The following is a 115,343-nucleotide window of genomic DNA, read 5'->3' on the forward strand; positions in this document are numbered from 1 at the left end:
TGGGATGAGTTCGCCAAAGGTGCAGCGCGTGCCATTCAGCAAGCAGGACGTGACGAGATTAAGGTATATGGTATTGACATGAGTGATGAAGACTTGCAGATGATCCAGGATCCGAAAAACCCTTGGGTAGCTTCCGCAGCAGTTGATCCAACAGACATTGGACGTGTTCAGGTTCGTTATGCGTATCAGAAGCTGAATGGGGATGAGACAGAGGATCAAGTGGTTCTCAACCCGGTCTATGTACAGCGTGATGCGCTGCCTGACAAACAAATCTCCACTTCAGAGCTGTCCGAGTATGTTGAGGGCTGGGGAGGAAGTATACAGGGAATCAAGGATTGGATGTCCGAATACGGAGTTACTGCTAAATAAAACAGCGTAACGGAGGCGCGCCGCAAGGTGCGCTTTTTCCAACCATGATGAAATAAAACGACATGAGAATAGTGATACTCCCGGAGGGGAGCGATTGGAGGTTTGCGTCATGAGTACTGCACCCATTCTGCTTCAAATGGAACATGTCCACAAGCAGTTTTCAGGCATTCCTGCACTGAAAGACGTGGAGTTCTCCGTCAAAGGCGGGGAAATTCACGCGCTGCTTGGTGCAAATGGTGCTGGCAAGAGCACATTGATGAAAATTCTGTCTGGTGCCTATCAACTGGATCAGGGTACTATCCAACTAAATGGGCAAACGCTTCATCTGAATTCACCAGGCGATGCCAAAGCGAGTGGGATTCACTGTGTGTATCAGGAGGTGGATGCTGCGCTGGTTCCCCAATTGACAGCTGCCGAGAACATTATGCTGGATCAATTGGCGTCGCCTGGCGGAGGTTGGTGGAAAAGCCCTCGGAAACTGCAACAGCGTGCGGCTGAAGCTTTGCAGCAACTGGGAGCGAGTATATCCGTTCACAAAAAAGTAGCCGACCTGACGCTTGCGGAGAAGCAGATGATTCTGCTCGCACGTATTTTGATTCAGGATGCCAAGGTCATTATTTTTGATGAACCAACTGCACCGCTGAGCCAGGAAGAAACGGACGCTTTTTTTCGAATCGTACATCTGCTGAAAGAACGCGGAGTGGCATGTATTTTCATTACTCACCGTCTTCCTGAAGTTACAAGTCACTGTGACCGTGTTACCGTTATGAGAGATGGACAACATGTGTTTACGGGTGAGGCACAAGAGCTTACGATCAATGATCTGGTGACACAGATGCTCGGAAAACCGTTTGAGGAGGAGTTCCCCAAGACAGAAGCACCGGTAGGCGAAGTGTTGCTGGAAGCGCGAGGACTTCGGCGTGGAGTCCGAGTTAAGGGTGTGGACCTGTCTGTTCGTCGAGGCGAAGTACTGGCTGTGGTAGGGCTTGTAGGGGCGGGGAAAACGGAATGCTCCCGCTTGTTGATTGGTGCAGATCGGCTGGAGAGTGGAGAGATTCGGCTTAACAATCGTGAACTTCACCTTTCCCAACCTGCTGACGCTGCGGCTCTGGGCATTGTCTCCGTGCCTGAGGAACGGCGGAAACAGGGGATTCTGATTGAGGAAAACGTGGAACGGAATTTGAGCCTGCCTTTGCTTGGTCGTCTTAGTAGATTAGGTTTTGTAAGTCGAAAGCAAGAGCGTGAGAATGCGGAATCTTTAGTGCAGCAACTCGGGATCAAAGCATCGTCAGTGCGGCAGGAAGTGAAGTTTTTAAGCGGTGGCAATCAGCAAAAGGTGGCCATTGGCAAATGGCTGAATGCGGACGCAGACGTCTTTATCTTTGATGAGCCGACAAAAGGTGTGGATATCGGCGCCAAAAGTGACATTTTTCGCATCATTAACGAACTGGCTTTGGCAGGTAAAGCTGTTATCTACTTCACGTGTGAACTGGATGAAGGAGTGGGCATTGGTGACCGGATTGCAGTCATGTGTGAAGGGACCATTGTAAAGGAATTCAAACGGGGCGAGACTAACCAAGAACAGCTGCTATACTATGCAAGCGGTGGACAAGAGGTGGAAGCATGAAGGATAAATCATTGGATTTTGCGTTCCGTTATGGCGCGATTATCGTTATTATTGGTGTTATCGCATTTTTCGGTATTAAATTGCCTTATTTTTTCACGTATAGTAACTTGACCGATATTTTGGGTTCAATCTCTATCGTGACATTTGTGGCGATTGGTGTTACCTTATCTCTCATTGTAGATGGATTTGACCTTTCGGTAGGGGCGACCGTCTCGCTAACTACTGTCGTTACCGCTTCATTAATGATATGGTATCAGCAGCCACTGGCAGTTGTCATTATCGTCCCATTGATTATTGGGGCTGTAATTGGTTGGCTTAATTCCTTGCTGATCGTGAAACTCCGTATTCCGGATCTGCTGGCTACACTTGCTACAATGTACATTATCGGTGGGATTCACAAAACGTATGCTCAAGGATACACGATCTATAACCATATGCAGTTTCCAGACGGAAGCAAGGCTGCCGGAGAGATGGACCCTACATTTCTGCAGCTTGGGCAGGGAAAATGGCTGGGAATGCCGATTTCGGTCATCCTGTTGCTCATTGCGGTTATCGGTGTGCATATCTTTTTGACGTATACAAAGTATGGGCGCCAGATGTACGTTACGGGGGGCAATGAAGAAGCGGCACGTCTATCCGGCATCAAGGTAAAAAAGGTGCGTACACTCGCTTATGTAGCTGCTGGAGTGTTTGCTGCAATCGGCGGTATTATCTATGCATCCAAAGTAGGTTCAGGGCAAATTGATGCAGGATCTCCGTTGTTAATGGAATCCGTGGCCGCTGTGTTTGTCGGATTCTCCGTATTTGGTGCAGGTAAACCAAACGTAATCGGAACATTCATTGGCTCGGTTCTCATTGGTGTACTGGTGAACGGTTTGACGATGATGAACGTTCAATATTTCACGCATGATATTGTAAAAGGTGGGGTGCTCGTGCTTGCCCTGGCCGTTACATTTTACGTGTTAAACCGCAACCGCACTTGAAATTGTGTGCTGTCTGTATTAGTATAAAATTTGTTCGGCGTCTGAAACAACCTTTGTTTCAGGCGGCATTCTGCCGGAAATGACTGTTGACCGCAGGTCGAGATTTGTGTTCATCACGCTCAAGATGTACGTAGATTTTTTGTGTATGAACGTATATTTCGCAATAAAACGGAAACACAGTATAACATTCAGGACATTGATTCAGGAGGTGAAAAAACAAATGAACAAATCAGACTTGATTACACACGTGTCTGAAGCGACTGAATTGTCCAAAAAGGATGTAACGAAAGCGGTTGATGCCGTATTCGAAGCAATCTCTGGGGCTCTTCAAAGCGGAGACAAAGTACAATTGGTTGGTTTTGGGAACTTCGAAGTTCGCGAGCGCTCTGCACGTAAAGGACGCAATCCGCAAACAGGTGAAGAAATCGAAATTCCTGCGAGCAAAATTCCTGCATTCAAACCAGGTAAAGCGCTCAAAGACGGAATTAAATAAGATTTCTACATATTCCATATGTTGACAAAAAAAGACCGTGACTTGTTCACGGCCTTTTCTTTTGTCCGTTAATCATTTTTCTTCCTGCCGTCTAGCGACTCCGGCTCATCCGGTTGCTGCGCATAGGCAATCAGAATGAGTTCTTTTCCAGCGGCTGCAGACAGATGCTGTTCGGTTTCTTTTAACTGGTGAATATGCTCGTCTGTCAGTGCGGCGGGAATGTACTTCATAGAGACTCTCCTTTCTGTGGCAGGATCACTTGTAGTATGACCTGGGAGTAACAGATTATTGCGCTCCGTTCACATAAAGGCTGGTTGACAAATGAAACAATCTTTATCATCATTAACGCTATTGAACAAGGAGAGGGGATGTGCGTGATGGATCATCCAACCGGCAGTGATTATATCGTAATTAAGGCGGAGGAAAACGGTGTTCAGGTGATCGGCTTAACCCGAGGACAGGATACCCGCTTCCACCATACGGAGAAGCTGGATAAGGGAGAAGTCATGTTTGCCCAATTTACCAATCATACTTCCGCCATTAAAATCCGTGGAAAAGCCACGCTGATTACGAAGCATGGACAAATTCAGTCGGAATAATGAAAATTGCAGGCATAGCCTGCTTTTTTTCGTTGTAGAATGAGGTATGAGCCTTTACCGGACAGACTACACTAACAGGTAAGGGCAGGGAGGCATTTATGAAACCGCGGATGATCGTGACTGCTTCACTGCTGGCAACGGTTGTGGCGGTCCTTCTGCTTGTTGCCATACAAACCTTACATATGCGTACCTTGGGCGGTGAAAACATACAACCCGTTTCTGCAACGCAGCATCCAGTCCAGCTAACGGAAGACAATCTGGTGGACGTGCTGAGCACCATGAAATTATCGACACCCATTGCCAGGGTGGAGTGGAAACAATCCATTTTGACGCTCGATCTAAAGGTTACCGGAACCAGCACAAGTTACACTGAAATTTATGGTAATATGGCTGCTGTGGCAGATCTAGGCTTTCGAAGTCTGGATAACGTGGAACAGGTGATGCTGCGTGTCATGGCAGAGGATGAATGGCTTCACAAAAGACATTTATTGCTCGCTGCCGATTTTCGGCGTGGGGAATGGCCGATGTATGCAATCGAAACGCTTCGAGACTGGAACAGTCCGATCCTCTCGGACGAATTGAAGGACTGGTTTCACATGATGGAGACCGAACTTTGGAAGAAGCAATTCGAAATGTAAAGTCAGGGGTAATAGAATAGCATGATTCAGTGCGTGCCCGATAAACATATGCTATAATATATAAGATTGTAGTGCAGAAATGGTTTAACAATGCAAAGGCTCGGAGGCTGAGAATGAATTCATATCGCGTACCCCAACTAGCAAAGAAATATACGGATTACGACATGATTCGACAACATACGGAAATCCCATCATTTCCGGATAGCCGGGCTCGTCTGCTGCAGGTATTTGTGGGCCGCACAGACGAAAAGGTTCATGATGAGCTATACGCTCTCGCAACCTCGCTCGTTCAGTTGGCCATGGATACGCATGATCGAATCGATACGATATCCGGAGAGCGTAGAGAACTGGAGATGCGTTCACGCCAGCTGAACGTGCTTGCCGGAGATTATTTCAGTAGCCGTTTCTATCAGTTGCTTGCCCATGCTGGCAAAATTGAAATGATCGGTAAACTTAGTGGTGCTGTATCCGAAGTGAATGCTCGCAAGATGACGCTGTATGAACGGATGAAAAAGCTTCTCGTTTCGGCTGAAGAATACTTGCGTGAAACAGTGCAGCTGAAGATGCAGCTGTTTCTTTCTTTTACAGGCATGATCCGCGATAACGAAGCATCGCTTTGGAACGACCTGTTGGCCGAATTCAGCTACTGCGAGGCAATTATGGAAGAGCTGCAGCGGATGAATGACGAACAGAATTTTTATCACAGTTATGCTTTCTGGCATATATACGAGCATGGCAATGACGACGAGCGTAATATGCTGCGTCAGCCGGAGCAGGATACAAGAGCATGGAGCGGTATGGTGCTGAAGTATCGGATCGGCGAGTTTTTGCTGGACAAGCTTCGTGAGTGTACACACCGTATACAACTGTTGCTGCAAGACGAGGAAGATCAACTGGGCCTGCATGAGATCAATGCAATCCTGGAGCCTTACCTGACGTATTTGCAGCCTTCACATGCGGCAGTAAGGGAAGATTGAGGGGGAGACAGACGAATGGGGAGCGGAGAGACCAAACCTAAAGAAGAATTTGTCCATTCTGTTTTTCAGAGTATAGCCGGTAAATATGATGTCATGAATGATATTTTGAGTTTCCGCAGGCACAAGGCTTGGCGTAAATTCACCATGAAGAAGATGAATATGTCCAAGGGCGATACCGGTCTTGATTTGTGCTGCGGCACATGTGACTGGACGCTTGCGATGGCTGAAGCAAGTGAAACAGGTCACATGCATGGGCTGGATTTCAGCAGCAACATGTTGGAGGTTGGACAAACCAAAGTTGACGCTGTAAATCGTCAAAAACAAATTACGTTGGTACAGGGCAATGCGATGTCGCTTCCCTTCGAAGACAATTCATTCGATTATGTGACGATTGGATTTGGACTGCGCAATGTACCGGATCTCAGACAGGTTCTGTCGGAGATGAAGCGTGTAGTAAAACCGGGTGGCATGGTGGTGTGTCTGGAATTGTCCAAGCCGACATGGCAGCCGTTTAAAGGTATTTATTATTTTTATTTTGAACAAGTATTACCCAATCTTGCCAAATTGTTTGCCAAACGTTATGAGCAGTATAAATGGCTGCCGGACTCACTTGCACTTTTTCCAGGAAGGAAGGAACTGGCCGATATTTTCGCTGAAACTGGATTAAAGCAAGTGCAGGCCTATCCTCTGACCGGAGGTATTGCGGCATTGCATATTGGAACCAAGGAGAATCAGCATGTTTAGGAAAATTCGCATCTTTTTAGAAATGATCAAGATTGAACACACGCTTTTCGCTTTACCTTTTGCATTTATGGGAGCCATCCTCGGTTCCATGGTAGTGAATGATACATTCCCGACCTGGATGCAGATTATGTGGGTATTACTGGCTATGATTGGTGCAAGAAGTGCTGCTTTTGGCTTGAACCGCATGATTGACCAGGCCATAGACAAGAAAAATCCACGTACCGCGATGAGAGCAATTCCGGCCGGTTTGTTGAAAAACGGTGAGGTCGTTATTTTTATCATAGTATCATTTGTGCTCTTGTTCTGGGCCTCATCCAACCTTAACGTGTTATCCATGCAGCTGTTGCCGATAGCTGTATTTATGCTGGTATTGTATTCATATACCAAACGTTTCACCTGGTTGTGCCACATAGTTCTTGGTATGACCATTGGTCTGGCTCCACTTGGAGGTTGGGTAGCGGTAACGGGCACGATGGATTGGACAGCGATTGTGCTGTACGTTACGATTGTGTTCTGGACTGCAGGGTTCGATATCATCTATGCATGTCAGGATCTGGATTTTGATCAGGGCGAGGGGCTTCATTCCATACCTTCCCGTTTTGGTCTTAACAAATCATTGCAGATCGCAAAGTTCTTCCATGTGATTACCGCAATCGGTTTTCTTGCTTTGTTATTGTTGACCGATCTGAGCTGGTGGTATGGAGCTGGAATGCTGATTACTTATGGTATCCTCTTCTATGAACACTATATTGTATCGCCAAATGACATGAGCCGTGTACAAACCGCATTCTTTACGATGAACAGTGTGCTGAGTTTAGTGGTATTTACGTTTACCCTGATTGATTTGGCGGTGAAATAAAGATGCAGCAGCCGGACAATAAACGACTAGTTGTCGGAATTACCGGGGCCAGTGGAAGTATATATGGCATCAGATTAATTGAAACGCTGCTTGATCTGGAATACACTGTGCATCTGGTGATTTCCAATGCCGGGTGGCGTGTATTGAAAGAAGAAATGGACTGGGATGTTACGAATCGGGACCGTGTGCTGGAAGAAAAATTCGGCGGCCGTCCGGGTTCCCTAATCTATCATCCCGTTAGTGATATTGGCGCCTCTATCGCAAGTGGTTCTTTCCTAGCTGAAGGCATGATTATTATGCCATGCTCCATGGGTACTCTTTCCTCCATTGCACAAGGGTCATCGGACAATCTGATGTCCAGGGCTGCTGATGTCATGATGAAAGAAGGAAGAACGCTGATTCTGGTGCCACGTGAGACACCACTGCATGCCATCCATCTGGAAAACATGCTGAAGCTCTCACGGCTTGGTGTCCGAATGATACCGGCCATGCCTGCTTTTTATTACAAACCTCAAACGATGGATGAGTTGATTCTGTTTCTGGTGGGTAAAGTGCTCGATAGTCTACGCATCCCGCATCAACTGTTTACCAGATGGGGAGAACCGGATGAACGGGGATAGCTTCTGAGCTTCCTGCAATTTTGAATCTGCTGACCGAATTGCAGGGACCTTGCTGTCCCCCAATCCCGGGGTATTGGTGAGCGCTGATGGTGATGTTTGGATGGAACCACAGCCTTGACCCATGCTCCGGCAACTTCTGTACTTATGTTTCAGAACAAGTCGCAGAGTTTAATTCCCGGATGTCGGCCTTGACATTCGAAGAAGATTAGTAACGTCTTAGAAGAATACAAGCAGGAAAGGCAAGCCCTGGTTTTTCGTTATGCCTGCAGGCCCGACTTGCTGGAGGGGAAGGTAAGCATGGATTTATGGACTGACAATACGCTGACACGGGTGAACGAATGAAACTATTGGATATTTTCGGGTTGTTAAAAAAAGACATGGATTACATTGAAAAAGAGCTCTATCGCAGTGTTCAGGGAGAACAGAAGCTGTTAAGCGAAACGTCACTTCACCTGCTCAAGGCAGGGGGGAAGCGTTTGCGTCCGGTATTTGTGTTACTCGGTGGGAAATTTGGTACATACGACATTGAACGTTTGAAGCTGGTTGCGGTTCCGCTCGAACTGATTCATTCGGCTTCTCTGGTTCATGATGATGTTATTGATAATGCCGCGACACGCAGAGGTAAACCAACGGTGAAGTCCAAATGGGATAATCGGATTGCCATGTATACGGGAGATTATATTTACGGCAAGGCCCTTGAGATGACTGCGGGCCTGTCCGATCCGGCGATACACCGTATTCTGGCCAAAGCGATGGTGCAGATGTCCATTGGTGAAATGGAGCAAATTCGTGACTTTTTCAATACGGGACAAAGTGTACGTAATTATCTCTTGCGCATTCGTCGTAAAACGGCGCTTCTTATTGCTGTCAGCTGCCAGCTGGGGGCGCTTGCTACTCGTGCGCCGGAGCATGTATCTTCGTTGCTGTACACCTACGGTTACAACGTGGGTATGGCGTTCCAGATTCAGGACGATGTACTTGATCTGGTTGGCACCGAGAAGCAACTTGGCAAGCCTCCAGGCAGTGATATGAAGCAAGGAAATATTACGCTGCCTGTACTGTATGCATTGCAGGAACCCAACTTGCATGAACCTTTGCTGGAGGAGATAAGTCGTGTCCAGCACGAGGAGGGACGGGCGAGTGCATCCGATGCAATTGGAATGATTCGCCAAAGTCAAGGAATTGCTAAAGCAGAAGCCTTGGCTGACCGATATATGAAGAAAGCGCTCGATGCTCTGGATCAACTGCCTAACATCAAGACCACCAAAAACTTGCGTGATATCGCTCATTTTGTGGTCAAACGTACGCATTAATATGTTTGGACATTACTCTGCTATGGAGGGTGCCTTTTCATGAAATGTAGTTCCTGATGTAGCTGTTCTCACTCAAAAAATTAACGTTCATGTGATATTCCTCATTGGGAGGATTTGGACATGTATGTTACAATCAAAGGGATTGCGTTTACATAATGAAATAACTTTGAACCGTGAGTGAGGAGTGAGCCTATGGATCGTACATTTTTGATGGTGAAGCCGGATGGTGTGCAGCGTGGTTTGATAGGGCGTATCGTTAGCCGTCTGGAAGACAAAGGATTTAAGTTGGTGGCAGGCAAGCTGGTGCAGATGTCTGAAGATCAGGCCAAACGCCATTATGCTGAACATGAGGGAAAACCGTTCTTCGATGATCTCGTTCGTTTTATCACATCTGGTCCTGTATTTGCTATGGTCTGGGAAGGTGACGACATCGTGGCGCTTGCGCGCATCGTAATCGGTAAAACCAATGTGAAGGAAGCGGATCCGGGTACAATTCGTGGAGATTTCGCCAGCCACACACCGCATAATCTGATTCATGGGGCGGATTCGCCGGAAAGCGCCACTCGTGAAGCAGAAAACTTCTTTGCTCCAGATGAGCTGGTGACGTACGACAAGAGCATCGCAGCCTGGTTGTAATTTTTTAGCCAGAAGGGTGATACGATGCTGGAGCAGGAACAACTACTAGACCCGGATTACGCCGGATTTATTCGGAAAATCAAAGAGAGCACAGGCATTGATCTTGCTCAATACAAGGAAGGCCAGATGAAAAGAAGGCTGACCACACTTCGTAACAAAAACGGATTTCATACGTTTGTTAATTTTTTTGATGCCATGCAAAAGGACAAGTCTCTGTTTTATGAGTTTCTGGATCGCATGACCATTAACGTCTCTGAATTTTGGCGTAACCCCAATCGCTGGGAAGTACTGCGGGATGAAATCCTGCCTGAGTTGCTGGGTCCGAAGCGTGGCGTTAAGGTGTGGAGTGCCGCTTGTTCCACAGGCGAAGAACCTTACACTTTGGCGATGATTCTGGACACGATGGGCATTCTTAAGGGAAGCTCCATTACGGCAAGTGACTTGGACGAAGGAGCTCTCGCTAAAGCCAAGGAAGGGCGTTATATGGAGCGCTCGCTCAAAGATGTACCAAAGGAAACAGCCAATCGATACTTCAAGCAGGATGGCTTGGTGTACCGTATTGATGAACAACTGAAAAGTTCAGTCAAGTTCATGAAGCAAAATCTGCTGTTGGATCGTTTTGACGAAGGATATGATCTGATTGTGTGCCGCAATGTCATGATCTATTTTACCGAGGAAGCCAAAAACCTGTTGTATCATAAGTTTGCAACAAGTTTGCGTCCAGGCGGTATTTTGTTCGTGGGCAGTACGGAACAGATTTTTTCACCGGGACAATATGGTCTGGAGACAGCGGAAACATTCTTTTATCGCAAAAAATAATTTCAATTATTTCATAACCGTCTGGCGTGCACATGTATATGTGTCCAGGCGGTTATTTGCATAATGGATGAATGGATATTCTCAGACACGTCGGAATCTCAATCAATCACCATTCGAGTCCAATCTATTTTAGGACAAGAAACGACCGGCTTTCTTGTCAAAGCCGGTCAGCTATACTATAATAAGCAAAGAAATTATGGGATTTTAGCAATGTGAAGTTTAACAGTTTAAAGGGGGAACGTATTATGAGTTTACGCTATTTAACCGCAGGGGAGACACACGGACCCCAATTAACCGCAATTATTGAAGGCTTGCCAAGCAATCTGAATATTGACTTTGAAGAGCTGAATTTTCAGCTTCACCGCCGCCAGAAGGGATATGGTCGTGGACGTCGCATGCAAATTGAGAAGGATCAGGCCAATTTCGTTGGTGGTATCCGTCACGGATATACAACAGGTGCTCCCGTAGCATTGGTTGTTCAAAATAATGACTGGAAACACTGGCAGAATATTATGAATATTGAGCCGATTGAAGGCAGTGACGAAGAGAAACGTCGCGTTCATCGTCCACGTCCGGGACATGCTGATTTGAATGGCGGGCTCAAATATAACCTGAAAGATTTGCGTAATGTGCTGGAGCGTTCCAGTGCGCGTGAAACAACCGTGCGTGTAGCATGTGGTGCTATTGCACGTCAATTCCTTGCTGAATTCGGGATCAAAGTAGCTGGACGTGTGTTGCGTATCGGCGAGATTGAAGCTCCTTACCAAGATCTGCCCATCGATGAACTGATCGAAGTGACAGAAGCTTCCTCCGTACGTGTAACCGATGCAGAAACCGAGAAGAAGATGGAAGCCTACATCGACCAGATCAAACAGGAAGGCGACTCCATCGGTGGAATTGTGGAATGTATCGTTGAAGGTGTGCCTGTGGGTCTTGGTAGCCACGTACAATATGACCGTAAACTGGATGCACGGATTGCTCAGGGCGTAATGTCCATTAACGCATTCAAGGGTGTGGAAATTGGTATCGGGTTCGAAGCCGGAACGATTCGTGGTTCTCAGGTGCATGATGAGATCGTGCATAGTGAAGAGCGTGGTTATCACCGAGCTACCAATCGTTTGGGCGGATTCGAGGGCGGCATGACTAACGGTATGCCAGTTGTAGTACGTGGGGTTATGAAACCTATTCCTACGTTGTACAAACCACTTCAAAGTGTGGATATCGATACCAAAGAAGCATTTACAGCTCAGGTTGAGCGTTCTGATGCATGTGCTGTTCCGGCAGCGAGTGTCGTTATGGAGCATGTGGTAGCCTGGGAAATTGCAAAAGCCTTCCTTGAGAAATTTGGCGGAGACTCCATGGAGGAAATCCGCGCGAACTTTGCCAACTACAATAATCAACTGGAGAATTACTAAGATGCGCCAGCTGACAGTGCAGTTGGAGGAGCGCTCTTATCCAATCCTGATTGGCAGCGGCCTGTTGGCTCAAGCGCCTCAATATTTTGAGCAATATGGCTTAACCAAAAAAAGCCCCTTACTCATTATTACTGATGAGCATGTGGCACCCAAATACTTGTCCGATCTGGAACAAACATTGCGTACGGCTGGTTTTACGGTCGTCTCCGCAATTGTTCCAGCGGGTGAAACCTCGAAATCCCTTTCGGTATATCAGGATATGATGACTGTCGCCATCGAAGGCAAACTGGACCGCAGTTCGGCGATTGTTGCTCTAGGCGGGGGTGTAGTAGGGGATCTGGCTGGTTTTGTTGCTGCTACATATATGCGTGGAATCAAGTTTGTACAAGTACCTACGACGATCCTGGCGCATGACAGCAGTGTTGGCGGCAAGGTGGCTGTCAATCATCCGCTGGCTAAAAATATGATCGGTGCATTCCATCAGCCAGAGCTGGTGCTCTATGATGTGGATACGCTTCAAACCTTGCCGCCACGCGATGTCTCTGCTGGATTGTCAGAGATGCTGAAGCACGGACTGATTCGGGACGAAGCTTTTGCTTACTGGTGTGAGGAGCACGCGGATGAGCTGCTTGCCCTTGATCCGGAGGCTTTGGGATATGGCTTGGAACGAGGCTGTGGTATCAAGGCAGAGATTGTATCGCGTGACGAACGTGAAAATGGAGAACGTGCATTGTTAAACCTGGGTCATACGATTGGTCATGCCATTGAAGCGATTGCCGGTTATGGCGAATTTCTGCATGGTGAAGCTATCTCGATTGGTATGGCGGGCTCGGCCTTGCTCGGCGAGAAGTTGGGAGCCCCAGCAGGACTTTATGACGATACGGTTCGGATGCTGCGTTCACTGCGTCTACCGGTGACGATGCCAAAACATTTGGATACAGATGCATTAATGGATGCAATGATGCACGACAAAAAGTTCCGTGAGGGCCATATGGTCTTCATTATTCCTGACCGGATCGGCGCTGCCAAAATTGTGAAGGATGTACCGGTTACGGCAGTACGCGACGTCATTGAAATGCTCAAGAAGGGAGATTAAAAGCGATGGTTACTCGGGGAATTCGCGGGGCTACTACGGTCACGCATAATAACGAAGAACATATTTTGAAAGAAACGGCTGTACTATTGCAGGAAATCGTGGATCGTAACGAGATCCAACCCGAAGATATTTGCAGTGTGTGGATTACGATGACTGGAGATCTGGATGCTGCTTTTCCAGCAAAGGCAATTCGCCAATTGGATGGCTGGGAGCTTGTACCCTTGATGTGTGCGCTGGAAGTTCCGGTTGCAGGCGCCTTGCCACAGTGCATCCGTTTTATGGTACATGTTAACACTGCAAAAGGTCAGAATGAAATCAACCATGTGTATCTTAACGGTGCACAGTCTCTGCGTCCTGATTTGGCGGCACCTTCCAATTCGTAAGATAGAGTGGTTGTCAAATCATTCGGAATGATGTATAGTGAGAACCAGTTGAGTAGAGTAGAGATTGAGCTGAGAGCAGCTGAGATGAGTGGAGTATATAGCAGAGTCCAGCGGGTGGTAACCGGAGCAACAGAAGCCGGTCAACTGATTCGCGGTACGTCGTGCTACGGAATTATTGGAAACAGGATGAAGGAATGCAAACGTGTCTAACGACATCGTTTTGTTTAGGTATAACACGACCAATATCCTCATGCATTTCATGAAAGAATGAGTGCTTTGGATGAGATCAGTGTATGCCACTACAATTCCTTTGTAATTGATGAATTTATAATTCATCCATACAACAGCCTGTGTGATAATTCGGTAAGGATGCATGTATAGGGACTTGTTATTTATGAAGCACCAACCTGTTGAAACAGCTTATAACCAAACCTCTACCTGAATGGTAGAGGTTTTTTTGTTGTATATTGAATTGTTTCTTCTACCCATATAGGTTCAACTAAACTTTTTACACAAAAACGGAGAGGACAGAAATAACCTGAAGAAGTGGAGCGTTCGCCTTTATCACCGGATTTTCCCTTTAGAAAGGGAATCAAAAAAATCTGGGGATAACAGCGATCGGAAGGTTGTTCTGTCATCGGAGTGCTCAGTGTAAACCTCTTTAGTTGAACTTATATAAATCTGAAAGGACGTGATCTGATGATAACGCCAAACGTTAATCAAGTACTGAAAATGTCGAATGAATATAATCTGATTCCGGTAGTCAAACGGATTCTGGCAGACATGGAGACCCCAATTCGGATTTTCCGCCGTTATGCTGACAACGACCGGGCATTTCTGCTGGAAAGTGTGGAGGGTGGAATTCAATGGGCGAGATATTCCTTCATTGGCACAGATCCGTTCCTGATGATTTCCGCCAAAAAAGGCCGGATCGTGGTAGAAGAAGCGGGACAGATTCGAGAACTGCCAGGCAAGCCGATTGAAGAGCTCAAAGCGCTGCTCCGTAAGTATCGTAGTCCGAAAGATGATGAACTGCCGCCATTTACTGGCGGGGCCATTGGTTTCTTTGGATACGACCTGCTGCAATATTATGAGAAGCTTCCGGCCCACGCGCTGGATGATCTGAAAATGGATGATATTCGCTTCATGTTCTGTGACCAGATTATCGTGTTTGACCACGTGAAGCAGCAGATGCTGCTCGTCGGCAATGTGCACGTGAAAGAGGGTGCAACGGATGATGATATCCGTCAAGCCTATGCTTTAACTTCTGAGAAGCTGGAGCAGGCAGCTGAACGCTTGCAGCAGCAAGGACCAGGGGAGAACCTGAACCCGCGTTCCATCCCAGGAGACGTGGAACTGGGGGATATCCAATCCAATCTCACGAAGGAACAGTTTATCGGGAATGTAGAGCAGGCCAAAGAGTACATTCGGGCAGGAGATATTTTTCAAGTGGTGTTATCCCAACGTTTCCATATTGATACCGAAGTTTCTCCGCTGCATGTATATCGCGTGCTTCGGACGTTGAATCCATCACCTTACATGTATTATCTGAAGATGGACGATGAAATTATCGTGGGGACTTCACCGGAAGCATTGGTAAAAGTGGATGGAAACCGCGTAGAAACAAGGCCGATTGCCGGAACTCGTCCAAGAGGAGCTACGGAAGCAGAAGATCGTGCATTGGCGGCAGATCTGCTGCAGGATGAGAAGGAACGTGCAGAACATCTGATGCTTGTTGATCTGGGACGTAATGATCTGGGACGTGTGTCTAACTTCGGAAGTGTGAAATGTGACATGTTCATGGAAATTGAACGATATTCCCACGTCATGCACATGGTGTCCAACGTTACAGGTGAGCTAAGAGAAGACAAGGATTTCTTTGATGCATTTCTTTCGTGTTTGCCGGCGGGTACGGTATCCGGTGCGCCGAAGCTACGTGCGATGGAGATTATCGCGGAACTGGAAAAAGAAGCACGGGGTGCTTATGCAGGTGCTATCGGTTATCTTGGTTTCTCGGGCAACATGGACTCCTGTATTACAATCCGAACGATTATTTTCAAAAAGGGAAAAGCTTATGTGCAGGCTGGAGCCGGAATCGTATGGGATTCGGTGCCTGAGAATGAATATGAAGAAACCGTAAATAAAGCCAAAGCGTTACTTAAGGCGATTCGTACAGCAGAAGCGATGTTTCCTGCCAAAGAGAAGGATCACACCTTGAAACTTGCCAACGCCGATTATTTTGTTACCCCAGCCACGGCTGCACAAAACTGAGAGAGGAGAGACCGGAAATGAATATGAACCCAGTCATGAATGAAGAATCCGAGCGATCTGTAAGTGAAGTTAGTCATGCGGAAGGCATGAAGAATGGCCTTGCCAAAATTTTGGAGGGAAGCCATCTGGAGCAGGCAGAAGCGCGCGACTTGATGTACTCCATCATGAGAGGTGAGGCCACTCCGGCTCAAATCGGAGGTTTGCTTATGGGCTTGCGGATGAAGGGAGAAACGGTAGATGAAATCACGGGGTTTGCCGAAGCCATGCGTGGACAAGGCGGACGGATTCTGACCGACGGCAATGGACTGCTGGACACCTGTGGAACAGGGGGTTCAGGTATTCATAAGTTCAACATTTCAACAGCATCGGCGATCATTGCTTCAGCAGTCTCTGTCCGGGTGGCGAAGCATGGTAATCGCTCTGCCTCAGGCAAGGCGGGCAGTGCGGATGTACTTGAAGCATTGGGCGTGAATATTCATCTGGACGGAGAGCAGGCGAGACAATGTCTCGATGAGATCGGAATCTGTTTTTGTTTTGCTCAGGTGTACCACCCTTCTATGAAACATGCTGCTGCGCCAAGAAAAGAGCTGGGTGTGCGTACGATCTTTAACATGCTCGGACCTCTAACCAATCCTGCGGGAGCGGATCGACAATTGCTTGGTTTATATGACCGCAGCCGGACACCGATGATCGCTGAAGTGCTGAATCGTCTGGGGCTGAAAAGAGCTTTGGTTGTAGCGAGTCATGATGGACTGGATGAAATCAGCATCTCCGCACCTACCCAGGTATCCGAGCTGCGTAATGGTGAAGTGCATACGTATGACATTGATCCACGTGATATGGGATTATCGTTACATCCGCTGGAATCGGTTCTTGGAGGAGATGCGGCTCAGAACGCCGAAATTATTAAAAGGATCTTCCAGGGAGAACGGAGCGCATACCGCGATGTCGTTCTGTTGAATGCCGGGGCGTGCATCTATGTATCCGGTCTAGCAAATACCATTGCAGAAGGTGTGTTGATGGCGACAGACGCTGTAGACTCCGGCAAGGCTGCCGGGAAGCTGGAACAGTTAATTCATACAACGGAGGCGTACAGTCATGTATCTTGATCGAATCGTAGCAACCAAACATAAAGAAGTTGAAGTTCTGGCACAAACATTTCAGATGGACGATGCGCTGAAAAAGATAGAGGCATTACCCAATACTCGTGGATTCGAACGTGCTCTATCAGAGAGACGTAACCGTAAACTGGGTCTCATTGCCGAAGTGAAGAAGGCTTCTCCGTCCAAAGGACTGATTCGTCCTGATTTTCATCCAGTAGAAATTGCTTCCGCATACGAACGGGCTGGAGCGGATTGTATATCCGTATTGACCGACGTTTCTTATTTCCAGGGAAATAGCGAATACTTGCAGGCCATTCATGAAGCTGTGAACATACCGCTACTGCGCAAAGATTTTATTATAGATGAACGACAGATTGCCGAGGCAAGGCTGCTTGGCGCGGATGCCGTTTTGCTGATTGCGAGTATTCTGACACCCGAACAGATGCGTCAATATCTGACGTTTGCCAAAAGTCTGGGCCTGGATGCATTAATTGAAGTCCATGATCGTGCTGAACTGGAGCAAGTACTCGATATACCGCAGGCAACACTTGTGGGCATCAACAACCGCAATCTGAAAACGTTCGAAACCAGTCTGAACACCACGTTGGATTTGATGAACTTGATTCCGGATGGTGTCACATTAATCAGTGAAAGTGGAATTGACGGCCCTCAGCCACTGGAATCTCTTGTTGAGGCAGGTGTGCATGGTATCCTTGTTGGGGAGCATCTGATGCGTAAGGACGATGTTGAGGCAGCGGTATATGAACTGATGGGACCAAAAGCATGAATGCATTCAATCATGACGGCACAGGCAGCGGAGACGTGGATCTGCGAACCCGGCCGGCAGCGGCTGTAAAAATATGTGGACTTCAGGACGTTGAAGTGCTAAAATCGATGATAAACTTGCCTGTGGATTACGTTGGTGTTGTTTTTGCCCCATCCCGTCGCCGTATTACGCCTGAACAGGGTGCCGAGCTAAGAACGGTTCTCTTGGACTGGACGATGTTTGATCGGCCGAAGCTGGCGGGTGTTTTCGTGAATCCTACGCTCGAAGAGCTGGAAAGCATCATGCAGATTTCAGGCCTGGATGTCATTCAGCTGCATGGACAGGAATCGCCGGAATTTTGTGAACAGGTGAAGCAGCACTTCGGTACCGAAGTGTTCAAGGCTTTCTCTTTTCCCAAGGATGAAACAGGTTCATTAGCTGACGATACTGCCTTATTGGCACTTGATCCATATAAAAATGTGGTGGACGCCATATTGCTCGATACGTTTGACCCGCTCTATGGAGGGGGCTCCGGTAAAACCTTTGCCTGGGAACGAATTCCTTTCTACGCCGAGTGGGCAAGAAAACATGGAATCGCGTTGTTCGTGGCAGGAGGTTTACAGCCGGATAATGTGCAACAACTGATACAGACATATGCACCGGACGGCGTCGATGTATCCAGCGGCGTAGAGTCCGAAGGTGTGAAGGATATTGCGAAAATTACAGCATTTGTAGAAAGGGTGAAGCAGGCATGACACATCAATTGCCGGATCAACACGGGCGTTTCGGTCCCTTCGGAGGCCGCTTTGTACCTGAGACACTAATGAACGCTCTGATCGAACTGGAGGAAGCGTATAGCCACTTCTCTGAAGACGAGGAATTCAACAAGGAACTGAATTACCTGTTAAGCGAGTATTCTGGCCGGGAAACACCTTTATACCATGCAGAGCAATTATCCCGCCGCTTGGGTGGACCCAAAATTTATCTGAAACGTGAAGACCTGAATCATACGGGAGCACACAAGATCAATAACGCTATTGGACAGGGATTGCTGGCCAAACGGATGGGGAAAAAGAAAGTCATTGCCGAAACAGGTGCAGGGCAGCATGGCGTTGCCACGGCAACCGTTGCTGCTTTGCTGGGTCTTGAATGCAAAGTGTTTATGGGTGAAGAAGATACCCAACGACAACAATTGAACGTATTTCGGATGAAGCTGCTTGGGGCAGAAGTCATTCCGGTGACATCTGGTACGCGCACATTGAAAGATGCAGGAAACGAGGCGCTCCGTTACTGGGTTAGTAATGTGGAAGATACCTTCTACGTGCTTGGATCGGTAGTCGGTCCTCATCCGTATCCAATGATGGTACGTAACTTCCAGCGAGTGATCGGTGATGAGACACGGCGCCAGATTCAGGAGATTGAAGGACGTTTGCCGGATGTGATTGTTGCAGCTGTAGGCGGCGGAAGTAATGCAATCGGTATGTTCTATCCGTTTATTGGCGATCAGGATGTGAAGCTTGTTGGTGTTGAAGCAGCAGGTAAAGGGGTGGACACTGAGTTCCATGCGGCTACAATGAGCAAAGGAACACACGGTGTATTCCAGGGTTCGATGAGTTATCTACTGCAAGATGAATATGGACAGGTTCAGCCGGCCCATTCCATTTCAGCGGGACTTGATTATCCGGGTGTTGGTCCCGAGCATTCCTACCTCAAAGATATTAAACGTGCAAAATATGTTCCGATTACGGACCAGGAGGCATTGGATGCCTTGCAGTTGCTGAGCCGAACAGAAGGCATTATCCCTGCTTTGGAGTCAGCGCATGCTGTTGCGCAGGTCGTCAAGCTTGCGCCTGAACTCAGCGCTGATGATATCGTTGTGATCTGTCTTTCCGGTCGTGGTGACAAAGACGTTGAATCTATTATGAAATATACAGGAGGGGACTTGGCATGAACCTGATGGACCAGACCTTCCAGCAACTGAAAGAACAGAACCGGACAGCACTTATTCCATTCCTTACGGTTGGAGATCCAGATGTGGACACCACGGTGGAAATCATTAAGGAATTGGAACAGGCGGGGGCAGACATTTTGGAGCTCGGTGTTCCCTATTCTGATCCGCTCGCAGATGGACCGGTAATCCAGCGTGCTTCCGAGCGTGCATTGAAAAGTCAGATCACGATTCGGACTTGTATGGAGACAGCAGCAAGAGCGCGTGCGGAGGGTGTGAAAATGCCTTTTGTCCTGTTCACCTACTATAATCCGGTATTGCAGACGGGACTGGATGTATTTTTTGACGAATTGATCAAACATGAGATCAGCGGCATGATCATCCCGGATCTTCCGATTGAGGAAGCCGAGGATATGCGACGCCGTGCGGATGCTGTGGGTGTGCATTTGGTTCCGCTTGTAGCCCCTACTTCCAATGCGAGAATTGAGCGTATTGTTACGGGAGCACGTGGTTTCATCTATTGTGTATCCTCTTTGGGTGTTACCGGAGAGAGAGCTTCCTTTTTCGATGGAGTAGAGAGCTTCATTGAAACGGTAAAGAGCCTGACAGATCTTCCGGTCGCTGTTGGCTTCGGCATTTCCAGTCACGAGCAGGTAGCTCGTTTCTCCCGTATCTGTGACGGCGTTGTTGTAGGCAGTGCTATCGTTCGTCAGGTGGAAGAAGCTATACCTCTTCTTGGAAACCCGGATACGCGTCAGGCGGGACTGTTGCAAATTCGCAACTTTGTGGCACAATTAAAAGGATAAGGATTCAATGATGTTACATCCCCAGGGCATGCTCAGCACAGGCTGAGGCATGTCCATAACTATTTCAATAACAGGAGGCGGTCGGGTTGAAACCGAAGTCCCAGATTGTCAATCTGCCTGTATATAAACCGGGCAAACCGATTGAAGAAGTGAAACGTGAACTGGGTTTGGAGCAAGTGATCAAGCTGGCCTCCAACGAAAATCCATATGGAAGTTCCCCTGCTGCACTTGAAGCGATCACCAGAGAGCTGGTTAATGTAAGCATATATCCGGATGGCAGTTCCACGGAACTGACTGAAGTGCTGGCGAAGCATTTGGGTGTGAAACGGGATAATCTGATCTTTGGTTGTGGATCGGATGAGATCATTGCGTTGATCACTCGTGCATTCTTCCTTCCGGGAGACGAGAACATCATGGCTGACCAGACGTTCTCTGTATACAAAAGTAACGCTGACATCGAGGGTGCTGTCAGCATTGAAGTGCCGCTCAAAGATGGAACACATGACCTGATTTCCATGCTGGCGCAAATCAATGATAAGACCAAAGCGGTGTGGGTGTGTAACCCCAATAACCCAACAGGTACAATTATCTCTGAGCAGGAATTGACGGCATTCATGGATCGTGTACCTTCTCATGTCATGGTTGTGCTGGATGAAGCCTATTATGAATTTGTAACGGATGAGGCATACCCAAAAAGTGTCCCTATGATTGAGCGTTATCCTAACCTGGTTATTTTGCGGACATTCTCCAAAATCTACGGCCTGGCTTCATTGCGTATCGGATACGGTATTGCACGCCCGGAAGTGATCGATCTGATCAACCGCGTGCGCGAGCCGTTTAATACTTCACGCTTTGCTCAGGTTGCCGCAAAAGCAGCGCTGGAGGATCAGGCTTTTATTGAGGAGTGTGTCAAGCGGAATAAGGAAGATCGCGAGTATCTGCAAAATGAATTTACACGCTTGGGACTTCCATTTTTTCCGTCGCAGGGGAATTTTATTTTGGTTGATGTCGATATGCCTTCCCGGGATGCATTCCAATCCCTTCTAAAACAAGGCATTATTGTTCGTCCTGGATTCCATGTATATCCAACATACATTCGTGTGTCCGTCGGAACATCAGAACAGAACCGTGCGTTTGTCGCGGCACTGGAGAACACGCTGGCTGAAAAGGCGGTAGCACGCCCTTAAATCTGGCGATGAAAAGAGTGAGGACCCATGAAACTAAAAATTGCAATGATCGGTGTAGGGCTCATCGGCGGTTCACTGGCGCTTTGCTTCAAAGGCAAGCCAGGTGTAACGGTGATGGGCTATGCCCACCTGCCTGAACTGAAGGACAAATACATAGCGAGTGGTGTAGTGGATGATGCTACGCTCTCTCTGGAGGAAGCGGTACAGGATGCCGACTTTATTTTTTTGTGCGTACCTGTTGGGCTGCTCGAATCCTATTTTGGACAACTGGCCAAGCTTCCCTTGAAAAAGGGATGTATTATTACGGATGTAGGAAGCACAAAGGCGTCTATCGCAGCCTGTGCTGAGCATGTCCGCATGAGTGACGCATACTTTATCGGCGGTCATCCGATGGCCGGATCTGAGCGTGCAGGTGTAGATGCAGCCTCGGCTGTATTATTCGAGAATGCATACTATGTCTTGACCCCTTCAGAATATGTGCCTGAGGAAGCTTACGACAGGTTATCTGATCTTCTTGCGTATACACGTGCCCAGATTGTACGTGTAGAGCCGCTGCTGCACGATGACATTGTGGGGGCGATCAGTCATTTGCCACATGTTATTGCAGTTGCGCTGGTGAACCAGGTGCGCGAATATAATGAATCGAACCCTTTGTATAAAATGCTGGCTGCAGGCGGTTTCCGGGATATTACCCGGATTGCCTCCAGTGATGCCATTGTATGGAGAGATATCCTGCTGAGCAATCGTGAGGTGCTGCTGGGCTTGCTAAAGGACTGGAACAGCCAGATGACGGCTTTCACTGAAATGCTGGAGCAACAAAATGGTGAGGGCATTGAGGAAGCGTTCCGTCAGGCACGCGAGTTCCGCAGTGTGCTGCCAGAACGACGGAAAGGCATGATCTCGTCGTTGTTTGATCTGTATACGGATGTGCAGGATGCGCCGGGGATGATCGGCAAGATTGCGACCGAGCTTGGGGCGAATGATATTAACTTAAGCAACATGGAGATTATTGAGAACCGGGTCGATGTGCCGGGCATTATGCGTTTGTCTTTCCGGCAGGAAGAAGAAATGGAACGTGCCAAAACGCTGCTGGATTCCCTGGGGTATCAAGTGTGGGTTTAGGTTCTTGGAAGGGGGCGAAAGCCCTCTTTTTTATGTTGAAAACGATCTGTTACAGGATATGACCTGAAAAAGGACAAAAAAAAGACCGCTTACATAAGCGGCCATTGCTCACGTGGAGCAATACAGTTATTGGATAGGAGTGGAGAGAAACCATACTGTACTTTTATTATATGTATCCGTTTTCATTTTGTCAACACTTTTGAGTGAAATTGTTTTAAAAAAATATAACATTCGTAAATTATGGAAATATAATCCTTGCATCAAAGTGGGAGAGATCTTCATTTGGACAATTTGTTGATAATCGGAAATAAGGCTGAATTAGTGCAATTGAGAAAAATATATTATAACGAAATTCTTCTGTAATTTTAAATTAATTCTTTATTCACACCAACTTTCTCGGGCCTTCGTTCGTCCAATATATGAGTGGCTTCACCAAATGGATCAAATTGAAGTCATGGACGAGAAAATGGCCGCATAATAATGACTGGTCGGGCTTCAAAGGAAGCCATGGATTTGCCAGGACGATGCAGACCGTTGTACAATAAATACTGTTAATGTAGAAACGTTGGGGAAATTGCCATTACATAGGGGAATTTGGCGGGAAGGCCTGTTTTGGCGCTGAACGCTGTTTTATGCGGTGAAAACCGCAACTTTTTTGTGCCTGTTCGGTAATACATGGATAGAGTCGAACGGGGAGAAGCACATGGATGGGCGAGGAGGGGTCGCACTCAAATGACGGATTCCCAGTTGATTCGAGAGATCAAGGAAGGTAACCTGGAGTTATATTCCGAGCTGATGAGTCGTTATCAGCGTAAAATACTGGCTTTCGTATATCATATGTTGAAAAGTTCCAATATGGAGCTGCTTGCGGAAGATCTCTGTTCTGAGACTTTCTATAAGGCGTTCCGCAGTCTGCACTCATTCCGAGAGGTGGATGCCTCGTTCTCAACCTGGTTATATACCATTGCGAGAAATACGGTACTGAGTGAGCTTCGCAAACAGCGTAGTGGGAGTGTTCCACTTGAAGAGAGCGGTATAGTACCCATTGCTCCTTCAGAGAATGCACCAGAGTATGCTGTATTGCGCAGTGAGCGGGTGATGCTGGTTAGGGATGCAATTAACAATTTACCGGAGAAGCAGCGTTCTGCCATTATACTCCGTGAGTATGATCAACTAGACTACCAGGAGATTGCAAATATTCTTGGGCAGAGCGTCAGTTCTGTAAAATCGTTATTGTTCAGAGCAAGGTCAAGCGTAAAAACTCAATTGGAACCTTATTTCTTCGAACCGGTCTACGAGCCATATGAAGGGATGAAGAACCGATGAATTGCAATGAAGCCCAGGAACTGTTTGCACTGGTCTGGGACTTGCCGGAAGCTCATCCTCAGCGATTTGCATTTCATGCTCATCTCGCTGGTTGTGAAGATTGCTCGCAGCAATTTGAGATTTGGGAAGAAGCTCAAATTCTGCTGCACAGCATACCGGTCCCAGTGACAGAACAACAAGCAGAGAAAGTGAACCGTAATGTTATGGACCGGATCTACGCGGAGTCTCCATGGCTACTGCCGGAAGAGGCAAAGGTTAATCGTTTCTCTGCTGTAATCCGCAAGCATATGTCTTTGTGGATTGCTGCGTTCCTGGCAATTTTTTTATGCAGCTTTCTGTACATGGCGATGTTTAAGCCAGACGTATCAGAAGCTGAGCAGACCAACGTGGTCTCTACGGGCATTTTGGAGACAGGAGTAGCGGGCAGTGAGCCTTCTTCCTCCGGATTGTACAAGTACAATATGACGGGAGCAGACAGAGGCAGTATTATTGAGCCCTTCGTTGTTAGCATGGGGCCAGCGTATCCTCAATACTGGATGGCGTTGTCGCTGCTAGCCATAGGTATGGCTTTGTTCTCTCTTGGACGTATGCATCGTACAACGAACAAACGCAAACAAGGTGCACGTGCTTAGGTAAAGCTTTCGTTCACCGTATAGAGAAATGAGGGATGAGATGCGGATCGGGCTTATTCGTCACGGTCTAACCGACTGGAATGCGGCAGGACGTATTCAGGGACAGACAGACATACCTCTGAATGCAGAAGGTCGTGAGCAAGCTGAGCGTCTGGGTAGACGTTTGCTTACTGAAGAGTATCGCTGGGACCACATCATTACGAGCGGGCTGTCCAGGGCTCAGGAGACGGGAGAGATTATCTCCGGGCTATTGAATGTTCCTTTGCTGGAGCCAGATGCACGCTTGAAGGAACGTGCCTTTGGTCAGATTGAAGGTCTGACATCCGAAGAGCGTGTTGCTCGCTGGGGCGTTTCCTGGGAGACGCTGGATTTGGGACAGGAACAGATTGCTGATATTCAGACACGTGCACTGGGCTTTCTGGAGGATTTATGGGAGGCTCATCAGGACCAAAATGTGCTGATTGTCTCCCATGGCGCTTTTCTAGCCAATATGCTATCAGCTTTGTATAAAGACCGCTATACGGAACGAATAGGAAACCTGTCGCTTACGATCCTGGAGAAGGAACGTGAAGATTGGAGACCATTGCTTTATAACTGTACACGACACCTTTCATTGGATCTGGCGAAACAACCTGAGTAATTAACTCAGGTTGTTTTTTTTGCGTTATAGCAATGTATAACTGTCATTCTATATGATTTTGTACCTCTCATTCTTCTTCTGAGCAGGCAACTTCGGGCATAGTATGGTTAAAACATAAAAGATTTGCAAAAAAGAGGTTTAGATCATGGGAATTCCGTCAACGATGTTTACAAAACCAAACTACTTCAGGCCCCGAATCAATAGCCAAAAAGTAGCCAAGGGCGAGGCGATGGACCCATGAATCTAGCGGATATGCTTACTTTTGCCGATATCGGCCAGCTTAATCGAATAGCAGACTATTACCAGTGCGAGTGTAAGCCCAATTCCAAACATGAACTCATCCAGAGTATTCTCACTACATTGGGCAGCAGACCTTTTTTTGAGCAGCAGGTTCGCGAATTAAACCAGGTAGATCTGCGATTTTTGAACAACTTGCTGTTTGATACCCGCCAATACTTCGGTATGGAGGAACTTGTCGCCATTGCTCGTCAGTCGATGGACAAAAAAGATAGCGAGGCTGGAGCCAGTCCACGTGATCTTATCGTACGCTTCACGAAGAGTGGATGGTTGTTCAATGGCACAACTCAACAGACCAGATACCTGTATCAGGTGCCCCAGGATTTGCAAATGCGGTTTCGGGATGTGTTATCTACCCACCTGAAGGCAGGTATTGCACAGACGAGCGAGCCCCCCGTTTACCGGGATGAATTCCATCTACTCGCTGATGATCTGAAACTGTTTCTACAATTTGTCCAGCAGCATGAAATAGCACTAAACGCAGAAGGCATGATGTATCGTCGTTCTCAGCAGCAGATCATGGAGCATTTACATGTGAGTGAGGCGCTGGTAGGTAAGGCTGGATGGAGATTCGGTTATGGTCGTTCGTTCAAAGACTACCCCGACCGATTTGCGTTCATCTATGACTACGCTTTTCATCATCGTCTGGTTCGTGAGGAGCAGGGCGCGCTGAAATTGTCACCTTCTGGTGAAGACAAGCTGGGGGCAGAGAAAACAGCCGAGATGATACAGCTATTTCGGTTTTGGTTAAGACTTTATAAAGGTGCTATTCCCAATCTGTCCTCCATTGTGTACTGGACAGGGGAATGTGCAGCTGGCTGGTCCACAGCAGAGTCTTTGTTCCGCCAGATTGGTCCCTACATTCAGCCGTTCTATTATGACACTGCAGAGACGATTTATGACAACAGGATACTGAAAATGATGCTGCATCTGGGCATGCTTCGCATTGGAGAGCATGCAGATGGGCGAACAGTACAAATGACAGCATGGGGTTCACGCCTTGCGTCATCCTGTCGCTCGCTGTCGGGGGATATTACCCCCGTTATGTTTGACAAGTGAAGGACAAGTTGCTAAAATCACTCCCAAATTAAGGAGTGATACTTATGATAATTCCATACAAAGGTATGCAACCCCAGTTACACCCTTCGGTATATATGGCCGAAGGCGCCAAACTAATAGGTGATCTGACAATGGGTGAAGAATCTACGATCTGGTTCAATGCTGTGCTGCGCGCCGATCTGGCACCCATTGTGATTGGACGGCGCTGTAATATACAGGATAATGCTGTTGGACACGTCAACACGGATCAACCTTTGATTTTGGACGACGATGTGTCGGTGGGGCATTCTGCGATTATCCATGGATGTCGTATCGGAACAGGTTCGCTGATTGGTATGGGGGCTATCCTACTCAATGGAGCCGAAATTGGTGAATATACGCTGATCGGGGCCGGTTCTGTTGTTACTGAAAATACTAAAATTCCGCCCTATACCCTTGCTTTGGGCACACCAGCCAAAGTGATACGTGAGTTGACTGATGCAGATCTTGAGCGGATGTCGAGAACTACACTAGGTTATGTTGCCAAAGGAAAGGAGTATAGGAGCTCTTAAATCCGTTTTGGAGGTGCATCCTATTGGATAAAATGAAAGTTACGTATGAAGTCATGTTGGGGCTGGCTGCTGAGATGGTGTGGGACGACGCGCTTCGTAAACAGCGCAGCGAGAAGCTGTATATGGAAATCGATAAGGCATTGGCTACCGGAGACGAAGTAGCTTTCCGGAATCTGACGGATGAACTGAAGGCCATAAACTGATGAGCATGTGAAAATAAATATATAACACAGGAAATGCGTGAAACACGCATTTCTTTTTTTGCGTTCACGACCATTGCTACACGGAAAAAGTATGAATCTCTGGATTTATAATATAAGCTCATATATAATATGGGAATAAAATGGATAGAGAGGGGAATTAGGGAATTGAAATTCAGTGAGATGACTCAAGACAGCTGGGCGGAACTGCAACTCTATCTGGATACATGCCTTATTCCGTATACAGCCCTGACGGGCAAGCAGTCCCCGGTTGAAGCAACCGAGGCGTTGGAGCGGCTTAGAGATTTTTTGGATCTGGTGGAGATTCCTTTTAAAGGACGTATCATGACTTACCCTGCATTTCATTATGCCTGTCCGGATATGTCAATGGCATTAAATACCTTATCCGAACAGCTTAAATCCTCTGGTTTCAAATATGTGGTTATAATGTCATCTGATGGAGAGTTGAAACAGACCCAAATTACTTCTGCAGATTTGGTATTAAGCCGTTCTGTTTTGATTCATGAGGTGGGAGAAGAGGGTATTTCGCGTTTGGTCGGGGAAAAAATCCGTGAGTTATGGAAAAGATGACCTACGTGTGACAAATGTGACAATTTACCAACATTTTTTTAATAACGCTTACAAATGAACCTTAAAAATGTGTGACAAATTCTTGACGGTGTTCTAGGGCTACTATATGATTATGTATGTTCTAGTAAGTCGTGGAATTTCTGATAATGAAAACGATTGAGAGAGTTGGCTGAAAAAGGGGGTTGGAGACAGTATGAGCAGTGAGCATGACCAGCACGAAGCTTCGATGAAATTGCCAAGCCGCATGGAAATGTCACGCAGGCAGTTTTTGACGTACACGCTTGGTGGAGCTACAGCCTACATGGCCGCCGGTGCAATACTCCCCATGGTCCGTTTTGCGGTGGACCCGATTTTGCAGCACAAGGGAGAAGGCACCTCTGTCAAAGTAGCGGAAATCAGCAAAATTACGAGTGAACCTCAAGAATTTACGTTTGAAGTGAAACAGCAAGACGGTTGGTATTTGAGCAATGCTTCGTTAATCGCCTGGATCAGGAAAGATGAACAGGGCAAAATCTATGCGCTTTCACCCATTTGTAAACATTTGGGATGTACCGTAGGTTGGAACAGTGATAAGCAGTATCCCGATGAATATCATTGTCCGTGCCATGGTGCGCATTATACCAAAGAAGGCAAGAATCTTGCCGTAGCCCCGAAGCCGTTGGATGAGTATGTGGTTAAGGAAGATCAGGGTTGGGTTTATCTGGGCGACATTGTTCCGAACACCCGAGTCAAATAGGAGGCGTGAACGCAGATGTTTAAAAATGTCTATGACTGGATTGACGAGCGTCTCGATATCACGCCAATCTGGAGGGACGTTGCGGATCATGAAGTTCCAGAGCACGTAAACCCGGCTCATCACTTTTCCGCATTCGTGTACTGCTTTGGTGGATTGACGTTCTTTATCACTGTTATTCAAATTTTGTCAGGCATGTTCCTGACCATGTATTATGTGCCTGATATTATTAATGCTTACGCCAGTGTCGAGTATTTGCAGACCAAAGTAGCCTTCGGCCAAATTGTACGCGGGATGCACCATTGGGGAGCCAGCTTGGTTATCGTTATGATGTTCTTACATACGATGCGTGTGTTCTTTACCGGCTCTTACAAAGCACCACGCGAGATGAACTGGGTTGTCGGCATGCTGATCTTTTTTGTCATGCTGGGTCTGGGGCTTACCGGGTACCTGTTGCCATGGGATAACAAAGCTTACTTTGCAACCAAGGTTACTCTAGAGATTGCGAATACGGTTCCTTGGCTGGGGCCGATCATTAAGGAATTCCTGCAAGGCGGAACTATTGTAGGTGCGCAGACGTTAACACGGTTCTTTGCCCTACACGTCTTCTTCCTTCCGGCTGTGCTTCTGGTGCTTCTGGTCGGTCACTTTATTATGATCCGCAGACAGGGCATTTCGGGACCACTATAATCTGAGAAGGGAGGAATCGACATGGCTCACGGACACAAGTCAGATGACCAGGAAAAGATTATCTTCGTCGGGGACTCACGCGTCCGTAAAGGAGCGGGGTTTATAACTCCACCGGATTACACGGCGTATCCCGGCAAATCAGAGGCTTTTATTCCTAACTTCTTGCTGAAGGAATGGATGGTTGGTGTCGTTGTACTGGTTGGTATTCTGGTATTAACGATTTCGGAACCTGCACCACTGGGCTATCCGGCCAATCCAAGTGCATCGGTTATCCCGATGCCGGACTGGTACTTCCTTTTTCTATACCAGTATTTGAAATACCCATATGCCTCAGGTGATTATGTCTTGCTCGGGGTACTTGGAGTCAGTGGAGTTGCTTTCGGCGCTCTATTACTCGCCCCTTTTCTGGATACAGGCAAGGAGCGGCGTTTCTACAAACGTCCGATTGCATCATCACTTATGATTCTATCGGTGATGGCCGTTTTCTACCTGACCAATGTTGCGTGGACACACTATGAGCATGAGTTGGAAGCAAGCGGCCAGAAGCCGGAACATATTCAGCGTGAGGAAGAGGCGCGGGAGAAACACGCGCAGGGTCTGCCTACCTCCAATGCGCCAGGTCAAAAAGAAGAAGTGGCGATCGTTGAGAAGGATGACCCTGCAATGGAATCATACAAAAAGGCCGGATGTATCGGATGTCATGCGGCAGATATGAAGGGTTCAGGCTCTGTACCTGCACTTCGGGGTGTTGGTGACAAACACAGCCAGGAAGAAATCCTGACGATTATCAAAGAAGGATATAATGGCATGCCTCCGATGTACGACAAAGCCATAGCCCAAGGGCTGACAGATGACGACATCAATCACTTGGCGGAATGGCTTGCGAAACAGAAGGCAGAACAGTAAAATCGAAATAAGCAATGAAACCTGATCGTTTATGCGGTCAGGTTTTTTTGAGGCGTTTTTCGCAAAACCTATCTTTGGAACGCAGAACACATATGATGGAAGGGGCAGAGCCTGTGGCTTTATCATACTTTTGGAGCCGGGAATTTCTAACAAACCGCTATTTCCTGTGGCTTCTTTTTTGGTGTAACGCATTAGGAACAGTATATGGATACATATGGTACGGGGATCAATTGGAGTATACGCTGGCACAGCAACCACTATGGCAAATTGTGTTTGTGCCGGACAGTCCGACGGCGAGTCTGTTTTTTACACTATCGTTGTTGTGGATATTGTACAAGCCGAAATCGATGCTTCTGAATCGGATTGGACATGTTATACAGGCGCTTGCTGTGGTTACTTCGGTAAAATACGGCGTTTGGGCAGTCTCCATCATTTTTGCTGGCTGGATGCAGGGGGGCGCACAGAACTGGCAGGATTGGATGTTAATTGCGTCGCATAGCGCCATGGCTATTGAGGCTCTGCTGTATGTGCGGTTCTTTGGGTTCCGTTGGGGTGCTCTGGTGATCGCTGCATTGTGGACGCTGTTAAACGATACGATGGATTATACCTATGACATCTTCCCTTGGCTGCCCGCATCGCTGATGGACCATCTGGATGGGGTACGCAATTTCACCGTTGGACTGACGCTAGTGAGCATTCTCTGTGCATGGCTTGCCTTGAGACAGGCCAAACGGACCTGATTTCCTCATGTAAGCTTGTTCTAAGGAACTCCGGCCCGCCATACATTGATGGTGGGAGGGATGTCCATGAAGAGAACGTTCAGGATCAAAACTGGATTTATGGTGGTGTCGTTCATGACTCTACTGTTCTGGACGAACTTGTCATACAGCGTATCAGCGGAAAGTACAGGTGCGAACGGAAATACAGATCAGCAAGTATCAGCCCAAAATTCCATTGAGCAATTAAATGAAGAAGCGGCCCTGCTGTATCGACATGCCTTGGAGAATGATATTGAAGAGGTTAGAGGCAGTATTTTGCGAATCAGTAAAGGTCTGGAGCATATATCCTTTGAGGGTCAGACGACAGTAGAAGGCATTCATGCCCTATCCGAGACCATTGTTGAAGTGAAAGAAGCTGCGGTCAGGGTGAAAAGTGATGATGCATCTCTCCAGCACGCCTCTGCCAAACTTCGACTTGCGGCAGACAGTCTCGCCAACCCGGCCAAACCTTTATGGCTCCAGTATTATAAAATCGTAAAAAATGATATTGATGCGCTATCAACCGCGGCAGATCAACAGTTAAGTTCGGCAATAATAGCAAGCCGCTACGCCTTGCTGGAGGAGCATTACGAGACGATCCGGCCTGCGGCGATGATCCGCCGTGAACCTTACGAGATCGCCCAACTGGACGCCTGGTTGTCTCATACCAAGGGTCTGACTGCGGCCAAGCAGACTGACATCGCACAATTGAAGAGTATGGTAACCCACGGTGAAGAGCTGGTGAACCAGTTGTTTGGTCGGGAAAAGGACGAAAGTGCCTTCGTACCGTTTGTTCAGGGGCCCAATCGCAGGGCAGCCGGATTGCTCATTACTTCCATAATCATAGCAACGCTAAGTTATGCGGGTTATCGTAAATATCGGGCACAGCAACAAGGGATTTTTCCTTTTCGGCGTTAAACCATTACTGTTATCACGATATGACAAAAACCTCTATCTGCAAGGAAGGCCAACCCGTGGCTCTTCTCTTGGGGAGAGAGGTTTTCTTTTTTGTACAAGTATAAAATCAACTTTCCTTAAACCCTTCTCCATGTACATCATGCACATCGCTAATAATAACAAAAGCTCTAGGATCAACCGAACGCACAATCGTCTGCAATCGTCGGAATTCCTGCCTGGAGATGACACAGTAAGCAACATGCTTGGCCTGTTTCGAGTACGCACCAATAGCGGGTATGAGTGTTACACCGCGGTCCATATCACGGGTAATCAAATCTGCAATTTCGGGTGCATGGTCACTGATGATCATAAATGCGCGAGCCGAGTAGGCTCCTTCCTGAATGAAGTCGATCACTTTAGAAGCGATAAACACAGCAACAAGGGTATACAGTATTTTTTCTTTGGGAATGTAGACGAGGGAGATCCCAATAATGATGAAATCGATACCTAATAGTACACGTCCCATACTCCAGCCATATTTTCGATTAAGAATGCGGGCAATGATGTCAGAGCCACCTGTCGTTCCGCCCCAGCGGAATACGATGCCAAGGCCTGCCCCCAGGGTAACTCCAGCGTAAAGCGCTGCAAGTAAAAGGTCATTCTGGGTATGCAGTGGTTCAATCCAGCCAAGATGAATCATTTTTTCAAATAACCACAGAAACACCGTAAGCGCTCCAATACCCACGCCCGTATAGATCATCTGTCTACCGCCCAAAATCTTGAGCCCCACCAGAAAGAGCGGAATATTAACAACCAAGGTTGTAAGCGAAGGAGAGATGTTGAACGCATAATTCAGCAGGACCGTAATCCCGGTTACGCCGCCTTCCATGAGCTGGTTGGGGATGATGAAGTACAGAAGTCCAAAGGCATATAATGCCGTACCCAATAGGATGGGGAGAATCAATTTGAATTGAACCCAGGTTTTGGAAGTGCTCATAAGTTCCCTCTCCATTTTACAAATTAGAATGAGAAAGCAATCATTCGCATCTTAGTATACCTGTTTATCGATTCTTTAAAAATGATTTGTCGTTTATGATGGTGGAAGTGAATCTAAATAACTGATATATTAGGAACAAATACGACACAATTTCAAAAAGGGGAATTCGTTCTCATGGAGAAAAGCATTGCAGAAATGCAGCGTGAGGTTGATCTGTATATTTCTCAGTTCAAAGAAGGATACTTCAGCCCGCTGGCCATGCTCGCCCGTATGTCTGAAGAGGTGGGAGAGCTTGCAAGGGAAGTGAATCACGAGTTCGGTGAAAAACCGAAAAAATCTTCCGAAGCAGACAATTCCATTGAGCTTGAGCTCGGGGACATTTTATTTATCACGATTTGTTTTGCTAACTCTCTGGGGATCGATCTGGCTGAGGCGCACGACAAAGTCATGCATAAATTTAACACACGCGATGCAAATCGGTGGACGCCAAAAAACACCGATTAGGCGTAGATTACATATGCTGTACCATCACCTCAATGAGGGAGGGACAGCTTGGATGATGACACCGGAAGAGTATATGCAGCATGCGTACCGCTGTATTTTGCAAAATGATTTTGAGCAGGCGATTCGTTGGTTCGAATCTGCTATTAATGCTCACCCGGAACATGCGGAGCTCTATTATCGTTGTTCCATTACACATGCTCGCAGTCAACACCTGGCTCCAGCGCTTGAATATGCGCGTAAGGCTGTTGAACTGTCACAAGGAACAGAGGAGTATGTTTTGCATTTACAGACCCTGGAAGCCAAACAGATAAGCCTTCAGGCCAAGGTGCTGCTTGAGCAGGCCGGAGACGGAACGCATGAACGATATGTGCAGGCGGCCGATCTGCTGAAACAGGCAGTTAAACTTGACCCGTTATATGTGGAAGCGCATATCATGCTTGCTCTTGCTTACAGCGATCTGAATGAGTTCGACCTTGCAACCCGTTCCGTTCGTGACGCATTGTTGCTGGACCCGCAGAATGATCAACTGCATCTATTGTTACAGGATATTAAGCAGCGTATGAAATCCATTCAATAAGATGCCATTTCATAACGAAATGGATATCGGTTGAAAAGGATTCAACCAAACGAACCAACATAGTGAGGAGATGCAGTCAAGATGAGTGAAGTAATAAGAGTTGCCGTAATCGGAGCGGCTGGCCGGATGGGCCGTGAAGTAGTGAAACTGGTGCTTCAAGATCCTGAACTGGAGCTCGCCGCAGCGGTCAACCGCTCCGGAGCAGGCACGGATGCCGGAACACTTGTCGGTCTGCCCGAATGTGGGGTGCTTTTGACCGATGATATCGAGATGGCTTTTGCAGAGACTAAACCACAGGTTATGGTGGACTTTACAGTCCCTCAATATGCCTTTGCCCATACAGAGATTGCCATTCGTCACGGAGTAAGACCAGTTATGGGTGTTACCGGCTTTACGCCGGAGCAGATCGAACAACTGGACAAGCAGTGTCAGGACAAAGGCATTGGAGGGTTGATTGCCCCGAACTTCTCAATCGGTGCTATTCTGATGATGAGATTTGCCGCACAGGCTGCCAAACATATGCCGAACGTGGAGATCATCGAATATCACGGGGATCAGAAGCTGGATGCTCCTTCGGGTACAGCAATCAAAACAGCCGAGCTAATTGCAGCAAACCGTGAGGAACTTCGTCAGGGCAATCCGAATGAAGAAGAGACGATCGAAGGATCGCGTGGCGGATATTATAATGGATTCCGAATTCATAGCGTACGGTTGCCGGGAGTATTCGCCCAGCAGGAAGTGGTATTTGGAGACTTTGGCCAATCCCTCAAAATTCGTCATGACTCCTATGAACGTGCAGGTTATATGCCTGGTGTTAAGATAGGTGTACAGAAGGTTATGGAATATACAGGACTCATCTACGGATTTGATCACTTTATCGACTAAAAGAGGTGGTTCAAAAAGTTTTTTGAACACACACTAAAAGGAGATTGTCATGTTGAAAATTGCATTTATTGCCCATGATCGCAAAAAAGAAGAGATGGTTAACTTCGTGACAGCCTACGAAAATGTATTTACAGACCATCAACTATACTCGACAGGTACAACAGGTCTTCGCATTATGGAAGGAACCTCATTACAGATCCATCGGTTTGAATCCGGTCCACTGGGCGGGGATCAACAGATCGGAGCCTTGGTTGCACAAAATGAGATGGATTTGATTATTTTTCTGCGTGATCCATTGATGGCACAGCCGCATGAACCAGATATTAACGCTTTGCTGCGTCTGTGCGATGTACAGGGGATTCCGCTTGCTACGAATATTGCAACGGCAGAGATTCTCGTTAAAGCGCTCGATCGCGGTGATTTTGGCTGGAGAGAGCTTGTACATAAATACAAGCCTGAGGGTGGATTGAATTCGGGTGATGCTCAATGAGTTTGGACATTCTCATATTTGGTGCACACGCGGATGATGCAGAGATTGGCATGGCAGGAACCATTGCCAAACATACTGCAGCAGGACTGAAAGTAGGCGTGTGTGATCTGACCCGAGCAGAGATGTCTTCCAACGGGACGGTAGAGCGCAGAGCCGAGGAAGCGGAGCAAGCCTCCCGCGTCCTCGGTCTTTCGTGTCGAGACAATCTCGGTTTGCCTGATCGGGGGCTGTATATGACTCCTGAACACATCGAAGCTGTGACTGCCGAGATACGCCGTCATGCCCCTCGAATCGTGTTTGCGCCATATTGGGAGGATCGTCACCCGGATCATGTGATGTGCAGCAAGCTGGTGCAGGAGGCTGTGTTTAATGCCAAGCTTAGAAACTATATGCCGGACATGCCCGCATTTCAGGTAAAAGAATTGTATTTTTACTTCATTAACGATATCGGACCCACGGATTTGATTGTGGATATTACGGAACACTATGAGCAGAAGGAAAATTCATTGCTCAGTTATCGATCTCAGTTCGAATTGGGAGAAGGCGCAGTTGCAACTCCCTTGACTCAAGGATATATTGAACGTGTGAAAGCCCGGGATTCTTTGCTCGGACAGCGGAGCCTTATTCCATTTGCAGAAGGATTCGCTAGCATTACACCATATGTAGTTCATCAATTTGGCCAAGCAGCCAAGTCATAAAACGATCGAACTTGCTCGTATAAATAAATCATTTATCAATTGCATTTCCGTTGCATTACATCAAACCTGCACACGCGGGAGATTAAAGGAGCGTCCACCGGATGGATCAAAAGCTAAAAATCGGTATTACCTGTTATCCGTCCCTCGGAGGGTCTGGCGTTGTCGCAACGGAGCTGGGCAAATTGCTTGCCGAACAGGGTCACCAGGTTCACTTTATTGCTAATAGTATCCCGTTCAGACTGGGTACATTCCAGAAAAATATTTTTTATCATGAAGTTGAGGTCAACGATTATTACGTCTTCCGTTATCCGCCATATGACTTGTCATTAGCCACGAAAATGGCGCAAGTAGCCAAAGCACAGCAACTGGATCTGCTGCATGTACATTATGCTGTGCCACATGCCGTCTGTGCTTTTTTGGCAAAACAAATGGTTGGTGAGGATTTAAAGGTGGTTACAACGTTACACGGAACAGATATTACCGTACTGGCACAGGATGAGTCTTTGAAAGATTTGATTCGTCTTGCCATTAATGAGAGTGATGCGGTTACGGCCGTATCCCAGGATTTGATTCGTGAAACGGTTGAGTTGCTGGATATAAGACGTCCAATCGACCTGACCTATAACTTTATCGATAAAAGAATTTATTATCCACGTGATGCAGCAAGTTTACGTAGAGACTTCGCAGCACCTCAAGAAAAAATACTGATGCATATCTCCAATTTCCGTCCTGTGAAGAGAACACAGGATGTGGTAGAGGTGTTCCGTCAGGTACAGGAGCAAGTGCCAGCCAAACTGTTATTTGTTGGAGAAGGACCGGATTTGCCGAAGATTCAATGGAAGATTAATGAGCTTGGACTGAATGACAAGGTTCATTTCCTAGGTAAGCAGGATGATATTGCTCAAGTCATTTCGATGGCTGATGTGCTTATGCTGCCTTCGGAGAAAGAAAGCTTTGGACTCGTGGCACTCGAAGCCATGGCTTGTGGTGTACCTACCATTGGATCACAGGCAGGGGGGATCCCTGAACTGGTATTGCACGGCAAGACCGGGTTTTTGTCTCCAATCGGCGACACGCAATCGATGGCGGAGAACACGATTCGTTTGTTGACAGACGACCGTTTGACAGCGGACTTCAGAGAAGCATGTTTGAGACGGGCCCATCATGATTTCTGCAACGATGCCATTCGGCATGAATATGAACAAATATACTACCGGGTGCTCGGACGTGAAGTTCCGAATCTGAAGCCGGTTTGTGGCTGATTGTCAGATAGGTTTGTTCCATCGCGGAAAAATATATCTGTGTAAGCCACACCAAGCAACACGTAGTTATGGGGTGAGAGTAAGTGGTTCAATGGACACAGGTAGATCATGAAATGGCAAGACAAAGTGAACAGGTGCTGCGGACATTAAATGAAAAAGGGTACGAAGCCTACTGGGTCGGTGGTTGTGTGCGTGATGAACTGCTGGAACGTAGCGTGGATGATATGGATATCACCACGTCCGCTTCCCCTGAACAAGTCATGGAACTGTTCCCGGATTGCATTCCTACGGGCCTCCAGCATGGAACGGTTACTGTACGTTCAGGAGGTTTTTACTTTGAAGTTACGACCTTCCGCACTGAAACTGAATATAAGGATAATCGAAGACCCGCTGCCGTTCAATTTGTGCAGGATGTCAAAGAAGATTTGCAGCGGCGAGACTTCACAATGAATGCTCTCGCTATGGATCGTGACGGAAATATCGTTGATCCTTTTGGTGGACAATCGGATATTCAGGATGGACGGGTCAGATGTGTGGGATCGGCGACAGAGCGCTTTGGTGAAGATGCGCTGCGGATGCTTCGGTGTGTTCGTTTTGCTTCGGTATTTGATTTCAAAATTGCCTACAACACCTGGAAGGGGCTAGTTCGACAAAAGGATCTGCTTCAACATATCGCCATGGAAAGAGTACGTACCGAAATGGTGAAAATGATGGCAGGCCCCCATCCACTGCGCGGTCTGGAATTGCTGTTTCGCAGCCAGGCACTGGAGCATGTGAAGGCACCTATCTCCATGGAGCGATTCAATAAAGCCCTCATGTCCAATATGGAACAATTGTTGGAAGAAAACGTTTTATTGCGCTGGTCCATAATGCTGATTGCAGGCCATTATACCAGGGATGAAGCAGATGTTTTACTTCGAAAATGGACGTTTTCTAATGACGATCGTTCCCGCATTAATGGTGTTCTCCAGGTCGAACAGTTGATCCAGACTGTCGTACAGGAGCAGAAGGATCAAGAGACACTGCGATCAGAATGGATCGTAACTGTGCTGTCTTGCGGACGTCAGGCAACGGAGGACTGGCTCATTATTCAACGTCTTCTTCCAACAGGCTGGCGAAATCAAGAGGTTCTGCACGAAGAACAGATCGTGGTAATACAATCCCAAGGTGCTGCATGGAGTCAATCCATGAAGGTGCATGAACTGAAAGATCTGCATATTACGGGTGAGAACGTTCTGCAGCTGCTTGGACGCAAGGGTGGACCATGGCTGGGACAACTGATGAAACATCTCTTAAGAGAGACTGCGATCGGAAATATAGCGAATCAGCATGACATGCTGACCAACGAAGTAAAGCGGGTGGCTGCAAATGACAAAGCATGAGGAACTGTTACATATGTTGCTGAATGCCGAAGGAGAGTTTGTGTCCGGCGAAGAGATCAGTCGCAACCTTTCCATTAGCCGAACGGCCGTGTGGAAGCACGTAAACAAACTGCGTGACATGGGTTATGAGTTTGAGGCCGTATCTCGCAAAGGGTATCGGTTGGTCACAAAACCGGACAGTATCGACGCTACAGCGCTTCAGCTGGCACTGGAAACGAAGGTATTTGGTCGGAAGTCGATCATCCTAAGTTCCACGTTGTCCACCCAAGGAGATGTACAGCACATGGCTGAACAGGGGCAGGGCGAAGGGGCAGTGGTTCTGGCAGAAGAACAGACGGGTGGACGAGGTCGCTTTGGCCGTAAATGGTTCTCCCCACCTGGACGAGGCATCTGGATGAGTGTTCTAATGCGTCCGGAGCTTGCCCTGCAAAATACACCACAGCTTACGTTATTAGCGGGTGTGGCGGTGTGTCGTGCCATTCGGTCATATACAGGTGCTGATGCCGGGATTAAATGGCCTAACGATCTTTTAATTGATGGTCGAAAGGTATGCGGAATTCTGCTTGAATCAACCGTTGAAGACCATGAATTACGTTACTGTATCGCAGGCATAGGCGTGGATGTGAACTTCGATCCCAAGGATTATCCGGAGGATTTGAGTTCAATCGCCACTTCACTTAAGATGGAGACCGGACAAACGATAGACCGAACCAAACTTGCAGCGGCCATTCTCTCGGAATTGGAGCGTTTGTATTTTTTGTATCAAAAGGAAGGGTTCGGTGTGATCTCTTCGCTGTGGGAAGCTTTGTCCGTATCCATAAATCGTGAGATTAAGGTGGCTAATCCTCAGGGCATCATCGAGGGTACAGCCGTAGGCCTTGATCCTTCTGGTGCATTGATTTTGGAGAAGAAAAACGGTGAGCGTGTATCGGTATACTCCGGTGAAGTTTCGTTGGTAAATTAAACAATTTGTCGAATTTACACCGTTAAAATGAACATAAGACGTGAACTTTGGGCAGAACTTTGGTATACTGTGTTCGTGAGGCGATATCGGCTAATGCAGACCGAATTGCACTCCGGCAGTAGTATGCTTTGTTCTGCTTCAAATTGTTGCAGTGACAAGGCAGCAATGGTAATAAAGTGAGTTGTTGGATTCTGCTCTGAGCCGAAGAGGACCGAGACAGAAGGGACGATCGCAAGTGACTCTTTTTTGACTTTTCGGGACTTTTTAGTGGAAACTAAAAGGTTTTTTTGTTGTGTTTAAATGAAAAGATGAGAGGAGCCATGACGAAAATGGCAAACAAATCAGCGTTGAATATTGTGAAAATGAAAAAATATAAGCAGGACGGCGTACCGCTTAGCATGATTACAGCTTACGATTATCCTACAGCCCAATTGGCCGAGGAAGCAGGTATCGATTTGATTCTGGTTGGTGATTCACTGGGAAACGTGGTATTGGGTTATAACTCCACCTTGCCTGTTACGATTGACGATATGGTGTACCATACACGCTCTGTCGTACGTGGTGCGGGAAATACGTTTATCGTAGCTGATATGCCCTTTATGACGTACCATGGCAGCCTGGACGAGACGCTCAAAGGGGTTCGTCGCCTGATGCAGGAAGGTCATGCACAAGCGGTCAAGATGGAGGGCGGTCTTGAAATCGCGGATACGGTAAAAGCAGTTGTGCAAGCCGGTGTACCTGTACTTGGACATATCGGACTTACACCGCAATCCGTGAATCAAATTGGCGGTTATCGTATTCAGGGCAAGGATGCTGCAGATGCCAAACGGCTGATGGACGAAGCCAAGGCGCTTGAAGCAGCTGGAGCTTTCGGCATTGTACTCGAACTGGTTACGGAAGAAGTGGCAAGAGCGATCTCGGAAGAACTTTCTATTCCCACGATTGGTATTGGCGCAGGTAGAGGGTGTGATGGTCAGGTACTGGTATTCCATGATGTGGTTCAGTATGCTTCCCCATACACGCCAAAACGCTTCGTTAAATCGTATGGAGACGTAGGTACATTGATTCGCAATAGCATCGAGTCCTATGTGAAAGAAGTCAAGGATCGCTCATTCCCGGCAGAAGAACATGTATTTAACGCTGCTGATGGCGTTCTGGATCAATTGTACGGACATTGCAAAGAAAAGGTGGAGACGAACGCATGAAAGTGATACGGACAATCGCAGAATTAAGACAAGAGCTTAGCTTGAAACGTCAGTCGATTCAGTCCAGAGAGTCCGTTGTAGGACTCGTGCCTACGATGGGATTTCTTCATGAAGGCCATGCAAGTTTGATGCAAGCGGCCAAACAACAGAGTGATATCGTGGTGTTGAGCATATTTGTAAACCCAATTCAATTCGGTCCGAATGAAGACTTTGACAGTTACCCTAGGGATGAAGCCAGAGATGTGGAAACTGCACGAGCAAAAGGGGTGGATATCGTATTTATTCCCTCCGTTGAAGAGATGTATCCACAGCCTACACAAACGACCGTATCGGTTTCCCTCTTAACAGATCGCTTGTGCGGAGCTTCTCGTCCAGGGCATTTTGACGGAGTGACTACGGTCGTGTCGAAGCTCTTTAACATTGTACAACCGCAGCGTGCATTTTTTGGCATGAAGGACGCACAGCAGGTAGCTGTGATCCAGCAGATGGTTAACGATTTGAACATGGCGGTTGAGATTGTGCCTTGTCCTATCGTTCGTGAAAGTGATGGCTTGGCGCTTAGTTCGCGCAACGTGTACCTCAGTTCAGAACAGCGTCAGGAAGCTCTTGTTCTGTCCAAGGCACTGCGTGAGGCACAGGAAGCTGTAGATGCAGGTACAGCGATGACAGCAGCGGATATCCGCGGTATATTGCGTCAGAACATTGAACGTTCACCCATGGCTGTGATTGATTATGCTGAAATTCAGGCGTTTCCAAGCCTGGAGCCACTTGCGGATCAGGAAAAAGTTCATGGTCGTGACGATCTGTTGATCGCACTTGCAGTAAAATTCGGCAAAACAAGATTGATTGACAATATAAGGCTGCAAAAATCGGAGGTTCTGTCCCATGTTTAGAACACTAATGAAATCCAAAATTCACCGGGCAACCGTTACAGAAGCAAACCTGAACTATGTGGGTAGCATTACCATTGATGAAGATCTAATGGAAACTTCCGATCTGATGGAAAATGAGAAAGTGCAAATTGTGAATAACAACAATGGCGCACGTCTGGAAACCTATGTCATTCCAGGTCCACGTGGAAGTGGAGTAATCTGCTTGAATGGAGCAGCAGCTCGCCTTGTACAGCCTGGAGATACCGTCATTATCATTTCATATGCAATGATGTCTCAAGAAGAGGCAAATCATCACAAGCCTACCGTTGTATTTGTGGATGGACAGAATAAACCTGTGCAAACGATGAAGCATGAAGTTCATGCGACGATTATGTAATCGACTGGTAAGGGGAATGAAATCGACCCATTCTACAAAAAATGAGTACAGGTCACTGCACTAATCCATTTTTTCAAGGGTGGGGATGCATCGATGTTCCAGCATGTTTTCGCAGAAATGAACGACATGTTAGATGAAATTATCAAGCGCTACCCTTCTGCTGAAGGCCTAAACAAACAGGAATTGCTGCAAAAGTGGAATTTGCTGAAGCGGATGAGTGACGGGATGATTGATGAGTGGCTGATGTTTGAAGAAAAAATGAGCCAGGTAAGGGAACGGGATCTGGATAAGCCCGCTTCCCTCGAACCTGAACAGGAAGCTGTTACCGCGCTGCCAGAACTGCACCTGGAGTGTTTCAGTCGTGGACAGGGGTATTTCAAACTGCAAATGTACCCGCAGGCGATTATGCAATTTTCCAGGGTTGTGACCGACTATCCAGAAAGTGCATTAACTCGTTTTTACCTGGCACTTGCTCATCTTAACCTGGAACAAACCGACGAAGCAGGAATACACTTGCAGTGGATCATGCATCTGAACGGTTCGCCGAGATTGAAGGGGCTGGTATGTAATGTCCTGGGCTGTATTGAGGCCAAGCTCGCAAACCCTGAAGGTGCATGTACACTATTTGCGCAGGCGCTTCAGTATGACCCGACGTTGACCGAACCGCTGTATAACATGGAAGCCTGTCGATTAAACAGCGGAAAATTGCAATATGCAAATCAGCTGACTGCCTTAAATTAAGGGCTATTCGGCGGCATAAAGACGGTGTTCCCTCCTCTGGCATAGCGGAGGGGACACCGCCTTTTTTGTCAGTTAATTTTCAAATGCCCCTTTTTTTGCTATGCTGTAACATAGACTGGAATGGAAGGGACCGTACATTGCAATGAAATTTGCCGTATTGGATTTCGAAACAACCGGCACGCAGTCCGACGGTGAGATAATACAGGCCGGACTTGCCATCATAGATCATGACTACAGCATAAATCAAATATATAGTTCTTATGTGAACCCAGGTGTACCGATTCCTCCGTTTATTACGGGGTTAACCGGTATTACGGATGAAGATGTGGCGGATGCTCCCTCATTGGAAGAGATGATGATGGAGATGGTTCCGCTGCTCGACGATGTGGTTCTTGTTGGACACAATGTTGCTTTTGATTTTCATTTTCTTCAAAATGCACTCGATCGATGCGGTTATCTGCCGTTTACCGGACGGATTCTGGATACAATTGATTTTCTGAAGATCTCGTTCCCGTCACTGGGCTCTTATCAACTCGGTTATGTGTCTTCAGAATTCGGATTTCAGCATGACCGCCCTCATCAGGCTGACAGTGATGCTCTTGCAACAGCCTTTGTACTACTGAAGTGTCTCGATGAGCTGCGTGCATTGCCTCTGATCACGATTCAGCGCCTCAGTGACCTGTTTGCACCGGAAGACAGTGACTTGGGTTGGTTCTTCGATGGAATGCGTTCTGAGAAGGAAGCAGAGCCGATTCAGGATCTGGATGGTCATACGTATTACCGCCAGCTTGCGCTGAACGTGAGTGACTGGACCGATATAGGTTCGCCACGTGATGAGCGGGAGGGTAATCCGCTGGAAGGCGTAAGTTTTGAGCAGTTTATGGACCAGGTTAGAGATAACCTGAAGGAGACGCTGGACCATTATGAAGAGCGTGAGGCGCAAACTCAGATGTTCAGCAGTGTACGACAAGCTTTGGATGAAGAAAAACATCTCTTGATTGAAGCTGGAACAGGTACAGGTAAATCACTTGGTTATTTGCTGCCTGCCATCTATGAAAGTGTGAAACAGGAACAGAAAGTCATGGTCAGCACACATACCATCAACCTGCAGGAGCAATTGAGAGAGCGGGATATTCCTATGCTGACCCAAGTGATTCCGTTCCCGTTTAAGGCAGCGGTGTTTAAAGGACGTGGGCATTATTTGTGTCTGCGTAAGTTTGAGCACAAAATCAATAAACGTGAATTTGCTACACCTAAAGAGGATTACTTTACAGCGGCTCAGATGATTGTCTGGCTTACTCAGACGGAGACTGGAGACGACGAGGAACTTAATCTAAGCGGGCGCGGAGGAGACTTCTGGGAGACGGTACAGAGCGAGTCTGAGTCCTGTCTTGGACGTTCCTGTCCTTGGTTCCGCAAATGTTTCTATCACCGGGCCAAACATGAAGCCGGACTGTCCGATATCGTCATTACGAATCATTCGAAATTATTTACGGATGTCAAAGCAGCACATCAGCTGCTGCCGGCCTACGAAAGTCTCGTCATCGATGAAGCACATCATCTGGAGGATGTAGCAGGTAAGCATCTTGGTCTTCATATGAAATATTTTACCTTGGTTCATACATTGACCCGACTGTTTAAAGATAGCCGTAATGGCCAACTGCCGATGCTTCGTTCTCAATTGTCGGGTCATGAAAATTCGGTACAGTGGGGCTCCATGATTGATCAGATGTTCCCGCTTGCTGTTGAAGTCAAGGAGATGTGGGATCGATTAAGCGATACACTGTTCGGACTGCTGCCTGAGCGCAGCGATGCTTCTCCAGGGGAGACAGGACAATTCTCGCTTAGACTGAAGCCTTCGCAAAAACCAGCCAAATGGCAGGAATTGCAGGATGCTGAAAACCAAATTTATGTCACCCTAGGTGATTTGATTCGTAAAGGCGACAAGCTGCTGCTTGAAGTGAAAGAAGATCAGGACGATTATCAGTCCGATAGTCTGATTACGGATATCTCAGGTCTGCTCAAGGATTTGGCAACAATCAAGGATAACCTGCGTTTCTTCATGCGCATGGATGATGCCAATACCGTGTACTGGATGGAGGCCAGCGGCCAGTTCCGCAGTAAATCACTGCAGCTCTATGCTGTTCCTGTCGATGTCAGTGCCCAATTGAAGGATATGTTCTTTGATAAAAAGAAAAGCGTTGTGCTTACATCGGCTACGCTCTCCGTTGACAAGTCATTTCAATTCATGATTGAACAGCTGGGCTTGCAGGAGGCTGCCGAGAATAACCGTCTGTTAACGTCCATGCTGCCGTCACCGTTCAATTATCGAGAACAGGCCCTGCTCGTCATTCCGCGTGACTTCCCAAGCGTGAAGGGCAGTGTAGGCGATGCCCACTTTGTGGATATGCTCGTACACTCGCTTGCGGAAACGGCTATTGCCACTCGCGGACGCATGATGGTGTTGTTCACCTCCTACCGCATGCTGCGCCAGGTCTATGACCCGCTCAAGGAGGCCTTGTCTGGCAATGATATCTCTTTGCTTGGGCAAGGGGTGGACAGCGGCAGCCGTTCCAAGCTTACACGTCGGTTCCAGGATGCGAAAGCAACGGTGCTTCTTGGCACAAGCAGCTTCTGGGAAGGGGTGGACATTCCTGGAGAGGCACTGACCTGTCTTGCAATTGTCAGATTGCCATTCCAGCCTCCGAATCATCCATTAGTCGAAGCGAAGAGTGAGCTTTTGCAGCAGCAGAAAAAAAATCCGTTTATGAAGCTGTCCGTGCCACAAGCCGTCATCCGCTTCAAACAGGGATTTGGCAGACTGGTTCGTACAGGCAAAGACAGAGGCATTGTGATTGTATACGATACACGCGTTATTGAAGCGTATTATGGCAAGTACTTTTTATATTCATTACCTGGTCCCAAAATGGAGCACATGCTCACCGAGCAGATGGTTCCACGTATTTCGGAATGGCTCGAGAGACCGACCGAAGAGCAACAATAACAGATACGCTCTGTAGCTTCCGTTATTGCATGACGCCACTGATTGGCAGTAAAATTGAGTAATATCATTTATTCGTTATATGGATATACGAGTAAAGCAATTAAAGCAATTATCCATTTATAACAAGGAGCATCCTGTTTAATTCAGTAAGCATTTTGCATCGTTTTAGACAGGGTGCTCATCTTTCATCTATCTATCGTGGCCTTGGTAAGGGGGAGCAATGAATGAAATCAGATAAAATTTCGGAAGCCGTGGTGCGTAGATTGCCTGTTTACTTGCGTTATTTGAATGAACTGCATCAGCGCGAAGTCAATACGGTTTCTTCACAAGAACTTGGACTGAGGTTGGATTTGAATCCGGCGCAGATTCGTAAAGACCTGGCTTACTTTGGAGACTTTGGTCGTAAAGGGATCGGGTATGACGTTTCATATCTCATCGAGAAAATTCGCCATATTCTAAAAATAGACCAGCAGATCAATGTGGCTCTTGTGGGAGCAGGTAATTTGGGACAAGCTTTATCCAATTACAATGCTTACCTCAAAGACAACATGAAGATTGTCGCTATATTTGATGCCTACGGTCCGAAGATTGGGAGTCAAATCAACAGTCTGACGGTGCAGCCGATGAATGAATTAACGGATTCGGTCAAAAAAGATAACATTCGCATTGGTATTATCACGGTTCCGGATACGGAAGCCCAAAATGTTGCGGATCAACTGATTGAGTCGGGAATTGAAGCAATTCTTAACTTTGCGCCAACGATCCTGAAGACCCCGCCGCATATTCGCATTCATCATGCTGATTTTACGACGGATCTGCTTAGCTTGGCTTATTACTTGGAGAATGGAAAGGACGACGAGGAAGATGACGACAAATAGATGGGTAATTCACAACGGCAAATTTGCGGTGAGTGAAGGCGCCAATTGGAACGTGGTTCAAGGCTTTATGGTTGTTGAGAATGACAAGATTGTGCATATTGGTGAGACATTGCCGGAAGGAGACGAAAGTCTGACAAAGGTGGACGGAAAAGGACTGTTCTTCTTGCCGGGTCTGATCAATACGCATGGTCACGCTGCTATGTCGCTTCTGAGAGGCCATGGAGACGATCTGGCGTTACAAGTATGGTTGCAGGAGAAAATGTGGCCCATGGAAGCCAAAATGACGTCTGAGGACGTATATTGGGGCACATCCCTATCCGTGCTTGAAATGTTGAAAGGCGGAACAACAGCTTTCCTGGATATGTATGATCATATGGATCAGGTGGCGAAAGTGGTGGAACAATCCGGCGTTCGGGCTGCGCTGGCACGTGGGGTAATCGGACTTTGCTCAGAAGAAGAACAGCTGCGCAAGCTCGAAGAGTCCGCAGCATTTGCTCGTCAATGGAATGGACAGGCAGACGGAAGAATTACAACCGTAATCTCTCCACACGCCCCTTACACTTGCCCTCCGGATTACATAGAGAAGCTGGTACAGGTTGCTCATGACCTGAATCTGCCTTTGCATACGCATATGTCTGAAACGCTTCGCGAAGTGGAGCAGAACGTGGCTGATTACGGACTGCGTCCGGTTGCCCATCTGGAGAAACTAGGATTTTTCTCCCGTCCATCTCTGGTTGCACATGCGGTACATCTGAATGATGAAGAGATCGAGATTCTCGCAAAGCATGATGTAGCAGTGTCCCACAATCCAGGCAGTAACCTGAAATTGGCTTCGGGTGTTGCACGTGTGCCTGATCTGTTGAAAGCTGGCGTAACCGTGTCCCTGGGAACAGACGGACCAGCAAGTAACAACAATCTTGACATGTTTGAAGAAATGAGACTGGCTGCCTTGATTCACAAAGGGGTGTCCGGTGACCCTACTGCAGTGCCGGCAGGGGAAGCACTTCTGCTTGGAACTTCATATGGGGCCAAATCTATATTCCTGAACAATACAGGCGCTCTGCAAGTTGGCATGAAGGCTGACTTCATCGCGTTGAACATCGAGCAGGCCCATTTCTATCCGCATACAGATCTGATTTCCCATACGGTCTACTCGGCATCAGCCAAAGATGTGGAGCATGTGTGGGTGGATGGTAAACAGGTGGTTAAACATGGCGAATGTCTTACGATGGATGAAGAGCGCATTCTGCGTGAGTCTCAGCTGGCATTTGACAGTTTGCTGGCCCGTTAATTACAAGGACAGCAGCGTCATAGGGAAAGGAAGTTCGGCTTTTGAAGAAAAAAAAGAAGTGGATATGGATTTCGCTGCTGCTCCTGGTTCTGATTCTGTTTGGACTTCAGAGTTATTATGCCTATGTTACCCAGGATCAGCGCAAGGAAGAGGCGTTGGCCATACAGGCGGCCCAGGAACAGCTGGGGATCACGTCCCACGAAGAGCTGCGTAAGTATGTATGGGGACAGAAAGACGGCGGAGACAACATCTACTGGACCCTGATCGGCAAAAATAAGGATAACCAGGATGTCATGGTGTGGATCAAGTTTGACGAGAATAACAAACCTGTGACGGGAGCCAATGCGGTGCACAGTGAACTGTTGAAGAACGGCATGTCTGAAGCCCAGATTCGAAATCGGTTCAGCTCTGAAGTTCCCGGTGGAGAGATCAAACGAATCATGCCAGGTGTTGTGAATGGAATCTATGTATGGCAAGTGTATTACAATGATGATACTCACAACTATTATCGGTTTTACCGCTTCAGTAACGGGGAACAGGTGGATCTGGTCTATACGATCCCAAATAGCTAGAATTAGCATAAATACTATCGTCCAAAAGAATACATTAAAGAACCGGCAGACGGAAACCCGACTGGTCCGGTTCTTTGGCGTACTTTGTTGATCATTTTGGATTTGAATAGTTAAAATTAATAATTTATTCATATTTTCGCCTTAGATATTGTATATACGATGTGATATACTCAAATATGTATTCAAGGATACATCATACACAAATAAATCCTGTTAGGCACATCACAGGACATTACGTACACATATTCATATTCTTGCCTACAAGCTATAGGATGGGCCAAAATTTAGGAGGGGTAACTCACTTGAAGATAAAAGTATTGCCTATTGCTCTGACTGCCGTCATTTCAGCCGTTGTGTTGTTTGGAGGTTGGTTTGTGTATCGTCATGTGGCTGTGCAAAGCCCAATTGAAAAGATGGTTACCCAGTACGATGGAGTCAATGATGTTCAATTAACTATTAACCGCAATGATGTACAATTGAAACTCGATCTGCAGCCGGATGTTGATCTGGGCAGGTTGGTACAATATATTCACAAAGAAGGACAGACCTTGATTGGCACTCGTTCGTTGAAGCTGGATGTTGTGGATCATTCCAACGAAGCGTTAGAGAGCTGGTGGGGGAGCGCGATGTTTACCGTAGCTCAAGCGATGGAGAACAAGCAATACACCGAGATTACACCAACTTTATCTAAAATGGCTACAAATGGAATCAAGGTAAATACAGCCATGGATGACAATAATGTATATGTCAGTCTCAGAGATGGAGATGCCAGCAAGTTTATTATTTTGCCGCGTGTGCCCGGTCAGATAGGAGTGTGGCCTAATGCCTAAATGGACGAAAGAAATTGCCATTGGTTTTGTACCCGTACTGATTATCTTTCTTGCTTTTATCGGTGTAAACATGATTCCCATTCTAATTGCTGTAATGCTTGTGGGAGCTCTGCTGCTCATGATGCAAATGCGTGGTGGAATTACGGTGGGCGCAGGTCAGGAACGCAAACGTAAGAAAAAAGGACCTTCCAAGCTGACTTTTGAAGAAATCGGTGGTCAGGAGAGTGCCAAGCAGGAACTGCGGGAAGCGCTCGATTTTCTCATTCGACATGAGGAAATTCAGAAGTTTGGTATTCGTCCTTTGAAAGGTATACTGCTTACTGGTCCTCCAGGAACAGGTAAAACCTTGATGGCCAAAGCTGCTGCTCATTATACCGACTCTGTGTTTGTAGCTGCTTCAGGTAGTGAGTTTGTTGAGATGTATGTTGGTGTAGGTGCAGGCAGAATACGTGATTTGTTCCGTGATGCAAGAACTCGCGCCGCTAAAGAAAATAAGGAAAATGCCATTATATTTATTGATGAAATTGATGTGATCGGTGGAAAACGCGAAGGTGGACAACAGCGTGAATATGATCAGACGCTGAATCAGCTGTTAACGGAAATGGATGGCATATACTCTTCCGAAACACCGCGCATACTCGTGATCGCCGCTACGAACCGAAAAGAAATGCTGGATAGCGCGCTGACGCGTCCAGGTCGTTTTGACCGTCATATTCAGGTAGACTTGCCGGATAAGAAAGGCAGAAAACACATACTGGAGCTGCATGCAGTCAATAAACCTCTTTTGGAAGGGGTCAGCCTTGAAAAGACAGCAGAAGAATCCTATGGTTTTTCTGGAGCACAGCTGGAAAGCGTGATGAACGAAGCTGCAATTTATGCGATGAGAGACGGGCTGCTCAACATTGAACAGCGTCATCTGTCCCTTGCGATTGATAAAGTAATGATGGGTGAGAAGACAGACCGCGAATCCAGCGTGGAAGAGAAGAAAAGAGTCGCTATTCATGAATTGGGACATGCCATCATGGCTGAGCTGGTTCGTCCTGGTAGTGTGAGTCAGGTTGCACTCAGCCCTCGTGGACAGGCCTTGGGTTATGTACGTCATAACCCGCAACAAGAGCAATTTCTGTACACAAAGCGCTTCCTGGAAGAGCAGATCATGATTGCCCTCGGAGGTGCAGCAGCGGAGGAAATGTATTACGGTGGACGCAGTACAGGATCGCGTAATGACTTTGAACAAGCAACGAATGTAGTACAGACGATGATGGCTTCCGGGCTCACGACGTTGGGTATTGTTAACATGGATATGGTAACTACAGAAGAATTGATGCGGGAGAATAAATTAATCCTGCAAGACCTGATGGAACAGACTAAACGATTGCTTGAAGAACAGCGGACAATTTTCGACAATTCCCTCGACACGTTGCTCAGGGAAGAAGTATTGTCTGGCGATCAATTTCGTTGTCAATTTCGTGACAGCGCCCTTCTACCGGCATAATTTATTTATGTCGGTTATTTTTTTTTACATTTCAGTCGTGCTAAGATATTATTATATGTTGGGTCGAAATTTGTAATTTTCGGCGAACAGGGTACAATAGAGAAATAGAGAACCGAAAGGATGGAGCAGAACCATGTTTTTCAAAAAGATAGGAGTTGTCGGCGGCGGCACGATGGGGCAAGGTATTTCCCAGATGCTTGCAGCCAAAGGACTTGATGTGCTTCTGGTGGAACACACAACGGAGAAGCTGGATCATGCATATAACATGATTGAGACGAACCTCGATAAACAACTGGAGAAATGGGCGATTACGAAGGCTGAGAAGAAATTGATTCTCTCTCGTATTACCAAAGTTGCTCATCTGGCTGAACTCGGAACTTGCGATATGGTCATTGAGACTATTTCTGAAGATCTGGAAGCGAAAAAAGCGGTATTCAGTCAACTTGACCAAGTTTGCCCAAGCAACGTAATTCTTGCAAGTAATACATCCACGCTGAGTTTGACTGAGCTTGCAAGCTCAACCAAATACCCAGAGCGTGTTATTGGTATGCACTTTATTCACCCGGTTTCCCGGGTTGATCTTGTAGAGATTATTCGTGGTCTGAAAACATCCGATAGCACTTTTGCAGAAACGAGACGTTTTGTGGAAGAAGTAGCGGACAAAAAAGGCGTTATGATCTATGAATCGCCTGGATTTGTTACATCCAGACTGATCTGTCTTCTGATCAACGAAGCGCTGCATGTACTGCAGGAAGGTGTCGCTTCCGCTGAAGATATTGATGACGCTATGCGTATAGGATACAACTTCCAGCATGGACCGCTTGAGATGGCAGACCGTTTCGGATTGGATTCGGTAGAAGCTGCACTCGAAAGAATGTTCCGTGAATTCGGTGAATTGAAATATCGTCCTTCCACAGTCCTGAAGAAAATGGTGCGTGCAGGACACCTGGGTGTCAAAACAGGCGAGGGATTCTTCAAGTACGACAAGGATGGTGACCGGCTGTGAAAGTACTCGTAATTAATGCGGGGAGTTCCTCGCTCAAATATCAATTGTATAACATGACGGATGAATCTGTATTGGCAAAAGGTCTGGTAGAGCGGATCGGCATGGACTCTTCCATTCTGACTCACAAACCAACGGGCCGCGAGGATGTTACGGAAGTTAGCGAAATTCTCGAACATACTACAGCGATTCGTAAAGTTATTGACATCCTGACTGATAAAGAAAACGGTGTGCTTGGTTCCGTTGATGAAATTCAGGCTGTTGGACATCGTGTCGTTCACGGTGGTGAAGCATTTAAGGAATCAGCTTTGGTTGATGATGCTGCCAAAGCAGAAATTCGCCGTCTGTTCGATCTGGCTCCACTTCATAACCCTGCAGCAATGATGGGTATTCGTGCGGCTGAATCCAATATGCCAGGGGTACCACAGGTCATGGTCTTTGATACGGCTTTCCATCAAACGATGCCGGAAAAAGCATATCTGTATGCCATTCCACGTGTGCTTTACAAAAAGTATAAAGTGCGTCGTTATGGAGCACATGGTACTTCCCATGATTACGTAAGCAAGGCAGCAGCTGAATATCTGGATCGTCCATTGGAAGATCTGAAGATCATCACATGCCATGTTGGTAATGGTGGTAGCGTAACGGCTGTACAAGGCGGCGTATCCGTGGACACGTCCATGGGCATGACTCCACTCGAAGGATTGATGATGGGAACACGTAGTGGTGACCTGGATCCGGCCATTGTCCCTTATGTTATGAACAAGGAAGAACTGAGCGTGAGCGAAGTAAACTCCATGTTGAATAAACATAGTGGACTTCTTGCAATCTCCGGCATCAGCAGCGACATGCGTGAAATCACGGAAGGTATGGAGGCTGGCGATGCTAACTCCACGCTTGCATTCGAGATGTACGAATATCGTTTGCGCAAATACATCGGTTCTTATGCAGCAGCAATGAACGGTGTAGACGTGATCGTATTTACGGCTGGTGTAGGTGAAAACTCTGTTGTTCTTCGCCAAAAAGTATGTGAGCAACTCACGTACCTGGGTGTTGAGCTGGATGAAGCGCTGAATGCAATTCGCTCTGGGGAACCACGCCGTATCACAACTGCGAATTCCAAAGTGGACGTTCTTGTAGTTCCTACGAACGAAGAATTGGTGATTGCAAGAGATACACACCGAATCGTATTGAATTCTCTGTAATCTAATTGTAAAGTGAATATAGCATGACAAGGAAGTGCAGGGGACAGGCATATGCCTGCCCGCTGCATTTTCAAATTCAGGATTCCAAGGAGAGATATGGGCATGAGTACGGATTGTGTAATTCGTAATGTGAGTGAGCATGTGGGCGAGACTGTTAAAATCGGCGCCTGGATTAACAACAAACGTTCCAGCGGCAAAATTCAATTTTTGCAACTGCGTGATGGAACCGGATATATTCAAGGGGTAGTGGTTAAGAGTGAAGTCAGCGAAGATATCTGGAATGCTGCGAAGAGCTTGACTCAAGAAAGTTCATTGTATGTAACAGGTATTATCCGTGAAGAACCGCGTAGTGCATCTGGTTATGAGATGACGGTTACTGGCGTGGAAATTATCCATCTGACTGAAAACTATCCAATCACGCCGAAGGAGCATGGGGTAGACTTCCTGATGGATCATCGCCATCTCTGGCTGCGTTCGACAAAACAACGTGCGATTATGGTCATTCGTGCGGAGATCATCCGCGCTGTTCAGCAGTTCTTTGATAGTAACGGATTCACTCAGGTTGATCCTCCGATTCTTACACCTTCATCTGCTGAAGGAACGACGAACTTGTTCCACATCAAATATTTTGATGAAGATGCCTATCTGACGCAAAGTGGACAGTTGTATATGGAAGCCGCAGCAATGGCGCTGGGCAAAGTGTACTCCTTCGGTCCTACGTTCCGTGCCGAAAAATCCAAAACACGTCGTCACCTGATTGAGTTCTGGATGATTGAGCCGGAAATGGCGTTTGTGGATCACGAGGAAAGCCTGCGAGTGCAAGAGAAGTTTATTGCGCACGTGGTTCAAACGGTTCTGAAAAACTGCCGTGCTGAACTGGAGTCCATCGGACGTGATGTATCCAAGCTTGAAAAAATTGTAGCTCCATTCCCGCGCATTACGTATGATGAAGCGATTGAGTTCCTGAATGGACAAGGCTTCGATATTCCTTGGGGAGAAGACTTTGGTGCTCCACACGAAACGGCGATTGCCGAGAAATACGAAACACCGGTCTTTATTACCCATTATCCGGCTGGAATCAAGGCATTCTACATGAAACCTGATCCAAATCGTCCTGAAGTGGTCCTCTGTGCAGACATGATTGCACCCGAAGGATATGGAGAAATCATTGGCGGTTCCCAGCGTATTGATGATCCGGAACTGATGCAGCAGCGCTTTGATGAGCATCAATTGTCGGAAGAGGCATATCAGTGGTATCTGGACTTACGTAAATACGGATCGGTTCCTCACTCCGGCTTCGGTCTGGGATTGGAGCGGACGGTAGCATGGATCTGTGGATTGGATCACGTACGTGAAACAATTGCATTCCCACGTATGCTTTATCGTCTGTACCCTTAATGCTTAACCGCGAGTCCATGGAAGAAACCGGCTCCAAAGCCTGGTTGAATGGAGCAGCATACGGTATGGCATCAGGGACAGCGCAGCTCCCATATGCTTTATTGCGCTATTATCATCAGCTGGGGTTAAGTGACGCAGAGTTGCTTCTGCTGATTCAATTGTTTGGATTCCGGCAAGTCGAATTCAATGAGTTCCCAACGCTTGAAGAGCTTGCAACCCGTATGGGTCTTGCTCCTGAAGGCATCGCCAGAATGCTGCAGCGTCTTATGAGAGACGGGTACATTCACATTGACGAGCATCGGGATGAAGAGCGTGATATTCAGTATGAACGTTATGATCTGCATGGATTATATGCCAAGCTGGCAGGATGTACAGCAGAGGAGTTGGCCGTTGCTCGTAAGCAGCAGCAGGACAGTAATGCATTGCGCCCGGATTCGAACAGTGTTCAAAAAGAAGAGGAAGAACGAAATATGTTCTCTATTTTTGAAAAAGAATTTGGCCGCCCGCTTTCCCCGATGGAATGCGAGACGATATCCAGCTGGCTGGATCAGGATCGCTATCAGGAGGAACTGATTCTCATGGCATTGAAGGAAGCGGTGTTTGCTGGTAAAGTGCATTTCCGCTATATCGACCGAATTCTGCTGGAATGGAGCCGTAACCGCGTGAAGAATGTGCAGGACGCCAAGGCATATACCCAGCGGTTCCGTAACGGTGGACGTTAACACCAATGTTAGATTAGGCAACAACTTCATTCAGATAAACCAGAAACAGGCCAGAAGATATTCTGTGCCTGTTTTTTTAGATTATAGAGATGTTAAATAAGATACGTTAAGTTCCCGGTGGAACTGACTTTTCAGGCAATGTGTAACCTTTTTATAAAAAAATGAATGAATACGCAGGGGTCAACAAACAAGTTGTCGTCTATTGTAGTGGAGAGGAGGGGAGAGTTATTAATGAAGCGCGCTTAATCGAACAAATCCGTCAAGGCGATACATCCCAGATGCGTTTGTTGATCGAAAAGTACAGCCAGCATGTATACCATGTGGCCTACTCCGTATTACGGAACGATCAGGATGCACAGGATGCAGCGCAGGAGGCGTTCATTCAGATGGTTAAATCTCTCCCCGATTACCGATCCGAAGGTTTCAAAACGTGGTTAACCCGAATTGCCTTTCACAAAGCAATTGATGCCAAACGCAAGCTGGGCAGACGAAGCGCTGAGGATCTGGGCGGAGAAGAAAAAATAATGAACATGCCCGGTCGTGAAGAAGATGTTCTTGCCCGCCTCGTGCGTGAAGAGCGTCAGGACAAGTTGCGCGAGCGAATCAACCAGCTGCCTGCCCAGCATAGGGACATTATTACTGCGTATTACTTAAGCGAAAAAAATTATGAGCAGATTGCCCGTGATGCACAGGTGGCAGTGAAAACCGTGGAGTCCCGTCTGTATCGTGCCCGGCAGTGGATTCGAAATCATTGGAAGGAGGATGAGTGGCGTGAGGAATAAAAGGATGTATACCGTCCAGGAATGGACTGATTATATTGAAGGCCGAATGACTGCAAACCAGGCAAGTATGATGGAACAGATGCTTATGGACGTTCCGGAAGCGATGGACAACTATCTCGAAGCACTCGGCATTCATCGGGAGCTGCCCCAACTGAAGGACCCGGTAGGCTTCGCCGATGCGGTCATGAACCAAATTACGGAAATGCAATCCTCCAAGCCAAAGCGCAAATCGCGTTCCGGACGAAGACGTCTCTGGCTGGATCACAAAGTGTTTCATTATGCTGTAGCGGCTTGTCTGACGTTAATCTTCCTCTCCTCGGGACTGTTTGACAAGGTAGCCCCTTATCATAAGTTCCAGGAAGGTGAGAACAGGGGGTCATTTACGGAAAAATGGACGGAGGCAGCCACTTCATGGCTGGATCACTTCAAGCCTGGACCATAAATTGTTTTGCATTGCCTGAAAAGAAAGGATGACGACTGTGCAATCAGATCGTAACAAATTACTTGCATTCTTATTAAACCTGATTCCGGGTCTGGGTTTTCTCTATTGGGGTCGGCCTGCCAGAGCTGTAATCTATCCATTACTCTTTTTTGGGACAGCTGTTGGTTCGTTTATGCTGGCAATTCTGGTGAGTGAGAGAGAATTAATGATTCTTGGGGCTTTGGGGACCATATTCTTCTGGTGTGTCAGCATGCTGGATATGATTATCGTTCTGCTACGTGCCCCATCACCTAATGATGCCCGATACCATGGATATGGCGCACATTACAGTGGACCGCATCAGAGTGGTGATTATGGTGGCCCCGAAGGGACTTATGGTCAACCGATCTATCGTAAAGGTAGTGATAGCGAACGATTTTTTACAATTTTGCTTTCCTTTGTTCCAGGTCTGGGACATCTTCATCTCGGACTGTTACATCGCGGATTATCATTCCTGATCGCGTTCTTCGGTTCATTTGCCATGATGGTTTTTGTAGCTTCCATTACGAATGAATCCGTATTTCTGATGTTCTTGCTCATTCTGCCTGTCATCTGGGTATACTGCATGTTTGATGCCGTGCAGCATGTGCATCGCAAGCAGGCTGGTGAGGTATTGCAGGACCGGACTTTGTTCGAGGAACTGGAGATGGGCAGGGCATCTGGACGGCGTAGCAAAGTGCTGGCAACCTTGTTATCAGCCTTCCCGGGTGCGGGTCATCTGTATCTGGGACTGCAAAAAAGAGGCATGCAACTCATGTTCCTGTTTCTAGGCAGTATCTACGTTCTGGACCTGCTTCATTTATCGGTGTTCCTGTTCATGATTCCGTTGATCTGGTTCTACAGCTTCTTTGATGGGCTTCAATGTTCAAGTCGGTATGGGCACGAACCGTTGACAGATCAACCCATTTTCAAGGATTGGGCTCGTCACCAGCGCCTGATTGGATTTGGAATTGCTGCATTGGGATTGTACTATCTATTTATCCGCATGGTCATTCCACAGCTGAATGAGATGTTCCCGGATGCATTTATGACGTATGAGATTCGTTCGTATGTGAACACCGTCATTGTGTCCTTGCTGCTCATTTTTGGCGGTCTGAAGCTGCTGTTTGGCAAGCAGCGCGGTGCGAGTACGAATAGTACGGTTCATCGAACTGACGAGGGAGCAGACAATCTCTTTTTATTCAAGGATCGGGAGGATCGATTGTAGAGCTGAGCTTTACTTAGTTGAACTAAAGAATAGTTACACTGAAACTACGATGACAGCACAAGCTATAAATCGCTGGAATTCCCCAAACATAAAAACACGCCGAGGGCTATGTCTATCCGCCTTGGCGTGTTTTTGGTTGTGCAGCTTTGATTTCAAATAATGATGGCTATTTCGTAGCACCCTTCAGCAGAAGTTGACGGTACATCACTTCGAACAGGAACTCGAACGCTTCCAGATGACGTTTCGCTTCAAAAGCATCTTTGCCCCAGGCATAAATACCATGATTACGCAGCAAAATTCCCGGTACGTTGGCATCAAGTACACCTGGCACCAATTCAGCGATGGATGGAATATCCGCAAAGTTAGGCAGAACCGGTACACGAATCTCCGCATTTTCTTCCCAGATGTTGAACGCCTTGATCAATTCGATGCCTTGAATCGGTACGTGTCCATCTGCTCCAAAAAATTCACTGATCAGGTTGTTAAATACGGTATGCACATGGAACACCGCGCCACAGCCAGTTAAACGATAGATTTCGCAGTGAATCAACGTTTCAGCGCTCGGTTTCAGGGTTGTGGTCTCAATGGCTTTACCATGCTTGTCCACAAACAGAAAGTCTTCCGGTGTACGGAGAGATTTGTCTTTGCCTGATGCAGTAACTGCAAAGTAGAATTGCTCCGGGTCAAAGTCGCCCACACGCATCGACAGGTTGCCACTTGTACCAGGGAACCAGTTACGGCTGGCAAACAGCGCTTTGATATCAGCCAGCTCTTCGAGGACTTGGCGTTTATGTTCCAATGTAATCTTTTCAAAACCCATTTTTACAGCACTCCTTGTGTTTGCTTCTGTTTCATATCTTCCATAATATCGTAGAAGGTTGTAAATGGGACATGATCCACACCCAGCTCTATACACTTATCCGTCAGAATAGAACGGGAGTAGACAAGATCAGCGATTTTGGCACCTTCAAAATCCGTTAGACTGTCTCCAATGAGGATACGATTATATTGTTCTTCCGGGAATGTACGAATAACCGTCGTTTTACACATGCCGCATCCGTTCTCACAAGGAGGCTGACATGGATTAGGCCATTCAATACGTATGAATTCATCTGTGAAATCCGCCCCATTGCAATAAACGTGATCCTGTGGAATATCGAATGGAGCGAGCAAAGGCTCGATAAAAAAGTCCATTCCGCCGCTGGTGACATTGAATTCAATGCCCTCGTCCCGAACGTATGCAAGAAATTCGCTGAACCCTTCTCGGATGCCAGCCTGTCCAAGTACAAATTCCACAATCTCATCTTTCTGCGAAGAAGGCAACAGAGCGAACATCGCTCCCACACCTTCGCGGAGCGAAATTCGCTGTTCAATCGTGTCTTTCATAATTGCTTCAATACCTTCGGGTTTAAAATGTTTCATAATCGCTACGATATTGTCCGAAAGGGTGATCGTGCCATCGAAATCACAGAAAATGACCGTTTTTTTATCACTTCTCATCGTTCGCCACCCCACAGATCCAGTGCACTTTTCAGCTCGGGATGTTCGACTGCATACTCTGCCAGTGGAATGGAACGCTGGGCTGCCTCGATAGCCTGCAAGAATGCCCGTCCGCCTGCCTCAGTGCCCATGGGATGTCCATGGATACCTCCGCCGGCATTAACGATGACATCGGTGCCGAAGTCACGCAGAATAAGCGGTACAAGCCCTGGATGTATTCCAGCCGAAGGCACAGGCATGCTGGTTCTGACCGGAAGTTCAGGTGACAGCAATTGTTCCGTAATGGCCATATTCTCTTCCTTCGGCATCGTTACCGATCCGTAAGGGGAAGGGAAAAGAACCAGATCCGCTCCGGCAAGTCGCATCAGCTGTCCCAGCAGGACGGAAGCTGAGATACCATAGTGTGGTGAAGGATACAGTGCACCTGCAAGCGCAGGATGAGCCATGATTGGAACGTTGATGTCTGGATCACTGCTTAGTTCGTGCAGCACGTCATATCCGTAAGACAAGACATTGAACAACAGCGCATTTGCTCCTGCACCTATCGCACGTTCAGCCTGTTGTTTCAGGCGTGATGTAGGTCCAGTCAAATTCGCGGCATAAAGAAGTTTCTTACCCGTCTCCTTGCGTGCCTGTTCCGCAGCTTTCATGCAGACCTCGACTCTTTTCTCAATCGGAGTCAGTTTGTTCTCAAACAGAATTTCATCATCTTTAATCAAGTCTACTCCACCAAGAGCCTGGCGAATAAACTGTTCCTTCAATTCGTCTGCATCCAGTCCAATAACTGATTTAAAGATACTCATTAACAACGGACGATCATGTACACCTAGCAGATCACGAACACCGTTCAGTCCAAACTTGGGACCGGGGAATGCGCTGAGGAAGCCGTCTGAGAATCCAAGCCGTGTCAGTTTGATGCGCCCATCCATTGAGATTTTGCCAAAGACCGTCACGAGCAGGGCAGGAATATCACGGCTGAAATTTACATCCGGATAACCAATGGTAATATCGGCGTAACGCTCACCTGGGGCCATGCCCTCAGCTTCATGTACCTCAACGCTGATGACTTCGCCCAGATGTTTCTGCATCGCCTCACGCTTGGCCTGAGGCAATTCGGTCCAACTGCCAACAGTCATGCCGACAGCAATGGACTCAGCCTTCTTGCGGAAGTCTGCACGATCATCATGCAGACGATATGTGGCTGTGCACATAGTATTCATTTTAAATCTCCTTCCAAAGCAGCTCCCATCTCCCGTGAGCGCTCTGCACAGCGGTTGACGGCTGCGATTACATTTTCAAAGAAATCTCCCTCGTCCAGCGTTTTTAGTGCTGCCTGGGTTGCACCTCCCGGGGAGGTCACATCACTACGGAGTTTCATTGGCTCTAGGCCAGTCTGTTGTACCATGCGAGAAGCACCCAGCACGGTCTGAACAGTCAGATCGCGGGATTGTTGGCTGGATAAGCCGCCACGAATACCTGCGGCAATCATGGCCTCCATCAAATAGTATACATAAGCCGGACCACTTCCGGAAATACCTGTGAGCACTTCGAGTTTATCTTCAGGCACAATGGTCACGATTCCGACAGCTTCGAACATCGTCATGACTGTACTGCGCTGTTCATCCGTAATCTCTTCAGAGAAGGCAAGTCCGGTTGCTCCAAGCCCGATTGTACTGGACGTATTCGGCATGGTGCGGGCGATCGGTTGCTTGCGTCCCAGCAGGGATTGCATCGTACGGATCGATAATCCGGCAATAACGGAGACGATTAATTGATCCGGAGACAGGAGCGGCCCAAGTTGACGCAGCGCTGCGGCAGCATCCTTCGGTTTCATGCAGAGTACAATAACGGGAGAAGCGGCGAGATGATCCAGTGATTGTGCAGCAGTTCCGGTATGTACGGCATAACGGGTACTGAGCTCCTCCTGACGTTTCTGGTTGCTGCGGTTCAGCATCGTAATATCCTGAGGACGAACGACAAGGCGGGAAATTAATCCGCGCACGATGGCTTCCGCCATCGCACCTGCTCCGTGAAAAGTAATCTTTTGTTGTAATAACGTCTGTTGTTCTTGACTCATATTTATCGTTCCTCCTATATAACTGTAGCTGCGATATTATTGCCGGATTTGTCCATTGCCAGTGATACGGTATTTGGTTGACGTTAATGCAGGCAGACCCATCGGTCCACGAGCATGCAGCTTCTGGGTACTGATCCCAATTTCGGCTCCATAACCGAACTCAAAACCGTCTGTGAAACGTGTGGAAGCATTATGGTATACAGCAGCTGCATCTACATCATGTAAAAAACGTTCTGCATTGATGGTATCCTTGGTGACGATACACTCCGAATGCTTTGTGCCATAACGTGCAATATGCTCCATCGCTTCATCCAGGTTCTGAACTACACGAATATTTAAAATATAATCATTGTACTCTGTCGCAAAATCTTCTTCCGTCACAGGAAGGGCAGAGGGAACGAGACGGCGAACCGTGTCACACCCTTTCAACAGGACGTTCGCCTCACGGAGTTGTTCAGCGAGTGTCGGCAGATGTTCCTCAGCGTAAACAGCGTGCAGCAACAAAGTTTCCATGGAGTTGCATACCGATGGACGCTGTGCCTTGGCATTAACTGCAATCTCCACAGCCATAACCGGATCGGCAGATTCATCCACATAGGTATGACAGATACCTGCGCCAGTTTCGATCACAGGCACTGTTGCATTGGCGACCACATTGCGGATTAGTGAGGCTCCGCCGCGTGGGATAATGACATCAAGCAGTCCATTTAACTTGAGCATTTCGTCCACGGAGGAACGGTCTGCATCCTCAACAAGCTGCAAGGCGTCCGCGGGCATGTCTGTTGTTGCCAGTGCCTGATGGAGTACCTCCACAATTTTGCGGTTGGAGGAGAGGGCCGAGGAGCCACCTCGTAGCAGTACAGCGTTGCCTGTTTTGAGGCATAGTCCGGCGGCATCTACTGTAACATTTGGACGTGCCTCGTAGATGATGCCGATCAGACCGATGGGCACTCTCAATTTTTCAACATGCAATCCGTTTGGACGAGTGAACGTCTCCAGCACTTCGCCGACAGGGTCCTGCAACTCCACGATCTGACGCAGTCCTTCAGCGATACCGGCGATACGCTCCTTATTTAAAGCGAGGCGATCCAGCATCGATTCTGGCGTACCTTGCTGTCTGCCACGTTCCAGATCGTCAGCGTTTGCTACTATAATGGAATCCGATTGGGCAATCAATGCGTTCGCCATGACCAGCAGGGCGTTATTTTTTTGTTCTGTGCTCAGTCGATTCAGCTGTGGAACCACGGCTTGGGCCTTGCTCGCTTTTTCCCTGACTTCACTCATCATAAATTCCTCCCATATATAAAGTGGAAACAAAAGATTATTTAATGGCTATATCATATAAACCTGAGCAGCACACTCAGTAATTTAAAGGTATTCTATTTTAACGTAATCCACTCGTCCCGATGAATAACCTCAAGTCGATGGATGCTGTTCAACTGCTTCATTACTTCGCCACTTGGCAGTCCTGCAATGAGCCGTAGCTGGTCATCATCATAATTGACGATACCACGACCGAGCAAGGTTTCATCCATACCCAGCACCTCTACAACATCTCCGGCATGGAAGGTACCCAGCACACGTTTGACGCCTACAGGCAGGAGACTATGACCACCATGGACGAGTGCTTCTTCGGCACCATTATCCACAACGACGGTACCGAGCGGAGTAGACATGAAGCCAAGCCATTGCTTTTTACGAGAGAGAGCGGCAAGGCGAGTCTCGAAATACGTTCCTTTTCCGGTTCCATCAACCGCCCTTTGCATATCTCCAGGTTCCTTCACACTTCCTACAAAGACAGGCACGCCTCCACGCGTTGCCACTTTGGCTGCATCTACCTTGGATCGCATGCCGCCTGTACCTACGGATGATCCAGAACCGCCAGCATAGGCATAAATTTCTGCCGTAATTTCGGGGATGCGATCATAACGAAACGCAGACGGATCTTTTCGTGGATCGGCCGTGTACAGACCGTTGGTATCCGTAAGAATGACCAGATGCTGTGCCTTGACCAGATTCGCTACCAGAGCAGACAGGAGATCGTTATCTCCGAACTTCAATTCATCGACAGATACGGTATCATTCTCGTTAAAGATCGGAATGACACGCTGCTTGAGCAGCTCTTCCACCGTCATGCCCGCATTGCCCATACGTTTCCGGCTGTGAAAGTCGGTACGGGTGAGCAGAATTTGTGCTGTAGTAACGCGGTGCGCTGCAAAAGCCTGTTGATATGCCTGCATCAGCAATGCTTGGCCAACAGCCGCTGCAGCTTGTTTTTCATGCAGCTGCTTGGGACGCTGGGGGTAACCAATCTCCCGGAATCCGGCAGCTACCGCTCCCGAAGTGACCAGAAGAACCTCGTGGCCCTGTTCGGCCAAGGCAGCAATTTCTCCGGCAAAAAAAGTAATGGCACTCCGATCTAGCCCGCCTTCTTCCGTAGTAAGCGAACTGCTTCCGATCTTAACTACAATACGTGAGGTCATGATTTCACTTCCTTAAACAATATTAATGATTGACCCTGGAGCAGACCGTTGGGTACAAAAAAAACTCCCGCCCTTTTAGTTAAAAAGGACGAAAGTTCGTTACTTCCGCGGTACCACCTTTATTGATGATTGGATCATCCGGCTTCATGCCCTGTAACAGAAGGCACTGTCCTGTGCATCACAGGCCGCTCAGGGGTAGGTTTCGGAGAGAAGCCGCGGTAAATTCTTGCAGCCAGGTGGAATTTACTCTCTGGGCGCGGCTGATCCTCTCGTACTGGTCCCGTCATCACGTTTCGTTCAATATTTCCTTATAACATACCATGGAAACTTGGCAGATGCAAAGGGGTTATGCACCTGTAAATTACTTGAATAAATTCAACTTGCCAATCCTCTCCGCTGCTTCCCTTAATCGATCTTCATCACTTAGCAGTCCTGCGCGCACATAGCCCTCACCATGTGAACCGAAACCGATACCCGGTGCTACCGCGACTTTTGCTTCACGTAGTAACACGTCAGCAAAGGAAGCAGAAGTAAAGCCTGCAGGTACAGGCAGCCAGCTAAAGAAGGAACCTCCCGGTTTAGGGGCCTGCCAGCCGATGGATGAGAGTGCATCATAGAAAGCATCGCGACGTGATTCATAACGTGCAACCAGTGAAGTGACACATTCCTGGGAAGATGTCAGTGCTGCCGCAGCAGCGGCCTGGATGCCTCCGAAGAGGCTCACGTAGATATGATCCTGCAGCAGATTGATTTTGGAGATGATCTCTGCATTGCCCAGAGCAAATCCGACACGCCAACCCGCCATATTGTAGGTTTTGGATAATGTGTAGAACTCAATGCCCACTTCTTTGGCACCTGGTGCCTGCAAAAAGCTTACCGGACGATGGCCGTCGAATCCAATTGCACCATAGGCGAAGTCACTGGCTACGACAATTTTATTTTGAATGGCGAACTCTACCGTATCTTCATAGAAGGAAAGCGGAGCGGTTGCCGATGTTGGATTGTTGGGATAGTTCAGGAACATCAGCTTGGCCTTTTCTCGATCCTCGGTAGAGATTGCTTCATAGTCCGGCAGGAATGCATTGGACTCCAGCAGTGGCATAAAAGACATGTGCGCTTTCGCCAGTGCCACGCCGGACCAATAATCCGGATAACCTGGATCAGGGACCAGACATACGTCGCCAGGATTGAGCAATACTTGAGGCAGCTGGACCAAGCCCGTTTTTCCGCCAAATAAAATCGCAACTTCCGTTTCGGGGTCCAGGTTCACGTTATAATCTTCCTTGTAACGTTTCGCAACGGCTTCCTTCAGGAAAGCATGGCCGCTAAAAGGCGAATATTTGTGATAGAGCGGGTTCTCCGCCGACTCCTGCAATGTTTTAACAATGTGAGGTGGTGTAGGTGTATCCGGGTTACCCTGACCCAGGTTAATCACGTCGTGACCACTTGCGATTTCGCGGTTTACATTTTGAACAAGGGTAGCAAAAAATTGTGTAGGAAGCTGTGTCATTACATCGGATGTAGGTATGGTAAAGGCTGAACGACTCGATGATTTAGATTGATTAGTCATGCTATACATCACTCCGGTTATTAAAGATGGCAATATAGTACTCATTAATTTATCACGTCAATCCCGAGCTGTATAGGGGGAAAACACTTCATGAATACTTGAATGGAGCCTATATTTGTGTTTTTGTACAAAACTGAAATGAGGGATTTTGTTTTGTCCATTGAGATTAGGGGAAATTCTGTTTTATGATTATATTCGATAATGATAATCAATATCATTGATAAATAGGGACGAAGCACTTATTAGGGGGAGAAATAGAAATGAAAAAGGGTATACGAAATACGGCAGTATTATTGACGGTTACATGGTTGTCCATTCTTCTGCTGGCTTGCGGAAATCAGGCTTCAACTCCATCTGGAACGGATGATTCCAAAACGGTTAATGAAACACAGACAGATGGGGATCAGTCCAAGCAGGAACAGACGGCATCCGCGGATAACAGTGAGGGTGAAACCCGGATGTTCAAGGACTGGACAGGCCATGAAGTTGAGGTTCCGGTTACGCCAAAACGCGTAATTTATCATGGTGAAGTTACAGGGGATTTGCTAGCGCTGGGCGTTGTACCTGTAGGTATTCTTCGTCAGGATGGAACGGTATATGATGATCAGGTAGCCCAAGCGGAAGATGTGGGTTTCCCGATGAGTGTTGAAAAGGCGCTTACCTTGAATCCTGATCTGATCATTTTCTCAAATAGTGATCAGGCACAATATGATCAAATCTCGAAGGTTGCGCCAACGGTTACCTTTGATTCATTTGCCTCATTGGACGACCGCATGCGTACTCTTGGCGATCTGTTGAACAAAAAGCCGGAAGCGGAAGCTTGGATCACGGCCCATCAAAAAGCAACGGAAGAGATGTGGAAGCAGCTTCATGAGAATGGACTGAAAGAAGGGGAAACGGCTTCGGTATTCACCATGTATCCTGGTAATCGACTGTTTGTAATGGCCGGAGCAGGATTGCCACAGTTGTTATATGGAGCCGATGGCATGAAGCCAACCGCGGAAATTCAGAAAGTATTAGATGAAGGAATGGGCTTTGCAGAGATTTCTACTGAAAAGCTGCCCGAAATAGCGGGTGATCGCGTATTTATACTGAATCCAGTAACGGATGATGCGAAGCAGTCCACCAAAGAATTGCTGGATAGCCCGATCTGGAAGAACTTGCCCGCTGTAAAAGAAGGAAAAGTATATCGCTTTGATCTGGTTAAGGCTTCAAGTGATGCAACTTCAAGAGAATGGCTGTTGAAAGAATTACCGAAACAGATGATTAAATAGTCGTTTATGGATTGATAGATCATAATATTTTACTGGAACAAGAACGAAAATGCCGACTAAAAAAGAGCCTTCAACATTTCGTTGAAAGCTCTTTTTTTTGCTGATTACAGCCAGATCTGGATTAATGACCAAAGCTCGCTTATAATCAGTTCATACGGATTTAATGATAATCATTCTCATTTTAAAGAACGAGGTGAACCACCATGCAGGCTTTGAATGCCGATGCGAGAGGGTTGTATTTTTCAGCATTCATGTTTCGGCTGGATCATCTGGAACAACGAATTGAACAACCAGAACAGGTGATGCTGGAAGTGGCATGCGATAAACATACATTCTTGATCTGCGAAGAAGGGGAAGGTCGCTTATATATAGGATATGAACAGTTTCCTTTTACCACCGGATGTGTTTACCCGCTTTCTCCGGGCGAGGGATACCAGATTGAACATGGAAACCGATTGAAATTGAAATATATGGTGATATCATTTGATGTTATTCATGTGTTGACGGGAGATCCGGAACAGTATACGCGCCCTGTATTCGAACATAGAAATCAATTGAATGGCTATCCTTATGCCCCGTTAAGTGGGCCGTTGGAGCAATTGTATGCCATTCGGGATTATCAAACAGATGCCGAATATAGCCATTTGAATGCACAGTTTCAGAGATGGATGGAGATGATCATCACCCGGTACACTTCACCAAAAACGGAGCAGAGCATGGAATCCAGACTACACAGTACAATTCAATATATAGAAGATCATTATGCTGAAGAAATCACAGTAACGAAACTGGCTCGTCTTGCAGATATCCGACCCGTGCAATATACAACCTTGTTCAGACAATTAACCGGCCACAGGCCGCTTGATTATGTGAACCATGTACGAATTAAACATGCTAAGGATTGGCTGCGCAAATCCGATGAACCGCTTCGGGATATAGCAACCCGGGTGGGCTTTAAGGACGAGTATTATTTTAGCAGGCGTTTTCGTCAAATGACCGGATTATCGCCTCGTCAATATGACCGATCTATTCAGCAACAAACACTGGTTCAGGATTGGTTGGGTCATGATGTGAATATTCCGGCACGACCGGAGCGAATTATGTTTTATGGTGATTCCGGTGGAGATCTGCGAGTGCTGGGTATTGGTCTGTTAGGAGATCAGGCATATGATGCGGTTGCCCCGGTTAATGTGGAAGAGGCAGTCCGGATGAGACCAGACCTGATCATTTTCGACAGTACCAACGAACAGCAATATGAGCAATTCTCGCGAATTGCACCCACACTGGCATACAACTCTCACGCAACGCTGGAAGAGCGAATGTGCAGAGTGGGAAGCTGGTTTGGCAAACAATCAGAGGCTGGACAATGGCTCTCCTTCTATCAGCAACGTGTGGAAAAGATGTGGATGAAGATTCATATGTCGGTTGAACCGGGGGAAACGGCGTCCGTATTCACGTATCATCGGGGTGCACGATTATTTGTCATGGGCAATATTGGTTTGGCCTCACTCTTGTATCATCCGATGGGGTTCAGACCCGTTACGAAAGTGAAGGAAGCACTTGTCGCGGGCAGAGCGTATAAGGAGATTTCGTCTGAAGCGATTCGTCAGTATGCCGGTGATCATATATTTGTCTTACTTCCTGAAGAGGTTATTGCAAGGCAGGCCACAGAGAAGTTGATGCAGAGTCCAAGCTGGATGGCACTTCCAGCCGTGCAGAAGGGGCAAGTGTACGGAGTAGAGGAGACAACATGGAATTTGGGCGATGCACTAACGAGCAACCGTTTGTTAACATTGCTGACCGAGTTATTATGTAGGAGTTCAGAACGAAAACAGGTTGCAGATGTTTGAATGATCAAGCTATGATTACAGGTATTACGATTCAGAGGAGTGCTGGTTATGACAGAACAACAACAAGGGGAAATGCGTGTGGCCCTGATTCAGGGCGATATTCAGCTCGGAGACCCTGAGGCCAACCATAAACATATGCAGTCTTTGCTCGAACGAGCGCTAGAACAGGATCCCGACCTGGGATTGGCTGTGCTGCCCGAGATGTGGAATACGGGCTATGCTTTGGAACAAATTCATGAGCTTGCTGACCCGGAGGGCCAGAAATCAAGAGAGTGGCTCGCGGCTTTTGCCCAAAAACATCGAATTTCCATCGTTGGCGGTTCCATTGCAGAGAAACGTGATGGCCAAATCTACAATACAATGTACGCCTATAATAGTGAAGGAACTCAGGTAACACGTTACGATAAATTACATTTGTTCCGCCTGATGGATGAAGAGAAGTATTTGCAGCCTGGTGCAGAACCGGAAATATTCGAATTGGAGAACGGCCTTACCGCTGGAGCTTCGATCTGTTACGATATCCGTTTCCCTGAGCTTGCTCGAACGCTTGCCTTGAACGGAGCCAAAGCATTAATTGTCCCCGCTGAATGGCCGAATCCGCGCTTGCACCATTGGCGCACACTGCTTACAGCAAGGGCCATCGAAAATCAGATGTACGTTATTGCCTGCAATCGTGTAGGGAAAAGCGGAGACACCGAATTTTTCGGGCATTCCCTCATTATTGATCCTTGGGGTGAAATTGTGGCTGAAGGTGGAGAAGGAGAAGAGATCGTGACCGGAGTTATCCGTCCTTCGCTTGTGGATGAGGTTCGTGGCCGTATCCCGGTATTCGAAGACCGTAGACCTGGCATTTATTTTGGCAGCAAATAAAAATCTGCAATTTTCCAATAAAGTGTTTATTCATCCGGGAGGCGGGTAATGATAACTATCCCGTCACCAAGGAGGATGATCAATCAATGGACAACCATGTGAAAGATACGCTCAGGAGACTGGAACAGGAAAACACTAGGGTAGATCACTTGAGGCCATTCTTAGAGAATGGGGCAGGAGGGCTATCACCACCTGAACAATCTGTTCAGGAAGAAGGCCGCCTTGTGAATCAACAGAACAGGCTGACAAGTGAACGTAATTTGCGAAAATAAACCGCCAAACTTGAAATTCTCATATGTACGTTTTTACGTTAACAATTCAATGATGATATCAGCAACATTGTACTGTAACGATGATGCACTGCTAATACCATGTAAGAACTTTATCCTGCGGATGCGGGAGACGAGTATAGAACAAAGGCTTGGCCCTTATGGGTCAAGCCTTTGTTTATTTTATTGCCAAGTATGGCGGGCTAGTTCGCTGACTGTCCAATTATTCTCCTCGAGAGAGCTCGGCAACGGTTTGTTGAAACGTATGGATGAATGCCTCCGCGGCTTTGGAGAGAACCCGTCCTTGGCGGTATGCAACGACAAGGGTACGACTGGGGGTTGGCTCAGCTAGCGGTACATATACAGGAACAAATTCACTGCGGGGCGCGCGGGCAATAAAGCGCGGAACCAGTGTAATCCCCATACCTGTTGCCACCAGTGACTGCACCGTCTCAATGTTTGTACTCTCAAACACCACATTGGGGTCAAACCCGGCTTCCTCACACAGATCAAATGTAAGCTTGCGGAAGCCCTGTCCTTTCTTCAGTACAACAAAGGGTTCATCGCGAAGCTCTTCCATCCGTACGGGAACCGGATGCTCTGGATCTCCTCTGCGTGCCAGAGGGTGATTTGGGGGAACAGCCAGATCAATTCGCTCTTCACCAATCGTTACATAAGATAGGCTTGGCTCCTGCAATGGGAGGGACAGCAGGCTTAAGTCAGCCTTGCCACTGGCCGTCAACTTTTCAAGCGTCAGCCCGGAGTCTTCCAGCAAGGTTACTTCAATCTCGGGATAGGCCTGCTGAAAAGCGGGAAGCACATGCGGAAGCAGGTGGGAGCCAGTGATCGGCATGCTGCCTACAACGACTTTACCTTTACGCAGCTGGGAAATGTCCGACATTTCCTGTCTGAGCAGCTCGACTGCATCAATAATTTTCTGAGCCTGCTCTACAAAAGTCACCCCTGCATGAGTCAGCTCCACGGTGCTGGTATTACGCTGGAATAACAGTACCCCGAGTTCCTTTTCAAGTTTGGATAGCTGCTGACTTAAAGAAGGCTGGGCGATGTGCAGCTTCTCTGCTGCCCGGGAGAAGTTCCGCTCTGCCGCGATTTGCAGCGTATATTGAAGTTGTCTGAATTCCATATCCACACGTCATTCCTTTCGTTATGCCATCATTATATCACTACAGATGAAGAAATCATTATTTTTGCTGAAACGCTTGCACTGCTGAAAAAGAGCTGATATACTGTGTCTGAAAACGCTTAATGTTTAATCTTACCCGGGTATAACAAGAAAATCGTTTTCAGAAGTAGTCTTTTTCAGTACGATGAAGTTCAACGATTCATATTCTTTTCGTTTATATAATTGAATAACAGTTCATCCAACGATGGCGTGTTACTGTTCGGCAGGCAAGACCTAGATTGGGTGGGAAGAGTTTCTTTTTCCTACCCTATTTAGGTCTTTTTTTGTTCCCAGCAGAAAAAAGGCGGAGGTGCACCATGAATCACAAACAATTAGCCCAATCGATTATGGAGCTGGTTGGTGGCAATGATAATATCCACACGGCAATCCATTGCTCCACCAGGCTCAGACTTAATTTGAAGAACCCTGATATAGCGAAAACGGCCGAGATCAAAAACCTGGATGGAGTCATCGGCGCAGTGAACAGTGGCGGGCAATACCAGATAATCATCGGCAATGATGTCGGATATGTCTATAACGAACTTGCCAAGATGGTGGATACTGAGCAATCCAGTGAGGTTCAGGAAAAGAAAAAAGCAGATTACAGTCCCAAAGGTCTGTTTAACACCTTTGCCAGTGTAATTGCAGGCATCTTCCAGCCGATAATACCGGCCATTGCTGCATCAGGCATGTTGAAGGCGCTGCTGCTTCTGGCAACCGTGACTGGACTAATGTCCAAAGAAAGCCAGACGTATACCGTTTTGAGTGTTATGTCGGATGCGGCTTTTTATTTTCTTCCGGTCCTGCTGGCCTATTCCAGTGCAAATAAATTTAAGACCAACCCTTTTGTAGCTGTCCTGTTCGCGGGAATCATGCTGCATCCCAATATGATTGGATTGCTTGGCGGTGAAGATCCGGTATCTTTTATCGGATTGCCTGTAGCTTCGGTTCAATATGCATCATCGGTTGTACCGATAATTTTAACCGTCTGGTTTATGTCCTATATCGAACGTTTTGCCGACAAGGTCTCACCAGGACCTGTTAAGATATTCCTTAAACCGTTGATTGTCATTCTGATTGTTGCTCCAATCGCGCTGATTGTACTTGGCCCACTGGGCATGTATCTCGGGACAGGCATGTCCAACCTGATCTACTGGATTCAGGACAAAATTGGCTGGTTGACTGTTGTCATTATGGCGATTCTGATGCCTTTAATTGTAATGTTCGGTATGCACAAAGTGTTTTATCCCATTATTTTCGCAGCACTCGCTTCACCTGGTTACGAGACACTGGTACTGGTTGCCATGCTGGCATCTAATATGGCGCAGGGAGCAGGAGCGCTGGCCGTATCGTTCAAAACCAAGGATGTGAAGCTCAAACAAGTCGCGCTGTCTGCGGGCATCTCCGGTGTATTTGGAATCACGGAACCAGCATTGTACGGTGTACATTTAAGACTCAAGAAAACGCTGTTTGCATGCATGATCGGTGCTGGTATCGGGGGATTATTCGCAGGAATTGTGAATCTCAAGGCGTATGCAGCCGTGGGACCAGGGATTGCATCCATGCCTATGTTTATCAGTGAAGACCACATGAACATTATATATGCCATTATTACGATGCTGATTTCCGCCATTATCGCGTTTATTGCAGTGTATGTTATTGGATTTCAGGATGTTGTTCCAGCAGCAGTTCCAACAACAGACTCTTCGGTAGCAAAAGCGGAAGAAAAACCTGAGATAAAGCCTTCGGCTGGAATCAAATCGAAAAAAATGGTATTTGCGCCACTGGAGGGTACAGTTTTTCCCTTAAGAGAAGTGAAGGATGAGGCTTTCTCCCAAGAGGCAATGGGACAGGGGATGGCGATTCAGCCAAGCATAGGCAAAGTATTTGCTCCGTTTGATGGTACTGTTGAGACGGTATTTCGTACCAAACATTCCCTGGGGTTAAAGTCTGTGGATGGGGTTGAACTCCTGATTCATGTAGGACTGGATACCGTGAAATTGAAAGGGCAGCATTTTGACGTAAAAGTAACTGAAGGGGAACCAATCTCCCATGGTCAACTTCTGATGGAGTTTGATCTTGCAGCAATACAAGCCGCAGGTTATGACACCACGACCCCTGTAATTGTGACCAATTCCTCGGATTATCTGGAGGTATTGGGTAATGAATCATCACCAATAACGGGACCGGAGAAACCATTAATTACAGTGTTATAACCGCCCGAAATATGAATGAGAGGCAGGCAGCCGGATATGGAAGTCGTGAAAATACTGAATTCGAGCGTTGTTCTCGCCAGACGTGGTGAGGATGATAAGGAAATTATTGTGATGGGGAAGGGCATCGGCTTCAAGAGCAAACCTGGAGATGTCGTGAGCGAGGACGAGATTGAGAAGGTATATGTGCTTGAAAATGAAAGAATCTCTTCGGATCTCACCGCTCTGATGAAGGAAACGCCAAAAGAATATCTGATCCTGGCTGACGAAATTATTTCCTATGCCAAACATACATTGTCCCGACACCTGAGTGATCATCTTTACGTCTCATTAACGGATCACTTGTATATGGCGACTAAACGGTTCAGGGACAATATGACTATCCAGAATCGCATGCTGTGGGAAGTAAAGAAGTTCTATCCACAGGAATTCAGCATTGGCATGCATGGTCTGTTTCTCATTCACAATCAGCTTGGTCTCTCCCTGCCTGAAGAGGAAGCGGCCAATATTGCCTTTCATCTCGTCAATGCTCAGCAGAATGATGACAATATGAATCAGGTCATGCTGATGACGGGCACGGTCAAGGATGTACTCAATATTATTAAAATTTATTATCAGGTGGAGCTGGATACACACAGCATTAACTATTCCCGCTTTTTAACCCATTTGCAGTTCTTCATTCAGCGACTGTTTGAGCATAAAACGTTAAATACGCAGGATCATGAGCTGTTTGACCAGATCGCGAACAAATATCCGCAGGAAGAACAATGTGTGCAGCTGATCAAAGCGTACATTGAAGCCCGCTTCGAACATACGATTTCTAGCGAAGAAATGATGTACCTGATTATTCATATCAATCGCGTAATGAGTCGCAATTAACACAGAACCAATCAAGGAGGAATACACAATGACCAATACAACAAGAACGTTCCCGGAAGGCTTTTTATGGGGAGGAGCCATTGCAGCCAATCAGGCGGAAGGTGCCTGGAATGTGGATGGCAAGGGTCTGTCTACAGCCGATATCGCCATTTATCGTAAAGGTGTTGCCAAGAGCGAGTACAAAAAACATAACGCAATTACGGAAGAACAGATCCAGGAAGCGATGGAATCAACGTCGGACAGAGAATATCCGAAACGCAGGGGCATCGATTTCTACCATCGTTACGAGGAAGATCTAGCCTTGTTTGGGGAAATGGGTCTGAAAACATTACGTTTGTCCATTGCATGGACACGGATCTTCCCGAATGGGAATGAAACGCAACCCAATGAAGCCGGCTTGCAATTCTATGATCGTGTCATTGATGGCATGTTACAGCAGGGCATTGAACCGTTGATTACGTTGTCTCATTATGAGATGCCGATGTATCTGGTCAATCATCATGGGGGATGGACGGATCGCATAGTGGTCGATTACTTTGTTCACTTTTGCCAAACGGTGTTCAATCGATATAAAGATAAAGTGAAATATTGGATTACCTTTAATGAGATTGACAGCATCGTTCGTCATCCGTTTACGAGTGGTGGTATCGTTCCGGATCGTTATGACAACGTGGAACAGGCTGTATATCAGGCGCTGCATCATCAATTTGTGGCCAGTAGCCTGGCGGTGAAGTATTGTCATGAGATCATTCCTGGTTCTCAGATCGGATGTATGCTTACCAAGCTGACGACATATGCCCATACGTGTAACCCCGAAGATGTATTGGTCGCTTCCAGGGATAATCAATTTAATCTGATGTTCACGGATGTTCAGGTCCGTGGGGCATACCCCTATTTTACGAAGAGATTGTTTGCCGAAAAAGGGATTGTGCTGGATATGCTGGAAGGTGACGAGGAGATTCTGAAAGTGCACACGGTGGACTTTATTTCATTCAGTTATTATATGTCGCTTGTATCGAGTGTTGATGGGGACCGATTGGAGCAGGTGAGTGGTAACACTACTGGTGGTGTAAAGAACCCTTATCTGAATACTAATGACTGGGGCTGGCAGATTGATCCGGTAGGTTTGCGCATTTCCCTGAACGAGCTTTATAGTCGCTACGGGGTGCCGTTGTTTATCGTTGAAAATGGGATTGGAGCCGTTGATATGATCGAAGATGACGGCAGTATTCAGGATGATTACCGGATTGATTATTTCCGTTCCCATATGGAACAGATGCATGAAGCTATTCTCGACGGAGTTGAATTGATGGGCTACACCAGTTGGGGCATTATTGATCTGATCAGTTATTCCTCCTCCGAAATGGAGAAACGATATGGTTTTATTTACGTCGATCAGGATAATGATGGTAATGGAACGCTGGAGAGAAAGCGCAAGAAGAGTTTCTTCTGGTACAAAGATGTAATTGCCAATAACGGTTTGTAGAATCCGTGTAGTAGTCTGGCATAATTACAAAACCGCCCATAAAACACTTGTTTGTAAAACGATAATGAAGATATCGCAGCCCTGATGATCAAGGCTGCTTTTTTCTATTTTACATAAAAAACATTGACAGCGAGAAGGCTGGAACGTAGTATAAGACTTATGTGATAATGATAATTGTTATCAATTGAAACCTCTGCATAGAGCAGTGGTTTATTTGTGTTTCCCTCATTATAGGTTAAACCTATTACATCTATAGATATTATATCTTGGAACAATGAAGGACAGGGTGATATATTTATGTCATTCAAGAGCTTTACTTTTAGATAAACGTATGAGGCTCTTCCAAGGACCGAACTTATGATGAGGTGAAAATGATGAGTAAAAAAACGATGTTTGAGAAAATTTGGGAAAATCACGTGATTCATCAGGAAGAAGGCAAACCAAGCATTTTGTATATCGATCTGCATCTGGTACATGAAGTAACATCTCCACAGGCGTTTGAAGGTCTGCGTCTGAGCGGCCGTAAAGTTCGTCGCCCTGAGCTGACATTTGCAACCATGGATCACAACGTACCAACGAAGGATCGTTTCAACATTACGGATCCAATCTCCAAACAACAAATTGACACACTTTCACAAAACTGCCGTGACTTCGGCGTAAAACTGTATGATCTGGATTCTATCGATCAAGGTGTTGTACACGTTATGGGTCCTGAGCTTGGCCTGACTCATCCAGGTAAAACGATTGTATGTGGCGACAGCCACACATCCACACACGGTGCATTTGGCGCACTCGCATTCGGGATCGGAACGAGTGAAGTAGAGCACGTTATGGCAACTCAATGTTTGCAGCAAGCCAAAGCCAAAACGATGGAAGTTCGTTTTGTCGGCAAACGTAACCCGGGTGTAACGGCGAAGGATATGATTCTCGCAGTCATCGCCAAATACGGTACAGACTTTGCTACTGGATATGTTATTGAATATACAGGTGAGTCGATCCGTGAACTGAGCATGGAAGAGCGTATGACCGTCTGCAACATGTCCATCGAAGGTGGAGCAAGAGCGGGCATGATTGCTCCGGATGAAACAACTTTTGAATATCTGCGTGGACGTGAATACGTACCTGCCGATGGCCAATTCGATGAAGCGGTTGCTGCCTGGAAAGAGCTTGTAACTGACGAGGGTGCTGAATTCGACCGTGTGGTTGAAATCGATGTGGAAACATTAATTCCACAAGTAACTTGGGGTACTAGCCCAGGTATGGGAACCGACATTTCTTCGAAAGTTCCTGTCCCGGCTGAACTGCCAACCGAAAACGAACGTAAAGCTGCTGAAAAAGCACTTGAATATATGGGCTTGGAACCTGGAACACCGATCTCCGAAATCCCGGTTGATTATGTATTTATCGGTTCATGCACGAATGGACGGATTGAAGATCTGCGAGCTGCTGCACAGGTAGCCAAAGGTCACACCGTATCCAGTAATGTTACAGCGATCGTTGTACCAGGCTCGGGACGTGTTAAAATTCAGGCGGAAAAAGAAGGTCTGGATAAAATCTTCACGGAGGCTGGATTTGAATGGCGTGATGCAGGATGCAGTATGTGTCTGGCAATGAACCCGGATGTACTGAAACCAGGACAACGTTGTGCCTCGACATCCAACCGTAACTTTGAAGGACGTCAGGGACGTGGAGGACGTACTCACCTTGTATCTCCTGCAATGGCAGCAGCAGCAGCAGTTAAGGGACACTTCGTTGACGTACGTGACTGGAATTTCAAAACGGAAGCAGCTATCTAACAAAGGAACGGATTGAAGGGAGAACGAATGATATGGAAGAATTCAAAACACTGCAAGGCATCGTTGCACCGGTAGACCGGGTCAATGTAGATACAGATGCAATCATTCCGAAACAATTTTTGAAACGGATCGAACGGACCGGATTTGGACAATTTTTGTTCTACGAATGGCGTTTTGACGAAGAGGGTAACAACAATCCTTCTTTCGAAATGAATAAACCTCGCTACGAAGGGGCATCCATTCTGATCTCACGCGCCAACTTTGGTTGTGGATCTTCTCGTGAGCACGCACCATGGGCGATAATGGACTACGGATTCCGTTGTGTTATTGCACCATCGTATGCGGATATCTTCTATAATAACTGTTTCAAAAACGGGATCTTGCCGATTAAACTGTCGGAAGAGCAGGTTGAAGATCTGTTCCAGCGTACAGCGACACATGAAGGCTATGAGATGAATGTGAATCTGGAAAACAAAACGATTACAGATGCTTACGGACTGCATATTGATTTTGATCTGGATGAGCATCGTCGCCAATTCCTGTTGCAAGGACTGGACGATATTGGTCTCACACTTCAACATGATGACGAGATAGCTGCTTATGAACAACGCCACGCGGCAAAGCTGTTTGGACAAACGGCCTCAGTCTAATCTTTCATCTGTAGTTCGTATATCAAACCTCCAATCGTGCAGGGAACTTCACCGTTCCTTGGACCGAATTGGAGGTTTTTTTGCATTTGGCAATGATGCAATTATGTTTTCGAGTTGCAGGGGATTCCGACTAAATATGACAACGTTGTAACCGGATGGAGTGACAATATCTGATAAACTGATTAGTAGATTATGGAAGGGTAGATAGAGTCGAGTGTTGCCTCACAGCGAATCAGGTCGAAGGTTCAAAAGACAAACAGAATGGTGGTTGATGTATGAAGAAATGGTCGGCAGCAGTCTTTGTTTTTCTGTTCCTGTGTTTATTTCCTGTCATGGCAAATGCCGATTCGTCTCCCTCGATTGTGCTGGACGGTGTGACCATTAATCAGCAGTCGGGAGCTCCGGCCGAGAATACTGGCAAAACCGTGATGGTGCCCATTCGGATCGTCTCCGAAAACCTCGGTTATCAGGTGAAATGGGAGAAAGCCACCCAGACCGTCCGTATTCTCAAAGGCAACAGCAGTATCCAGATGACGGCAGGTGAAGATGCGGCCACCGTGAATGGAAATCGGGTGAGTCTCGATTCTCCGCCTCTAATTAAACAGGGGACTACACTGGTTCCGTTACGTTTTGTCGGTGAAGGCATGGGTCTTCAGGTGGGATGGGACAATGGAACCAAGACAGTAAGCCTATTAAGTATTCCTCCTGTAGCTGGTACCGAAGGTGAAAATGACCCAGTGGAAGCTCCTGAACCGGAAGGGCTGTCTGAGCTTCAAAGTATCAGCTTCGGCGGGGATCGTCTAATCTTGGCAACGAACGGGAAAATCACACCGAAGGTTTCCAGTCTAAGCGGACCTGATCGTATCATCGTAGATCTGCCCGGCACCACATTTGCCAAGGAGTTCATCCAGGGACAGGCTTCCCATCCGGATGGCAGCGGGACGCTTCTGGTTACGGATTCATCGCTGGTTTCCAAGGTGCGATATGCAATGTTCAGCCAAACGCCTTCAACGGTGCGTGTGGTCCTTGATCTGAGTCAGGTGGCGACTGCCAAATGGTCACTGGGCGAGAACAACGTGTTGCTTGTTGACCTTGCGGCGAGTAATGGAGAACCAACAAGTCAGCCTGCTGTGCCAACCAATGATGGCAAAAAGGTTGTCATTATTGATCCAGGACATGGTGGACGACAGTCGGGAGCCGTCAGTGTGACAGGCGCCTATGAAAAGGACTTTAATTTGGCTGTGGGACTCAAAGTTCAGGCACTTCTGCAACAGCATACGGAGATTCAGACGGTGATTACAAGGCAGGACGATACAGAATTATCCCTGCAGCAGCGTGTGGATATCGCCCAACTGAATCAAGCGGATATTTTTGTGTCGATCCATGGAAACAAGTTTACAACGCCTGTTCCTAATGGAATTGAAACGTTGTACACTCGTAAGGAAAGCAAGGAATTGGCCGACATTTTGCACAAGCATGTGTTGCCGATTACGGGATTTAAGGACCGGGGAGTCAAGACGGCAAGTCTGCATGTAACCCGTGAAACAACGATGCCCGCAGTTCTGCTTGAACTCGGATTTCTGAGTAATCCTGCTGATGAAGCAATGATGCTGACCGAAGATTATCAGAACAAATGTGCACAGGCCATTGTAGACGGAATTGTTGAATATTTGGGTCTGTAATGTGTGTTGTGCGCAAATATGAAGATCAGGGTAGTGCGTTGTTTCAAGATGCATAATTGATAATTAAGGAAAAATGCAGACAATAAAATGTAGAAAAAGCTTGATTTGACAACGTTTTTTTTCTGTTATGTTGGAATATATTCGCAACTTTTGAGAGTGCGAGGCGTCTAATAGGTGTCTGGTAATGCCTCAGTGGTCAGTCGGAGCTGAAGGTTCACAACATGCGGCAAAAAAATATGAGAATGGTAGGGGTGAAGGATGAAGAAGTTCGGTTTTTTGGTACTGTTATTTGTCTTTGGGCTCGTTTTCCCGGGCTATAGTCATGCAGCAGCAGATACGCACATTATCCTAGATGGGAAAGAAATTGTGCAGCCTTCGGATGCCAAAGCGGAAATCATCAATAGCAGCGTGATGGTTCCAATTCGAGTTATTTCGGAGAGCCTGGGATATGGTGTGGACTGGAAACAGGCAACAAGCACCGTGACTATTAGCAAAGACAACACTGCCATGCAGATGATTGTTGGACAGAAGACGGCAACGGTGAACGGCAGTAACGTGAACCTGGATGCCCCGCCACTCGTGAAAAATGGAACCACACTTGTGCCTTTAAGGTTCGTTGGTGAGCAAATGGGTCTTAAGGTGGGTTGGAACAATACAACGAAGACGGTAACATTAGTTACCCAGAATTCAGGTTCCGGAAACGGGACAACCACTCCTCCGAACTCTGGTAATGATGGTGGAGGATCGGATCAGGAGGGTCTTGTACTGGTGAACGGCATCAGCTTCAGTGACAACCGCTTTTTGATTGCAACAAGCGGAAATACGAAGCCGAACGTCTTCACGATGACAGGACCGGATCGAATCGTTATAGACTTGCCAAATACCGCATTCGCTGACTCTTTTAGTGAAGGACAAGCTCTGGACAGCAACCAGAATGGACAGCTTGTCGTGAGTGGATATCCGGACGTGTCGAAGATTCGTTATTCCTTGTACAGCAATAGTCCTTCGACCCTTCGTTTTGTCATTGATCTGAACACTGCAAAAGGTTATGACGTGCAAAGTGACTCTGGTCTGGTTATGATTGATCTGAACAAAGAAGGCACTACAACACCGCAACCTCCTGTTGGAAACAACGGCAAAAAAGTTGTTGTTGTAGACGCTGGACATGGTGATCAGGACCCGGGAGCTATCGGTGTAACCGGCAAGAAGGAAAAAGACTTCAATCTGGCAATGGCTCTGAAAGTGGAAGCATTGCTGAAAAAAGAATCCAACATTGACGTTGTGCTGACGCGCAGCGATGATACATTTTTGGCTTTGAAAGAACGAGTGAAGATCGCAGAAAGCTTGAAGGCAGACATCTTTATTTCTATTCATGCGAACAGCGGATCTGCAGCAGCAAACGGTGTAGAGACGTATTACACCCGTTCAAATAGTAAGGCATTGGCTACGGTAATGCACAAGTATCTCTTGCAATCATCTGGCCTGAAGGACCGCGGAGTAAAAACGGCAAGTCTCCACGTAACCCGTGAAACAACGATGCCTGCTGTTTTGCTGGAAGCTGGTTTCCTGAGCAACAAGAGCGATGAAGCCGCATTGTTCACTGAAAGTTTCCAGAACAGTGTAGCCAAAGGAATTGTTGCAGGGATCAAAGAGTATCTGGGAATTAAATAAGGGTTCAACCCTTATGATCAGGAGGCGGAGTTAGAATGAACAAAAAATTATGGATTGCAGCGCTGCTGGTAACGGTTATGACAGTTGCTGCTGGATGTGGAAGCAAGCCAACAGCTGCTCCAGCTCCAAATCAGACTCAAGGTGCTGGAACAGAGAACAATGCGTCTGAGGATCAGAATGAGACGGATATTACTGAACCTGTAACCGTGGAACCGGAGGATACAACGACAACGACACCTGGTACCACAGAAGGCAGTACGGAGGGCACAACGACTCCATCGGGTGGAACTACTTCGGAGAAGCCTGGAACTTCCGAAAGTAATGAGAAGAAAACCATTGATGTGTACTACACAGATCTGGAAGAGTTGGAATTGCACAAAGCAACGGCAGATATTTCTTACGCTTCGGATGATGCCAAGTACAAGGCTGCATTTGCAGCACTGCAACAAAGTAAAGACGACAAACTCGTTCCACTATGGGCGAAAGAAATTGAATTGAAATCTGTTCAGTTCAAAGACGGGGCGCTTACTCTGGATATCCACATGCCGGATACAGCCCGTCTTGGTGCAGGTGGTGAAGTGTTTGCGATTGATGCTTTGAAGCAAACGTTCTTCCAGTTTGATGAAGTCAAATCGCTTGATTTGCTGGTGGACGGCCAGAAATCCGAGAGTTTGATGGGCCATGTGGATCTTGAGCATCCAATGACACGATCCGAATAGGTTGTATAGCATGTTGTTTTACCGTGAATCTGCGGAATATCGGCCGTTTTACATGAGAGAGGGGAATCACAGGTGACTTTTAAATATAATAATCCATCACACTCTAAAAAAGTAGTTTCAGCCGTGCTTGCAGGCATGATGGCCCTTAGCGCCGGCGGAGCTGCCATGGCAGCAGAATCAACAGATACGGGGCAAGGCCAGACTGCAACTGTAAACAATACAGCTGCACCAACCGGTTTGTTCAGTGATATCAAGGTCGGATATTGGGCTGAGAAACATGTGTACAAACTGGCCTATCAAGGCATTCTTCTCGGTAACAACGGCCTGTTCCGTCCAGGAGACGCGGTAACACAGCAGGAAGCTGTGACGATGGCGATCCGTTTTATGAACAAGGAGAACCAGTTGAACGACAGCACGGCTACGGCATTACCGACAAATATGGAAGTGGGAAACTATTTCAAGCCATATGTCGCTTTGGCGCTTCAACTGGGACTGATTGATAAAACCGAAGAATCTACTGTGGATGTATCCAAAACATCCTGGGGGCAGAAGCAGGCATCACGTGAATGGATTACAAAATTGCTGATCCGTTCGTTGAACAAAGATGCTGAAGCAAAGGCACAAAATAATCAATCTACCGGGTTTGCTGATAATGATAGCATTTCAGAAAGTGGCAAAGGTTACATCAATCTGGCTGTAAGCCTGGATCTGGCCAAAGGTGTAGATGGCAACAAATTTAATCCAACCGGCTCTGTAACTCGTGCTCAACTCGCTACATTCTTCAGCCGTGGCGAAACGTTAACGGATACGAAGTATGCGAACACATCCACGGGTTATGTAACTGGATTAAAAGATGGGCAGATCACGCTGGTTGTGGACGGAAAAGCTGTTAACTTCGCAGTGAACAGCAGTACGCCTTACTTTACTAAAGACAGTGAATCCCGTGCATCGTCTGCAGATGTGAAGCTGTATACCAAAGTTCAGATTGTAGGTACTACCGGTACGGCTTCCTATGTCGAAGTGGTCGATGCTACGCCGCAGGTAGAAAGCGTTGAAGGTACGTTTGCTCGTTCATTATCAGGGAATAAAATTGGCTTGTTTGTAGGCGAGAATTATGAAACATACGGCTATGATGAGGCAACGGCATTTATCGATCAAAACGGAAATGCAATTAAACTGTCTGATATTACAGCAGATAGCACCATTGAAGTACAACGTGAAACGTTCTCGGCTGACAAAAAGACAGTTGTTATTCGTGTGAAGTCCGGTATTGTCAACAAAAGTGATAGTGGTGTCGTTGCGGAAGTAACGACTGCTGCCAAAACGATTAAGCTTACCAATGCAGCCGGAACTACAGAGCAATACACGTATAACGATAATTTGATTATTCGTTACCAGGACCGAATCCTTACCTTGGCTGAGCTCAAAGCGGGAAGTGCAGTGAAATATACGGTCAAAGACAGCATCCTGCAAACGATCGAATTGTCGCAAGGTGTAGAGCAATCTGTACGCGGTACACTGGTGGAGATCGGTGGTAACCAATCGACACTGACGTTTAAACGTGAAGGTGGATCGCTGGAAGCGAAGCTGCTTGCAGAAAAGCCGGAAGTCATTATTAACGGAATCCAGGATGCTACGCTGAATGATCTGATTACGGACGCAACCAATGGAGATCAGGTTGAACTTACGCTAAACTCTGAAGACCGTGTGACGCGTATTCAAGTGATTGGACGTCAGATGGAGCCAATGAACGGGGTTTCCGTTGTATCCTACAACAGTAAAACAAAAGTATTGACGGTTCTCGACAGCAATAAAAAACCGTTTGTGTTCACGCTGGATGACAAAACGAAGCTGGACTACAACACATCGAAGCCTACACTTGCTGGATTGGAGTCTTTGTTAAATGATGGTCGCAAATTGGATCTGACGTATGTAGGAACTCGTGCGCTATCCGTTAAAGTGATCTACAAATACGAAGGCACAATCAGCAGTATTGATACTTCGGGCAGAAAAATCAGTTTGTTGTCTGGAAACCAAACGATCACGGTGCCGTACTCCACGGTTCCAACCATCGAGATCTACAACAAATCTGGAGCAAGTCTGAGCGATCTGAAGATCGGTGATAATGTCACAGTTACGCTGGGTTCAAATCAGGACTATGTGCAGAAAGTGGCTTTGAACACCGTGGCTCAATTTGAAGTAGTCTCTGTAGAGACCAATGGTCGTGTTCGTGTAAAATCGGATTCGCTGACAAGTCAGTTCTATGTCGATCAAGCGGTTCTGACAGGAGAAAGTGGTCAGACCATTACGGCGTCACAATTGACAGCGGGCAACCTGATTAACGTTACATTTGAGGGAACGACGCCTAAAGCGGTTCAAGTTGTTAAACGTACGCTTGCGGAGGTTACATCTGTTGATGCTTCGTCAGTTACACTGAAACTGTTCAATGGTCAAAGTGAGACGGTTCCTGTTAGTGGTTCTGTAAAAGTAGTCAAATCGGGATCTACGTTAACCACACTTGGCAGTCTTACTGTAGGTGATCGTGTTGAGATGACGAAGGATACGGATAATTCCACCCGTTTCAGAGTGTTAACTGTCATGAGCAAACAGTTCTGGTCTTATGATGGAGTGGGCAACCAAATTTTGGTTAAACGTGAGTCCACATCTGACACGAATTATCGTTTTGCACTGGGTACAGGCGCATTTGTTCACCAGGGTGACAACACTTTAAGCGTGCAATCTCTCAAAGATAATGATAATATTGTATTGTATCTCCTGAACAACGTTGTACTGGAGATCCAAAAACAGTAATCGTTTCTTTTCGAGGATCAAAAGAATGACCGTCTTGATGCGGGATCTTTCCCGTATCAGGACGTTTTTTTTGCAAGATTTTTGGGGTCCCCGCAAAGTACTCGAAAGAAGCTTCGAAGTAAGGCTCCACGGCGTGGAGTCATTTTGTGGGAGGTAGCTCTTCATGAATGCAGCCACTGTTAGGCATATACTCGATACAATGGAAGCGATGTTTCCTGACGCACATTGCGAATTAAATCACAGCAATGCGTTTGAATTGACTGTAGCCGTCCTTTTGTCTGCCCAGTGCACCGACGAAACGGTAAATAAGGTAACCGCAGACTTGTTCAAAAAGTACACCAGTCCTGCCGATTATCTGGCAGTTCCTCTCGAAGAGCTGGAACAGGATATCCGGCGTATCGGCTTGTACCGAAACAAGGCCAAGCATATTCAGAACATGTGCCGAATTTTAATAGAGCAGTATGGCGGTGATGTACCGCAGGAACATGATCAGCTTGTGACGCTCCCTGGTGTAGGGCGGAAAACGGCAAATGTCGTTGTATCCAATGCATTTGGAGTCCCGGCAATTGCGGTGGATACGCATGTTGAACGTGTATCCAAAAGGCTGGCACTGGCAGGTTGGGATGACTCCGTACTTGAAGTCGAGAAAAAACTGATGAAGCGCGTACCCCGGGATGAGTGGACTTTAACTCATCATCGGATCATATTTTTTGGACGCTACCATTGCAAGGCACAAAACCCTCAATGTCATGTCTGTCCATTGCTGGACATATGCAGAGAAGGGAAAAAGCGTATGAAAACGTCCCAAATCAGGAAAGATAAGGAACGTGCCACAACCCCAAAACGAAAAATAAATTAATGAGCAGAAGAGGATGAGTAATCATGAAATGCATTTCCGTGTACACTGACAATTTTGAGGCCTTCTCCGATATTTTCGAACAAATCGTTGAACAGGAAATGGCTGAAAACGAAGAAAAAGAAGTAGAAGGCATCACTGTAAGCCATTCTGGCGATGTGCCTGAACATTATTTGGAGCGTATGTCCACGAAACCAGAAGTGGTTGTCATGAGAGACAAAGGTCGTGACATTACGATTTTGCAGCATGGACAAGTATTTGAAATTTTGCTGCCTTCGATGGAGAACGCTGTTTCCTAAGAGATTCGCAATAATAAGATATGCTGCTTCTATGTCACAGGGTTATCCTTTTGAAGGTGATCCAATTGGACATGGACGCAGCATGCTTCTTATGGAATACAATCGTTTCACAGATAAAACCGACAGCATCGGTTTTATTTTTTTATGTGGAGAATCTGAGTGGAATTTTCTTTGTCAGCCATCTTGCATTCAAATCGTTCAATTTCCAACTTGATAATGGTAAAATAAATGAATTATAAGATAAAGACATCGGACCAGATGTCAAATTAGAGGAGCCAGGGGGAAGGCCAGTCATGTCCAGAACAGATTACCCAGTAGAGATGGCTAAACCTCTGCTTCCACTGCGAGAAGCGATGGAGCAGACAGGGGACCATACAGCTGTAAAGGCTTTAACGGATTTGATCAGTAAGGCGGAAATGAAACAGTTAACGATTGCGTTTTGTGGACATTTCTCGGCAGGCAAATCGAGTCTAATTAATAGTTTATGCGGCAAGCGGGTTTTGCCTTCGAGTCCTGTACCTACAAGTGCGAATGTTGTATCCATCCGTAACGGTGAGCCGAGAGCACTTATTTATACGTCATTGAACGTAAGCGCTGACAATTCAGCGGGAGTTCTTGAGGTTTCGCCTGAACAATTGGAAGAGTATTGCAAGAATGGTGGGGCATACACCTCCATTGAAGTATGGGATGACATTCCCTTACTGAAAGATGATGCGGTATTACTTGATACGCCAGGCGTGGATTCGACCGATCAGGGGCACAGCCTTGCAACACATTCAGCACTGCATCTTGCCGATGTGGTGTTCTATGTGATGGATTATAACCATGTGCAATCGGAAAGCAATCTTTCTTTTGCCAAAAGTCTATCGGATTGGGGCAAACCGTTGTTTCTTATCGTAAACCAGATTGATAAACATCGGGAACGGGAGCTTTCATTTGACCAATATGTTGAAGGTGTAGAAGCTATTTTTGCAGCCTGGGAAGTCCGGTATGATGGGCTGTTGTTTACTTCTCTTCGGGACAAGGAGCATCGTTACAACCAGTGGGCGCAGCTTCCTCAGCTGATTGAACATATGATGAATGAGAAGGAAGGGTTAATCAAGCACAGCCTTGCAAGCTCGGCGAGCCATGTGACTGAGCAGCACCTGACAAGACAGGCGGAAGAACGCGAAGAGGAAGAGGCAGCGCTCCTGGAGGAAGTTGGGGGCAAGGAAGGAATTGAACGCCTGGAACAGGAAATGGGTCTCCTCGATCAAAAGGAAGCCGAACTTCGTTCCAAACCATCACGGGAACGGGAGCAGTTTCGGGCGGAGCTGGAACCCCTTCTGGCGAATGCGAACCTAACCCCGGCCGATATTCGTACCTCTGCTGCGGCCTATTTGGAGAGCCGTAAACCCGGTTTCCGGGTAGGCTTATTGTTCTCTGGTGGCAAGACTGAGCAGGAGAAACAGCGTCGGGCGGCTGAGCTTGTGAGACTTTTGCAGGATCAGGCCTCAGGACAAGTTGAGGTGCATATCCGTACGATGCTCAGACAGCTGGGTGAAACCCATCAGCTGTGGGGTGCTGAGTGGGAGCAGGCGCTGAACGCGGAGCTGCCTGCGGTGGATGAAGCACTGCTGGAGATGAAACGGAGCGCCAGCGCAGAGGTATCTCCCGAGTATGTGCTTCAATTCAGCAAAGATATACGGGGCGAGATTGAGGCCCGTTATCGCAGGGCGGCCATGATGCTGGCCGACCGCTTGCTTGAAGCGCTGGGCGCGCAGGGCGAAGCCGCGCTCCAGGCGCTGGACGCCAGCCGCGCAGCGCTGCTGGCGCAATCGGCGTCGGCGGCGCGCTACACGGCGCTACAGCGCGCCGCCGACGCCGAGGCAGCAGGGCTGCGCAGCCTGCTGCCGCCTGCGGGCCCCCTCACCTCCGGGCTGTTGCCGGAGGTGCAGGGCCCGCCCGTGCCCGCGCACGAGCCGGGTGAAGCACCCGGCCCGCACACGGGCACGGCAGAGTCTGTGGCTGCGCAGCCACAGACTCCAGGGGCACCGCCGCCGCGCAAAGCGGCGGTGCCTGGGCAGCCGGCGGCTGGCGCACAGCGTCGCCGGCGCCTGGACGCAGCGGCGGCACGGCTGGAAGCCGCCGCTGCGCTGGTAGAGCCGTACCCTGCCATGGGGTCGGCGGTACGGGATCTGCGTGCACGCGCGGCTTCGCTTGCGGGCGGCACGTTTACGCTGGCGCTGTTCGGAGCGTTCAGCGCCGGCAAGTCCTCCTTCGCCAACGCGTTGCTGGGCGAAGCCGTGTTACCGGTCTCGCCGCATCCAACGACAGCGGCAATTAACCGGATCATGGCTCCGTCCGGTGGCGCGGAGCATGGAACTGCCCGGGTCCGGATGAAGACCCCGGACGCCTTCCAGGAGGATCTCGCGTATTCCTTCCGTTTGCTTGGACTGGGCGAGCCTGGGGCAGACTGGCAAAAACGGGTCAAAGCCCTTTCGCCACAGGATGTGCATCCGGCGGGCCGTCCGCATTACAGCTTTTTGCAGGCAGCCGCAGCAGGCTGGGAGGATACCGCAGCTCAACTCGGCCAGGATGTGCTGGTGGATCTGAACGGATATCGTAACTTTGTCGCGAATGAGAAGAAATCTTGCTTTGTCGACAGTATTGACCTGTACTACAGTTGTGATGTGACAGAACAAGGCATTGTCCTTGTAGATACACCAGGGGCTGACTCCGTGAATGCCCGTCATACGGGTGTCACTTTCAATTATATGAAGAATGCGGATGCACTCATTTTCGTAACGTACTACAATCATGCCTTCTCTCAGGGAGACCGACAGTTCCTGAATCAATTGGGACGCGTGAAAGACAGCTCGGCGATGGATCAGATGTTCTTTGTGGTTAATGCGAGTGATTTGTCTTCCTCTGAAGAGGAGTTGGAGCAGGTTCTGGATCATGTGAGCACGCAGCTGCGCAGTAATGGCATTCGGGCACCACGTCTCTTTCCTGTATCCAGCATGCTGGCAATGGAAGGCAAGACGGGCAACGATGCGACATTACTGGAGCAATCCGGCTTCATTCAGTTTGAGGAAGAATTTAACCGGTTTGCAGGAAGTGAGCTTGCGGACCTTGCGGTCGGCGGAGCTTCTGAAGAGATTGCACGGGTGATTAAACGTCTGAAGACTCGTGCCGAGGATGCGGCCCAGGGGGAAGAGGTTCTACAGCGACGTCGGGATGAGCTGGGCTCAATTCAGGAACAGTCACTTCAGAGGGTACATTTGCTCGCGGAACGTTCCATGAAGGCAGAGCTGGCTCAGGAAACAGCTGAACTGCTGTTCCATGTGCGGCAGCGCCTGGGTTATCGTTTTGGTCTGTTCATGGCAGAAGCCTTCCATCCATCCGTTCTTCGTGAGGATCGCGGGAATCTGAAAGCAGCCTTCGCTGCCTGCGGTCGCGAACTGCTGCGCATGATTGCCATCGAACTGGAGCAGGAACTGCTTGCCACTACACTCAGACTCGAACAGGCGGGTCAGACTTGGCTGCACAAGCAAGTGAACGAATGTGTAGATGAACTGAAACGATTATCCGGAGGCATGGATCTGTCGTTGCCACTGAACGAACGCTGGAGTACACCTGTTCTGGAAGAGGTGCGTTTGGAAGAACCTTCGGGTTGGAAAGCATATCTGAGTTATTTCCGTAATCCGAAACAGTTCTTCGAAGGAGATGGACGACAGCGGCTGCAGGAGGCACTTGACCCCGTTATTAAACAAATGGTGATCGATGTTCTGCCTGCTGCGGAGAATAAGCTGGTTCAATTCTATGATAACCAGCTTGGGCAGTCTTTGCAGCATCACTCCCGTCAATTGGAAGAGAGACTTGAGGAGGCCGTGGGTGCCCTTCATGAGACACTGACCAGTGGAATTCCTGCCGAAGAATGGGAGAGTCTGTCTGTGCAACTGGGGCAGATTGAACGCGAATAAAAGGGATTCGAATCCATGTCTGTATGGAAACGGTTTTATAACAAAATGAGTTATACAGCGATATTCTGAAATGTCGTCGTTGTACCCAAAAAGGCCCCTGCCCCTAAAGGCATACAGGGAGCCTTTTTTGGTACGAACAACCTGAAAGGAAGAGAATATTCAAACATTTGATTGATAGGAGGGTATCTACCTCCCTGAATGACGCATTAAGGTGAAAGTAGCCTGAATATGGTCGCTTATTCGCTTTGCCGCGAACGGGGGACGGTGATAAACTTCATAAATGTTCATACTGTTTTTGAACGACATAAGAGGAGGAGAGACATGGATGTTCTCAGGCAATTGCAGATCTTTTTCTGGGAGAAGCGCACGTATTTATTTTTATCGATCTTATGCCTCGCCATAGCGACCGCGCTTGGATTGGTGTATCCGAACCTGCTCAGGATACTGATTGATGACGTCATCACTCCGCGCAATTTTGAAGACGTTCCCAAACTTGCTTTAACGGTATTAGGTGTCGTTATTTTGAAAGCGGGAATGCAATTTTTACACGGTCTTTTTGGAGGGCGTCTCGGAAACTTCCTGGCGTACCGACTTCGTAACGCTTGTTACGAAAAGCTTCAATTTTTATCCTTCCGGTATTACGACACGGCCAAAACGGGAGACTTGATGTCCCGCCTCACGGGAGATCTCGAAGCGATCCGCAACTTTATCGGATTTGGCTTCGCTCAAATTCTCAACATGGTTCTGATGGTCGTATTCGGCGCAATCATGATGATGACCATGAGTTGGAAGCTTACCTTGCTAACGCTCATATGTATTCCTCTGCTTGCCTTCGTTGCGTTGAGATTCGAATCCCGAATTCACCCTGCGTTCCAAGAAATGCGGCTGGCACTCAGCTCTCTGACGACAGCAGTACAGGAGAATATTACAGGAGTGCGTACTGTTAAGTCATTTGCACGTGAGCCTCACGAAGTGGAGAAGTTTTCCGTCCGCAACGAGCGTTACAAAACAAACCAGATTCATGCAGCAACATTATGGAGTCAATATTTTCCGATCATGGAGATTCTCGCTTCGGTCAGCGTAGTTCTTCTACTCCTCATTGGCGGAAACATGGTTATTCAGAAAACGTTAACACTCGGTGAACTCGTTGCCTTTTTCAGTTTGATCTGGTACATAATCGGTCCAATGTGGAACCTGGGTTTCCATATCAACAACTATACGCAATCCAAAGCATCGGGTGAACGGGTGTTGGAACTTTTGAATACGCCGGTAGATGTACAAGAGACAGAAGATCCGGTCATTGTAGAGGCTGATCAAGTCAAAGGGCATGTGGCCTTTGAATCCGTCACCTTTGCTTACGGCAATAAAATGCCGGCCGTGACTGATATTAACTTTGATGCGCCACCAGGCTCCGTCATCGGCTTCCTGGGAGGAACAGGCTCGGGTAAATCAACTATTATTCAGCTCCTGATGCGTGCATACAACGTGAACTCGGGCACCATCAAGCTGGACGGCAAAAATATTAAGGACATTGGCATTCGCAGCCTGCGGAGTCAGATTGCTTCGGTGTTCCAGGAAACGTTCCTGTTCTCGTCCAGCATTCGCAACAACATTTCATATGGACTCAAAAATGTAACCATGGACGAAATTATCCGCGCAGCCAAACTGGCCAAAGCTCATGAGTTCATCATGGAATTCCCTGAAGGATACGATACGGTTGTAGGGGAGCGTGGAATGGGCTTGTCGGGAGGACAGAAACAGCGGATTGCAATTGCTAGAGCTCTGCTGAAAAACCCGAAAATACTCGTTCTGGATGATGCAACAAGTGCAGTCGACATGGAGACAGAGCATGAAATTCAATCCGGATTCCAGGAAGTCATGCGTGGCAGAACGACGTTTATCATTGCGCATCGGATCTCTTCCCTGCGTCACGCAGATGAGATTTTGGTGCTGGATGAAGGACGGGTCGTTCAACGTGGCACGCACAAACGTCTCATTGAAGAGCCTGGGCCTTACCGGGACGTATATGAGATTCAATACGCAGATTATATTGCCCGCATTAAGCGGGAGGCTGGGGAGCAGGTGAATTCATGAGTGCCGAAACGGTAGCCGACAGGCGCGAGGTCAAAGACACCTCTGACAAGAAAATGAATGAACGTTTTGTATATCAGGACGACGAAATAATTGAAAAACCGTTTAACTGGCGTGAGTTTGGACGTTTGTTCTCTTACATGAAACCTTATGCAAGACAACTCTTGCCACTCATTATTCTAATGATGATTTTGGGTACCATTACGAAATTATCCGTTCCATTTTTGATCAGTTTGGCGATAGATAAAGCGATTGCACCTGCAACGGGGTCGCCAAGCTTGACGATGCTCTATATTATTGCTGGTTCTGTGCTTGTGTTATACCTGATCCAATGGGCGGCTAATACGTACCGAATCAAATTTACGAACATTATCGGGCAACGGGTCATTTATGATCTTCGCTCGGATTTGTTCAAACATATCCAGAAGCTGTCCTTTAACTTCTTTGATAAAAGACCTGCGGGCTCGGTATTGGTGCGTGTCACCAATGATATCAACTCCCTGCAGGATCTGTTCACCAACGGTGCGGTCAATGTCATGATTGACTGTGTGCAGTTGTTGGGGATTATCGTCATTTTGCTGTTGATTAACTGGAAACTGGGTCTTGCCGTAATCATCACGGTGCCAATCATGTTTATTATTTCGACCAAACTTCGTGTGTTAATCCGCCGTGCCTGGCAGGATGTACGTATGAAGAACTCACGCATCAACTCCCATTTGAATGAATCCATTCAGGGGATTCGTGTGACTCAGGCCTATACGCAGGAAAAAGAAAACATGAAGTATTTTGACAACATGAATTTGTCGAGCAAAAAATCATGGGATAGAGCTTCGGCCATGAACCAGGGCTTTGGTCCTCTGATTGAAATTACAGGCGGCTTCGGAACGTTAATTCTGTTCTGGTTTGGTGCTTATCTGATTCAAGAGGGGCAGCTGACCATCGGATTACTCGTAGCTTTTGCCAACTATGTGGGTAACTTCTGGGACCCGATCAACCGTCTGGGACAGATGTACAATCAGTTGCTCGTTGCCATGGCTTCCTCCGAACGGATCTTCGAGTTTATGGATGAGGAGCCCAGTATTGCAGATAAACCTGGAGCCAAGCCGCTTGCTTCTATTAAAGGAGATATTGTATTCGACAATGTGGTGTTTGAATATGAGAAGGGCAGACAGGCGCTGAAGGGAATCAGTTTCGCTGCAGATGCCGGACAATCGATTGCACTTGTAGGTCATACGGGTTCAGGTAAAAGTACCATTATCAATCTCATCAGCCGATTCTATGACATATCAGGCGGACGTCTCACTATTGATGGTCAGGATGTAAGGGATGTAACGGTTGAAAGTCTGCGGAGCCAGATCAGTATTGTGCTGCAAGATACGTTTATCTTCTCTGGCACCATTCGCGATAATATTCGTTTTGGACGACTGGATGCAACCGATGAAGAAGTGGAAGAAGCTGCGAAGGCTGTTAATGCCCATGAATTTATTATGAAGCTGCCGGGTGGATATGATACGGAAGTTGAAGAACGCGGGAATGTATTATCCATGGGACAGCGGCAATTGTTATCCTTTGCCCGTGCCTTGCTGGCCGACCCTCGAATCTTGATTTTGGATGAAGCGACTGCCAGCATCGACACCGAAACAGAGCTCAAAATTCAGGAGGCTTTGAAAGTGCTGCTGAAAGGAAGAACTTCCTTTATGGTGGCCCACCGTCTCTCCACGATCCGAAATGCGGATAACATCATCGTGCTGGATCATGGTGAAATCAAGGAAGAAGGAAACCATGAGCAGCTTATCCAGAAACAAGGAGTTTATAATGGGTTAATAGAAGCTCAATACAGATTTTTGTAAAAATTGATCGAAAAAACACAAAAAATCTTGTAAAATTCACAAGAAAAATAGGGAGCACTCTTGCATTCTTTAACCAAAACCCCGAAAATAGAGAGATAGATATAGAAGATTTCTCTTTGGGAGGATTGGAAAGAACATGTGGGGTGCTCCATTTTCGGCTCAAGCCAAAAAAATGCTGCTACTGGGCAGCGGAGAATTGGGAAAAGAGGTCGTTATTGAGGCCCAGCGACTGGGAGTAGAGACGATCGCTGTTGATCGTTACGAAAACGCACCTGCCATGCAGGTTGCACATCAGTCTTACTGCATCGACATGTTAAATGCCGAAGCTTTGAAACAATTGATCCGAAAGGAACAACCTCATTACATCGTACCTGAGATTGAAGCAATCGCTACAGAAGCTTTACTCGAGCTTGAGGAAGAAGGATTTTGTGTCGTTCCTACGGCCCGTGCTGCCCGTTTAACGATGGATCGCGAAGGCATCCGCCGTCTGGCAGCCGAACAATTGAACCTTCCGACAGCGGCCTATCTTTTTGCGGACAACCTGGAACAACTTCAGGAAGCTGTTCGTGAATTGGGTACACCATGCGTCATCAAACCACTAATGAGTTCTTCAGGCAAAGGGCAGAGTGTATGCCGCACACCGGATGACGTAGAGAATTGCTGGAACATTGCTCTTTCGGGAGCACGTGGCAAATCCGTACGTGTCATTGTGGAAAGCTTTGTGAAGTTTGACAGCGAAATTACGCTGCTCACGGTTAGATCTGTCTCAGGGACTGTATTTTGTCCTCCAATCGGTCATATTCAGAAAGATGGGGATTATGTCGAATCGTGGCAGCCTCACGCGATGACACCGGAGCAATGGGAGCAAGCTTGTCATATTGCCAAGTTGGTTACGGATGAACTCTGTGGTTATGGACTGTTCGGGGTTGAACTATTCCTGACATCAGATGGAGTTGTGTTCAGCGAGGTATCGCCTCGTCCGCATGATACAGGCATGGTTACTATGGTAACGCAAGATAGTTCCGAGTTTGCGCTGCATGTGCGTGCAATTCTTGGTTTTCCGGTCACAGATGTACATTTACTGACACCGGGAGCTTCAGCAACGCTGAAGGCTAATGATGAAACATCTGACTTTACTGTAGGCGGGATTGAAGAAGCACTGGCGTTTCCTCGTACTCAGGTTCGTGTATTTGGCAAACCTGAGACCAAAGTGGGACGCCGAATGGCCGTAGCGTTAAGTGCCGGTCAAGATGTGGAAGAAGCTCGTAAAACAGCGGTACAAGCCGCTAATATGCTGAAAGTGGAGGTAAATCATGTCCAATAATGTTGAGGCCCCTGTACTGATGATCCGAGAGTGTGAACTGCGAGATGCTGAAGCGGTAACGGGACTGATGCGAGAGGTCAGCTATCCGACAACAGCCAATGTCATGAAAGAGCGTATTGAATGTTTGGAAAGCAATCCAAACGCATGCATGCTTGTTGCCGAAGTGGATGAACAGATTATTGGTGTGATTGGCTTGCAATGTGTGCAAAGTCATGCCTATCCGGAACCTGCCGCACAAATTACATCCTTGATTGTAGGACAAGAACATCGTGGGGGAGGAATTGCCCGTCGTCTGATGGCTCGTGCCGAGGATTGGGGCAGACAGCAAGGTGGGAAACAATTGTTTGTCACCGGAGCGAACCGTGAAGTGACTTCAACAACCTATTCTTTCTACGAGCATATTGGTTTCCAGAAGAGAGGCTATCGTTTCAGTAAAGTCCTTCTATAGAAAAAGAGTTTTATTATATCGGGATCTTCACGTTTTTGGTGTGGTGAATGATAAACAGAAGATAAGTGGCATTCGGCGAGCTTTTTTTGTCCGGATGCCATTTTTTTATGCCGTATTATATGTGTGATGTACAGGATTTTAGTTGATATACCAGCGTTTTAAGAGCAAGCTGCAGGATATGGTGCAATGTACTATAAACCGTCCACACCTATTTGAAACAGGATTAAAAATGACAAAAAAGTTACTTTTCCATAATTTATGGGTTCACAATCTACTATTCAATTGATATACTCCAAGAGTATTAATTACAAAGTTGTCATAACTAATATTTCTAAGGAGATGAATGAATTTGAAGAAAAAATGGATGAAAACCGTGGTAACCAGCAGTCTGACAGCCGTACTCGCCGTAGGGGTTATGCTCCCTGCTTCCGCTTCTGCTGCAGATGCATCATATAAAACAACGACTAAAACTGCAACGTATAAAATTACGAGTGCGGAAAGCTTGAAAGCGTACATTGAACAATGGTTGAAAGATAATGGTTACACTGTAACCACTGGCGAAGGGCAAACAACAGTAGAGAAGCCTGCAACACAGCCTGATCAAACAACTAAACCTGATCAAACTACCAAACCTGCTCAACCGACAACACCTGCAAAACCGGTAACACCTGCAAAACCAACTCAAGAAGATAAACCGGCAACTACACCAGCCAAAGATCCTTCAAATAGTGGAACTGGAAATGGAACAACTACAGGCAACACAGGCAACAGTGGCAGCGAGAGCACACAATCGGATTTTGCAGCTCAAGTCGTAAAACTTGTGAATGCTGAGCGTGCCAAAGCTGGCCTGAGCGCATTGGCTTCCGATGCTCTGTTGGACAAAGTAGCTGTAGCCAAAGTTAAAGATATGAGCAACAACAATTATTTTGATCACCAATCACCGACCTATGGTTCTCCGTTTGACATGATGAAACAATTCGGAGTAACTTACAGCTATGCTGGCGAGAATATCGCAAAAGGGCAAAAAACACCTCAAGAGGTTGTTACAGCCTGGATGAATAGCGAAGGCCACCGTGCGAATATCCTGAGCAAAAACTTCACGAAAATCGGTGTTGGATACTACAACGGATACTGGGCTCAAGAATTTATCGGTAATTAATTTTATTTTATTGAATAATATTCCGATTTTAGTTCAAAAAAAGGTTATGTCGTCACAGTTCGAAGCTGTGCGTGACATAGCTTTTTTTTGTTAAAAGCATATTTGAAACTGAATTCTGCTTATTACAGCGGCAAAATTTGCAAATTAACGACAGAACATTTATGTTATTTAGAAAAAGCGTCATCTTAATGTAAAATCATTTTAAATTTTAAGTACCCGGCCAGGTGTACATGAGCGGAGATGTGATGAATGAAAAAAAGAAATCTTGATTCAGCGCCATGGATCTGGAGAACCATTAGCACAGTATCCATATTAACAACATTGCTGCTGTTATTTGGATTTGGATACGCCATTAAAGACGTCATTTTTCCTGAGGGAAATGCCCAATTAGATACAGGACAGCAAACAACGACACCTGCCAAAGATAATGGACAATCCACGCCTGCGGTGAAGGATGGCAAAATTCGAATGGCTGTGATCGGTGATTCCTTGGCAAGAGGTACGGGGGATGATGAAGGGCTTGGATTTGTAAGACGGGCAGGGAATTTGCTCAAAGATCAGGGATATGATGTACAAGTGTTGAACAATATGGGTGTGAATGGTTTGAGAACAGACGCATTGTTGAACAAGTTAGATGAACAGGGCGTACGTTATGTCTTACAACAATCCAACTTTATTCTGTTGTCGATTGGAGCCAATGACCTATTCCAGGGCGGACAGGTTCTTCAGGGAGAAGACACGCCAACGGCAGAGACACTTACTGCGGCATTACCGGAGACGTCGAAGCGTTTGCAGGAGATTTTGAAGAAAGTGAAAGAAATTAACCCTGATGCACAGATTGCCTACATAGGGCTATACAATCCGTTTGGGGATGTGAAAGAACTCAAAGAGCCGGGAAATGCGGTTGTAACTGCATGGAACGATGCTGCAATGAAGGTTCTGAACAACGAGGACAAAATGACACTTGTGCCTACATTTGATCTGTTTGAAAATCATCTGGGACAGTATCTGTCGTCAGATCATTTTCATCCCAATGGAGAAGGCTACGAGCAAATTGCCGTTCGGATTGCACAGGAATATCAGGCAGAGACTCCAGCAGAAGGGAGCGGAAAATAAATGGCACAAGAACAGACTGATTCCGTATTGTCCGTGCAGCATCTGAAGAAAAAGATTGGACGCAAATGGATCATTAAGGATGTCACTTTTGATGTTAAACCAGGCGAGATTTTCGGTTTTCTCGGACCGAATGGTGCCGGGAAGACAACAACCATTCGAATGTTAGTTGATCTGATTAAACCGACAGAAGGTAAAATTCAAGTCTGTGGATATGATGTCAATCGTGATCCTGAACGGGCCTTGAAATATGTCGGTTCTATAGTTGAAAACCCGGAAGTGTACACGTATTTGACCGGATGGGAGAATCTTGAGCATTTTGCCCGTATGCAGCCAGGGGTGGATAATGACCGTATTCAGGAAGTTGTCGATATTGTACGCCTCGATCAGCGGATTCATGATAAAGTAAGAACTTACTCTCTGGGGATGCGTCAACGGCTTGGCATTGCACAAGCTTTGCTTGGACGGCCGCGGCTGCTGATTTTGGATGAGCCAACGAACGGACTTGATCCCAAAGGGATTAAGGAACTCCGCATCTTTATCAAACAGCTTGCGAGCGAAGGCATGGCAGTATTCGTCAGCAGTCATTTGCTCAGCGAAATCCAGCTTCTCTGTGACAGGGTGGCGATTATCAGTGCAGGGCGCGTGCTTGCAGTTGGCGGTGTCAATGAACTAATTGAGGACCATTCCAAATTGGCAATATGGCATGTTACTCCGCTGGAGGAAGGTAAAAAAATGCTGCTGAATGCAGGCATTTCCCTGGTGGATCGGCCTGCTGATGTTATGGACGATACCATTGTTGCAGGGCTTGGTCCGAATGCTGTCGTTGCTGAAATGCATGAAGAGCGGATTGCGGCTCTGGTGCAGCAAATGGTGCAAGCCGGAATTCAGGTTGAAGGTGTGCAGCGGATTCAGCCTACGCTGGAACAGCTATTCTTAAAAATGACAGAAGGTGAATCCATTGAGTAACATCATGCCGCTGATCCGAAACGAAACGATTAAGATGGTAAAGAAGAAACGTCTTTATATTATTTTTATCGTACTCGCGGTCCTGGTTCCGATGTTTACGTATGCCCAGATGAAATCTGCGGAAAATAATCGTGACAAGTTTGGCGGCGATTGGCGGCTTGAACTGCAACAGGCCATTACGGATAATCAGAACTCGCTTGGCAGTGACCGGGTACCTGAAGAATATAAAAAGTACAGGACTGTGTACATTCAGCAAATGCAATACTATCTGGAGAATGACATCAATCCCAAGGAGCCTGGCGGTGTAACTTTTACACGGGAATTCATGAATAACGCCGTTGGACTGTTTATCCCGCTGCTCATTATGGCAATCGCTTCGGATCTGGTATCCGGTGAGCGCACCACAGGAACGATTAAAATGCTTCTGACCCGTCCGGTCAAACGTTGGAAAGTGCTGCTGAGTAAGCTCATAACGCTGATTATGTTCGTGTCGATTATTGTGGTGTCGGCGTACATTATCTGTTATGTCATCTCGGGAGCGGTGTTCGGATATAAAGGTTTCGGCATGCCGATCTTTACCGGGTTTAAGGTTGTGGGCACAGATGTCGATATGTCGGCAGTCCATGCTGTGGACCAATGGCTGTACATGCTAATGCAGGCAGGGCTGATCTGGTTTGTCAGTATTATTGTGGCAATGCTTGCCTTCATGGTCTCTGTATTAGTGCGAAGTACAGCTGCAAGTATTGTTATCATGATGGCAGCTCTCATAGCAGGGACGATTCTCACCAGTATGGCCGCATCCTGGCAGTCAGCCAAATATTTGTTTATGGTTAACCTCGAACTTCCAGATTATTTGTCGGGCGGATTACCACCAATTGAAGGGATGAATTTGGGTTTTTCCCTTATTGTGCTTAGTGTTTGGGGCATCGCTTCACTCTTTGTGTCATTCATTGTCTTTACGAAACGGGATATCTTGAATTAAAATGGACAAGGATAAGAAAACATCTGTTTGCATTTCAGGCATTTTTTTAGTTGCAAGTTAAGAAGGGGGAGCATGAATGGTCGAGCAAATCGATATGTCGGCAGGTTCGACAGGCGGAGGACATGGGTCTTCAGGCTACGACGCGGACGACATTCAAGTACTTGAAGGACTGGTAGCGGTACGGAAACGGCCGGGGATGTACATCGGCAGCACCAGCTCTTCGGGTCTACATCATTTGGTATGGGAAATCGTGGATAACGCTGTCGACGAACATCTCGCCAAATTCTGCTCCAAAATCGATATCACGCTGCATAAGGACGGTTCTGTTACAGTTCAGGATAACGGAAGGGGAATTCCGACAGGTATACATAAAACAGGGATTCCTACTCCCCAGGTCGTGTTTACGATTTTGCACGCAGGCGGAAAGTTCGGTGGATCAGGATATAAAAAATCCGGCGGTTTGCACGGTGTAGGTGCGTCAGTTACAAACGCATTGTCCGAATGGCTTGAAGTCGAGATTTTCCGTGATGGCAAGATTCATCGTCAACGATTCGAGTATTGGCAGGACAAAAAAGGCGTTGAGCATGTCGGAGAACCGGTGTCTGGTCTCGAAGTATTGGGCAATACCAATCGAACGGGAACAAAAGTTACGTTTAAACCGGATATTCGGGTGTTTCAGAGCGGCATTCAATTGAATTATGATACACTGGCAGAACGTCTTCAGGAGATTGCTTTTCTGAATTCGGGTCTGAGAATTGTACTCAAGGACGAACGTTCAGGCAATCAGGATGAGTACATGTACGAAGGCGGAGCAAGCCAGTTTGTTGCTTTTCTTAACGAAAATAAAGATGTGCTGCATGATGTCATTCACTTCTATGCGGAGAAGGATGACATTGAGGTCGAAGTGGCGATTCAGTATAACGCGGGTTATACGGAAACGCTGGCGTCGTTCGTCAACTCGATTCCCACTAGGGGCGGCGGTACACATGAGACCGGATTCAGAGCAGCTTATACACGTGTGATGAATGATTACGCAAGGCGTACCAGCATGATTAAGGAAAAAGATAAAAACCTTGAAGGTAATGATTTGCGTGAAGGCATGATGGCTGTCATCAGTGTCAAAATGTCGGAGGTCGAATTCGTAGGACAAACGAAGGACCAACTCGGTAGCGCTTCCGCGCGAAGCGCAGTGGATTCTGTCGTGTCCGAGAACATCCAGCGGTTTTTGGAAGAAAATCCGCAGGTTGCGCAAACGTTGATTCGCAAAGCGGTTCAGGCCTCCAGAGCCAGAGAAGCTGCACGCAAAGCACGTGATGAGATGCGGACGGGCAAAAAACGCAGCGAAAGCTCCAACCTCAATGGCAAGTTGACTCCGGCACAATCGAAGGATTTTACCCGGAATGAACTGTTTATCGTCGAAGGGGATTCCGCAGGTGGTTCAGCTAAACAGGGACGTGACTCCAAGATCCAGGCGATACTCCCGCTTAAGGGGAAACCGCTGAATCCGGAAAAAGCAAAGTTGGCTGATATCCTCAAAAACGAAGAATACCGCGCCATTACATCGGCGATCGGGGCGGGTATTGGAACCGAATTCGCAGTTGAAGACAGCAATTATTCCAAAATCATAATTATGACGGATGCTGATACGGATGGTGCACATATTCAGGTACTATTGCTGACTTTCTTTTACCGCTACATGAAACCTTTAATTGATGCAGGGAAAATATATATCGCTCAGCCGCCATTATACAAACTCACACGCAAATCAGGCAAAATGGCTAGTGTACGTTATGCCTGGACGGATGAAGAGCTGGCGAATTACATGAAAGAATTTGGAACCAATGTGGAGCTCCAACGTTATAAAGGACTTGGCGAGATGAATCCGGATCAATTGTGGGAGACTACAATGAACCCGGAAACACGTGCATTGCTCAAGGTACAGATCGTTGATGCAGCGAAAGCGGAGCGTCGAGTATCTACGCTTATGGGTGATAAAGTTGATCCGCGCAAACGCTGGATTGTAGAGAACGTCGACTTTACAGAGTACGAAGAATAGAAGGTGCTTGGAATGAGTCTATCAGAACAATTTATGCCGGCCTTTCTCGAAGAGGTCGTAGGTGACCGTTTCGGTCGCTACTCCAAATACATTATTCAGGACCGGGCCATTCCCGATGTACGGGATGGATTGAAGCCGGTGCAGCGGCGTATTCTTTACGCTATGTACGATTCAGGTAATACACCCGAGAAACCATATCGGAAGTCCGCAAAAACGGTTGGGGATGTTATGGGTAACTACCATCCTCACGGGGATTCCTCCATCTATGATGGTATGGTACGGATGGCACAGCCATGGAAAATGGGGCATATGCTCGTGGACGGTCATGGAAACTGGGGATCACAGGATGATGACCCGGCAGCGGCCATGCGGTATACGGAGGCCCGTTTGTCGCCCATCGCATTGGAGATGCTTCGGGATATTGAGAAACGGACTGTTCTGTTTAAGGATAATTTTGATAATACGGCCAAAGAACCGGTTGTATTACCATCGCGTTATCCGAACCTGCTGGTCAATGGTGTAAGTGGGATATCGTCTGGCTTTGCAACGGAGATTCCTCCGCATAATTTGCGTGAAACCATTGATGCTTGTATTGCCGTGATGGAGAAGCCGTCGATTGAATTGGACGAGATCATGATGTTCATCAAAGGTCCGGATTTTCCGACAGGCGGATTAATTATGGGCGGCGACGGCATTCTGGATGCTTATCGCACAGGTAAAGGACGCATCTATCTCCGCTCCAAAACCGATATCGAGAATATGCGCGGTGGCAAACAGCAAATCGTGATAACCGAGATTCCATATCAGGTCGTAAAATCCCGTCTGGTTACAGCGATGGAGAACATTCGACTGGAGAAGAAGGTTGAAGGCATTGCTGAAGTGCGGGATGAGAGTGGGCGTGAAGGCCTGCGAATCGTGGTTGAGCTGAAAAAAGAAGCGGATGCGCAAGGTATTTTGGCTTATTTGCTGAAGAAAACCGACTTGCAGGTCACTTACAACTTCAACATGGTTGCGATTGTAAACAAAGCCCCTCAGCAATTGGGATTGAAATCAATCCTCGAGGCTTATATTGCCCATCAGCGTGAAGTTGTGACGTTCCGTACCCGCTTTGAGCTGGAGAAGGCGGAAGACCGTGCACATGTGCTGGAAGGTCTGGTAAAAGCTCTTAACATCCTTGATGAGGTCATTGCGGCTATTAAAGCGTCGAAGAACCGTCAGGATGCTCAAAATAACCTGATGTGGATGTTTGGTTTCTCCGAACGGCAGGCGGATTCCATTCTGACTTTGCAATTATACCGATTGACCAATCTGGAGATTACTTCTCTGGAAAAGGAACTCGGCGAGCTGATGAAAAAGATTGCGCAATTACGCTCCATTCTGGATAGTGACCGCAAGCTGATCGGAGTCATCCGCAAAGAGCTGATGGAGATTCGTGAGAAATACGGCATTGACCGTCGCTCAGCCATTCAGGGCGAAGTAGAAGAACTCAAGGTTAATCTGGAAGTGCTGGTGAACGCCGAAGATGTATTTGTCACCTTGTCCAAAGAGGGCTACATCAAGCGTACAGGCATGCAATCATTCACACGCTCCGGCGGGGAACGTAACGCAAGTGGTGTGAAGGAAGGCGATTATATCGCTCAGGTCCTTGAAGTGAACACGCTTGAGAACCTGCTGGTATTCACGAAGAAGGGCCAGTATTTCATGTTGCCTGTGCATCAGGTACCGGAATTCAAGTGGAAAGATCCAGGTACGGCGATCGTCAACGTCATTCCTCTTGCAAAGGATGATCGCATCTCAAGTGTGCTTGCCGTGAAATCCTTCGAAGAACCGGACCACAGCCTGGTCTTTGTCACCCGCAAAGGACAGGTGAAACGTACCGAGCTGAAGGAATACGTCACCAAGCGTTCCGGCGCAGTAGCCGCATGCAAAGTTGGTAAGGATGATGAGGTATTATCCGTTCATCTAAGTACAGGTGACAAGGACATCATGCTGATCACCAAAGAAGCCATGGCCATCCGGTTCCGTGAGGATGAAGTGAATCCGATGGGACGTGTGTCTGGAGGCGTACGGGGTATTCAGTTAAAAGAAACGGATGAAGTCGTATCTGTTCTGTGGGTGGAAGGCGATGAAGGCGAGGTTGCTATATTGTCTGACTTGGGTTATGGCAAACGCTCGTTGCTGCTGGATTATGCTCTGCAGAGCCGTGGCGGTAAGGGACTGGCAACATTTGAGTTCAAGGAAGGCAAACGGGTAAAACCAAACGGCAGTCGAATTGCCGGAGCTTTCTATTGCCGGGAACAACGGAACGTAACGGTGATGACCAAGGAAGGTCAATCACATCACATTTCTTCCGAAGCTGTGCCTATTACTGAACGGAAACATATCGGTAAATTGCTTGTGCATGTGGACAAACAGGATGAAATTGTGGAGCTTATTATGGATCTCGCAGAGAATCAGACAGCTTCTTCTTCCTAATAAGAATTCAACTAAGACTCTTTGCAACGCAGGGAAACCTGTCATGTGAAGAGTCTTATTTTGTTGTTCGGACGCGGATTAAAAGAGGACCTCCATGCGAAGTTTAACAACCTTCGTCGATTACGGTCGATCGCTGGGAAATTGAAAAAAGGCAGCAGGAATGCGGCTTTGAAGGGCGAAAACTTAAGCAGGTGAAGTGATAACCGGTTGCAGAGAGGAGCGATTCAAGATGTATAATTCTGATTTTGCCAAGTGCTGGTCGAGGCTGACCAAGGACTACAAGCTGCATATGGATCATGAGCTGGCACCGTCGTTAACAGAGGCGCAGCTGGCTGTACTGGAGGTTCTTGAGGATCACGAGAAGATGAAACCATCCGATCTGATTCCTTTTCTGGCTACAACACCTGCAGCAGTAACGATGTTGTTGGATCGTATGGAGAAAAACGGACTGATTCGCCGGGATCGGGATGATCAGGATCGACGAATTGTATGGGTATCCCTATCTGATAAGGGACGCATGGAGACCGAACGGGGAATCACCATTCGCAATGAATTTATGAATTCGGTGCTCAGCAATATTTCAATGCATAACCAGCAGTTGCTGGTTTATCTATTAGGTAAAATGACGACACCAAAAACAAAAGAGCATGCCTTGTCCACATCTTAATGATGTTGGACGGACGAATAATAGTAACCATGGAACTCTTGCTGAACATGCAGGAGGGCTGTGGTTATTTTTTATTGATGTGTACTTTAAAGAGTTTTGTCTGCTTTAACGGGCTAAGAATAATCTCTAAAATTTTATATGTAAAGAGTTGACTATGTAAATATTTTTGTTATAATAAATAATTGTTCCCCTGATATTTCGTGTACGAAATATTATATTCCATAAGTAAAAGGGTGAATTAATGTCTGACACATACGAAGTATTCTACATTATTAATTCGTTTCGGCAGGTCAATCAACTGCTCTTCCGGGCATTCTGGAATGAAAACAAGGAAATTGAGCTCACTTCGATTCAATTTATGGTGTTATCCATTTTGAAGGAGCGCCCTTCGATCGGTATCAATGAAGTGGCTGAACTCTGTCATATGGGCAGCAGCTCCATGAGCGCTGTGGTCGAGCGTCTGGTCAAGGGTAAGTACATTGTTCGAACGCGATCCGACTCGGACCGTCGATCCGTAAAGCTTCAAATTACGGACAAAGGAGAACAGGCTCAGGAGGAAACACACCGTTTGTGGATGGAGCGAGTGTCACCTATTCTGGATATTCCGAAGGAAGACCTTGAGCACCTGCTAAGAATTCATAATCAAATGATTGAAAAGTTAGAAGGAAGAGAGATGAACGACCAATGAGTACTACTGCAGCAGCAGCGCCATCCTCAGCGATGGACAACATTAAGAAAGGCCCGATTGTGGCCGCATTGTTAATCGGTGCATTCGTCGCCTTCCTGAACCAAACTTTGATGAACGTAGCTCTTCCCAAAATTATGGAGGACCTCGGCATCGGCGCGAATAAAGCCCAATGGCTGACTACGGGTTATATGCTCGTCAATGGTGTGTTGATTCCGGTTACGGCGTATCTGATCGCCAAATTCTCGACACGTCAAATTTTCATTACGGCCATGACGCTCTTTACATTAGGAACCTTGGTCTGTGGTTTAAGTCCGAACTTTACCATCCTGATGGTCGGTCGTGTTATTCAAGCGGCAGGTGCAGGTATCCTGATGCCTCTGATGACCGTTGTATTCTTGACCATCTTCCCGATTGAGAAGCGTGGTCAGGCGATGGGTACGATGGGGATCGCGATGATCCTGGCCCCAGCCATTGGACCAACACTTTCAGGTTATGTGGTTGAGCATTATTCCTGGAGACTGTTGTTCTATATCATTTTGCCATTCTCCGTGATTGCAACTGCAATCGGTATTGCCTTTGTCAAAAACGTAACACGTCAATCCAAACCTAAATTGGACTATCCAGGTGTAATTTTATCCACACTCGGTTTTGGTAGCTTGCTGTACGGCTTCAGTGATGCGGGTACAGACGGATGGGGCAGTGCAATTGTAATTGCTTGTCTGGTCGTAGGGGCGTTATCCCTGATTCTGTTTGTGATTAGACAGCTGACAACCGATCATCCACTCTTGGAGTTCCGTATTTTCAAGTACAATATGTATACATTAACAACGATTATTAACATGCTCGTTACGATGGCGATGTTTGCAGGTATGATTTTGCTTCCAATTTTCCTGCAAAATATTCGTGGATTCTCACCGATTGAATCCGGTTTGCTGATGATGCCGGGCGCCATCTTGATGGGGATTATGTCTCCAATCACTGGTCGCATCTTCGATAAAGTCGGAGCACGCTGGTTGTCCGTTGCCGGTCTTGCCATTACCGCCGTCACAACTTGGGGGCTCAGCCGCCTGTCGATCGACACTACTTATGGATACATGATGTTTATCTACACAGCTCGTATGTTCGGTATGTCGATGTTGATGATGCCAATTCAAACAGCGGGTCTGAATCAGCTGCCACAGCGTCTAAATGCACATGGTACAGCGATGTCCAACACACTGCGTACGGTTGCAGGTGCGATTGGTACAGCGATTCTCGTTACAATTATGAGTAGCAAGCTGAAATCCCATCTGGCAGATACCCTGGCTACAGGACAAATCGCTACAGATGATAAGGCTGCAATGCTTCGTGCTACCGCAGATGCAACAATCTATGGTGTAAACTATGCGTTTATTATAGCGACCGCGATGACTGTAGTTGCTCTGCTGCTGGCGTTCTTTATCCGTAAAACAAAACCGGCTACTGAACCTATTACAACTGAGCAGCAAAAAGTGAACGCAACAGCATAAATCAATCTAGATTACTGTTATTATTCTTTCAATAAAGGTCTTATATATACAAAGAGAGTTCAGGCAGATCACACTGCTTGAACTCTCTTTTTGTTATGCCTTGTGTTGACTTTAATCTTCTTCGGTCGACGAATCAAGGAGGAAGATAGGACCAGGATCATGACCGAAGAGTCTGAGGTTGATGCTTCCATCCATCTGAAATTCAACACCCTCGCTAACAAGATCCGTCTCCTGCATCAGGCGTGAATGCTCGTCGGGAATGGAGATCAGACCTTTGGCGTTGACGACGCGGTGCCAGGGAAGGCGTTCCTTCCGGCTCATGGAGTGCAGAATGCGCACGACCTGTCTGGCGGCTCTTGGGCTGCCTGCATGAGCGGCGATCTGTCCATAGGTCATGACTTTTCCTTCAGGGATTGCTGCGATGATAGCGACGACCTGTTTCGTAAACGGTGTCATAAAAGTGGGTCTTCCTTTCCATTGGAGTAAAAAACCGTGCCATTCAGATAAGGAATCTGGATGACACGGTTTACGGTCAGATTTGACCTGATCCTGTGAATGATTATTTTAAGTTTATCGATTAATATTCCGCTTTAAATGCTTTATCATATACAGCAGCCGGCCACTCTGCCCATGGGAATTCACGGGGAGGCAGGGATTGGAGGACAATTTCTTCCTTCGTTACCGGGTGGGGAAAAGCAGCGATGGCAGACCAGAGAGCGATTTGTTGTCCAGGTTTATTCACGCCTGCACCGTACTTTTGATCTCCGAACAGCGGACAGCCGATTTCTTTCATTTGGACCCGAATCTGATGTGATCTGCCTGTGTGCAGCTCGATGTGAACCAGGCTGTAACGGTCGGTTTCGCCGATGACCCGGTAATCCAAAACAGCATCTTTACCACCAGCTGTGCCCTTAGGCACAACGGTGACGGTATTGGTACGCGCATCTTTCAGCAGCGTGTGTTTTAACGTCCCGTGCTGTGCAGGCAGCTTGCCATGTACAACAGCCGCATATATTTTGCGGAAATGACGTCCCCGAACCGTCTCGGATAATCTTGAAGCCGCCTTCGATGTTTTGGCAAAAATCATCGCACCACCAACGGGGCGGTCAAGACGATGTACTAATCCGAGATAAACGTTGCCAGGTTTGTTATAGCGTTCTTTCAAATCCTGTTTCAGCAGTGTAAGCAAATCCGGATCACCTGATGCATCTTCCTGGGTAGGTACATTGACCGGTTTCGTAATGCCTAACAAGTGATTGTCCTCAAACAGAATCGGAATATTTCCCGTTGTTTGCGAATGTTCGGACATCATCAGGACTCCCAGCGGCCCAAGATGCCGCATGGCAGATCCAGACCACTACGGGTAATGGGAAGACCAATTTCACCTGCTGTAATTTGACCGCCGTATTGGGCAGACATCGTCATTGTTAGCATGTTGCGCAGAACGGTAGACGAAATACCGGTTGTATAGGAATTGACCAGCATGAATAATGGGTTATCCGACAAGATTTCCATACACGATTTCAGGAAAGGGTAGAGGTTCTCTTCCAGCTTCCATGTCTCTCCGTTAGGGCCGCGGCCATAAGAAGGCGGGTCCATAATAATGGCGTCATACCGATTGCCGCGACGTTGTTCGCGCTGTACAAATTTGAATACATCATCTGTTATGAAACGAACAGGACGATCCGCGAGGCCAGATAATTGAACATTCTCTTTGGCCCACTGTACCATGCCTTTAGCTGCATCCACGTGCACAACTGAAGCTCCGGCATAAGCAGCAGCAACGGTTGCACCACCTGTATACGCAAACAGGTTCAATACAGAGATGGGACGGCCTGCTCCAGCAATTTTATCCATCATCCAGCTCCAGTTAGCCGCTTGTTCTGGGAACAGACCGGTATGCTTGAAGCTGGTTGGTTTAATATGAAATTTCAGGTTTTCGTATCCGATGGTCCAGCGTTCCGGGATCGGTTTTTTCATGTCCCAGCTGCCGCCGCCCGAAGAACTGCGGTGATAATGGCCGTGAACCTGGCGCCATTCATTGGTTTCTGTTTCAAGGGGCCAAATGATCTGTGGATCGGGTCTGCGTAAAATCACATCGCCCCAACGCTCCAGCTTTTCGCCTCCTCCTGTATCGATTACTTCATAGTCCTTCCAGTTCTTTGCTACGTACATAATGATTTATCCATCCTTCAAAAGTCATTTGGATACTATTGTACAACAAAAAAGGGCCTGTACGCCAGTTGCGGTGGGAGCCTGAAAGGGTGAATTGCTTAATATCGTGTTGAATTTGGTACATCCCCATATACTGAAATGTAAATCGAGTGAAAATTTAATTTGACAATGATAATCATTATCACATATGATTTTGATAAATTCAAATGTTACTTCTTCAGGAACAGTATGACATGATCAATAAAAAGTGAGGGAAAAATAGATGGCTAAATTGTTAGTGGCTTATGCAAGTATGACAGGAAATACGGAAGAGATTGCGGAACTGATCGTCGAAGGAATTAAACAAGGTGGACATGAAGTGGATCTCAAGTCCGTAACGGATTGCAATGCAGCTGATGTGCTTGATTATGACGCGTTTCTCATTGGAGTATACACGTGGGGAGACGGTGAACTGCCGGATGAATTCCTCGATTTTTACGAAGAGCTGGATGAGCTAGATCTGAGTGGCAAACGGGCAGCGGTGTTCGGAAGCGGGGATACTTCTTACGAGCAGTACTGCGGAGCCGTTGATCTCGCGGCAGCGAAGCTGGTGGAACGTGGGGCGGAGGTATCTCCAGAGATGCTGAAGATTGAATACAGTCCGATGGAGCAGGAGAAGGATACGTGCCGTGACTTTGGCAAACGTTTTGCTGCTGCCGGATTACAGGTGTCCTAAGAACTGATGTTAAGACATAATGTTCAGGCAGCTTTGCAGCCGGGAATGTCAGACACCCCGGTACGGCTGCTTGAAGATTACAGATTGGAAGAGATGCTGCGCAGCCCGCATCGGTTCATCCGCCCGGAACCGGAGGCTGAACAGCCCTCTCCGCTGCAATGGAGACACCGTGTACAATATGCAGTCAGCCATGCAGTCAATGCTTTTTACAGTTTGGACCCGGAAGTGCGCAAAGAGGTGCCTGTACAGTATTTGCTCGAAAAGTGGTGGCCTAGAAAGGCAACCGGATTCGAATCCGTACTTCATTACTGGGATGTAAAAAACAAAATTACGGATGAATTATCCCTTGCAATTGCCATGAACGATGATTTGAAGCATCCGACCATTCTATTTGAACAATGGAGAACGGAGCTTCCTTCCTTGTCGATGCATCTGTCCATGATCTTTCAGGCGGCTTGGCAGCCAGAGGGCTGGGATTCGCTGCTCATCCAAAAATATATGGTTGTCCATGATCCAAACGTCGTTGAGGCGTTCCAGCATATGGTGAGCGTATTCTGCTGGGAAGCATTTGGCAAGCTGCCAGGCATGATCGAAATCTATTGTTTGCTTGAAGGTCGCAAGATTCGATATATCCCGGGACGTCAATCCCTTGTCCGTTCGATGGATTATATTCGACTGATTCGTGATAGCATTCCGAGCGAAGAGAAGGTGGAATCTGACCAATTTACCGTTCGGGACAAAGCCAGAGTGCATGAAGAGGTCGATCGGTGGAGAAGTGAGAATGAACCGAGAAAAAACTGGTTGATGTGAAGAATGACAAGGGATGTTGTGAACTATCGTGCATATTGAGGAGGGATGAGCCATGTCTACCGGTTTGAGACAAGATGCAGCAAGCGGCAAGAAACGTACAGGAACTTGTGAATTCAGCCCGTTGCCTGTACCACAGTCGGTGATAAGACGGTTGCTGGACGAAGCAGATCCATCTTTATATGTGATGAGTTCAGAGCCTTGGCGGTTTATGTTGTTCGCGAGTGAAGGACGTCAACTGTATCTGGAGGCGGTCAGACAGAGTTACCCACCACATTTGGCAGATCGTTACGGGGACTGGGCTACATATCAATATACAGAAGCTATTCCTGCACATCTGGTTGTTGTCGCCCCTTCAAGTGCCAGGGAGGATCATTTATTGCCTGCAAAAGCCTGGAGCAAACGTTTTTGCATCCTGGCAGCGGAACAAGGCTTGAATGCGGTCTGGAAGATCAATGATTATCAACAGCATCCCGTGTTTATGAATTTGATGGGTTTAACGTGTGAGGAAAAGGTATTGGGTGTATTCCACATCGGTTACGGAGACCAGTCTGCACTTCGGGACAACGACGCAGGCAGACCAGCCTCTGAACTGATGACGGTCTACGACCATCTGGTTTAAACGAAGGGATCATTCCTCATTCTTATTTGCCGGTTTTGGCAATAAAATTACGAACGAGTTGACGATACGATTGATCTACGGAGCATGCTGAATACATCCGGTTCGACACGGTGATTGAGTTGCCAAAAAAGAACCGTTCGAACTGGGTCTGTCTGCCTCCGAAAGATCCTGCTCCAAGCTCCCAGATTAGGCGGAACAATGCTGTGCGTTCCTGAGATACCATGTCGGTTCCTCTAAGGTACGTATCCAGGTGAGGCGCGATATCGGAGCGGAATTCTTCTTCCTGAGGCACCATAATTACGCCGCTGGAACCCAAGAGCTGCAAGATTTCAATCATCTCTGGATACAGTTTGGGGAATAAAAGGTTTGCTGCCATTAACGGTTTGGAGGCAGGTATTATAAATCCCCGTCCATCGGATATAGCACCGGCTTCTGCTGCCAGAGCCAGTGCTTTTAACGTTTCAAGACCCGCGAGTACCCTCGCTGTTTTCTCTACTACATGCGTTTCAGCAACTTGGTCGAGCGTGTCCGCGAGTAATTGGATGGTGCCCAGAACAAATTCCGTTTTGGCAATATACCGGCATATGACCTGATGTCCTGCGTGAATGTGAAAATGGCTTCCGCTAAAGAGGCGGCCGGACATTTCTTCATTACCAGCGAAAAATATCCGTTCATGGGGAACAAGCACGTGATCAAAAATGACGATGTTATCCATCTCTTCATACCTGGAACTGAGTGGATAGTTGAAATTGGATTCGGCTGCGTAGGTATCCCGGCAGATCAGGCTAATTCCAGGCAGGTCATTCGGTACAGCAAAGGCAAAAGCGAACGGATTTTCATCTTCGAACGGTGCCGGTGAAGGGGATGGATACACCAGGATTTCGTCTGACGTGGCGGCCTGAGTGGCCATCATGAATGCACCATTGATGATCAGACCTTCTTCAGTGCGATCAACCACTTTGGCGGCAATGGCATCTTCGGTCGCGTCCAATTGTCCTGAAATTTTACTGGCATGAGGCTGGATAAAGGCATGGGAGAGAGTAATGTCATTATCCCGGCAGTAGGCATAGTAGTTTCTCAAATTTTCGGCGTATTGTGGTGATACTTCTTCAAGAATATCTGCTCCAGTATAAAAGGCCATAATTGCTGTGTTCATATAATCCGGTGATCGTCCCAGAAAACCATGGTGAGTCCCTGACCAAATGTTCATGGCTTCTCGGCGTCTGCGCAGGTCATCCACACTGGTTGGAGGCAGAAAGGACATACCGACTGGTTTTCCGTCAGCTGGGGATGCATAAGTCATCGTATCAATCAAATGCGGATCGGACTGAAGATCGTACAGCTTCGCTTGTGTCTGCATCAAACCTGCAAACGCAAAATGTTCAGAACGTTTTCCAGTAACAAGCTCTCCTTTGTACCAGCATGGGACCGTCTGGGCATCGATACGTTCGATATACTGTTTGCCACTTTTTACGGGCATCGTTACTCACCTCTATGATCTATTCGTTCATGGGCAGTTTGACTGCTCTCGTAGTGTACGTTAATAGGCAGTCCAATGTGCATGAAGAGAGGGAGTTCAGATTTTGCAGAAAAGAGCTTGATAATAATTATCATTCTTGCTACAATAGAAAAAGAAAAAGGAACCGCAAGGGCTCCTTTAACTTGTACAATTTGAATTTGTTATTTTACTTCAAATGTTTTGCAATCCGTTTCAGCGGATTCACTTACTTTTTTGGAACTGTGACTCACGATGTAGATGGAAGATGCGTTGCATTTGTTCTCTTCAGCCCAGTGACGACAGGAATTAACCTCGCATAATACGTCTTTTGCCATGATTGATAACCTCACTTTAATTGGATTACAGTCGTTGGTATAAAAGAACATCCGGAGATGGCAAGTTGCCGCTTGCAATCTGGAGAATTTTTCGCTCTCTCGAGTAAATAGAGAGCTTTTTTGCGTTATACACAACGATGCATATTTAGAATAGCAAATTTTGTTACGGCTTGCAACAAATTGGACGGACCTTACGCAAAATGATGGACAATTCAGGTATACTTTGCAAAGAGGCCGTCTTATGTTATGATTTAATAGTAATAATTACGATTAAAATTGTTAATTATGAATGAGAATGAATCGATTCGATTTAACGTTTTATATATGAATATAGCAACCACTCTCACATAATGAATAGCCCGGTTCCTATGAAGGATGCCGGGCACATGCAGACATCGTGTCCTGCTACGCGTTAGCCGTTGCGCGGTAAGATGGTTCTATCTCTGTTTTTTCAGGACCAGACCATCGTGGCAAAGTTAAGGTGAAAAGGCTGCCTTCAGGACTGCTGGAGGTCAGGGATAGCTCCCCTCCCTGGGCTCGAGCAAGCAAGCGGCTATAGGTCAGTCCCAGACCTAGCCCACGGGTACGGCGTTTTTTGATCTCGCCACGGTAGAAACGTTCGAAGATCTTGGGTTGATCGTCTTTGGTGATACCCGTACCGTTATCCTGCACATCAACAAACAGGTTGTCCTCCTCTGCACGCAAATGGATATGAAAGACGGCAGCTTGGTCGGAAGCGGCTGCTTGCAGTCCGTTATTGAGCAGGTTGACAATGATCTGCTGAATCCGAAGGGTATCACCGATGGTATAGAGCGTACCCGAAGGTGTATGCAATTCAATTTCGGGAGACTTGTCCTCATAAGCGATTTTCCACTGATAGATAATCTCACCCACCAGCAAATTCAAATCTATGCGTTCCCGACGAACAGCAACACTTCCAGCGCTCATCGCATTGTAATCCAGCAGGTCAGCGACCATACGTTCCATACGTTCGGATTCTTTGAGTGCGATGTCCAGAAATTCCTTCGCTTCCTCCGGACTGACGATATCGTCCCGGACAGCCATCACAAGTCCTTTAATGGACGTTACCGGTGTTTTCAATTCATGGGTTACCCCAGCAAGTGACAGGGCACGCCATTCCTCCAATTGCTGCAAACGAATGGACATCTCGCGAAAAGATTCGACGAGTTCATTCATCTCCCGTTCCCGTGTGTTCAGATCCAAATTGACTTCATAGTTTCCGTTTCGAATCTGCTCCGCGGCATGGGCGACCTGGCGAATAGGCCTGGAGAGCTTGCGGGACAGGAGGTAGATGGTAAACCAACCACACAGGATTAAAGCGACAAACAGGATGCACACCAGCAGCATCGTTTCCGGATTGTATGCAATGGACTTTTTGGATTGCATGACCCACACTTTACCGAGCGTCTGATCGTCATCTGTGACGTTAACCGTAACCCCGGCGAATTTTTTGTTTCTTGGTTCGCGCAGGTCGTCAGACAGCCGATAATACACATCCTGCTGCGTCATGTTTGGTTTGGAATAAATCAATTGATTATTGTTGTCGAGTACCATAATACAAAAGTAATTATCTGTATTAAAAAGCTTGGTACGCTTGTCCACGAGTCTGTCCAGATCCGGGGGAATATGCAGTTTGTTTTCTGTGCCAGTTACCTTCTCGGCGATTTCTAGACCTAATAGTTGGGCCGTTTTAAGCCCTTTTTCAATGGAAGTGGTTCTGATCCAGTAAAGTGCCCCTGCAACAATAATGGTAAAGCCGATGCAGAGGATTAGAAAATAACGAAGCGTCCAGTAAGACAGAATGGATGTTTTACGTTTCGGTGTATTTCGTTTTAGTTGGC

111 protein-coding genes (3 of these 111 running past the window's edge) are annotated in these 115,343 nt (G+C 47.2%); 94 read left to right on the forward strand and 17 right to left on the reverse strand.

Features of this window, described 5'->3' with window-relative positions; all coding sequences use genetic code 11:
* The 4 genes from BMW94_RS17070 to BMW94_RS17085 form a co-directional block, all read left to right on the forward strand.
* On the forward strand, nucleotides 1-369 hold the 3' portion of the coding sequence (locus BMW94_RS17070; RefSeq protein ID WP_091000240.1) for a sugar ABC transporter substrate-binding protein. 729 nt of this gene lie to the left of the window's left edge; only the last 369 of its 1,098 coding nucleotides appear in the window; its start codon lies beyond the left edge, outside the window; it ends in the stop codon at nucleotides 367-369.
* Nucleotides 370-478: 109 nt separating this feature from the next.
* Nucleotides 479-1,996 carry a sugar ABC transporter ATP-binding protein gene (locus BMW94_RS17075; protein ID WP_091000241.1) on the forward strand — a complete coding sequence of 506 codons (1,518 nt, stop codon included), beginning with the start codon at nucleotides 479-481 and terminating at the stop codon, nucleotides 1,994-1,996.
* Nucleotides 1,993-2,979, forward strand: a complete 987-nt coding sequence (locus BMW94_RS17080) for an ABC transporter permease (protein WP_063566763.1) — start codon at nucleotides 1,993-1,995, stop codon at nucleotides 2,977-2,979. Before BMW94_RS17075 ends, BMW94_RS17080 begins: the two co-directional genes overlap by 4 nt.
* Before the next feature lie 220 nt (nucleotides 2,980-3,199).
* On the forward strand, nucleotides 3,200-3,472 hold the full coding sequence (locus BMW94_RS17085; RefSeq protein ID WP_091000242.1) for an HU family DNA-binding protein: 273 nt from the start codon (nucleotides 3,200-3,202) through the stop codon (nucleotides 3,470-3,472).
* 68 nt (nucleotides 3,473-3,540) lie between these two features.
* On the opposite strand, the gene BMW94_RS30570 is transcribed toward BMW94_RS17085, so the two are convergent.
* Entirely contained in the window at nucleotides 3,541-3,702 is a 162-nt protein-coding gene (locus BMW94_RS30570) for a hypothetical protein (protein ID WP_175480743.1), read from the reverse strand.
* A gap of 147 nt (nucleotides 3,703-3,849) precedes the next feature.
* Between BMW94_RS30570 and mtrB the strand changes: the two genes are divergently transcribed.
* The 33 genes from mtrB (at nucleotide 3,850) to BMW94_RS17245 (ending at nucleotide 32,075) form a co-directional block, all read left to right on the forward strand.
* Entirely contained in the window at nucleotides 3,850-4,071 is a 222-nt protein-coding gene (gene mtrB / locus BMW94_RS17090) for a trp RNA-binding attenuation protein MtrB (protein WP_024630669.1), read from the forward strand.
* 98 nt (nucleotides 4,072-4,169) lie between these two features.
* Nucleotides 4,170-4,709 (forward strand): hypothetical protein, encoded by a 540-nt coding sequence (locus BMW94_RS17095; RefSeq protein ID WP_091000243.1) that lies wholly within the window; start codon nucleotides 4,170-4,172, stop codon nucleotides 4,707-4,709.
* A gap of 113 nt (nucleotides 4,710-4,822) precedes the next feature.
* Complete coding sequence (locus BMW94_RS17100; RefSeq protein WP_091000244.1) at nucleotides 4,823-5,686, forward strand: heptaprenyl diphosphate synthase component 1; 864 nt, start codon at nucleotides 4,823-4,825, stop codon at nucleotides 5,684-5,686.
* 15 nt (nucleotides 5,687-5,701) lie between these two features.
* Nucleotides 5,702-6,430, forward strand: a complete 729-nt coding sequence (locus tag BMW94_RS17105; protein ID WP_090900596.1) for a demethylmenaquinone methyltransferase — start codon at nucleotides 5,702-5,704, stop codon at nucleotides 6,428-6,430.
* On the forward strand, nucleotides 6,423-7,289 hold the full coding sequence (locus BMW94_RS17110; protein WP_076288937.1) for a UbiA-like polyprenyltransferase: 867 nt from the start codon (nucleotides 6,423-6,425) through the stop codon (nucleotides 7,287-7,289). Before BMW94_RS17105 ends, BMW94_RS17110 begins: the two co-directional genes overlap by 8 nt.
* 2 nt (nucleotides 7,290-7,291) lie before the next feature.
* Entirely contained in the window at nucleotides 7,292-7,909 is a 618-nt protein-coding gene (locus BMW94_RS17115; RefSeq protein WP_091000245.1) for a UbiX family flavin prenyltransferase, read from the forward strand.
* Nucleotides 7,910-8,247: 338 nt separating this feature from the next.
* Nucleotides 8,248-9,222: a polyprenyl synthetase family protein gene (locus BMW94_RS17120; RefSeq protein WP_091000246.1), complete on the forward strand. Its 975-nt coding sequence runs from the start codon at nucleotides 8,248-8,250 to the stop codon at nucleotides 9,220-9,222.
* A gap of 192 nt (nucleotides 9,223-9,414) precedes the next feature.
* Entirely contained in the window at nucleotides 9,415-9,858 is a 444-nt protein-coding gene (gene ndk / locus BMW94_RS17125) for a nucleoside-diphosphate kinase (RefSeq protein WP_091000247.1), read from the forward strand.
* A 24-nt stretch (nucleotides 9,859-9,882) separates the two neighbouring features.
* Nucleotides 9,883-10,677, forward strand: coding sequence for a CheR family methyltransferase (locus BMW94_RS17130; protein ID WP_091000248.1), 795 nt, complete (start codon nucleotides 9,883-9,885; stop codon nucleotides 10,675-10,677).
* Nucleotides 10,678-10,922: 245 nt separating this feature from the next.
* Nucleotides 10,923-12,092, forward strand: coding sequence for a chorismate synthase (gene aroC, locus BMW94_RS17135; protein WP_063566771.1), 1,170 nt, complete (start codon nucleotides 10,923-10,925; stop codon nucleotides 12,090-12,092).
* Between the two features lies 1 nt (nucleotide 12,093).
* Nucleotides 12,094-13,188 (forward strand): 3-dehydroquinate synthase, encoded by a 1,095-nt coding sequence (gene aroB / locus BMW94_RS17140; RefSeq protein WP_091000249.1) that lies wholly within the window; start codon nucleotides 12,094-12,096, stop codon nucleotides 13,186-13,188.
* A 5-nt stretch (nucleotides 13,189-13,193) separates the two neighbouring features.
* Nucleotides 13,194-13,571 carry a chorismate mutase gene (gene aroH / locus BMW94_RS17145; RefSeq protein ID WP_063566773.1) on the forward strand — a complete coding sequence of 126 codons (378 nt, stop codon included), beginning with the start codon at nucleotides 13,194-13,196 and terminating at the stop codon, nucleotides 13,569-13,571.
* Between the two features lie 48 nt (nucleotides 13,572-13,619).
* Nucleotides 13,620-13,781: a hypothetical protein gene (locus tag BMW94_RS30575; protein ID WP_175480744.1), complete on the forward strand. Its 162-nt coding sequence runs from the start codon at nucleotides 13,620-13,622 to the stop codon at nucleotides 13,779-13,781.
* Nucleotides 13,782-14,270: 489 nt separating this feature from the next.
* Entirely contained in the window at nucleotides 14,271-15,842 is a 1,572-nt protein-coding gene (gene trpE / locus BMW94_RS17150) for an anthranilate synthase component I (RefSeq protein ID WP_091000250.1), read from the forward strand.
* A gap of 35 nt (nucleotides 15,843-15,877) precedes the next feature.
* Entirely contained in the window at nucleotides 15,878-16,951 is a 1,074-nt protein-coding gene (trpD, locus tag BMW94_RS17155) for an anthranilate phosphoribosyltransferase (protein ID WP_090807587.1), read from the forward strand.
* Complete coding sequence (trpC, locus tag BMW94_RS17160; RefSeq protein WP_091000251.1) at nucleotides 16,941-17,732, forward strand: indole-3-glycerol phosphate synthase TrpC; 792 nt, start codon at nucleotides 16,941-16,943, stop codon at nucleotides 17,730-17,732. Before trpD ends, trpC begins: the two co-directional genes overlap by 11 nt.
* On the forward strand, nucleotides 17,729-18,466 hold the full coding sequence (locus tag BMW94_RS17165; protein WP_091000252.1) for a phosphoribosylanthranilate isomerase: 738 nt from the start codon (nucleotides 17,729-17,731) through the stop codon (nucleotides 18,464-18,466). The genes trpC and BMW94_RS17165 overlap by 4 nt, the downstream gene beginning before the upstream one ends.
* Nucleotides 18,463-19,662, forward strand: a complete 1,200-nt coding sequence (gene trpB / locus BMW94_RS17170) for a tryptophan synthase subunit beta (protein WP_063566776.1) — start codon at nucleotides 18,463-18,465, stop codon at nucleotides 19,660-19,662. Before BMW94_RS17165 ends, trpB begins: the two co-directional genes overlap by 4 nt.
* Entirely contained in the window at nucleotides 19,659-20,465 is an 807-nt protein-coding gene (gene trpA, locus BMW94_RS17175; protein ID WP_091000253.1) for a tryptophan synthase subunit alpha, read from the forward strand. Before trpB ends, trpA begins: the two co-directional genes overlap by 4 nt.
* Nucleotides 20,466-20,551: 86 nt before the next feature.
* Complete coding sequence (gene hisC / locus BMW94_RS17180; RefSeq protein ID WP_091000254.1) at nucleotides 20,552-21,652, forward strand: histidinol-phosphate transaminase; 1,101 nt, start codon at nucleotides 20,552-20,554, stop codon at nucleotides 21,650-21,652.
* 27 nt (nucleotides 21,653-21,679) lie between these two features.
* Nucleotides 21,680-22,774, forward strand: coding sequence for a prephenate dehydrogenase (locus BMW94_RS17185; protein WP_091000255.1), 1,095 nt, complete (start codon nucleotides 21,680-21,682; stop codon nucleotides 22,772-22,774).
* A gap of 732 nt (nucleotides 22,775-23,506) precedes the next feature.
* Entirely contained in the window at nucleotides 23,507-24,100 is a 594-nt protein-coding gene (locus BMW94_RS17190; RefSeq protein ID WP_091000256.1) for an RNA polymerase sigma factor, read from the forward strand.
* On the forward strand, nucleotides 24,097-24,732 hold the full coding sequence (locus tag BMW94_RS17195) for an anti-sigma factor family protein (protein WP_091000257.1): 636 nt from the start codon (nucleotides 24,097-24,099) through the stop codon (nucleotides 24,730-24,732). Before BMW94_RS17190 ends, BMW94_RS17195 begins: the two co-directional genes overlap by 4 nt.
* A gap of 40 nt (nucleotides 24,733-24,772) precedes the next feature.
* Nucleotides 24,773-25,372, forward strand: a complete 600-nt coding sequence (locus tag BMW94_RS17200; protein ID WP_091000258.1) for a histidine phosphatase family protein — start codon at nucleotides 24,773-24,775, stop codon at nucleotides 25,370-25,372.
* 237 nt (nucleotides 25,373-25,609) lie between these two features.
* The gene (locus BMW94_RS17205) at nucleotides 25,610-26,728 is read left to right on the forward strand and encodes a hypothetical protein (protein WP_091000259.1); all 1,119 of its coding nucleotides are present in this window, start codon (nucleotides 25,610-25,612) and stop codon (nucleotides 26,726-26,728) included.
* A gap of 44 nt (nucleotides 26,729-26,772) precedes the next feature.
* Nucleotides 26,773-27,279, forward strand: coding sequence for a gamma carbonic anhydrase family protein (locus tag BMW94_RS17210; protein ID WP_063566783.1), 507 nt, complete (start codon nucleotides 26,773-26,775; stop codon nucleotides 27,277-27,279).
* Nucleotides 27,280-27,302: 23 nt separating this feature from the next.
* A complete protein-coding gene (locus BMW94_RS17215) occupies nucleotides 27,303-27,482 on the forward strand; it encodes an IDEAL domain-containing protein (RefSeq protein ID WP_024630643.1) in 180 nt (59 codons plus the stop codon).
* A 165-nt stretch (nucleotides 27,483-27,647) separates the two neighbouring features.
* On the forward strand, nucleotides 27,648-28,070 hold the full coding sequence (locus BMW94_RS17220) for a DUF2487 family protein (protein ID WP_091000260.1): 423 nt from the start codon (nucleotides 27,648-27,650) through the stop codon (nucleotides 28,068-28,070).
* A 193-nt stretch (nucleotides 28,071-28,263) separates the two neighbouring features.
* A complete protein-coding gene (locus BMW94_RS17225; protein ID WP_091000261.1) occupies nucleotides 28,264-28,806 on the forward strand; it encodes a Rieske (2Fe-2S) protein in 543 nt (180 codons plus the stop codon).
* Nucleotides 28,807-28,821: 15 nt separating this feature from the next.
* On the forward strand, nucleotides 28,822-29,493 hold the full coding sequence (qcrB, locus tag BMW94_RS17230; RefSeq protein WP_017687726.1) for a menaquinol-cytochrome c reductase cytochrome b subunit: 672 nt from the start codon (nucleotides 28,822-28,824) through the stop codon (nucleotides 29,491-29,493).
* 21 nt (nucleotides 29,494-29,514) lie between these two features.
* Nucleotides 29,515-30,399 carry a menaquinol-cytochrome c reductase cytochrome b/c subunit gene (locus tag BMW94_RS17235; RefSeq protein WP_091000262.1) on the forward strand — a complete coding sequence of 295 codons (885 nt, stop codon included), beginning with the start codon at nucleotides 29,515-29,517 and terminating at the stop codon, nucleotides 30,397-30,399.
* Nucleotides 30,400-30,512: 113 nt separating this feature from the next.
* On the forward strand, nucleotides 30,513-31,139 hold the full coding sequence (locus BMW94_RS17240) for a DUF1405 domain-containing protein (protein ID WP_064640765.1): 627 nt from the start codon (nucleotides 30,513-30,515) through the stop codon (nucleotides 31,137-31,139).
* 66 nt (nucleotides 31,140-31,205) lie between these two features.
* Complete coding sequence (locus tag BMW94_RS17245; protein ID WP_175480745.1) at nucleotides 31,206-32,075, forward strand: sporulation protein YpjB; 870 nt, start codon at nucleotides 31,206-31,208, stop codon at nucleotides 32,073-32,075.
* Nucleotides 32,076-32,181: 106 nt separating this feature from the next.
* Here the strand turns inward: BMW94_RS17245 and BMW94_RS17250 are convergent, their stop codons facing one another.
* Nucleotides 32,182-33,051, reverse strand: coding sequence for a YitT family protein (locus tag BMW94_RS17250; RefSeq protein WP_063566789.1), 870 nt, complete (start codon nucleotides 33,049-33,051; stop codon nucleotides 32,182-32,184).
* A gap of 174 nt (nucleotides 33,052-33,225) precedes the next feature.
* Here BMW94_RS17250 and BMW94_RS17255 point away from each other — a divergent pair, with 174 nt between their 5' ends.
* From BMW94_RS17255 to BMW94_RS17375, 25 genes are all read left to right on the forward strand, one after another.
* The gene (locus BMW94_RS17255) at nucleotides 33,226-33,555 is read left to right on the forward strand and encodes a nucleotide pyrophosphohydrolase (protein ID WP_024630636.1); all 330 of its coding nucleotides are present in this window, start codon (nucleotides 33,226-33,228) and stop codon (nucleotides 33,553-33,555) included.
* Between the two features lie 52 nt (nucleotides 33,556-33,607).
* Nucleotides 33,608-34,132: a tetratricopeptide repeat protein gene (locus tag BMW94_RS17260; RefSeq protein WP_091000264.1), complete on the forward strand. Its 525-nt coding sequence runs from the start codon at nucleotides 33,608-33,610 to the stop codon at nucleotides 34,130-34,132.
* A gap of 81 nt (nucleotides 34,133-34,213) precedes the next feature.
* On the forward strand, nucleotides 34,214-35,017 hold the full coding sequence (gene dapB, locus BMW94_RS17265) for a 4-hydroxy-tetrahydrodipicolinate reductase (protein WP_091000265.1): 804 nt from the start codon (nucleotides 34,214-34,216) through the stop codon (nucleotides 35,015-35,017).
* A 49-nt stretch (nucleotides 35,018-35,066) separates the two neighbouring features.
* On the forward strand, nucleotides 35,067-35,507 hold the full coding sequence (mgsA, locus tag BMW94_RS17270) for a methylglyoxal synthase (RefSeq protein ID WP_024630633.1): 441 nt from the start codon (nucleotides 35,067-35,069) through the stop codon (nucleotides 35,505-35,507).
* Nucleotides 35,504-36,205: a bacillithiol biosynthesis deacetylase BshB1 gene (gene bshB1, locus BMW94_RS17275; protein ID WP_091000266.1), complete on the forward strand. Its 702-nt coding sequence runs from the start codon at nucleotides 35,504-35,506 to the stop codon at nucleotides 36,203-36,205. Before mgsA ends, bshB1 begins: the two co-directional genes overlap by 4 nt.
* A 101-nt stretch (nucleotides 36,206-36,306) precedes the next feature.
* Nucleotides 36,307-37,467 carry an N-acetyl-alpha-D-glucosaminyl L-malate synthase BshA gene (bshA, locus tag BMW94_RS17280; protein WP_091000267.1) on the forward strand — a complete coding sequence of 387 codons (1,161 nt, stop codon included), beginning with the start codon at nucleotides 36,307-36,309 and terminating at the stop codon, nucleotides 37,465-37,467.
* 83 nt (nucleotides 37,468-37,550) lie between these two features.
* A complete protein-coding gene (locus BMW94_RS17285; RefSeq protein WP_254790270.1) occupies nucleotides 37,551-38,849 on the forward strand; it encodes a CCA tRNA nucleotidyltransferase in 1,299 nt (432 codons plus the stop codon).
* Nucleotides 38,836-39,813 carry a biotin--[acetyl-CoA-carboxylase] ligase gene (locus tag BMW94_RS17290; protein WP_091000268.1) on the forward strand — a complete coding sequence of 326 codons (978 nt, stop codon included), beginning with the start codon at nucleotides 38,836-38,838 and terminating at the stop codon, nucleotides 39,811-39,813. Before BMW94_RS17285 ends, BMW94_RS17290 begins: the two co-directional genes overlap by 14 nt.
* Nucleotides 39,814-40,142: 329 nt before the next feature.
* Nucleotides 40,143-41,018, forward strand: a complete 876-nt coding sequence (gene panB / locus BMW94_RS17295; RefSeq protein ID WP_091000269.1) for a 3-methyl-2-oxobutanoate hydroxymethyltransferase — start codon at nucleotides 40,143-40,145, stop codon at nucleotides 41,016-41,018.
* Nucleotides 41,015-41,911, forward strand: a complete 897-nt coding sequence (gene panC, locus BMW94_RS17300; protein WP_091000270.1) for a pantoate--beta-alanine ligase — start codon at nucleotides 41,015-41,017, stop codon at nucleotides 41,909-41,911. Before panB ends, panC begins: the two co-directional genes overlap by 4 nt.
* Nucleotides 41,904-42,287: an aspartate 1-decarboxylase gene (gene panD, locus BMW94_RS17305; protein WP_091000271.1), complete on the forward strand. Its 384-nt coding sequence runs from the start codon at nucleotides 41,904-41,906 to the stop codon at nucleotides 42,285-42,287. The genes panC and panD overlap by 8 nt, the downstream gene beginning before the upstream one ends.
* Nucleotides 42,288-42,380: 93 nt before the next feature.
* Nucleotides 42,381-43,028, forward strand: coding sequence for a tetratricopeptide repeat protein (locus tag BMW94_RS17310; protein WP_091000272.1), 648 nt, complete (start codon nucleotides 42,381-42,383; stop codon nucleotides 43,026-43,028).
* A gap of 142 nt (nucleotides 43,029-43,170) precedes the next feature.
* On the forward strand, nucleotides 43,171-46,032 hold the full coding sequence (gene dinG, locus BMW94_RS17315; protein ID WP_091000273.1) for an ATP-dependent DNA helicase DinG: 2,862 nt from the start codon (nucleotides 43,171-43,173) through the stop codon (nucleotides 46,030-46,032).
* A 224-nt stretch (nucleotides 46,033-46,256) separates the two neighbouring features.
* Complete coding sequence (locus BMW94_RS17320; RefSeq protein WP_091000274.1) at nucleotides 46,257-46,910, forward strand: redox-sensing transcriptional repressor Rex; 654 nt, start codon at nucleotides 46,257-46,259, stop codon at nucleotides 46,908-46,910.
* A complete protein-coding gene (locus BMW94_RS17325; protein WP_091000275.1) occupies nucleotides 46,897-48,201 on the forward strand; it encodes an amidohydrolase in 1,305 nt (434 codons plus the stop codon). The genes BMW94_RS17320 and BMW94_RS17325 overlap by 14 nt, the downstream gene beginning before the upstream one ends.
* 41 nt (nucleotides 48,202-48,242) lie before the next feature.
* Nucleotides 48,243-48,773, forward strand: coding sequence for a cell wall elongation regulator TseB-like domain-containing protein (locus BMW94_RS17330; RefSeq protein WP_091000276.1), 531 nt, complete (start codon nucleotides 48,243-48,245; stop codon nucleotides 48,771-48,773).
* 302 nt (nucleotides 48,774-49,075) lie between these two features.
* Nucleotides 49,076-49,603 carry a hypothetical protein gene (locus BMW94_RS17335; protein ID WP_063566800.1) on the forward strand — a complete coding sequence of 176 codons (528 nt, stop codon included), beginning with the start codon at nucleotides 49,076-49,078 and terminating at the stop codon, nucleotides 49,601-49,603.
* On the forward strand, nucleotides 49,596-51,098 hold the full coding sequence (locus BMW94_RS17340; protein ID WP_091000277.1) for an AAA family ATPase: 1,503 nt from the start codon (nucleotides 49,596-49,598) through the stop codon (nucleotides 51,096-51,098). Before BMW94_RS17335 ends, BMW94_RS17340 begins: the two co-directional genes overlap by 8 nt.
* Before the next feature lie 133 nt (nucleotides 51,099-51,231).
* Entirely contained in the window at nucleotides 51,232-52,104 is an 873-nt protein-coding gene (locus BMW94_RS17345; protein WP_063566802.1) for a 3-hydroxyacyl-CoA dehydrogenase family protein, read from the forward strand.
* A complete protein-coding gene (locus BMW94_RS17350; RefSeq protein ID WP_091000278.1) occupies nucleotides 52,101-53,306 on the forward strand; it encodes an acetate/propionate family kinase in 1,206 nt (401 codons plus the stop codon). The genes BMW94_RS17345 and BMW94_RS17350 overlap by 4 nt, the downstream gene beginning before the upstream one ends.
* Before the next feature lie 102 nt (nucleotides 53,307-53,408).
* The gene (asnS, locus tag BMW94_RS17355; protein ID WP_091000279.1) at nucleotides 53,409-54,704 is read left to right on the forward strand and encodes an asparagine--tRNA ligase; all 1,296 of its coding nucleotides are present in this window, start codon (nucleotides 53,409-53,411) and stop codon (nucleotides 54,702-54,704) included.
* 17 nt (nucleotides 54,705-54,721) lie between these two features.
* Nucleotides 54,722-55,426: a DnaD domain-containing protein gene (locus BMW94_RS17360; RefSeq protein ID WP_091000280.1), complete on the forward strand. Its 705-nt coding sequence runs from the start codon at nucleotides 54,722-54,724 to the stop codon at nucleotides 55,424-55,426.
* Between the two features lie 278 nt (nucleotides 55,427-55,704).
* Entirely contained in the window at nucleotides 55,705-56,208 is a 504-nt protein-coding gene (locus BMW94_RS17365; RefSeq protein ID WP_254790271.1) for an RNA polymerase sigma factor, read from the forward strand.
* Nucleotides 56,198-56,650, forward strand: a complete 453-nt coding sequence (locus BMW94_RS17370) for a hypothetical protein (protein WP_139209361.1) — start codon at nucleotides 56,198-56,200, stop codon at nucleotides 56,648-56,650. The genes BMW94_RS17365 and BMW94_RS17370 overlap by 11 nt, the downstream gene beginning before the upstream one ends.
* Nucleotides 56,651-56,687: 37 nt before the next feature.
* A complete protein-coding gene (locus BMW94_RS17375; protein WP_091000283.1) occupies nucleotides 56,688-57,896 on the forward strand; it encodes a multi-tm2 domain protein in 1,209 nt (402 codons plus the stop codon).
* Nucleotides 57,897-58,062: 166 nt separating this feature from the next.
* Here the strand turns inward: BMW94_RS17375 and BMW94_RS17380 are convergent, their stop codons facing one another.
* The 7 genes from BMW94_RS17380 to BMW94_RS17410 all read right to left on the reverse strand — a co-directional run bounded on the left by BMW94_RS17380 (nucleotide 58,063) and on the right by BMW94_RS17410 (nucleotide 65,526).
* Nucleotides 58,063-58,716: a methylthioribulose 1-phosphate dehydratase gene (locus BMW94_RS17380; protein ID WP_036607600.1), complete on the reverse strand. Its 654-nt coding sequence runs from the start codon at nucleotides 58,714-58,716 to the stop codon at nucleotides 58,063-58,065.
* Nucleotides 58,717-58,718: 2 nt separating this feature from the next.
* Nucleotides 58,719-59,396: a 2-hydroxy-3-keto-5-methylthiopentenyl-1-phosphate phosphatase gene (locus BMW94_RS17385; RefSeq protein WP_072733403.1), complete on the reverse strand. Its 678-nt coding sequence runs from the start codon at nucleotides 59,394-59,396 to the stop codon at nucleotides 58,719-58,721.
* Entirely contained in the window at nucleotides 59,393-60,616 is a 1,224-nt protein-coding gene (locus BMW94_RS17390; protein WP_063566809.1) for a 2,3-diketo-5-methylthiopentyl-1-phosphate enolase, read from the reverse strand. Before BMW94_RS17390 ends, BMW94_RS17385 begins: the two co-directional genes overlap by 4 nt.
* Nucleotides 60,613-61,473 (reverse strand): pyrroline-5-carboxylate reductase, encoded by an 861-nt coding sequence (proC, locus tag BMW94_RS17395; RefSeq protein WP_072733401.1) that lies wholly within the window; start codon nucleotides 61,471-61,473, stop codon nucleotides 60,613-60,615. The genes BMW94_RS17390 and proC overlap by 4 nt, the downstream gene beginning before the upstream one ends.
* A 36-nt stretch (nucleotides 61,474-61,509) precedes the next feature.
* The gene (locus tag BMW94_RS17400) at nucleotides 61,510-62,757 is read right to left on the reverse strand and encodes a glutamate-5-semialdehyde dehydrogenase (protein ID WP_091000284.1); all 1,248 of its coding nucleotides are present in this window, start codon (nucleotides 62,755-62,757) and stop codon (nucleotides 61,510-61,512) included.
* Nucleotides 62,758-62,852: 95 nt separating this feature from the next.
* Complete coding sequence (gene proB / locus BMW94_RS17405) at nucleotides 62,853-63,956, reverse strand: glutamate 5-kinase (protein WP_072733399.1); 1,104 nt, start codon at nucleotides 63,954-63,956, stop codon at nucleotides 62,853-62,855.
* A gap of 361 nt (nucleotides 63,957-64,317) precedes the next feature.
* Nucleotides 64,318-65,526 carry a pyridoxal phosphate-dependent aminotransferase gene (locus BMW94_RS17410; RefSeq protein WP_091000285.1) on the reverse strand — a complete coding sequence of 403 codons (1,209 nt, stop codon included), beginning with the start codon at nucleotides 65,524-65,526 and terminating at the stop codon, nucleotides 64,318-64,320.
* Nucleotides 65,527-65,786: 260 nt separating this feature from the next.
* On the opposite strand from BMW94_RS17410, the gene BMW94_RS17415 reads away from it, so the two are divergent.
* The 4 genes from BMW94_RS17415 to BMW94_RS17430 all read left to right on the forward strand — a co-directional run bounded on the left by BMW94_RS17415 (nucleotide 65,787) and on the right by BMW94_RS17430 (nucleotide 69,792).
* Nucleotides 65,787-66,800: an ABC transporter substrate-binding protein gene (locus tag BMW94_RS17415; protein WP_063566814.1), complete on the forward strand. Its 1,014-nt coding sequence runs from the start codon at nucleotides 65,787-65,789 to the stop codon at nucleotides 66,798-66,800.
* 203 nt (nucleotides 66,801-67,003) lie between these two features.
* Nucleotides 67,004-68,650 (forward strand): AraC family transcriptional regulator, encoded by a 1,647-nt coding sequence (locus tag BMW94_RS17420; RefSeq protein WP_091000286.1) that lies wholly within the window; start codon nucleotides 67,004-67,006, stop codon nucleotides 68,648-68,650.
* A gap of 48 nt (nucleotides 68,651-68,698) precedes the next feature.
* On the forward strand, nucleotides 68,699-69,520 hold the full coding sequence (locus tag BMW94_RS17425) for a carbon-nitrogen family hydrolase (RefSeq protein ID WP_091000287.1): 822 nt from the start codon (nucleotides 68,699-68,701) through the stop codon (nucleotides 69,518-69,520).
* 86 nt (nucleotides 69,521-69,606) lie between these two features.
* Nucleotides 69,607-69,792 (forward strand): hypothetical protein, encoded by a 186-nt coding sequence (locus tag BMW94_RS17430; protein ID WP_091000288.1) that lies wholly within the window; start codon nucleotides 69,607-69,609, stop codon nucleotides 69,790-69,792.
* Between the two features lie 220 nt (nucleotides 69,793-70,012).
* Here BMW94_RS17430 and BMW94_RS17435 read toward each other — a convergent pair whose 3' ends face one another.
* Complete coding sequence (locus BMW94_RS17435) at nucleotides 70,013-70,933, reverse strand: LysR family transcriptional regulator (protein ID WP_053780737.1); 921 nt, start codon at nucleotides 70,931-70,933, stop codon at nucleotides 70,013-70,015.
* A 356-nt stretch (nucleotides 70,934-71,289) separates the two neighbouring features.
* Here BMW94_RS17435 and BMW94_RS17440 point away from each other — a divergent pair, with 356 nt between their 5' ends.
* The 25 genes from BMW94_RS17440 to BMW94_RS17565 all read left to right on the forward strand — a co-directional run bounded on the left by BMW94_RS17440 (nucleotide 71,290) and on the right by BMW94_RS17565 (nucleotide 107,329).
* Entirely contained in the window at nucleotides 71,290-73,188 is a 1,899-nt protein-coding gene (locus BMW94_RS17440) for a beta-glucoside-specific PTS transporter subunit IIABC (protein ID WP_091000289.1), read from the forward strand.
* A 36-nt stretch (nucleotides 73,189-73,224) separates the two neighbouring features.
* On the forward strand, nucleotides 73,225-74,064 hold the full coding sequence (gene licT / locus BMW94_RS17445) for a BglG family transcription antiterminator LicT (RefSeq protein ID WP_091000290.1): 840 nt from the start codon (nucleotides 73,225-73,227) through the stop codon (nucleotides 74,062-74,064).
* Between the two features lie 28 nt (nucleotides 74,065-74,092).
* Nucleotides 74,093-75,550, forward strand: a complete 1,458-nt coding sequence (locus tag BMW94_RS17450; RefSeq protein ID WP_091000291.1) for a glycoside hydrolase family 1 protein — start codon at nucleotides 74,093-74,095, stop codon at nucleotides 75,548-75,550.
* 374 nt (nucleotides 75,551-75,924) lie between these two features.
* Nucleotides 75,925-77,346 (forward strand): 3-isopropylmalate dehydratase large subunit, encoded by a 1,422-nt coding sequence (gene leuC, locus BMW94_RS17455; protein WP_091000292.1) that lies wholly within the window; start codon nucleotides 75,925-75,927, stop codon nucleotides 77,344-77,346.
* Between the two features lie 32 nt (nucleotides 77,347-77,378).
* The gene (gene leuD / locus BMW94_RS17460) at nucleotides 77,379-77,996 is read left to right on the forward strand and encodes a 3-isopropylmalate dehydratase small subunit (RefSeq protein ID WP_076288982.1); all 618 of its coding nucleotides are present in this window, start codon (nucleotides 77,379-77,381) and stop codon (nucleotides 77,994-77,996) included.
* A gap of 275 nt (nucleotides 77,997-78,271) precedes the next feature.
* Nucleotides 78,272-79,678, forward strand: a complete 1,407-nt coding sequence (locus tag BMW94_RS17465; protein ID WP_091000293.1) for an N-acetylmuramoyl-L-alanine amidase family protein — start codon at nucleotides 78,272-78,274, stop codon at nucleotides 79,676-79,678.
* Nucleotides 79,679-79,936: 258 nt separating this feature from the next.
* A complete protein-coding gene (locus tag BMW94_RS17470) occupies nucleotides 79,937-81,349 on the forward strand; it encodes an N-acetylmuramoyl-L-alanine amidase family protein (RefSeq protein ID WP_091000294.1) in 1,413 nt (470 codons plus the stop codon).
* A 35-nt stretch (nucleotides 81,350-81,384) separates the two neighbouring features.
* Nucleotides 81,385-82,068: a GerMN domain-containing protein gene (locus tag BMW94_RS17475; RefSeq protein WP_091000295.1), complete on the forward strand. Its 684-nt coding sequence runs from the start codon at nucleotides 81,385-81,387 to the stop codon at nucleotides 82,066-82,068.
* Between the two features lie 72 nt (nucleotides 82,069-82,140).
* Nucleotides 82,141-84,879 (forward strand): S-layer homology domain-containing protein, encoded by a 2,739-nt coding sequence (locus BMW94_RS17480; protein ID WP_091000296.1) that lies wholly within the window; start codon nucleotides 82,141-82,143, stop codon nucleotides 84,877-84,879.
* A gap of 163 nt (nucleotides 84,880-85,042) precedes the next feature.
* Nucleotides 85,043-85,738, forward strand: a complete 696-nt coding sequence (gene nth / locus BMW94_RS17485; RefSeq protein WP_091000297.1) for an endonuclease III — start codon at nucleotides 85,043-85,045, stop codon at nucleotides 85,736-85,738.
* Nucleotides 85,739-85,761: 23 nt separating this feature from the next.
* The gene (locus tag BMW94_RS17490) at nucleotides 85,762-86,034 is read left to right on the forward strand and encodes a hypothetical protein (RefSeq protein ID WP_024630585.1); all 273 of its coding nucleotides are present in this window, start codon (nucleotides 85,762-85,764) and stop codon (nucleotides 86,032-86,034) included.
* A gap of 293 nt (nucleotides 86,035-86,327) precedes the next feature.
* Complete coding sequence (locus tag BMW94_RS17500) at nucleotides 86,328-89,999, forward strand: dynamin family protein (RefSeq protein WP_091000299.1); 3,672 nt, start codon at nucleotides 86,328-86,330, stop codon at nucleotides 89,997-89,999.
* Nucleotides 90,000-90,320: 321 nt separating this feature from the next.
* Nucleotides 90,321-92,093 carry an ABC transporter ATP-binding protein gene (locus BMW94_RS17505; RefSeq protein ID WP_091000300.1) on the forward strand — a complete coding sequence of 591 codons (1,773 nt, stop codon included), beginning with the start codon at nucleotides 90,321-90,323 and terminating at the stop codon, nucleotides 92,091-92,093.
* Entirely contained in the window at nucleotides 92,090-93,940 is a 1,851-nt protein-coding gene (locus BMW94_RS17510) for an ABC transporter ATP-binding protein (RefSeq protein WP_091000301.1), read from the forward strand. Before BMW94_RS17505 ends, BMW94_RS17510 begins: the two co-directional genes overlap by 4 nt.
* A 136-nt stretch (nucleotides 93,941-94,076) precedes the next feature.
* Entirely contained in the window at nucleotides 94,077-95,264 is a 1,188-nt protein-coding gene (gene purT / locus BMW94_RS17515) for a formate-dependent phosphoribosylglycinamide formyltransferase (RefSeq protein ID WP_091000302.1), read from the forward strand.
* Complete coding sequence (locus BMW94_RS17520; RefSeq protein ID WP_091000303.1) at nucleotides 95,254-95,712, forward strand: GNAT family N-acetyltransferase; 459 nt, start codon at nucleotides 95,254-95,256, stop codon at nucleotides 95,710-95,712. The genes purT and BMW94_RS17520 overlap by 11 nt, the downstream gene beginning before the upstream one ends.
* Nucleotides 95,713-96,061: 349 nt before the next feature.
* A complete protein-coding gene (locus BMW94_RS17525) occupies nucleotides 96,062-96,871 on the forward strand; it encodes a CAP domain-containing protein (protein WP_175480746.1) in 810 nt (269 codons plus the stop codon).
* A 249-nt stretch (nucleotides 96,872-97,120) separates the two neighbouring features.
* Entirely contained in the window at nucleotides 97,121-97,987 is an 867-nt protein-coding gene (locus BMW94_RS17530; RefSeq protein ID WP_091000305.1) for a GDSL-type esterase/lipase family protein, read from the forward strand.
* Complete coding sequence (locus BMW94_RS17535; protein ID WP_139209362.1) at nucleotides 97,988-98,953, forward strand: ABC transporter ATP-binding protein; 966 nt, start codon at nucleotides 97,988-97,990, stop codon at nucleotides 98,951-98,953.
* Nucleotides 98,946-99,935 carry an ABC transporter permease gene (locus BMW94_RS17540; protein WP_091000306.1) on the forward strand — a complete coding sequence of 330 codons (990 nt, stop codon included), beginning with the start codon at nucleotides 98,946-98,948 and terminating at the stop codon, nucleotides 99,933-99,935. Before BMW94_RS17535 ends, BMW94_RS17540 begins: the two co-directional genes overlap by 8 nt.
* Nucleotides 99,936-100,011: 76 nt before the next feature.
* Entirely contained in the window at nucleotides 100,012-101,991 is a 1,980-nt protein-coding gene (gene parE, locus BMW94_RS17545; protein ID WP_091000307.1) for a DNA topoisomerase IV subunit B, read from the forward strand.
* A gap of 12 nt (nucleotides 101,992-102,003) precedes the next feature.
* Nucleotides 102,004-104,466 carry a DNA gyrase subunit A gene (gene gyrA / locus BMW94_RS17550; protein WP_091000308.1) on the forward strand — a complete coding sequence of 821 codons (2,463 nt, stop codon included), beginning with the start codon at nucleotides 102,004-102,006 and terminating at the stop codon, nucleotides 104,464-104,466.
* Nucleotides 104,467-104,695: 229 nt separating this feature from the next.
* Nucleotides 104,696-105,133, forward strand: coding sequence for a MarR family winged helix-turn-helix transcriptional regulator (locus tag BMW94_RS17555; RefSeq protein ID WP_063563171.1), 438 nt, complete (start codon nucleotides 104,696-104,698; stop codon nucleotides 105,131-105,133).
* 241 nt (nucleotides 105,134-105,374) lie between these two features.
* Nucleotides 105,375-105,821, forward strand: coding sequence for a MarR family winged helix-turn-helix transcriptional regulator (locus BMW94_RS17560; RefSeq protein WP_091000309.1), 447 nt, complete (start codon nucleotides 105,375-105,377; stop codon nucleotides 105,819-105,821).
* Nucleotides 105,818-107,329: a DHA2 family efflux MFS transporter permease subunit gene (locus tag BMW94_RS17565; RefSeq protein WP_091000310.1), complete on the forward strand. Its 1,512-nt coding sequence runs from the start codon at nucleotides 105,818-105,820 to the stop codon at nucleotides 107,327-107,329. The genes BMW94_RS17560 and BMW94_RS17565 overlap by 4 nt, the downstream gene beginning before the upstream one ends.
* 111 nt (nucleotides 107,330-107,440) lie before the next feature.
* Here BMW94_RS17565 and BMW94_RS17570 read toward each other — a convergent pair whose 3' ends face one another.
* The 3 genes from BMW94_RS17570 to BMW94_RS17580 form a co-directional block, all read right to left on the reverse strand.
* Nucleotides 107,441-107,785 carry an MGMT family protein gene (locus tag BMW94_RS17570; protein ID WP_091000311.1) on the reverse strand — a complete coding sequence of 115 codons (345 nt, stop codon included), beginning with the start codon at nucleotides 107,783-107,785 and terminating at the stop codon, nucleotides 107,441-107,443.
* A gap of 121 nt (nucleotides 107,786-107,906) precedes the next feature.
* Nucleotides 107,907-108,641, reverse strand: coding sequence for an RluA family pseudouridine synthase (locus BMW94_RS17575; protein WP_091000312.1), 735 nt, complete (start codon nucleotides 108,639-108,641; stop codon nucleotides 107,907-107,909).
* Complete coding sequence (locus tag BMW94_RS17580) at nucleotides 108,641-109,504, reverse strand: class I SAM-dependent methyltransferase (RefSeq protein ID WP_091000313.1); 864 nt, start codon at nucleotides 109,502-109,504, stop codon at nucleotides 108,641-108,643. Before BMW94_RS17580 ends, BMW94_RS17575 begins: the two co-directional genes overlap by 1 nt.
* Before the next feature lie 262 nt (nucleotides 109,505-109,766).
* Here BMW94_RS17580 and BMW94_RS17585 point away from each other — a divergent pair, with 262 nt between their 5' ends.
* The 3 genes from BMW94_RS17585 to BMW94_RS17595 are packed head-to-tail and all read left to right on the forward strand — an operon-like array spanning nucleotide 109,767 to nucleotide 111,648.
* Nucleotides 109,767-110,219 carry a flavodoxin gene (locus tag BMW94_RS17585; protein ID WP_091000314.1) on the forward strand — a complete coding sequence of 151 codons (453 nt, stop codon included), beginning with the start codon at nucleotides 109,767-109,769 and terminating at the stop codon, nucleotides 110,217-110,219.
* Between the two features lie 6 nt (nucleotides 110,220-110,225).
* Entirely contained in the window at nucleotides 110,226-111,029 is an 804-nt protein-coding gene (locus BMW94_RS17590) for a hypothetical protein (protein ID WP_091000315.1), read from the forward strand.
* Nucleotides 111,030-111,081: 52 nt separating this feature from the next.
* Entirely contained in the window at nucleotides 111,082-111,648 is a 567-nt protein-coding gene (locus BMW94_RS17595) for a nitroreductase family protein (protein WP_091000316.1), read from the forward strand.
* A gap of 22 nt (nucleotides 111,649-111,670) precedes the next feature.
* On the opposite strand, the gene BMW94_RS17600 is transcribed toward BMW94_RS17595, so the two are convergent.
* Complete coding sequence (locus BMW94_RS17600; RefSeq protein ID WP_091000317.1) at nucleotides 111,671-113,128, reverse strand: 4-hydroxyphenylacetate 3-hydroxylase family protein; 1,458 nt, start codon at nucleotides 113,126-113,128, stop codon at nucleotides 111,671-111,673.
* A 200-nt stretch (nucleotides 113,129-113,328) separates the two neighbouring features.
* Nucleotides 113,329-113,481 (reverse strand): DUF1540 domain-containing protein, encoded by a 153-nt coding sequence (locus BMW94_RS17605; protein WP_090807335.1) that lies wholly within the window; start codon nucleotides 113,479-113,481, stop codon nucleotides 113,329-113,331.
* A gap of 405 nt (nucleotides 113,482-113,886) precedes the next feature.
* Nucleotides 113,887-115,343: the 3' portion of a HAMP domain-containing sensor histidine kinase gene (locus tag BMW94_RS17610; protein WP_091000318.1), read on the reverse strand. It continues 7 nt past the right edge of the window; 1,457 of the gene's 1,464 nt are visible here — the last part of the coding sequence; its start codon lies off the right edge, out of view; the stop codon is at nucleotides 113,887-113,889.
* Nucleotides 115,335-115,343, reverse strand: partial view of a response regulator transcription factor gene (locus tag BMW94_RS17615; RefSeq protein WP_091000319.1) — the 3' portion only. Its footprint extends 678 nt past the window's final position; 9 of the gene's 687 nt are visible here — the last part of the coding sequence; its start codon lies off the right edge, out of view — the gene reads right to left on this strand; it ends in the stop codon at nucleotides 115,335-115,337. The genes BMW94_RS17610 and BMW94_RS17615 overlap by 16 nt, the downstream gene beginning before the upstream one ends.

Origin of the sequence: Paenibacillus sp. OK003, assembly GCF_900109515.1 — a bacterium.
Classification (GTDB): Bacteria; Bacillota; Bacilli; order Paenibacillales; family Paenibacillaceae; genus Paenibacillus; species Paenibacillus marchantiae.

Coding starts and splice junctions, on each gene's coding strand:
- BMW94_RS17075 (WP_091000241.1), top strand. CDS start 479: ATGAGTACTGCACCCATTCTGCTTCAAATGGAACATGTCCACAAGCAG.
- BMW94_RS17080 (WP_063566763.1), top strand. CDS start 1,993: ATGAAGGATAAATCATTGGATTTTGCGTTCCGTTATGGCGCGATTATC.
- BMW94_RS17085 (WP_091000242.1), top strand. CDS start 3,200: ATGAACAAATCAGACTTGATTACACACGTGTCTGAAGCGACTGAATTG.
- BMW94_RS30570 (WP_175480743.1), bottom strand. CDS start 3,702: ATGAAGTACATTCCCGCCGCACTGACAGACGAGCATATTCACCAGTTA.
- mtrB (WP_024630669.1), top strand. CDS start 3,850: ATGGATCATCCAACCGGCAGTGATTATATCGTAATTAAGGCGGAGGAA.
- BMW94_RS17095 (WP_091000243.1), top strand. CDS start 4,170: ATGAAACCGCGGATGATCGTGACTGCTTCACTGCTGGCAACGGTTGTG.
- BMW94_RS17100 (WP_091000244.1), top strand. CDS start 4,823: ATGAATTCATATCGCGTACCCCAACTAGCAAAGAAATATACGGATTAC.
- BMW94_RS17105 (WP_090900596.1), top strand. CDS start 5,702: ATGGGGAGCGGAGAGACCAAACCTAAAGAAGAATTTGTCCATTCTGTT.
- BMW94_RS17110 (WP_076288937.1), top strand. CDS start 6,423: ATGTTTAGGAAAATTCGCATCTTTTTAGAAATGATCAAGATTGAACAC.
- BMW94_RS17115 (WP_091000245.1), top strand. CDS start 7,292: ATGCAGCAGCCGGACAATAAACGACTAGTTGTCGGAATTACCGGGGCC.
- BMW94_RS17120 (WP_091000246.1), top strand. CDS start 8,248: ATGAAACTATTGGATATTTTCGGGTTGTTAAAAAAAGACATGGATTAC.
- ndk (WP_091000247.1), top strand. CDS start 9,415: ATGGATCGTACATTTTTGATGGTGAAGCCGGATGGTGTGCAGCGTGGT.
- BMW94_RS17130 (WP_091000248.1), top strand. CDS start 9,883: ATGCTGGAGCAGGAACAACTACTAGACCCGGATTACGCCGGATTTATT.
- aroC (WP_063566771.1), top strand. CDS start 10,923: ATGAGTTTACGCTATTTAACCGCAGGGGAGACACACGGACCCCAATTA.
- aroB (WP_091000249.1), top strand. CDS start 12,094: ATGCGCCAGCTGACAGTGCAGTTGGAGGAGCGCTCTTATCCAATCCTG.
- aroH (WP_063566773.1), top strand. CDS start 13,194: ATGGTTACTCGGGGAATTCGCGGGGCTACTACGGTCACGCATAATAAC.
- trpE (WP_091000250.1), top strand. CDS start 14,271: ATGATAACGCCAAACGTTAATCAAGTACTGAAAATGTCGAATGAATAT.
- trpD (WP_090807587.1), top strand. CDS start 15,878: ATGAATGAAGAATCCGAGCGATCTGTAAGTGAAGTTAGTCATGCGGAA.
- trpC (WP_091000251.1), top strand. CDS start 16,941: ATGTATCTTGATCGAATCGTAGCAACCAAACATAAAGAAGTTGAAGTT.
- BMW94_RS17165 (WP_091000252.1), top strand. CDS start 17,729: ATGAATGCATTCAATCATGACGGCACAGGCAGCGGAGACGTGGATCTG.
- trpB (WP_063566776.1), top strand. CDS start 18,463: ATGACACATCAATTGCCGGATCAACACGGGCGTTTCGGTCCCTTCGGA.
- trpA (WP_091000253.1), top strand. CDS start 19,659: ATGAACCTGATGGACCAGACCTTCCAGCAACTGAAAGAACAGAACCGG.
- BMW94_RS17185 (WP_091000255.1), top strand. CDS start 21,680: ATGAAACTAAAAATTGCAATGATCGGTGTAGGGCTCATCGGCGGTTCA.
- BMW94_RS17190 (WP_091000256.1), top strand. CDS start 23,507: ATGACGGATTCCCAGTTGATTCGAGAGATCAAGGAAGGTAACCTGGAG.
- BMW94_RS17195 (WP_091000257.1), top strand. CDS start 24,097: ATGAATTGCAATGAAGCCCAGGAACTGTTTGCACTGGTCTGGGACTTG.
- BMW94_RS17200 (WP_091000258.1), top strand. CDS start 24,773: ATGCGGATCGGGCTTATTCGTCACGGTCTAACCGACTGGAATGCGGCA.
- BMW94_RS17205 (WP_091000259.1), top strand. CDS start 25,610: ATGAATCTAGCGGATATGCTTACTTTTGCCGATATCGGCCAGCTTAAT.
- BMW94_RS17210 (WP_063566783.1), top strand. CDS start 26,773: ATGATAATTCCATACAAAGGTATGCAACCCCAGTTACACCCTTCGGTA.
- BMW94_RS17225 (WP_091000261.1), top strand. CDS start 28,264: ATGAGCAGTGAGCATGACCAGCACGAAGCTTCGATGAAATTGCCAAGC.
- qcrB (WP_017687726.1), top strand. CDS start 28,822: ATGTTTAAAAATGTCTATGACTGGATTGACGAGCGTCTCGATATCACG.
- BMW94_RS17235 (WP_091000262.1), top strand. CDS start 29,515: ATGGCTCACGGACACAAGTCAGATGACCAGGAAAAGATTATCTTCGTC.
- BMW94_RS17245 (WP_175480745.1), top strand. CDS start 31,206: ATGAAGAGAACGTTCAGGATCAAAACTGGATTTATGGTGGTGTCGTTC.
- BMW94_RS17250 (WP_063566789.1), bottom strand. CDS start 33,051: ATGAGCACTTCCAAAACCTGGGTTCAATTCAAATTGATTCTCCCCATC.
- BMW94_RS17255 (WP_024630636.1), top strand. CDS start 33,226: ATGGAGAAAAGCATTGCAGAAATGCAGCGTGAGGTTGATCTGTATATT.
- BMW94_RS17260 (WP_091000264.1), top strand. CDS start 33,608: ATGATGACACCGGAAGAGTATATGCAGCATGCGTACCGCTGTATTTTG.
- dapB (WP_091000265.1), top strand. CDS start 34,214: ATGAGTGAAGTAATAAGAGTTGCCGTAATCGGAGCGGCTGGCCGGATG.
- mgsA (WP_024630633.1), top strand. CDS start 35,067: ATGTTGAAAATTGCATTTATTGCCCATGATCGCAAAAAAGAAGAGATG.
- bshB1 (WP_091000266.1), top strand. CDS start 35,504: ATGAGTTTGGACATTCTCATATTTGGTGCACACGCGGATGATGCAGAG.
- bshA (WP_091000267.1), top strand. CDS start 36,307: ATGGATCAAAAGCTAAAAATCGGTATTACCTGTTATCCGTCCCTCGGA.
- BMW94_RS17290 (WP_091000268.1), top strand. CDS start 38,836: ATGACAAAGCATGAGGAACTGTTACATATGTTGCTGAATGCCGAAGGA.
- panB (WP_091000269.1), top strand. CDS start 40,143: ATGGCAAACAAATCAGCGTTGAATATTGTGAAAATGAAAAAATATAAG.
- panC (WP_091000270.1), top strand. CDS start 41,015: ATGAAAGTGATACGGACAATCGCAGAATTAAGACAAGAGCTTAGCTTG.
- panD (WP_091000271.1), top strand. CDS start 41,904: ATGTTTAGAACACTAATGAAATCCAAAATTCACCGGGCAACCGTTACA.
- BMW94_RS17310 (WP_091000272.1), top strand. CDS start 42,381: ATGTTCCAGCATGTTTTCGCAGAAATGAACGACATGTTAGATGAAATT.
- dinG (WP_091000273.1), top strand. CDS start 43,171: ATGAAATTTGCCGTATTGGATTTCGAAACAACCGGCACGCAGTCCGAC.
- BMW94_RS17320 (WP_091000274.1), top strand. CDS start 46,257: ATGAAATCAGATAAAATTTCGGAAGCCGTGGTGCGTAGATTGCCTGTT.
- BMW94_RS17325 (WP_091000275.1), top strand. CDS start 46,897: ATGACGACAAATAGATGGGTAATTCACAACGGCAAATTTGCGGTGAGT.
- BMW94_RS17340 (WP_091000277.1), top strand. CDS start 49,596: ATGCCTAAATGGACGAAAGAAATTGCCATTGGTTTTGTACCCGTACTG.
- BMW94_RS17345 (WP_063566802.1), top strand. CDS start 51,232: ATGTTTTTCAAAAAGATAGGAGTTGTCGGCGGCGGCACGATGGGGCAA.
- asnS (WP_091000279.1), top strand. CDS start 53,409: ATGAGTACGGATTGTGTAATTCGTAATGTGAGTGAGCATGTGGGCGAG.
- BMW94_RS17360 (WP_091000280.1), top strand. CDS start 54,722: ATGGAAGAAACCGGCTCCAAAGCCTGGTTGAATGGAGCAGCATACGGT.
- BMW94_RS17365 (WP_254790271.1), top strand. CDS start 55,705: ATGCGTTTGTTGATCGAAAAGTACAGCCAGCATGTATACCATGTGGCC.
- BMW94_RS17380 (WP_036607600.1), bottom strand. CDS start 58,716: ATGGGTTTTGAAAAGATTACATTGGAACATAAACGCCAAGTCCTCGAA.
- BMW94_RS17385 (WP_072733403.1), bottom strand. CDS start 59,396: ATGAGAAGTGATAAAAAAACGGTCATTTTCTGTGATTTCGATGGCACG.
- BMW94_RS17390 (WP_063566809.1), bottom strand. CDS start 60,616: ATGAATACTATGTGCACAGCCACATATCGTCTGCATGATGATCGTGCA.
- proC (WP_072733401.1), bottom strand. CDS start 61,473: ATGAGTCAAGAACAACAGACGTTATTACAACAAAAGATTACTTTTCAC.
- BMW94_RS17400 (WP_091000284.1), bottom strand. CDS start 62,757: ATGAGTGAAGTCAGGGAAAAAGCGAGCAAGGCCCAAGCCGTGGTTCCA.
- proB (WP_072733399.1), bottom strand. CDS start 63,956: ATGACCTCACGTATTGTAGTTAAGATCGGAAGCAGTTCGCTTACTACG.
- BMW94_RS17410 (WP_091000285.1), bottom strand. CDS start 65,526: ATGACTAATCAATCTAAATCATCGAGTCGTTCAGCCTTTACCATACCT.
- BMW94_RS17415 (WP_063566814.1), top strand. CDS start 65,787: ATGAAAAAGGGTATACGAAATACGGCAGTATTATTGACGGTTACATGG.
- BMW94_RS17420 (WP_091000286.1), top strand. CDS start 67,004: ATGCAGGCTTTGAATGCCGATGCGAGAGGGTTGTATTTTTCAGCATTC.
- BMW94_RS17425 (WP_091000287.1), top strand. CDS start 68,699: ATGACAGAACAACAACAAGGGGAAATGCGTGTGGCCCTGATTCAGGGC.
- BMW94_RS17430 (WP_091000288.1), top strand. CDS start 69,607: ATGGACAACCATGTGAAAGATACGCTCAGGAGACTGGAACAGGAAAAC.
- BMW94_RS17435 (WP_053780737.1), bottom strand. CDS start 70,933: ATGGAATTCAGACAACTTCAATATACGCTGCAAATCGCGGCAGAGCGG.
- BMW94_RS17440 (WP_091000289.1), top strand. CDS start 71,290: ATGAATCACAAACAATTAGCCCAATCGATTATGGAGCTGGTTGGTGGC.
- licT (WP_091000290.1), top strand. CDS start 73,225: ATGGAAGTCGTGAAAATACTGAATTCGAGCGTTGTTCTCGCCAGACGT.
- BMW94_RS17450 (WP_091000291.1), top strand. CDS start 74,093: ATGACCAATACAACAAGAACGTTCCCGGAAGGCTTTTTATGGGGAGGA.
- leuC (WP_091000292.1), top strand. CDS start 75,925: ATGAGTAAAAAAACGATGTTTGAGAAAATTTGGGAAAATCACGTGATT.
- leuD (WP_076288982.1), top strand. CDS start 77,379: ATGGAAGAATTCAAAACACTGCAAGGCATCGTTGCACCGGTAGACCGG.
- BMW94_RS17465 (WP_091000293.1), top strand. CDS start 78,272: ATGAAGAAATGGTCGGCAGCAGTCTTTGTTTTTCTGTTCCTGTGTTTA.
- BMW94_RS17470 (WP_091000294.1), top strand. CDS start 79,937: ATGAAGAAGTTCGGTTTTTTGGTACTGTTATTTGTCTTTGGGCTCGTT.
- BMW94_RS17475 (WP_091000295.1), top strand. CDS start 81,385: ATGAACAAAAAATTATGGATTGCAGCGCTGCTGGTAACGGTTATGACA.
- nth (WP_091000297.1), top strand. CDS start 85,043: ATGAATGCAGCCACTGTTAGGCATATACTCGATACAATGGAAGCGATG.
- BMW94_RS17490 (WP_024630585.1), top strand. CDS start 85,762: ATGAAATGCATTTCCGTGTACACTGACAATTTTGAGGCCTTCTCCGAT.
- BMW94_RS17500 (WP_091000299.1), top strand. CDS start 86,328: ATGTCCAGAACAGATTACCCAGTAGAGATGGCTAAACCTCTGCTTCCA.
- BMW94_RS17505 (WP_091000300.1), top strand. CDS start 90,321: ATGGATGTTCTCAGGCAATTGCAGATCTTTTTCTGGGAGAAGCGCACG.
- BMW94_RS17510 (WP_091000301.1), top strand. CDS start 92,090: ATGAGTGCCGAAACGGTAGCCGACAGGCGCGAGGTCAAAGACACCTCT.
- purT (WP_091000302.1), top strand. CDS start 94,077: ATGTGGGGTGCTCCATTTTCGGCTCAAGCCAAAAAAATGCTGCTACTG.
- BMW94_RS17520 (WP_091000303.1), top strand. CDS start 95,254: ATGTCCAATAATGTTGAGGCCCCTGTACTGATGATCCGAGAGTGTGAA.
- BMW94_RS17530 (WP_091000305.1), top strand. CDS start 97,121: ATGAAAAAAAGAAATCTTGATTCAGCGCCATGGATCTGGAGAACCATT.
- BMW94_RS17535 (WP_139209362.1), top strand. CDS start 97,988: ATGGCACAAGAACAGACTGATTCCGTATTGTCCGTGCAGCATCTGAAG.
- parE (WP_091000307.1), top strand. CDS start 100,012: ATGGTCGAGCAAATCGATATGTCGGCAGGTTCGACAGGCGGAGGACAT.
- gyrA (WP_091000308.1), top strand. CDS start 102,004: ATGAGTCTATCAGAACAATTTATGCCGGCCTTTCTCGAAGAGGTCGTA.
- BMW94_RS17555 (WP_063563171.1), top strand. CDS start 104,696: ATGTATAATTCTGATTTTGCCAAGTGCTGGTCGAGGCTGACCAAGGAC.
- BMW94_RS17560 (WP_091000309.1), top strand. CDS start 105,375: ATGTCTGACACATACGAAGTATTCTACATTATTAATTCGTTTCGGCAG.
- BMW94_RS17565 (WP_091000310.1), top strand. CDS start 105,818: ATGAGTACTACTGCAGCAGCAGCGCCATCCTCAGCGATGGACAACATT.
- BMW94_RS17570 (WP_091000311.1), bottom strand. CDS start 107,785: ATGACACCGTTTACGAAACAGGTCGTCGCTATCATCGCAGCAATCCCT.
- BMW94_RS17575 (WP_091000312.1), bottom strand. CDS start 108,641: ATGATGTCCGAACATTCGCAAACAACGGGAAATATTCCGATTCTGTTT.
- BMW94_RS17580 (WP_091000313.1), bottom strand. CDS start 109,504: ATGTACGTAGCAAAGAACTGGAAGGACTATGAAGTAATCGATACAGGA.
- BMW94_RS17585 (WP_091000314.1), top strand. CDS start 109,767: ATGGCTAAATTGTTAGTGGCTTATGCAAGTATGACAGGAAATACGGAA.
- BMW94_RS17590 (WP_091000315.1), top strand. CDS start 110,226: ATGTTAAGACATAATGTTCAGGCAGCTTTGCAGCCGGGAATGTCAGAC.
- BMW94_RS17595 (WP_091000316.1), top strand. CDS start 111,082: ATGTCTACCGGTTTGAGACAAGATGCAGCAAGCGGCAAGAAACGTACA.
- BMW94_RS17600 (WP_091000317.1), bottom strand. CDS start 113,128: ATGCCCGTAAAAAGTGGCAAACAGTATATCGAACGTATCGATGCCCAG.
- BMW94_RS17605 (WP_090807335.1), bottom strand. CDS start 113,481: ATGGCAAAAGACGTATTATGCGAGGTTAATTCCTGTCGTCACTGGGCT.